This is a genomic window from Streptomyces lincolnensis (assembly GCF_021173675.1).
Classification (GTDB): Bacteria; Actinomycetota; Actinomycetes; order Streptomycetales; family Streptomycetaceae; genus Streptomyces; species Streptomyces lincolnensis_B.
Map to the genome: position 1 here is coordinate 56672 of NZ_JAIHON010000004.1, position 113397 is coordinate 170068.

General features: G+C 70.9%; 105 protein-coding genes (1 of these 105 running past the window's edge). 53 read left to right on the forward strand and 52 right to left on the reverse strand.

Features of this window, described 5'->3' with window-relative positions:
- Window positions 1-300 precede the first annotated feature (300 nt).
- From K4B79_RS10965 to K4B79_RS10975, 3 genes are read left to right on the forward strand one after another with little or no spacing between them, the layout of a single operon-like run.
- Window positions 301-1575: an N-acylneuraminate cytidylyltransferase gene (locus tag K4B79_RS10965; protein ID WP_232026305.1), complete on the forward strand. Its 1275-nt coding sequence runs from the start codon at window positions 301-303 to the stop codon at window positions 1573-1575.
- Between the two features lie 15 nt (window positions 1576-1590).
- Entirely contained in the window at window positions 1591-2535 is a 945-nt protein-coding gene (locus K4B79_RS10970) for an N-acetylneuraminate synthase family protein (RefSeq protein WP_232026306.1), read from the forward strand.
- A 56-nt stretch (window positions 2536-2591) separates the two neighbouring features.
- Window positions 2592-3659, forward strand: a complete 1068-nt coding sequence (locus tag K4B79_RS10975) for a hypothetical protein (protein ID WP_232026307.1) — start codon at window positions 2592-2594, stop codon at window positions 3657-3659.
- A 30-nt stretch (window positions 3660-3689) separates the two neighbouring features.
- Here K4B79_RS10975 and K4B79_RS10980 read toward each other — a convergent pair whose 3' ends face one another.
- Together K4B79_RS10980 and K4B79_RS10985 are read right to left on the reverse strand one after the other, a co-directional pair.
- On the reverse strand, window positions 3690-4379 hold the full coding sequence (locus K4B79_RS10980) for a class I SAM-dependent DNA methyltransferase (protein ID WP_232026308.1): 690 nt from the start codon (window positions 4377-4379) through the stop codon (window positions 3690-3692).
- 91 nt (window positions 4380-4470) lie between these two features.
- Window positions 4471-4746, reverse strand: a complete 276-nt coding sequence (locus tag K4B79_RS10985; RefSeq protein WP_232026309.1) for a hypothetical protein — start codon at window positions 4744-4746, stop codon at window positions 4471-4473.
- A 335-nt stretch (window positions 4747-5081) separates the two neighbouring features.
- On the opposite strand from K4B79_RS10985, the gene K4B79_RS10990 reads away from it, so the two are divergent.
- From K4B79_RS10990 to K4B79_RS11025, 8 genes are all read left to right on the forward strand, one after another.
- Entirely contained in the window at window positions 5082-6305 is a 1224-nt protein-coding gene (locus K4B79_RS10990; RefSeq protein ID WP_232026310.1) for a M20 family metallopeptidase, read from the forward strand.
- A 293-nt stretch (window positions 6306-6598) separates the two neighbouring features.
- Window positions 6599-7654: a BMP family lipoprotein gene (locus K4B79_RS10995; protein ID WP_232026311.1), complete on the forward strand. Its 1056-nt coding sequence runs from the start codon at window positions 6599-6601 to the stop codon at window positions 7652-7654.
- A 197-nt stretch (window positions 7655-7851) separates the two neighbouring features.
- Window positions 7852-9378: an ABC transporter ATP-binding protein gene (locus tag K4B79_RS11000; protein ID WP_232026910.1), complete on the forward strand. Its 1527-nt coding sequence runs from the start codon at window positions 7852-7854 to the stop codon at window positions 9376-9378.
- Window positions 9375-10502 carry an ABC transporter permease gene (locus tag K4B79_RS11005; protein ID WP_232026312.1) on the forward strand — a complete coding sequence of 376 codons (1128 nt, stop codon included), beginning with the start codon at window positions 9375-9377 and terminating at the stop codon, window positions 10500-10502. The genes K4B79_RS11000 and K4B79_RS11005 overlap by 4 nt, the downstream gene beginning before the upstream one ends.
- A complete protein-coding gene (locus K4B79_RS11010; protein ID WP_232026313.1) occupies window positions 10502-11785 on the forward strand; it encodes an ABC transporter permease in 1284 nt (427 codons plus the stop codon). Before K4B79_RS11005 ends, K4B79_RS11010 begins: the two co-directional genes overlap by 1 nt.
- Entirely contained in the window at window positions 11782-12174 is a 393-nt protein-coding gene (locus K4B79_RS11015) for a cytidine deaminase (RefSeq protein WP_232026314.1), read from the forward strand. Before K4B79_RS11010 ends, K4B79_RS11015 begins: the two co-directional genes overlap by 4 nt.
- Window positions 12175-12238: 64 nt before the next feature.
- The gene (locus K4B79_RS11020; RefSeq protein ID WP_232026911.1) at window positions 12239-13516 is read left to right on the forward strand and encodes a thymidine phosphorylase; all 1278 of its coding nucleotides are present in this window, start codon (window positions 12239-12241) and stop codon (window positions 13514-13516) included.
- Window positions 13517-13610: 94 nt separating this feature from the next.
- Window positions 13611-14195: a Uma2 family endonuclease gene (locus K4B79_RS11025; RefSeq protein ID WP_232026315.1), complete on the forward strand. Its 585-nt coding sequence runs from the start codon at window positions 13611-13613 to the stop codon at window positions 14193-14195.
- Window positions 14196-14198: 3 nt separating this feature from the next.
- On the opposite strand, the gene K4B79_RS11030 is transcribed toward K4B79_RS11025, so the two are convergent.
- Window positions 14199-15122, reverse strand: coding sequence for an AEC family transporter (locus K4B79_RS11030; RefSeq protein ID WP_232026316.1), 924 nt, complete (start codon window positions 15120-15122; stop codon window positions 14199-14201).
- A 151-nt stretch (window positions 15123-15273) separates the two neighbouring features.
- Between K4B79_RS11030 and K4B79_RS11035 the strand changes: the two genes are divergently transcribed.
- Window positions 15274-15660 carry an STAS domain-containing protein gene (locus K4B79_RS11035; protein ID WP_232026317.1) on the forward strand — a complete coding sequence of 129 codons (387 nt, stop codon included), beginning with the start codon at window positions 15274-15276 and terminating at the stop codon, window positions 15658-15660.
- On the opposite strand, the gene K4B79_RS11040 is transcribed toward K4B79_RS11035, so the two are convergent.
- Entirely contained in the window at window positions 15544-16560 is a 1017-nt protein-coding gene (locus tag K4B79_RS11040; protein WP_232026318.1) for a sigma-70 family RNA polymerase sigma factor, read from the reverse strand. The two genes, K4B79_RS11035 and K4B79_RS11040, sit on opposite strands and share 117 nt — an antisense overlap.
- A 388-nt stretch (window positions 16561-16948) precedes the next feature.
- On the reverse strand, window positions 16949-18259 hold the full coding sequence (locus tag K4B79_RS11045; RefSeq protein WP_232026319.1) for an MFS transporter: 1311 nt from the start codon (window positions 18257-18259) through the stop codon (window positions 16949-16951).
- 63 nt (window positions 18260-18322) lie between these two features.
- Between K4B79_RS11045 and K4B79_RS11050 the strand changes: the two genes are divergently transcribed.
- Window positions 18323-19273: a LysR family transcriptional regulator gene (locus tag K4B79_RS11050; protein ID WP_232026320.1), complete on the forward strand. Its 951-nt coding sequence runs from the start codon at window positions 18323-18325 to the stop codon at window positions 19271-19273.
- Window positions 19274-19359: 86 nt separating this feature from the next.
- Here the strand turns inward: K4B79_RS11050 and K4B79_RS11055 are convergent, their stop codons facing one another.
- Entirely contained in the window at window positions 19360-20121 is a 762-nt protein-coding gene (locus tag K4B79_RS11055; protein WP_232026321.1) for an alpha/beta fold hydrolase, read from the reverse strand.
- A gap of 113 nt (window positions 20122-20234) precedes the next feature.
- Here K4B79_RS11055 and K4B79_RS11060 point away from each other — a divergent pair, with 113 nt between their 5' ends.
- Both K4B79_RS11060 and K4B79_RS11065 read left to right on the forward strand, forming a co-directional pair.
- Complete coding sequence (locus tag K4B79_RS11060) at window positions 20235-21398, forward strand: adenosine deaminase (protein WP_232026322.1); 1164 nt, start codon at window positions 20235-20237, stop codon at window positions 21396-21398.
- Window positions 21399-21537: 139 nt separating this feature from the next.
- Window positions 21538-21900, forward strand: coding sequence for an ATP-binding protein (locus K4B79_RS11065; RefSeq protein ID WP_232026323.1), 363 nt, complete (start codon window positions 21538-21540; stop codon window positions 21898-21900).
- Between the two features lie 78 nt (window positions 21901-21978).
- Here the strand turns inward: K4B79_RS11065 and K4B79_RS11070 are convergent, their stop codons facing one another.
- The 5 genes from K4B79_RS11070 to afsQ1 form a co-directional block, all read right to left on the reverse strand.
- Window positions 21979-22182, reverse strand: coding sequence for a PspC domain-containing protein (locus K4B79_RS11070; protein WP_067438441.1), 204 nt, complete (start codon window positions 22180-22182; stop codon window positions 21979-21981).
- A 93-nt stretch (window positions 22183-22275) separates the two neighbouring features.
- Window positions 22276-22827, reverse strand: a complete 552-nt coding sequence (locus K4B79_RS11075; protein WP_232026324.1) for a VanZ family protein — start codon at window positions 22825-22827, stop codon at window positions 22276-22278.
- Window positions 22828-22929: 102 nt separating this feature from the next.
- On the reverse strand, window positions 22930-23532 hold the full coding sequence (locus K4B79_RS11080) for a hypothetical protein (RefSeq protein WP_232026325.1): 603 nt from the start codon (window positions 23530-23532) through the stop codon (window positions 22930-22932).
- Window positions 23529-25145 (reverse strand): sensor histidine kinase, encoded by a 1617-nt coding sequence (locus K4B79_RS11085; protein WP_232026326.1) that lies wholly within the window; start codon window positions 25143-25145, stop codon window positions 23529-23531. The genes K4B79_RS11080 and K4B79_RS11085 overlap by 4 nt, the downstream gene beginning before the upstream one ends.
- Window positions 25142-25819, reverse strand: coding sequence for a two-component system response regulator AfsQ1 (afsQ1, locus tag K4B79_RS11090; RefSeq protein WP_020141253.1), 678 nt, complete (start codon window positions 25817-25819; stop codon window positions 25142-25144). The genes K4B79_RS11085 and afsQ1 overlap by 4 nt, the downstream gene beginning before the upstream one ends.
- Window positions 25820-26109: 290 nt before the next feature.
- On the opposite strand from afsQ1, the gene K4B79_RS11095 reads away from it, so the two are divergent.
- Complete coding sequence (locus tag K4B79_RS11095; RefSeq protein ID WP_232026327.1) at window positions 26110-26871, forward strand: SigE family RNA polymerase sigma factor; 762 nt, start codon at window positions 26110-26112, stop codon at window positions 26869-26871.
- Between the two features lie 226 nt (window positions 26872-27097).
- Here the strand turns inward: K4B79_RS11095 and K4B79_RS11100 are convergent, their stop codons facing one another.
- The gene (locus tag K4B79_RS11100; RefSeq protein WP_232026328.1) at window positions 27098-27736 is read right to left on the reverse strand and encodes a uridine kinase family protein; all 639 of its coding nucleotides are present in this window, start codon (window positions 27734-27736) and stop codon (window positions 27098-27100) included.
- A gap of 127 nt (window positions 27737-27863) precedes the next feature.
- On the opposite strand from K4B79_RS11100, the gene K4B79_RS11105 reads away from it, so the two are divergent.
- Window positions 27864-28268, forward strand: a complete 405-nt coding sequence (locus K4B79_RS11105) for a hypothetical protein (protein ID WP_232026329.1) — start codon at window positions 27864-27866, stop codon at window positions 28266-28268.
- 77 nt (window positions 28269-28345) lie between these two features.
- Here the strand turns inward: K4B79_RS11105 and K4B79_RS11110 are convergent, their stop codons facing one another.
- From K4B79_RS11110 to deoC, 3 genes are read right to left on the reverse strand one after another with little or no spacing between them, the layout of a single operon-like run.
- Window positions 28346-29245 carry an aldehyde dehydrogenase family protein gene (locus K4B79_RS11110; protein WP_232026330.1) on the reverse strand — a complete coding sequence of 300 codons (900 nt, stop codon included), beginning with the start codon at window positions 29243-29245 and terminating at the stop codon, window positions 28346-28348.
- Complete coding sequence (locus K4B79_RS11115; protein WP_232026331.1) at window positions 29246-30703, reverse strand: aldehyde dehydrogenase family protein; 1458 nt, start codon at window positions 30701-30703, stop codon at window positions 29246-29248. It lies immediately after the preceding gene.
- A 5-nt stretch (window positions 30704-30708) separates the two neighbouring features.
- Window positions 30709-31674, reverse strand: a complete 966-nt coding sequence (gene deoC / locus K4B79_RS11120) for a deoxyribose-phosphate aldolase (RefSeq protein WP_374208454.1) — start codon at window positions 31672-31674, stop codon at window positions 30709-30711.
- A 151-nt stretch (window positions 31675-31825) separates the two neighbouring features.
- On the opposite strand from deoC, the gene K4B79_RS11125 reads away from it, so the two are divergent.
- Complete coding sequence (locus K4B79_RS11125) at window positions 31826-32476, forward strand: PH domain-containing protein (protein WP_232026332.1); 651 nt, start codon at window positions 31826-31828, stop codon at window positions 32474-32476.
- Window positions 32477-32507: 31 nt separating this feature from the next.
- Here the strand turns inward: K4B79_RS11125 and K4B79_RS11130 are convergent, their stop codons facing one another.
- The 4 genes from K4B79_RS11130 to K4B79_RS11145 all read right to left on the reverse strand — a co-directional run bounded on the left by K4B79_RS11130 (window position 32508) and on the right by K4B79_RS11145 (window position 37356).
- The gene (locus K4B79_RS11130; RefSeq protein ID WP_374208455.1) at window positions 32508-33746 is read right to left on the reverse strand and encodes a hypothetical protein; all 1239 of its coding nucleotides are present in this window, start codon (window positions 33744-33746) and stop codon (window positions 32508-32510) included.
- Window positions 33747-33890: 144 nt separating this feature from the next.
- Entirely contained in the window at window positions 33891-35522 is a 1632-nt protein-coding gene (locus K4B79_RS11135; RefSeq protein ID WP_232026333.1) for a phospho-sugar mutase, read from the reverse strand.
- Window positions 35523-36001: 479 nt separating this feature from the next.
- Window positions 36002-36826 carry a purine-nucleoside phosphorylase gene (locus tag K4B79_RS11140; RefSeq protein WP_232026334.1) on the reverse strand — a complete coding sequence of 275 codons (825 nt, stop codon included), beginning with the start codon at window positions 36824-36826 and terminating at the stop codon, window positions 36002-36004.
- A gap of 92 nt (window positions 36827-36918) precedes the next feature.
- Window positions 36919-37356 (reverse strand): gamma-glutamylcyclotransferase, encoded by a 438-nt coding sequence (locus tag K4B79_RS11145; protein ID WP_232026335.1) that lies wholly within the window; start codon window positions 37354-37356, stop codon window positions 36919-36921.
- A gap of 96 nt (window positions 37357-37452) precedes the next feature.
- Here K4B79_RS11145 and K4B79_RS11150 point away from each other — a divergent pair, with 96 nt between their 5' ends.
- The 4 genes from K4B79_RS11150 to K4B79_RS11165 all read left to right on the forward strand — a co-directional run bounded on the left by K4B79_RS11150 (window position 37453) and on the right by K4B79_RS11165 (window position 42054).
- On the forward strand, window positions 37453-38901 hold the full coding sequence (locus K4B79_RS11150; protein WP_232026336.1) for an NAD(P)H-quinone dehydrogenase: 1449 nt from the start codon (window positions 37453-37455) through the stop codon (window positions 38899-38901).
- Between the two features lie 166 nt (window positions 38902-39067).
- Window positions 39068-40048, forward strand: a complete 981-nt coding sequence (locus K4B79_RS11155; protein WP_308280430.1) for a DeoR/GlpR family DNA-binding transcription regulator — start codon at window positions 39068-39070, stop codon at window positions 40046-40048.
- A 191-nt stretch (window positions 40049-40239) separates the two neighbouring features.
- Window positions 40240-41199, forward strand: a complete 960-nt coding sequence (locus tag K4B79_RS11160) for a helix-turn-helix transcriptional regulator (protein WP_232026338.1) — start codon at window positions 40240-40242, stop codon at window positions 41197-41199.
- 153 nt (window positions 41200-41352) lie between these two features.
- A complete protein-coding gene (locus K4B79_RS11165) occupies window positions 41353-42054 on the forward strand; it encodes a hypothetical protein (protein ID WP_232026339.1) in 702 nt (233 codons plus the stop codon).
- Window positions 42055-42177: 123 nt separating this feature from the next.
- Here K4B79_RS11165 and K4B79_RS11170 read toward each other — a convergent pair whose 3' ends face one another.
- Window positions 42178-43950: an acetyl/propionyl/methylcrotonyl-CoA carboxylase subunit alpha gene (locus K4B79_RS11170; protein WP_232026340.1), complete on the reverse strand. Its 1773-nt coding sequence runs from the start codon at window positions 43948-43950 to the stop codon at window positions 42178-42180.
- A 383-nt stretch (window positions 43951-44333) separates the two neighbouring features.
- Here K4B79_RS11170 and K4B79_RS11175 point away from each other — a divergent pair, with 383 nt between their 5' ends.
- A complete protein-coding gene (locus tag K4B79_RS11175) occupies window positions 44334-44825 on the forward strand; it encodes a hypothetical protein (protein ID WP_232026341.1) in 492 nt (163 codons plus the stop codon).
- On the opposite strand, the gene K4B79_RS11180 is transcribed toward K4B79_RS11175, so the two are convergent.
- From K4B79_RS11180 to K4B79_RS11190, 4 genes are all read right to left on the reverse strand, one after another.
- The gene (locus K4B79_RS11180; RefSeq protein ID WP_232026342.1) at window positions 44794-45414 is read right to left on the reverse strand and encodes a Maf family protein; all 621 of its coding nucleotides are present in this window, start codon (window positions 45412-45414) and stop codon (window positions 44794-44796) included. The two genes, K4B79_RS11175 and K4B79_RS11180, sit on opposite strands and share 32 nt — an antisense overlap.
- 22 nt (window positions 45415-45436) lie before the next feature.
- Entirely contained in the window at window positions 45437-45565 is a 129-nt protein-coding gene (gene mmpB, locus K4B79_RS47715) for a morphogenic membrane protein MmpB (protein WP_269463374.1), read from the reverse strand.
- 111 nt (window positions 45566-45676) lie between these two features.
- A complete protein-coding gene (locus K4B79_RS11185) occupies window positions 45677-45889 on the reverse strand; it encodes an acyl-CoA carboxylase epsilon subunit (protein ID WP_232026343.1) in 213 nt (70 codons plus the stop codon).
- Between the two features lie 17 nt (window positions 45890-45906).
- The gene (locus K4B79_RS11190) at window positions 45907-47502 is read right to left on the reverse strand and encodes an acyl-CoA carboxylase subunit beta (RefSeq protein WP_232026344.1); all 1596 of its coding nucleotides are present in this window, start codon (window positions 47500-47502) and stop codon (window positions 45907-45909) included.
- Between the two features lie 111 nt (window positions 47503-47613).
- Here K4B79_RS11190 and K4B79_RS11195 point away from each other — a divergent pair, with 111 nt between their 5' ends.
- Window positions 47614-48474: a biotin--[acetyl-CoA-carboxylase] ligase gene (locus K4B79_RS11195; RefSeq protein ID WP_232026345.1), complete on the forward strand. Its 861-nt coding sequence runs from the start codon at window positions 47614-47616 to the stop codon at window positions 48472-48474.
- Window positions 48475-48685: 211 nt separating this feature from the next.
- Window positions 48686-49816: an adenylate/guanylate cyclase domain-containing protein gene (locus K4B79_RS11200; protein ID WP_232026346.1), complete on the forward strand. Its 1131-nt coding sequence runs from the start codon at window positions 48686-48688 to the stop codon at window positions 49814-49816.
- 27 nt (window positions 49817-49843) lie between these two features.
- Here K4B79_RS11200 and K4B79_RS11205 read toward each other — a convergent pair whose 3' ends face one another.
- Window positions 49844-50548 carry a hypothetical protein gene (locus K4B79_RS11205; protein ID WP_232026347.1) on the reverse strand — a complete coding sequence of 235 codons (705 nt, stop codon included), beginning with the start codon at window positions 50546-50548 and terminating at the stop codon, window positions 49844-49846.
- Between the two features lie 228 nt (window positions 50549-50776).
- Between K4B79_RS11205 and K4B79_RS11210 the strand changes: the two genes are divergently transcribed.
- From K4B79_RS11210 to hutH, 3 genes are all read left to right on the forward strand, one after another.
- Window positions 50777-51580 carry an enoyl-CoA hydratase/isomerase family protein gene (locus K4B79_RS11210; RefSeq protein WP_232026348.1) on the forward strand — a complete coding sequence of 268 codons (804 nt, stop codon included), beginning with the start codon at window positions 50777-50779 and terminating at the stop codon, window positions 51578-51580.
- Between the two features lie 165 nt (window positions 51581-51745).
- Window positions 51746-52999, forward strand: coding sequence for a GGDEF domain-containing protein (locus K4B79_RS11215; protein WP_232026349.1), 1254 nt, complete (start codon window positions 51746-51748; stop codon window positions 52997-52999).
- A gap of 38 nt (window positions 53000-53037) precedes the next feature.
- Window positions 53038-54576, forward strand: a complete 1539-nt coding sequence (hutH, locus tag K4B79_RS11220; protein ID WP_232026914.1) for a histidine ammonia-lyase — start codon at window positions 53038-53040, stop codon at window positions 54574-54576.
- Between the two features lie 90 nt (window positions 54577-54666).
- Here hutH and K4B79_RS11225 read toward each other — a convergent pair whose 3' ends face one another.
- Both K4B79_RS11225 and K4B79_RS11230 read right to left on the reverse strand, forming a co-directional pair.
- Window positions 54667-55461 (reverse strand): hypothetical protein, encoded by a 795-nt coding sequence (locus K4B79_RS11225; protein ID WP_232026350.1) that lies wholly within the window; start codon window positions 55459-55461, stop codon window positions 54667-54669.
- A 42-nt stretch (window positions 55462-55503) separates the two neighbouring features.
- On the reverse strand, window positions 55504-55818 hold the full coding sequence (locus K4B79_RS11230) for an LPXTG cell wall anchor domain-containing protein (protein WP_232026351.1): 315 nt from the start codon (window positions 55816-55818) through the stop codon (window positions 55504-55506).
- Between the two features lie 109 nt (window positions 55819-55927).
- Between K4B79_RS11230 and K4B79_RS11235 the strand changes: the two genes are divergently transcribed.
- The 6 genes from K4B79_RS11235 to K4B79_RS11260 all read left to right on the forward strand — a co-directional run bounded on the left by K4B79_RS11235 (window position 55928) and on the right by K4B79_RS11260 (window position 64803).
- Window positions 55928-56272, forward strand: a complete 345-nt coding sequence (locus tag K4B79_RS11235; protein WP_232026352.1) for a hypothetical protein — start codon at window positions 55928-55930, stop codon at window positions 56270-56272.
- Window positions 56273-56509: 237 nt separating this feature from the next.
- Window positions 56510-57763 carry a L,D-transpeptidase gene (locus K4B79_RS11240; RefSeq protein ID WP_232026353.1) on the forward strand — a complete coding sequence of 418 codons (1254 nt, stop codon included), beginning with the start codon at window positions 56510-56512 and terminating at the stop codon, window positions 57761-57763.
- A 134-nt stretch (window positions 57764-57897) separates the two neighbouring features.
- On the forward strand, window positions 57898-59355 hold the full coding sequence (locus K4B79_RS11245) for an ABC transporter permease (protein ID WP_232026354.1): 1458 nt from the start codon (window positions 57898-57900) through the stop codon (window positions 59353-59355).
- Between the two features lie 400 nt (window positions 59356-59755).
- Window positions 59756-60439 carry an ABC transporter ATP-binding protein gene (locus K4B79_RS11250; protein ID WP_232026355.1) on the forward strand — a complete coding sequence of 228 codons (684 nt, stop codon included), beginning with the start codon at window positions 59756-59758 and terminating at the stop codon, window positions 60437-60439.
- A gap of 201 nt (window positions 60440-60640) precedes the next feature.
- Window positions 60641-63940, forward strand: coding sequence for a S8 family peptidase (locus tag K4B79_RS11255; protein ID WP_232026356.1), 3300 nt, complete (start codon window positions 60641-60643; stop codon window positions 63938-63940).
- A 92-nt stretch (window positions 63941-64032) separates the two neighbouring features.
- The gene (locus K4B79_RS11260; RefSeq protein WP_232026357.1) at window positions 64033-64803 is read left to right on the forward strand and encodes a group II truncated hemoglobin; all 771 of its coding nucleotides are present in this window, start codon (window positions 64033-64035) and stop codon (window positions 64801-64803) included.
- Here K4B79_RS11260 and K4B79_RS11265 read toward each other — a convergent pair.
- Window positions 64794-65732, reverse strand: coding sequence for a helix-turn-helix domain-containing protein (locus tag K4B79_RS11265; RefSeq protein ID WP_232026358.1), 939 nt, complete (start codon window positions 65730-65732; stop codon window positions 64794-64796). The two genes, K4B79_RS11260 and K4B79_RS11265, sit on opposite strands and share 10 nt — an antisense overlap.
- A gap of 168 nt (window positions 65733-65900) precedes the next feature.
- Between K4B79_RS11265 and K4B79_RS11270 the strand changes: the two genes are divergently transcribed.
- Window positions 65901-66941, forward strand: a complete 1041-nt coding sequence (locus K4B79_RS11270; protein ID WP_232026359.1) for an NAD(P)-dependent alcohol dehydrogenase — start codon at window positions 65901-65903, stop codon at window positions 66939-66941.
- A gap of 53 nt (window positions 66942-66994) precedes the next feature.
- On the opposite strand, the gene K4B79_RS11275 is transcribed toward K4B79_RS11270, so the two are convergent.
- From K4B79_RS11275 to K4B79_RS11285, 3 genes are all read right to left on the reverse strand, one after another.
- Entirely contained in the window at window positions 66995-68125 is a 1131-nt protein-coding gene (locus K4B79_RS11275; RefSeq protein WP_232026360.1) for a FecCD family ABC transporter permease, read from the reverse strand.
- 140 nt (window positions 68126-68265) lie between these two features.
- The gene (locus tag K4B79_RS11280) at window positions 68266-69252 is read right to left on the reverse strand and encodes a FecCD family ABC transporter permease (RefSeq protein ID WP_232026361.1); all 987 of its coding nucleotides are present in this window, start codon (window positions 69250-69252) and stop codon (window positions 68266-68268) included.
- Between the two features lie 46 nt (window positions 69253-69298).
- The gene (locus K4B79_RS11285; protein ID WP_232026362.1) at window positions 69299-70393 is read right to left on the reverse strand and encodes an iron-siderophore ABC transporter substrate-binding protein; all 1095 of its coding nucleotides are present in this window, start codon (window positions 70391-70393) and stop codon (window positions 69299-69301) included.
- A gap of 85 nt (window positions 70394-70478) precedes the next feature.
- Between K4B79_RS11285 and K4B79_RS11290 the strand changes: the two genes are divergently transcribed.
- Window positions 70479-70862, forward strand: coding sequence for a VOC family protein (locus tag K4B79_RS11290; RefSeq protein ID WP_232026363.1), 384 nt, complete (start codon window positions 70479-70481; stop codon window positions 70860-70862).
- 76 nt (window positions 70863-70938) lie between these two features.
- Here K4B79_RS11290 and K4B79_RS11295 read toward each other — a convergent pair whose 3' ends face one another.
- On the reverse strand, window positions 70939-71871 hold the full coding sequence (locus K4B79_RS11295; RefSeq protein ID WP_232026915.1) for a DUF5829 family protein: 933 nt from the start codon (window positions 71869-71871) through the stop codon (window positions 70939-70941).
- 290 nt (window positions 71872-72161) lie between these two features.
- Here K4B79_RS11295 and K4B79_RS11300 point away from each other — a divergent pair, with 290 nt between their 5' ends.
- Together K4B79_RS11300 and K4B79_RS11305 are read left to right on the forward strand one after the other, a co-directional pair.
- Complete coding sequence (locus K4B79_RS11300; protein WP_232026364.1) at window positions 72162-72926, forward strand: carbonic anhydrase; 765 nt, start codon at window positions 72162-72164, stop codon at window positions 72924-72926.
- Window positions 72927-72999: 73 nt separating this feature from the next.
- A complete protein-coding gene (locus tag K4B79_RS11305; protein WP_232026365.1) occupies window positions 73000-73734 on the forward strand; it encodes a hypothetical protein in 735 nt (244 codons plus the stop codon).
- A gap of 62 nt (window positions 73735-73796) precedes the next feature.
- Here K4B79_RS11305 and K4B79_RS11310 read toward each other — a convergent pair whose 3' ends face one another.
- Complete coding sequence (locus K4B79_RS11310; RefSeq protein ID WP_232026366.1) at window positions 73797-74645, reverse strand: DUF4394 domain-containing protein; 849 nt, start codon at window positions 74643-74645, stop codon at window positions 73797-73799.
- A gap of 309 nt (window positions 74646-74954) precedes the next feature.
- On the opposite strand from K4B79_RS11310, the gene K4B79_RS11315 reads away from it, so the two are divergent.
- Window positions 74955-76226, forward strand: coding sequence for a PucR family transcriptional regulator (locus K4B79_RS11315; RefSeq protein ID WP_232026367.1), 1272 nt, complete (start codon window positions 74955-74957; stop codon window positions 76224-76226).
- Between the two features lie 122 nt (window positions 76227-76348).
- Here the strand turns inward: K4B79_RS11315 and K4B79_RS11320 are convergent, their stop codons facing one another.
- Complete coding sequence (locus K4B79_RS11320) at window positions 76349-77470, reverse strand: AI-2E family transporter (protein ID WP_232026368.1); 1122 nt, start codon at window positions 77468-77470, stop codon at window positions 76349-76351.
- 38 nt (window positions 77471-77508) lie between these two features.
- On the reverse strand, window positions 77509-78186 hold the full coding sequence (msrA, locus tag K4B79_RS11325; protein ID WP_232026369.1) for a peptide-methionine (S)-S-oxide reductase MsrA: 678 nt from the start codon (window positions 78184-78186) through the stop codon (window positions 77509-77511).
- Window positions 78187-78357: 171 nt separating this feature from the next.
- Between msrA and K4B79_RS11330 the strand changes: the two genes are divergently transcribed.
- The gene (locus tag K4B79_RS11330; protein WP_232026370.1) at window positions 78358-78561 is read left to right on the forward strand and encodes a hypothetical protein; all 204 of its coding nucleotides are present in this window, start codon (window positions 78358-78360) and stop codon (window positions 78559-78561) included.
- A gap of 158 nt (window positions 78562-78719) precedes the next feature.
- Here K4B79_RS11330 and K4B79_RS11335 read toward each other — a convergent pair whose 3' ends face one another.
- Complete coding sequence (locus tag K4B79_RS11335) at window positions 78720-79838, reverse strand: hypothetical protein (RefSeq protein WP_232026371.1); 1119 nt, start codon at window positions 79836-79838, stop codon at window positions 78720-78722.
- A 150-nt stretch (window positions 79839-79988) separates the two neighbouring features.
- Between K4B79_RS11335 and K4B79_RS11340 the strand changes: the two genes are divergently transcribed.
- Complete coding sequence (locus K4B79_RS11340; RefSeq protein ID WP_232026372.1) at window positions 79989-81143, forward strand: cystathionine gamma-synthase; 1155 nt, start codon at window positions 79989-79991, stop codon at window positions 81141-81143.
- A gap of 55 nt (window positions 81144-81198) precedes the next feature.
- Here the strand turns inward: K4B79_RS11340 and K4B79_RS11345 are convergent, their stop codons facing one another.
- The 3 genes from K4B79_RS11345 to K4B79_RS11355 all read right to left on the reverse strand — a co-directional run bounded on the left by K4B79_RS11345 (window position 81199) and on the right by K4B79_RS11355 (window position 82825).
- Window positions 81199-81444 (reverse strand): hypothetical protein, encoded by a 246-nt coding sequence (locus tag K4B79_RS11345; RefSeq protein WP_232026373.1) that lies wholly within the window; start codon window positions 81442-81444, stop codon window positions 81199-81201.
- A gap of 79 nt (window positions 81445-81523) precedes the next feature.
- A complete protein-coding gene (locus K4B79_RS11350) occupies window positions 81524-82027 on the reverse strand; it encodes a sigma factor-like helix-turn-helix DNA-binding protein (protein ID WP_232026374.1) in 504 nt (167 codons plus the stop codon).
- Window positions 82028-82318: 291 nt separating this feature from the next.
- Window positions 82319-82825, reverse strand: coding sequence for a MarR family winged helix-turn-helix transcriptional regulator (locus tag K4B79_RS11355; protein ID WP_232026375.1), 507 nt, complete (start codon window positions 82823-82825; stop codon window positions 82319-82321).
- 163 nt (window positions 82826-82988) lie between these two features.
- Between K4B79_RS11355 and ilvA the strand changes: the two genes are divergently transcribed.
- The 3 genes from ilvA (at window position 82989) to K4B79_RS11370 (ending at window position 86247) form a co-directional block, all read left to right on the forward strand.
- Window positions 82989-84218: a threonine ammonia-lyase gene (gene ilvA, locus K4B79_RS11360; protein ID WP_232026376.1), complete on the forward strand. Its 1230-nt coding sequence runs from the start codon at window positions 82989-82991 to the stop codon at window positions 84216-84218.
- 194 nt (window positions 84219-84412) lie between these two features.
- Window positions 84413-85393 carry an ATP-binding cassette domain-containing protein gene (locus K4B79_RS11365; RefSeq protein WP_232026377.1) on the forward strand — a complete coding sequence of 327 codons (981 nt, stop codon included), beginning with the start codon at window positions 84413-84415 and terminating at the stop codon, window positions 85391-85393.
- Window positions 85390-86247 (forward strand): ABC transporter permease, encoded by an 858-nt coding sequence (locus K4B79_RS11370; RefSeq protein ID WP_232026378.1) that lies wholly within the window; start codon window positions 85390-85392, stop codon window positions 86245-86247. Before K4B79_RS11365 ends, K4B79_RS11370 begins: the two co-directional genes overlap by 4 nt.
- Window positions 86248-86331: 84 nt before the next feature.
- On the opposite strand, the gene greA is transcribed toward K4B79_RS11370, so the two are convergent.
- Together greA and K4B79_RS11380 are read right to left on the reverse strand one after the other, a co-directional pair.
- Entirely contained in the window at window positions 86332-86832 is a 501-nt protein-coding gene (gene greA / locus K4B79_RS11375) for a transcription elongation factor GreA (protein WP_232026379.1), read from the reverse strand.
- Between the two features lie 176 nt (window positions 86833-87008).
- Window positions 87009-87407 (reverse strand): DUF4307 domain-containing protein, encoded by a 399-nt coding sequence (locus tag K4B79_RS11380; RefSeq protein WP_232026380.1) that lies wholly within the window; start codon window positions 87405-87407, stop codon window positions 87009-87011.
- Window positions 87408-87607: 200 nt separating this feature from the next.
- On the opposite strand from K4B79_RS11380, the gene mca reads away from it, so the two are divergent.
- Together mca and K4B79_RS11390 are read left to right on the forward strand one after the other, a co-directional pair.
- Entirely contained in the window at window positions 87608-88468 is an 861-nt protein-coding gene (gene mca, locus K4B79_RS11385; RefSeq protein WP_232026916.1) for a mycothiol conjugate amidase Mca, read from the forward strand.
- A complete protein-coding gene (locus tag K4B79_RS11390) occupies window positions 88461-88757 on the forward strand; it encodes a hypothetical protein (protein WP_232026381.1) in 297 nt (98 codons plus the stop codon). The genes mca and K4B79_RS11390 overlap by 8 nt, the downstream gene beginning before the upstream one ends.
- A 146-nt stretch (window positions 88758-88903) precedes the next feature.
- On the opposite strand, the gene K4B79_RS11395 is transcribed toward K4B79_RS11390, so the two are convergent.
- Window positions 88904-92107 carry a tetratricopeptide repeat protein gene (locus K4B79_RS11395; protein WP_232026382.1) on the reverse strand — a complete coding sequence of 1068 codons (3204 nt, stop codon included), beginning with the start codon at window positions 92105-92107 and terminating at the stop codon, window positions 88904-88906.
- A gap of 156 nt (window positions 92108-92263) precedes the next feature.
- On the opposite strand from K4B79_RS11395, the gene K4B79_RS11400 reads away from it, so the two are divergent.
- The 5 genes from K4B79_RS11400 to K4B79_RS11420 all read left to right on the forward strand — a co-directional run bounded on the left by K4B79_RS11400 (window position 92264) and on the right by K4B79_RS11420 (window position 100969).
- Window positions 92264-94297: a thioredoxin domain-containing protein gene (locus K4B79_RS11400; RefSeq protein WP_232026383.1), complete on the forward strand. Its 2034-nt coding sequence runs from the start codon at window positions 92264-92266 to the stop codon at window positions 94295-94297.
- Window positions 94298-94429: 132 nt separating this feature from the next.
- On the forward strand, window positions 94430-95707 hold the full coding sequence (locus K4B79_RS11405) for a glycosyltransferase (RefSeq protein ID WP_232026384.1): 1278 nt from the start codon (window positions 94430-94432) through the stop codon (window positions 95705-95707).
- Window positions 95704-97353: an ArnT family glycosyltransferase gene (locus tag K4B79_RS11410; RefSeq protein WP_232026385.1), complete on the forward strand. Its 1650-nt coding sequence runs from the start codon at window positions 95704-95706 to the stop codon at window positions 97351-97353. Before K4B79_RS11405 ends, K4B79_RS11410 begins: the two co-directional genes overlap by 4 nt.
- Window positions 97350-98546 (forward strand): glycosyltransferase, encoded by a 1197-nt coding sequence (locus K4B79_RS11415; RefSeq protein ID WP_232026386.1) that lies wholly within the window; start codon window positions 97350-97352, stop codon window positions 98544-98546. The genes K4B79_RS11410 and K4B79_RS11415 overlap by 4 nt, the downstream gene beginning before the upstream one ends.
- Window positions 98543-100969: a galactose oxidase-like domain-containing protein gene (locus tag K4B79_RS11420; protein ID WP_232026387.1), complete on the forward strand. Its 2427-nt coding sequence runs from the start codon at window positions 98543-98545 to the stop codon at window positions 100967-100969. Before K4B79_RS11415 ends, K4B79_RS11420 begins: the two co-directional genes overlap by 4 nt.
- Here K4B79_RS11420 and K4B79_RS11425 read toward each other — a convergent pair.
- From K4B79_RS11425 to trhA, 4 genes are all read right to left on the reverse strand, one after another.
- Window positions 100966-101154 carry a hypothetical protein gene (locus K4B79_RS11425; RefSeq protein WP_232026388.1) on the reverse strand — a complete coding sequence of 63 codons (189 nt, stop codon included), beginning with the start codon at window positions 101152-101154 and terminating at the stop codon, window positions 100966-100968. The two genes, K4B79_RS11420 and K4B79_RS11425, sit on opposite strands and share 4 nt — an antisense overlap.
- A 40-nt stretch (window positions 101155-101194) precedes the next feature.
- Window positions 101195-101839 (reverse strand): TetR/AcrR family transcriptional regulator, encoded by a 645-nt coding sequence (locus K4B79_RS11430; protein WP_232026389.1) that lies wholly within the window; start codon window positions 101837-101839, stop codon window positions 101195-101197.
- A 4-nt stretch (window positions 101840-101843) separates the two neighbouring features.
- Window positions 101844-103403 carry a DHA2 family efflux MFS transporter permease subunit gene (locus K4B79_RS11435; protein ID WP_232026390.1) on the reverse strand — a complete coding sequence of 520 codons (1560 nt, stop codon included), beginning with the start codon at window positions 103401-103403 and terminating at the stop codon, window positions 101844-101846.
- 103 nt (window positions 103404-103506) lie between these two features.
- Entirely contained in the window at window positions 103507-104220 is a 714-nt protein-coding gene (gene trhA / locus K4B79_RS11440; RefSeq protein ID WP_232026391.1) for a PAQR family membrane homeostasis protein TrhA, read from the reverse strand.
- Window positions 104221-104528: 308 nt separating this feature from the next.
- On the opposite strand from trhA, the gene K4B79_RS11445 reads away from it, so the two are divergent.
- On the forward strand, window positions 104529-106352 hold the full coding sequence (locus K4B79_RS11445) for a phosphoenolpyruvate carboxykinase (GTP) (RefSeq protein ID WP_232026392.1): 1824 nt from the start codon (window positions 104529-104531) through the stop codon (window positions 106350-106352).
- Window positions 106353-106621: 269 nt separating this feature from the next.
- Here the strand turns inward: K4B79_RS11445 and K4B79_RS11450 are convergent, their stop codons facing one another.
- From K4B79_RS11450 to K4B79_RS11475, 6 genes are all read right to left on the reverse strand, one after another.
- A complete protein-coding gene (locus K4B79_RS11450; RefSeq protein ID WP_232026393.1) occupies window positions 106622-107224 on the reverse strand; it encodes a hypothetical protein in 603 nt (200 codons plus the stop codon).
- Window positions 107211-108743 carry a substrate-binding and vWA domain-containing protein gene (locus K4B79_RS11455; protein WP_232026394.1) on the reverse strand — a complete coding sequence of 511 codons (1533 nt, stop codon included), beginning with the start codon at window positions 108741-108743 and terminating at the stop codon, window positions 107211-107213. The genes K4B79_RS11450 and K4B79_RS11455 overlap by 14 nt, the downstream gene beginning before the upstream one ends.
- Window positions 108740-109903 carry a toxic anion resistance protein gene (locus K4B79_RS11460; protein WP_232026395.1) on the reverse strand — a complete coding sequence of 388 codons (1164 nt, stop codon included), beginning with the start codon at window positions 109901-109903 and terminating at the stop codon, window positions 108740-108742. The genes K4B79_RS11455 and K4B79_RS11460 overlap by 4 nt, the downstream gene beginning before the upstream one ends.
- A gap of 17 nt (window positions 109904-109920) precedes the next feature.
- Window positions 109921-110994 carry a substrate-binding domain-containing protein gene (locus K4B79_RS11465; protein ID WP_232026396.1) on the reverse strand — a complete coding sequence of 358 codons (1074 nt, stop codon included), beginning with the start codon at window positions 110992-110994 and terminating at the stop codon, window positions 109921-109923.
- Between the two features lie 246 nt (window positions 110995-111240).
- On the reverse strand, window positions 111241-111660 hold the full coding sequence (locus K4B79_RS11470) for an SCO4983 family protein (RefSeq protein WP_232026397.1): 420 nt from the start codon (window positions 111658-111660) through the stop codon (window positions 111241-111243).
- Window positions 111661-111733: 73 nt separating this feature from the next.
- On the reverse strand, window positions 111734-112945 hold the full coding sequence (locus K4B79_RS11475; RefSeq protein WP_232026398.1) for a pyridoxal phosphate-dependent aminotransferase: 1212 nt from the start codon (window positions 112943-112945) through the stop codon (window positions 111734-111736).
- Window positions 112946-113070: 125 nt separating this feature from the next.
- Between K4B79_RS11475 and K4B79_RS11480 the strand changes: the two genes are divergently transcribed.
- Window positions 113071-113397, forward strand: partial view of a hypothetical protein gene (locus K4B79_RS11480; RefSeq protein WP_232026399.1) — the start only. 354 nt of this gene lie beyond the right edge of the window; 327 of the gene's 681 nt are visible here — the first part of the coding sequence; the start codon lies at window positions 113071-113073; the stop codon falls past the right edge of the window.

The window sequence follows — 113397 nt, forward strand, 5'->3', positions numbered from 1 at the left end:
CGTGGCGTTGGTCCGTGTTGGCGGGCCGCAGACGGGTCGGGTCCGCGTCGAGCCTTTGGCCGTGGCGTTGGTTCGCGGTGGTGGGCCGCGGGTCAGTCGGGTCCTTCCTGACGGGCCGTCGGCCATGCCGGTCCGCCCCGACCAGCCGTCGGCCATGCCGGTCCGCCCCGACCGGCCGACGACCACGCCGGTCCGCCACGGCGGGTCCCGGAGCGCGTGGTCCCACGACAACGAGCCGCAAGCAGGGCGGGCGCGGGAGGACGAGCCGTGCGTCGCCTGATCTCTCAAGGAGCAGATCCCATGACCAACCCGGAAGCGAGCCGGGGCACGTCCGTGCGCCGCGTCCTCGCGGTGATCCCCGCGCGCGGCGGCTCCAAGGGCGTGCCCGCGAAGAACCTCGCCCCCGTGGGCGGCGTCCCGCTGGTGGCCCGTGCCGTACGGGAGTGCCGCGCGGCCCGGCTGATCACGGACGTCGTCGTCTCCACCGACGACCAGGCCATCGCGGCCGCCGCCCGCCAGGCCGGCGCCGAGGTCGTGCTCAGGCCGGCCGCCATCGCCGGGGACCTCGCGACCTCCGAGGCCGCCGTGCTGCACGCCGTGGACGCCCACGAGGCCCTGCACGGCGCGGCCGTCGACGTGGTGGTGTTCGTGCAGTGCACCAGCCCGTTCCTGGTCCGCGAGGACATCGACGGGGTGGCCGCCGCGATCGTCGAGAACGGCGCCGACACCGCCGTCACCGTGGCCCCCTTCCACGGCTTCGTCTGGCGCGACGCCGAGTCCATCGAAGAGGCGACCGCGCCGGGCAGCGTCTCCGAGGCCGACGCGGCCGTCGGCGGCGGCTACGGCGTCAACCACGACAAGTCCTTCCGCCCCCGCCGCCAGGACCGCCCCCAGGACCTCCTGGAGACCGGCGCCGCCTACGCGATGGAGGCCACCGGCTTCCGCAAGCACCAGCACCGCTTCTTCGGCCGCACCGAACTCGTGCGCACCGACCCCGCCCGCGTGCTGGAGATCGACGACCCGCACGACCTCGCCCGCGCCCGGGCCCTCGCGCCGCTCTTCGACGCGGACCGCCCCGGCGCCCTCCCGACCGCCGACGACATCGACGCGGTCGTCCTCGACTTCGACGGCACCCAGACCGACGACCGGGTGCTGATCGACTCCGACGGAAAGGAGTTCGTCTCCGTGCACCGCGGGGACGGCCTCGGCATCGCCGCCCTGCGCAGGAGCGGGCTGCACATGCTGATCCTCTCCACGGAACAGAACCCGGTCGTCGCCGCCCGGGCCCGGAAGCTCAAGCTCCCGGTCCTGCACGGCATCGACCGCAAGGACCTCGCCCTGAAGCAGTGGTGCGAGGAGCAGGGCATCGCGCCGGAGCGCGTGCTCTACGTCGGCAACGACGTCAACGACCTCCCGTGCTTCGCCCTCGTCGGCTGGCCCGTGGCGGTCGCGAGCGCCCACGACGTGGTACGCGGCGCCGCACGTGCGGTCACCACCGTCCCCGGCGGTGACGGCGCGATCCGAGAGATCGCCAGCTGGATCCTCGGCCCCTCTCTCGATTCCCTCAACAGTTAAGGAACGGCAATAGCCATGTCTGCTCTCAACTCCCGCCTCCGCACCTTCGGCACCGAGCGCATCGCCGGTCCCGGCCAGCCCGTCTACATCTGCGGCGAGATCGGCATCAACCACAACGGCGAGCTGGACAACGCCTTCAAGCTGATCGACGTGGCCGCCGAGGCCGGCTGCGACGCCGTCAAGTTCCAGAAGCGCACCCCCGAGATCTGCACCCCGCGCGACCAGTGGGACATCGAGCGCGACACCCCCTGGGGCCGGATGACGTACATCGACTACCGCCACCGCGTGGAGTTCGGCGAGGACGAGTACCGCCAGATCGACGAGTACTGCAAGGAGAAGGGCATCGCCTGGTTCGCCTCCCCGTGGGACACCGAGGCCGTCGCCTTCCTGGAGAAGTTCGACGTCCCCGCCCACAAGGTGGCCTCCGCCTCCCTCACCGACGACGAGCTGCTGCGCGCCCTGCGCGCCACCGGCCGCACGATCATCCTCTCCTCCGGCATGTCGACCCCGAAGCAGATCCGCCACGCGGTCGAGGTCCTGGGCAGCGACAACATCCTTCTCTGCCACGCCACCTCGACCTACCCGGCCAAGGCCGAGGAGCTCAACCTCCGAGTGATCAACACGCTCCAGGAGGAGTACCCGAACGTCCCGATCGGCTACTCCGGCCACGAGACCGGCCTGCAGACCACCCTCGCCGCGGTCGCCCTCGGCGCCACCTTCGTCGAGCGCCACATCACCCTCGACCGCGCCATGTGGGGCTCCGACCAGGCCGCCTCCGTCGAGCCCCAGGGCCTGACCCGCCTGGTCCGCGACATCCGCACCATCGAGGCCTCCCTCGGCGACGGCGTCAAGAAGGTCTACGAGTCCGAGCTCGGCCCGATGAAGAAGCTGCGCCGCGTCACCGGCGTCGTCGCCGAGGCCGAGATCGCGGCCGCGGCCGGCGAGCCCGTCGGCGTCTGAGTCCCAGTCCGACACCCCCCACAAGAGAACACCCACGACGGGACGGTCGTACGTAGATGAGCCGCCGCGCCGGGTCCACCGGCCCCCACACTCTCGCCTTCGTCGAGAGTCCGGTACAACTGCTGAACGTGCTGGAGTGGGCGCACGAGCGCTCACCCGGCGCGGGGCTCACCCTCGTCGTCCTGTCCCCGATCGACCCCATGACCCGCGGCCAGCTGCGCCGCATGGCCGAACTCGCCCGCGAGGAGGGCCACGAGGTCCGCTGGGAGGAGGCGCGGGGCGGGGCCATGGCCCCGTTCCACACCATCGGCGGCCTGGCCGGCATGCTGCGCCGGGCCGACCGGATCGTCCTGGGCGACCCCTTCTCCCGCTACGTCCAGCTGCTGCTGACGATCACCCGCGCCCGTGACCTGGTCGTCGTCGACGACGGCACCGCGACCATGGAGTTCGTCTCCCAGCTCGCCAGCGGCGAGCGCCTGGTGCGCTGGCACCGCAAGGGCGGCCGCCCAGGACCCCGCGACCTGGTCTTCGCCCCGGTGTCCTCGGCCGCCCGCAAGCGGCTCACCCCGAACGAGCACCGCCAGGTGGAGATCTTCTCCTCCATGCCGATGGAGGAACCCCCCTTCGGCGTCGTGGTCACCGCCAACACCTTCGCCTGGACCCGCACCCGCTTCGGCCCGCCCCGCATCACCAAGGGCGCCGACATGGTCGGTACATCCCTCGTCGAGACCGGTGTGGTGGACGCCGACCACTACCTGGAAGCCGTCTGCTCCCTGGCCAAGACCCACGGCGCCACCCGCTACTTCGCCCACCGCCGCGAGAGCACCGACAAGCTGCACCGCCTGGCCGTGGAGACCGGCCTGGAGATCGTCCGCCCCGACCTCCCGCTGGAGCTGATCGCCCGCCGCGGCCCCGTCGGCCGCACCATCCTCAGCTTTCCGTCGACGGTGGTGCACACCCTGCCGTTGGCGTTGGTCGGCACCGAGGTCCGCGTCGCCGTCTGCGACATCGACCCCGCCTGGCTCACCGACAGCGCCTCACCGAGGGCCCAGGGGTTCCTGTCGGGCGTCACGGGGACGGCCCGGGACGTGCACCGGCTGTCGTCGGTGGCGAGAACGGCGTAGGCGGCGCCCCGGGCCTGATTCCGGCACGCCCTAGCCGGGCTTCCTGGCCAGCACGAACGCCCGCGGGCGGACCTCGTCCTCGTACGGCTCCCGCAGCATCCGGGCCAGGACGGTCAGGCCCGCCTTCTCGACCTGCTCCGCCACGGTCTCCGGCGTGCGCCAGAAGTAGTCGAGCGAGATGGTCCGCCCGAAGCGCTCCTCCAGATGGGCCCGGCCCTCCTCGTCCCCCGACTGGAAGACCAGCAGGACGTGCCCGCCCGGCACCAGCACCCGGTGGAACTCGGCGAACACCCCGGGCAGCTCCTCGTCCGGGAGGTGGATGATCGAGTACAGGGCGGTGATCCCGCCGAGTGTCCCGTCCGGCAGGTCCAGGGACGTCATCGACCCCACGTGGAAGCGCAGCCCGGGATGCGCCCGGCGGGCCAGCTCCACCATCCGGGGCGACAGATCCACCCCGAAGACCGGCAGCCCCAGCGCGTCCAGCCTCGCGGTGACATACCCGGGACCGCTTCCGAGATCGGCCACGGGCGCGGTCCCGCCGGCCCGCACCAGCTCGGCGAAGGCGGTCAGGAGGGCCCCCTCCAGCGGTCTGCCGCCGAGCCCGTCGGGGTGCAGCTCGCTGTAGGCGTCGGCGATCACGTCGTAGGAGTCCTGGGCGGCCTGTATGAAATCCGCCTGTATGAAGTCCGGCCGTATGAAGTCCGGGTTCTCGTCACTCACGGTGTCGAACCTAGCGACCGCCCCGCCGCCCCGCCCGGCACTTCACCGGGGCCGCACCCGGAGTTCTCCCGTCCGCCGCCGGCGTGCCGGGTCAGGGGTCCTCGGCGGTCCAGGTGAAGCCGCCGAGCGCTCCGGTGGGGGAGTCGGCCGGACCGGGCTCGGTGACCTCGTCCACGGCCCGTTCGCCCCGTCGGCGCAACAGCCACACCCCGGTCGACAGCAGCCACCCGGCCAGGATCATCACGACGAGCGCGGCCAGGGCCAGCCCCAGCGTGCCGAAGACGCCGACCCTCGCCAGGAGCCCCGGCACCTGCTCCTCCCCGCAGCCGCAGGCCTGCCAGGGAGCCGTCGTCGGGGTGGTCGTCATGAGGACGGGATGCCCCGGCCGGCCGTACCGGGCACGCAGCGTCGCGAAGCCGTTGCGCGGCGGTGATGATTCCGGGATCCCGCGCCGTTTCCGTGTCCGCGCGGTCCCGACAGGTGAACAGATCGGCCTCCGATCCGCCCGGCGTGGTATCCGTGAAGGAAGGGGTGGTGCCCTCCGGCAACCACCTGGCCGAGGAAATCGGCCGAGTGTACCCACCCCGAACGGTACATATGCGTCCGGCGGTCAGATTTTTCTCCCCTAACGGGTTGAACTTTTGTTGATCGAGGGTCAGTTGACCCATCGGGCGTCCTACCCTTCAGAGGGTGAAGCAATTGATGTCGCCAGAGTCCGAGGCCGATCTCCCCGGGGAAGCCGTGCTTCCCGGAGCGCTGCCCGAGGCGCTCCGCGCCGAACTCGTCGCCTTCCGTCGCGACCTGCACATGCACCCCGAGCTCGGCAACCAGGAGTTCCGCACCACCGCGGCGATCAAGGAACGGCTCGAGCGAGCCGGTCTGAAGCCGCGGGTGCTCGCCGTGGGGACCGGGCTCGTGTGCGACATCGGCGACTGGGACGGCGGCCGCCCCATGCTCGCCCTGCGCGCCGACATCGACGGCCTGCCCATCCCGGACACCAAGAGCGACTGCCCGTACCGCTCGACCGTCCCGGACCGGGCGCACGCCTGCGGCCACGACGTCCACACCACCGTGGTGCTGGGCGCCGGCCTGGTCCTCGCCGAGCTGCACCGCCGGGGGCTGCTGCCGCGGCCCGTGCGGCTGCTGTTCCAGCCCGCCGAGGAGGTGCTGCCGGGCGGCGCCGCCGACGCCATCGACTGCGGGGTGCTCGAAGGCGTCGGGAAGATGATCGCCGTGCACTGCGACCCCCGGGTGGACGCGGGCCGGATCGGCCTGCGCGAGGGTGCCATCACTTCCGCCTGCGACCGGCTGGAGATCGCGCTCGACGGACCCGGCGGCCACACCGCGCGCCCCCATCTGACGACCGACCTCGTCACCGCCGCCGCCCGGGTCGTCACCGACGTGCCCGCGCTGGTCGCCCGCCGCGTCGACACCCGCGCCGGGCTCGCCGTGACCTGGGGCCGTATCGAGTCGGGCCACGCCCCGAACGTGATCCCGCAGCACGCCGAGCTCTCCGGCACCGTGCGCTGCCTCGACATCGACGCCTGGAAGCAGGCGCCCGACATCGTGGTCGCCGCCATCGACGAGGTCGCCAACCTGCACCGCGCCAAGTCGGAGATCAACTACGTCCGCGGTGTCCCGCCCGTGGTGAACGACCCGGCGGTGACCGACCTGCTCCGCGACGCCATGACGGTCCGCCGCGGCGCCGACGCGGTGGAGGGCACCGAACAGAGCCTCGGCGGCGAGGACTTCTCCTGGTACCTCCAGCACGTCCCCGGCGCCATGGCCCGCCTCGGCGTCCGCACCCCCGGCGAGCGCACGGTCCGCGACCTCCACCAGGGCGACTTCGACGCCGACGAGTCGGCGATCACGGTCGGCGTGGAGCTGTTCACGGCCGCGGCGATGCTGGACGAGGCCGGCGCCTGAGTCCGGATCCCTGCGGCGGAGCGGCTCCCGTGAGAGTCGCTCCGCCGTCCGGCGCAACACGGTTGTAAGCCAATCGTGAACTGCTCGCAATGTGTCGCGTGAGGCTCGAAGAGCCTCAGTTCAGACGCTGTTTGCCTCGAATCGATAACGGCTTCGAGAGAGGTCTTTTTCTGACATCTACGCGCGTTACGATGCCGCGAAGCCGACGCCGCCGGGGCGTCGCGGCCCGAGCACTGGCATGGTGCTCACATGAAGCGCCGACATGGCGCTCAGGTCAGGTGAAGGAGCCTCCCGTGCGCCGGGTAGCCAAGCTTTCCGCTGCGTGTATCGCTTCCGCAGCTCTCGCACTGACTGCCACCGCGTGTGGCAGCACGTCCTCCGAGGAGGACAGCTCGTCGTCGACCACCGACGGTGGCAAGGGCGTCAAGATCGGCATCGCCTTCGACGTCGGCGGCCGTGGTGACCGTTCCTTCAACGACTCCGCGGCGCGGGGTGCGGACAAGGCCAAGGAGGAGTTCGGCGGCGAGATCAAGGAGCTCACCGCCAAGAGCTCCGACACCGAGGCCGACCGTGAGCAGCGTCTGTCGGACCTGGCCGACGCCGGCTACAACCCGATCGTCGGTGTCGGCTTCGCCTACGCCGCCTCGATCGGCAAGGTGTCCGCGAAGTACCCGAAGGTCAGCTTCGGCATCATCGACTCGGTGGTGGACGCCAAGAACGTCAACAGCATCACCTTCACCGAGGAGCAGGGCTCCTACCTGGCCGGTGTCGCCGCGGCGCTGAAGACCAAGAAGAACCACGTCGGCTTCGTCGGCGGCGTCGACACCCCGCTGATCAAGAAGTTCGAGGCGGGCTACGCCCAGGGCGTCAAGGACACCAAGCCGGGCGTCAAGGTCGACGTCCAGTACCTGAGCCGCGGCACCGACCTGTCCGGCTTCTCCAGCCCCGACAAGGGCAAGGAGGCCGCGTCGGGCATGCTCGACAACGGCGCGGACGTGGTCTACGCGGCGGCCGGCTCCTCCGGCAACGGCGCGATCGAGGCGGTCAACGGCGTCAAGGGCGCCTGGGCCATCGGCGTGGACTCCGACCAGTACAACATCCCGGGTCTGGCCAAGTACAAGAGCTCGATCCTGACCTCGATGGTCAAGAACGTGGACGTCGGTGTCTACGACTTCGTCAAGTCGGTCCACGACGGCAAGCCGCTGACCGGCGTCAACAACTACTCGCTGGCCAAGGACGGTGTCTCGCTCGCCACCAGCGGTGGCTTCATCGACGACATCAAGCCCCAGCTGGACGCGGCGAAGAAGAAGATCGTCGACGGCACCATCAAGGTCAAGACCACTCCGTGACCTGAGGTTCCCGGTCGAACCTGGGCTCGGCGAGGGGCCGTTGACAGCCCCTCGCCGAGCCATAACAATGTGTCAACTCTACGCGTGTAGCACGGAGTTGCCGCGCTAGCGTCACCGACGCCTGCCCTCCCCTACGCAGCCCTTTTCCCCGAGGAGAGTGCGCCATCAACGCGTCCAGCCCTCCCGCAGCCGTCGAACTGCGCGGCATCACCAAGCGATTCCCCGGCGTCGTCGCCAACCGGGACATCGACATCACCGTCCGCACCGGCACCGTGCACGCCCTGTGCGGTGAGAACGGCGCCGGCAAATCCACCCTGATGAAGATCCTCTACGGCATGCAGCAGCCGGACGAGGGCACCATCACGGTGGCCGGCGAACGGGTCACCTTCGGCAACCCCGCCGACGCCATCGCCCGCGGCATCGGCATGGTGCACCAGCACTTCATGCTCGCCGACAACCTCACCGTCCTGGAGAACGTCGTCCTCGGCGCGGAGAAGCTCCACGGCATCGGCTCCAAGGCGCGCAAGAAGATCAGGGAGATCTCCGACGCGTACGGACTGAACGTCCGCCCCGACGTCCTCCTGGAGGAACTCGGCGTCGCCGACCGCCAGCGCGTGGAGATCCTCAAGGTCCTCTACCGCGGCGCCCGGACCCTCATCCTCGACGAGCCCACCGCCGTCCTCGTGCCGCAGGAGGTCGACGCCCTCTTCGACAACCTGCGCGAGCTCAAGGCCGAGGGCCTCACCGTCATCTTCATCTCGCACAAGCTGGGCGAGGTGCTGTCCGTCGCCGACGAGATCACCGTCATCCGGCGCGGCACCACCGTCGGCACGGTGGATCCGAGGACCACCACCTCCAAGCAGCTCGCCGAGCTGATGGTCGGCAGCGAACTGCCCACCCCGGAGACCCAGGAGTCCACCGTCACCGACGTGGCGATGCTCACGGTGGACGGACTGCGCCTGAGCCAGACCGACCTCGACGGCGTCGAGCGCATCATCCTCGACAGGATCGGCTTCACCATCCACAAGGGCGAGGTCCTCGGCATCGCCGGTGTGGAGGGCAACGGCCAGTCCGAGCTGGTCGAGGCGATCATGGGCATCCGCACCCCCGACGCCGGCACCATCTCGCTCGACGGCACCGACATCTCCCACGCCCCCACCCGGCAGCGCCGCGAGGCAGGCGTCGGCTACATCCCCGAGGACCGCCACCGCCACGGCCTGCTCCTGGAAGCCCCGCTGTGGGAGAACCGCATCCTCGGCCATGTCACCGAGAAGCCCAACTCGCGCGGCGGCCTCCTCGACCTCAAGGGCGCTCGCACCGACACCGAGCGCATCGTCGCGGACTACGACGTCCGCACCCCCGGCATCGAGGTGACCGCCGCCTCGCTGTCCGGCGGCAACCAGCAGAAGCTGATCGTCGGCCGCGAGATGAGCCACGCGCCCAAGCTCCTGATCGCCGCCCACCCCACCCGCGGTGTGGACGTCGGCGCCCAGGCCGCCATCTGGGACCACATCCGCCAGGCCCGCCGCGAGGGCCTGGCCGTCCTGCTGATCTCGGCCGACCTGGACGAGCTCATCGGGCTCTCCGACACCCTGCGGGTGATGTACCGCGGCCGCCTGGTCGCCGACGCCGACCCCGCCACGATCACCCCCGAGGAGCTGGGCTCCGCCATGACGGGTGCGGCCTCCGGCCACCTGGAGCACACAGAGGACGACGACCGATGAACAAGCTCACCGCACGGATCGACAAGGAGCGGCTGCTCCTCGGCCTCGCGGCCCCGCTGCTCGCGCTCGTCGCCGCGATCGTCGTCACCACCCTGGTGATCCTCGCCACCGGCAAGAACCCGGGCGCCGCCTTCAGCGACATGCTGACCTACGGCACCGCCAGCGACAGCCAGGTCTACATCCTCAACAAGGCGACGACGTACTACCTGGCGGGTGTCGCGGTGGCCATCGGCTTCCGCATGAACCTGTTCAACATCGGCGTCGACGGCCAGTACCGGCTCGCCGCGTTCATCGCCGCCGTCCTCGGCGGCGCGCTGACCGTGCCCGGCTGGATCGCCATCCCGCTGATCATCCTGTGCGCCATGGCGACCGGAGCCCTGTGGGCGGCCATCGCGGGCATCCTCAAGGTGACCCGCGGGGTCAGCGAGGTCATCTCGACGATCATGCTCAACTCGATCGCCACCGCGGTCATCGCCTATCTGCTCCAGCCCGGAAAGCTCGCCGAGCTCCAGAGCGGCGGCACGGTCGTCTCCACCACACCGCTGCCGAAGGACTCGTACTTCTTCTCCATCGACACCGGCCCGGCCGGCGAGCTGTGGGGCTTCATCGTCATCGCCGCGCTCGTCGGCGTCGCCTACTGGTTCGTCCTCGGCCGCACCCGGTTCGGCTTCGACCTGCGCACGGTGGGCCAGTCCGAGAGCGCCGCCGCCGCGAGCGGTGTCAGCGTGAAGAAGATGGTCGCCACCAGCATGATCATCTCGGGTGCGGTGGCCGGTCTGATCGGCATGCCGACCCTCCTCAACGACAGCCACCAGTTCAGCAACGACTTCCCGGCGGGCATCGGCTTCACCGGCATCGCCATCGCGCTGCTCGGCCGCAACCACCCGGTCGGCATCGCCCTCGGCGCCCTGCTGTGGGGCTTCCTGGAGCGCACCACCAACCACCTGGAATTCGAGGGCTACGACAAGGAGATCCTCGGCGTCATCCAGGGCGTCATCGTCCTGTGTGTCGTCATCGCCTACGAGGTCGTACGCCGTTACGGCCTCAAGCGCCAGCAGCAGCGGGTCGGCGCCGAACTCGCCGCCCAGGCCGCCGCCCCGACCGAGAAGCAGGAGGTGGCGTGATGACTGCCACGATGACCGACACGCCGCCGCCCGCGGCCCCCAAGGCGGACACCGAACCCAGGGGCGGCCGCTCGCTCGGCCAGATCCTCATGATCGTCGCCGGCGCGCTGCTGCTGGTCTCCGCGGTCCGCGTCCTCACCGGGTCCGAACAGCTCACCTCCGACGGACAGATCAGCGCCGCCCTGGCCCTGGCCGTGCCCATCGGCCTCGCCGGTCTCGCCGGTCTGTGGTCGGAGCGGGCCGGCGTGGTCAACATCGGCCTCGAAGGCATGATGATCCTCGGCACCTTCGGCGCCGGCTGGCTCGGCTGGCAGACCAGCCCCTGGCTGGGCCTGCTGTGCGGTGTCGCCTTCGGTGTCCTCGGTGGCCTGGTGCACGCCGTCGCGACCATCACCTTCGGCGTCGACCACATCGTCTCCGGTGTCGCGGTCAACCTGCTCGCCCTCGGCGCCACCCAGTACCTCGCCAAGCTCGTCTTCTCGGAGGGCGAGGCGGCGGAGGCCGGCGGCAACCCCAAGCAGTCCCCGCCCGCCGACTCGCTGCCCAACATCGACGTGCCCGGTCTCTCGGACGCCCTCCAGTCGGTCGAGAAGCACCACTGGTTCCTGATCTCCGACCTCGCCGGCATCATCGGCGGACTGGTCACCAACCTGTCCGTGATCACGCTGCTCGCCGCGGCGCTGTTCGTGGGCAGCTGGTGGCTGCTGTGGCGCACGCCCTTCGGTCTGCGGCTGCGCTCCTGCGGCGAGAACCCGGTCGCCGCCGAGTCCCTCGGCGTCAACGTCTACAAGTACAAGTACGCGGCCGTGGCCGTCTCCGGCGGCCTCGCCGGACTCGGCGGCGCCTTCCTCGCCCTGGTCACCTCGCACATCTACCAGGAGGCCCAGACCGGCGGACGCGGCTACATCGGCCTCGCGGCCATGATCTTCGGCAACTGGCGCCCGGGCGGCCTGGCGATGGGTGCCGGCCTGTTCGGCTTCTCCGACGCTCTCCAGCTGCGCAACGGCGGCGAGACCGTGCACGCCCTGCTGCTCCTGCTGGTCGTGCTGCTCGCGGTCCTCGCCGGCTGGAAGCTGTACAAGAAGGCGCTGTGGCAGGGCGTGGCCAGCGCGGTCGCCGCCGTCCTCGTCCTGGTCTGGTACCTGCTCACCGACAGCGTGCCCAGCGACTTCGTGGGCGCCACCCCGTACGTGGTCACCCTGCTGGTGCTGTCGCTGTCCGCGCAGCGCCTCAGGATGCCCAAGGCGGACGGCATGCGGTACCGGAAGGGACAGGGCAAGTGACCGACGTCGACTGGGGACGGCTGCGCGAGGTGGCCCGGGACGCCATGTCCCGGGCGTACGCCCCGTACTCCGGCTACCCGGTCGGCGTGGCCGCCCTTGTCGACGACGGCCGGATCGTCTCCGGCTGCAACGTCGAGAACGCCTCCTACGGCCTCGGCCTGTGCGCCGAATGCGGCCTGGTCTCGGAACTCCACAACACCGGGGGCGGCCGGCTGACGCACTTCACCTGCGTCGACGGCCACGGCGAGATCCTCGTCCCGTGCGGCCGCTGCCGGCAGCTGCTGTACGAGTTCGGCGGCGCGGAACTCCTCCTGGAGACCCCCGCCGGGATCCTCCCCCTGTCGGAGATGCTGCCCCAGGCCTTCGGCCCGGACCATCTCACCAAGTAACTCCCGTGCGGCCCCTCTGATCCGCTCAGAGGGGCCGCACACGTTCGGAAGGAACGCCATGGCCATGGACGCCGTCTCCGTCATCCGCACCAAGCGGGACCGCGGTGAGCTCAGCGACGAGCAGATCGACTGGGTCATCGACGCGTACACCCGCGGGGAGGTCGCCGACGAGCAGATGTCCGCGCTCGCCATGGCGATCCTGATCAACGGCATGAACCGCCGGGAGATCGCCCGCTGGACGGCCGCGATGATCGCCTCCGGCGAGCGCATGGACTTCGCGTCCCTGTCCCGCCCGACGGCCGACAAGCACTCCACCGGCGGCGTGGGGGACAAGATCACCCTCCCGCTGGCGCCCCTGGTGGCGGCCTGCGGGGCGGCGGTCCCGCAGCTCTCCGGCCGCGGCCTCGGCCACACGGGCGGCACGCTCGACAAGCTGGAGTCGATCCCCGGCTGGCGCGCGCTGCTCTCCAACGAGGAGATGCTGTCCGTGCTCGACGGCACGGGCGCGGTGATCTGCGCGGCGGGCGACGGCCTGGCCCCGGCCGACAAGAAGCTGTACGCCCTGCGGGACGTGACCGGCACGGTGGAGGCGATCCCGCTCATCGCCTCCTCGATCATGTCGAAGAAGATCGCCGAGGGCACGGGCTCGCTGGTCCTGGACGTGAAGGTCGGCACCGGCGCCTTCATGAAGACCATCGAGGACGCGCGGGAGCTGGCGTCCACCATGGTGGGCCTGGGCACGGACCACGGCGTGAAGACGGTCGCGCTGCTGACGGACATGTCCACCCCGCTCGGCCTCACGGCCGGCAACGCCCTCGAAGTCCGCGAGTCCGTCGAGGTCCTGGCCGGCGGCGGCCCCTCGGACGTCGTGGAGCTGACCCTCGCCCTGGCCAGCGAGATGCTCGACGCGGCGGGCATCCGCGACGCCGACCCCGCCAAGGCCCTGGCCGACGGCTCCGCGATGGACGTCTGGCGCCGCATGATCGTGGCCCAGGGCGGCGACCCGGACGCGACCCTCCCGGTCGCCCGCGAGCAGCACGTCGTCAAGGCGGGCGCCTCGGGCGTCCTCACCCGCCTCGACGCCTACGACATCGGCGTCGCCGCCTGGCGCCTCGGCGCGGGCCGCGCCCGCAAGGAGGACCCGGTGCAGGCGGGGGCGGGCGTGGAGATGCACGCCAAGCCCGGCGACGAGGTCACCGAGGGGCAGCCCCTCCTCACCCTCCACACGGACACGCCGGAACGCTTCGAGTACGCGCTCCAGTCGATCGAGGGCTCCTACGACATCGCGGCGGCCGGCACGGACTTCAAGGCGTCGCCGGTGGTGCTGGAACGTATCGCCTGACCTGCGGTTTCCTCATTCGGGTGAACGGGATCGGTGGACCACCACCGGTCCCGTTCGGCATGCTGGGATCGGTGACGCACCGAAGGAGACCGCCATGAGCGCACTCACCGTGAGCCAGGACCCCGACCAGAACTGGGACGACCTCGTCCGGTACTGGGAGGAGATGGAATGGCCCGAGGGCAGCAAGGTGGAGATCATCGAGGGGATCATCACCGTGTCACCTGCTCCCGCGTCCCGCCACAATGTGATCGCAGAACGCATTCAGCGTCGCCTCTACTCCGTGATCCCCCAGGACTGGGGCGTCTTCCAGACGTTGGCGATCGCCGTGCCGTCACGTCTGGGCATGCTCATCCCCGACCTGCTCGTGGCTCCCGTGCAGGAATGCGCGGAGGCGGACTCCCATATTCCGGCTGCCCTGGCAGAACTCGTCGTCGAGGTGACCTCGAAGTCCAACGCGCACCACGACCGTGTCAGCAAGCCCGCCGCCTACGCCACCGCCGGGATTCCCCTCTATCTGCTGATCGACCGCTGGGCCCCCGGAGGGCCGACGGCCACGCTCTTCGGAGAACCGAAGGGCGATGTCTACCGTGTGCTGAGGGCGGTCAAGTTCGGTGACCCCATCAAGCTGCCGGCGCCGTTCGACGTGACGATCGACACCGGCGAGTTCCCCGTCGACTGACCGTCAACCCAACAGCGCCGCCACCACCACCAGCACCGGCACCGACAACACCGTCGACACCAGGATCGAGTCCCGGGCCAACCGCTCGCCCACCCCGTAGGTCGACGCATACGTGTACAGGTTCTGCGCGGCCGGGAGGGCCGACGTCACCACCACGTCGAGCAGGGGGGCGCCCCGCAGGCCGAAGACGCCCGCCGCCAGGGCCCAGGCCACCGCGGGCTGGCCCACCGACTTCAGTACGACCGAGAGCAGCACCAGCTGACGGTCGGGGCCCTTGCCGGGCATCGTGCTGCCGCACAGGGAGATGCCGAAGGCGAGCAGGACGGCCGGGACGGACATGCCGCCGATGAGGGAGAGCGGGTCCATGATCGGGGCCGGTATTTTCACGCCCGCCGCCGACACCGCCACCCCGGCCAGCGAGCCCAGCGCGATCGGATTGCGCAGGGGCGTCAGCAGCCGCGTCCACAGCGGGCCCTTCGCGCCCTCGCCCGAGGTCAGGTCGAGAACGGTCAGCGCTATCGGGGTCACCCCGATCAGCTGGAACAGCAGCACCGGCGCCACCAGCGAGGCGTCGCCCAGGACGTACACGGCGATCGGGATGCCGAGGTTGCCCGAGTTGACGTAACTGGAGCACAGCGCGCCGATCGTCGTACGGCCCACACCCCAGCGCCGTAGGACACCCGCCGCGACGAAGACCCCCGCCACCGTGGCCGTGCTCAGCGCGGTCACCAGCAGCCGGTCGGAGAAGATCAGCGACAGGTCGGTCCGGGCGAGCGTGGTGAACAGCAGGGCCGGGGACGCCACATGGAAGGCGAGCTTGGTCAGGACCTCCCGGCCCTGGTCGCCGAGGTAGCCGCGTAGGCCGATGACATAGCCCACGCCGATCACGACCGCGATCACCGCGAACCCGGTCAGCACTCCCTGCACGGAGCCTCCTCAGACGTGAGGAAGGCGTGCGGTGTCCAGGGCGGCGCCGATATGTGGGGCATACAGGCAACCCTCCGGGGAAGGAGGGCCGCGGGTCAATGTGATCCCGGTCGGCGGGCGACCCGGGCGGCAGCCGAGGACGCCGGCCGCGATGAGTTACGCCCGCCCGCCCGGTCTACCGATCGTGGACGCCATGACACCCGCAGTACTCATGCTGACCGGCCCCGTCACCAGGGACGAGGTGGCCGGGCTCTGCGACGACGTGCGAGCGCTGCTGGAGAGCACCGGCGCCGAGCGTGTGGTGTGCGACGTCGCCGGACTGGGCCCGCCCGGTCTCACCGCCGTCGACCTGCTGGCCCGCCTCGACCTCACCGCCCGCAGGCGCGGCGCCCGCATCCGGCTGCGCGATCCCGATCCCGCCCTACGCGCCTTCCTCGACCTGGTCGGCCTGACCTTCGAGGTGGAGGGGCAGCCCGAACAGCGGGAACCAGCGCTGGGTGTCGAGGAAGAAATGGAACCCGGTGAGCCGGCCGTCTGAGATCTCCAGCACCTGCACCGCCCACGGTGTGAAGCCGCCCTTCTCCGGGTCCGGCTTGTACTGGGCGAACCCGGGCAGGCCGTTGACCTGGACCGGCAGCAGACGCGAACCGGCGCAGGCGGAACCGAGCGTCGTCATGAAGCCGGTGATGTCGTCGTGGCCGGTCAGCCACAGGTCGAACGGCGGCATCGTCATGATGGCGTCCTCGTGCAGCAGGGCCGTCAGCGCCGTCATGTCGTAGCCCTCGAAGGCCGCCACATAGCGGTCCAGGAGCTTTCGCTGGTCCTCGTCCAGCGGATTGGACACGACCGCGTCCGCGCCGTGCTGCTCTCGCTCGGCGAGGGTCGCGCGGGCTCGCTGGAGGGCGCTGTTGACCGAGGCGACCGAGGTGTCGAGCAGCTCGGCGACCTCGCTCGCCTTCCAGGCCAGCACCTCGCGCAGGATCAGCACCGCGCGCTGTTTGGCCGGGAGTTGCTGCAGGGCCGCCATGAAGGCCAGCCGGACCGATTCCTTGGCGACGGCCGCCTCTGCCGGGTCGTCCGTCGTGGGGAGCACGCGTGCGTCGGGCATGGGTTCCAGCCAGGTGTTGTCCGGGCGGGGGGAGAGGGCGGCCTGGGCGAGCGGCGTGGACTCGGAGAGGTCCATGGGGCGAGCGCGCTTGTTGCCGGCGGTGAGCATGTCCAGGCAGACGTTCGTCGCGATGCGGTAGAGCCAGGAGCGGAGGCTGGAGCGTCCCTCGAACTTCTCGTAGCTGCGCCAGGCGCGGACCATCGTGTCCTGGACCGCGTCCTCCGCCTCGAAGGAGGAGCCGAGCATCCGGTAGCAGTAGCCGGTCAGTTCCGTCCGGTGCCGTTCCAGTGTGACGTCGAGGTCCGTCGGCGTCGCCGTGCTGTTCGTCATCGTCCACCCACCCCTGTGGCCGTTCCTGTCGGAGCGCGTCTGTGCGCCCAGTACTTCGGAAGCTATCGCAGCCCACTGACAATGGCCTGGCGAGTGGGGAAAGGGGCAGGTCGGAGGGGGTCGGGGGCCGAACACGTTCCTCGCCCCCGCCGCCCCTACCCGTCCCATCCCCCAGGGGCTCCGCCCCTTCGACCCCGACCTGCGGGTGGGTGGGGGCTGGTCGCGCCCGCGCGGCGGTAGCCGCATATTCAGCACAGCCCCGCGCCCCTGGGTCTTTCAGCCCGTCCGGCGTTTGAGGACGAGGCCCCTTCAGGGCCGACAAGGGGGTCTGGGGGCGCAGCCCCCAGGGATGGGACGGGTAGGGGCGGCGGGGGCGAGGAAAAAGCCCTCAGCGCACCGGCACAGGCCCCCGCCGCGCCGCGGCCCGGGCCGCGCGCGTGCCGAGGACCGTGATGGCCACGACGCCGATCACGGCGAGGAGACCGACGCCGACCGTCCCGCTCCAGCCACCCGCGTGGAAGGCCACCGCCCCGACCGTACTGCCGGCGCTGGAGCCGACGTAGTAGGCGGACTGGTAGAGCGCGGAGGCCTGCGCACGCCCCGCCGTCGCCGTCTTGCTGACCGCAGAGGAAGCGACCGCGTGCCCCGCGAAGAAGCCCCCGGTGATCAGGACCAGACCCAGCAGGACGAGCGGCAGGGAGTCGGCCAGGGACACCAGCAGACCCGCGGCCGTCGTACCGCCCGCCGCGTACAGCGCACCCCGGCGCCCGAGCCGCCCGACCAGCCGCCCGGCCGTGGACGCGGAGACCGTGCCCACCAGGTAGACCAGGAAGATCGAGCCGATGACGCCCTGCGGCAGCCCGAAGGGGGCCTCGGTCAGGCGGTAGCCGATCACCGTGTAGACGCCGCCGAACACCGTCATGAACAGCGCGCCGATCGCGTACAGCCGGCGCATCAGCGGGTCGGCGAGGTGGTCGCGGACCGTACGGGCCAGCACCCGCGGTCGCAGCGACCCGGCCACGAAGTGCTCAGGCGCGGGCAGCAGCAGCCGGAAGGCCACCGCGCAGCCGACCGCGATCACGCCGATCACCCCGACCGCGACCCGCCAGCCCCACTCCTGCGCGACCCAGCCGGTGATGACCCGGCCGCTCATCCCGCCGACGCTGTTGCCCGCCACGAACAGACCGATCGCGGTCACCAGCGCCTTGGGCGTGACCTCCTCCGCGAGATACGCCGTCGCCGAGGCCGGCAGCCCGGCCAGCGCGGCGCCCTGGACCGCGCGCAGTGCCACCAGCGCGGTCAGCGAGGGCGCGAAGGGCACCAGCAGGGCCACGATCACCGCGACCGCCAGCGAGGCCGTCATCACCGTACGACGGCCGAAGCGCTCCGACAGGGCGCTCATCGGCAGCACGAACAGGGCCAGCCCACCGGTCGCGGCCGCCACCGTCCAGCTCGCCTCGCTCGCCGCCACCCCGAAGTCGCCGGAGACCAGCGGCAGCAGGGCCTGCGTGGAGTACAGCAGCGCGAAGGTCGCGACCCCGGCGAGGAAGAGGGCGAAGCTCATCCGGCGGTAGCCGGGCCCGCCCGGTGCCATACGGGAGTCGACGGCGGAGGAGACGGGGGAGGAGGCAGAGACGGAGGACGGAACCGACGGTGCGGCGCCCACGGTGGTGGACGCCCCGGTACTGGCGGGAGACATGCTTCGAAGCTACGGACGCCCCGGCTCATCCGTCCAATGCACGGAATCGCCATAATCGTTCCCATGGAGCATCAGCAGAGGTCACAGCCCCGCCTGTCACCGTCCAGTGACACAGAAGACATGGTCATGTTGCTGGCACCCCGGCTCGCCCACTTCGCCGGCGTCGCCCGCACCGAGCACGTCACCCGCGCCGCCCAGGAGATGCAGGTCCCGCAGTCCACCCTGTCCCGGGCCATGGTCCGCCTGGAACAGGACCTGGGCGTCGACCTGTTCGCCCGCATCGGCCGGACGGTCTCCCTCACGCCCGCCGGACGCACCTTCCTCACCTCCGTCGACCGCGCCCTCGCCGAGATCGCCCGCGCCGCCGACGCGGTCCGCGCCGACGCCGACCCGGCCACCGGCAAGGTCGCCTTCGGCTTTCTGCACACCATGGGCTCCGAGACGGTCCCCGGCCTCATCCGTGCCTTCCGCGCCGACCATCCGCGCGTCCGCTTCAGCCTCGTCCAGAACTACGGCGAGGCCATGATCGAACGCCTTCGCTCCGGCGAACTCGACCTCTGCCTCACCTCCCCGGTCCCGGACGCCCCCGACCTCGTAGGCCGCCGCCTCGACGAACAGAAACTCCGCCTCGTCGTCCCCGCCGACCACCGCCTCGCAGCCCGCAAACGAGTCCGCCTCGCAGAAGCCGCCGACGAAACCTTCGTCACCCTGGAACCCGGCTACGGCCTTCGCCGTATCACCGACGATCTGTGCGAGGAGGCAGGCTTCCGGCCGAGGATCGCTTTCGAGGGGGAGGAGGCGGAGACGTTGAGGGGCTTGGTCGCGGCGGGCCTCGGGGTCGCGCTGCTGCCACCTCCGGCCGTACCCCGCCCGGGTGTTGCAGAACTGACGGTCACTGCCCCCAGAGCGGTCCGAGAAATCGGAGTGGCCTGGCTCGACGGCCACCCCGACACGCCCCCGGTGGCGGCCTTCAAGAGGTTCCTACTGTCAAGAAGGGGAAGTCTGCTCACCTAAGGGGCGCGGGGCTGTGTCGATTTGCGGCTCCGCCGCGTGGGCGCGACCAACCACAACGAACCCGCAGACCTCCACGTACCGCAAGTTCAACGGCGAAGGGACCGCCCGAACCCAGAAGCCAACGGCATCCGAAGTCCCAAAGGTGGCGGAGCCGCCATCGCATCCCGCACCGGCCGGGAAAACGCCCGCCCGAACAACGCCCCCATCACGAAGTCCTCCGCCAACGCGTGCACTTCATCCCGGTGCTGATGCAACCCGTGCCCGTCCGAATGCACTTCGAACCGGCACACCTCCCGATTCGCCTTCTTCGCCCGGGAGGCCAGCCGGAACGACAACTCCGGATCCGTCCGCTCGTCGTTCGTGCCGTGCGCGATCAACACCTGCCGCCCGACGAGCTGTTTCACCGGTTCGGGTGGCGCGGCCACATCCTCCTCGGGCAGCCAGGGGGCCAGCGCGACCACGGAGTTGACGGCCTCGTGTCCGGCCGACCGCAGTGCCGCGCGGGCGCCCATGTCGACGCCGACGAGGCAGACGGAGACGTCGCCGTAGCGTCGTACGACCTCCTCGGCCGCCCAGGCCGCGTCATGGGCGAGATGGGCCTCGCTGCCGTTCCAGCCGCGATAGCGGTAGTGGACGACATGGGTGGCCAACCCCTCGGCGCGGCCCGCGCGTTCGAGACGGCGGCCCAAGGTCCGTACGGACGCGGCCGCCCACAGGGGGGAGGGTCTGCGGGTGGAGACCTCGTCGCCCGCGGGGAGCAGCAGCACCACCCCGCTCACCGCCGTCGGTTCCGGACCGAGCGCCCGCCCCAGACGGGCCGTGCGAACCGGCGTCGCTTGCTGTGCCATGACAGAACAGTGTCAGAAGGGTGGGTGTACGCCACTAGTCCGTGCGGTCACCGTTACGTATCGGCGTTTTCGTACACCGCGCGATCTACGCGCGTAGGAGTTAGAGTGCGGAGATGACGAGCCAGACTGAGCGGATGGGGAAGACCCCGAGCCCGGACCAGATCCGCCGGGCACCCAAGGTTCTGCTGCACGACCACCTCGACGGCGGGCTGCGTCCCGGCACGATCGTCGACCTCGCCCGGGAGACCGGGTACGCGCATCTCCCCGAGACCGACCCCGACAAGCTCGGCGTCTGGTTCCGCGAGGCCGCCGACTCCGGCTCCCTGGAGCGGTACTTGGAGACCTTCTCGCACACCGTCGGCGTGATGCAGACCCGCGAGGCCCTCGTCCGGGTCGCCGCCGAGTGCGCCGAGGACCTCGCCGAGGACGGAGTCGTCTACGCGGAGGTGCGCTACGCCCCCGAACAGCACCTGGAAGGCGGGCTCACCCTCGAAGAGGTCGTCGAGGCCGTCAACGAGGGCTTCCGGGAAGGGGAGCGACGGGCCCGCGAGAGCGGCGGGCGGATCCGGGTGGGCGCCCTGCTCACCGCCATGCGGCACGCGGCCCGCGCCCTGGAGATCGCCGAACTCGCCAACCGCTACCGCGACCTGGGGGTCGTCGGCTTCGACATCGCGGGCGCCGAGGCCGGTTACCCGCCCACCCGGCACCTGGACGCCTTCGAGTACCTCAAGCGCGAGAACAACCACTTCACCATCCACGCCGGCGAGGCCTTCGGGCTGCCGTCGATCTGGCAGGCCCTCCAGTGGTGCGGCGCCGACCGGCTCGGCCACGGCGTGCGCATCATCGACGACATCCAGGTCCACGAGGACGGCTCGGTCGAGCTCGGGCGGCTCGCCTCCTACGTCCGCGACAAGCGCGTCCCGCTGGAGCTGTGCCCCAGCTCCAACCTCCAGACGGGCGCCGCCGCCTCGTACGCCGAGCACCCCATCGGACTGCTGCGGCGGCTGCACTTCCGGGCCACCGTGAACACCGACAACCGCCTGATGTCGGGCACCAGCATGAGCCGGGAATTCGAGCACCTTGTCGAGGCGTTCGGTTACACGCTCGACGACATGCAGTGGTTCTCCGTCAATGCGATGAAATCAGCGTTCATTCCTTTCGATGAACGACTCGCCATGATCAATGACGTCATCAAGCCCGGATACGCGGAGCTGAAGTCCGAATGGCTGTTCCAGCAGACCGCCTCCACCAGCGGATCTGTGGGTGCGGAAGGCTGATCCTCCAGAATCACGAGTACGGAATGCGGGCGGGCTTTCACAATCCGTCCGCATTTCGATGTTTGCGGCGGGTGCCTGCGCATGTTTACGGTCGTGGACCGCTCACATCCCCGCAACTCCATTTCGAGGACGCAATTTCATGAAGCAGTCTGCTGCCAAGACCCTCGGTGTCGCCGCCCTCGGTGCCGCCTTCGCCGCCGCCGGTGCGGGCGCCGCGAACGCTGCCCCGGCCGTGCCCGACCCCACGCAGGCCCTGGACGGCGTGACCCGGACCCTCCCGACGGAGAACCTCACCAAGACCCTCCCGGGCGCCGGTGAGGCGCTCTCCCAGGCGCAGCCGGCGCTCGGCACGGGCCTGGCCGCCGCGCAGCCGGCCGTCGAGAAGGTGCTCGCCGAGGGTCCCACCGCCCCGGTCGCCGGTCTCCTCGGCGGTCTGCCGGTCGGAGGGGCCCTTCCCGGCGGCGGCGCCGGCACCGGCGTGAACGGCCTGCCGCTCGGCTGAGGTCCGGCACTCCTCGCACGCGCCGGTGGGGCGCACCCCTGGACACGGGGTGCGCCCCACGGGCGTACGTACCGGCCGTCACCAGGCCGTGCGCGCGGCCTTCCCCTCGGACGGGAACAGGATCCACAGCGCGATGTAGAGCAGGAACTGCGGCCCCGGCAGCAGGCAGGAGACCAGGAAGATGACACGCATCGTCGTCGCGGAGGTGCCGAAGCGCCGTGCCAGCGCGGCACACACTCCGCCGATCATGCGGCCGTTGGTGGGGCGGGCGAGGCGGGACATTGCGGCTCCTTCGTGAGCGTCTGTTCGAGCCGGGCCGAGTACCCGTCTCAACTGACCTCAACGTTACGGAGACGAAGGGGGCAAAGCGTCGCTCTACGGGGCGATGCCGACCCTGGGAATCGTCGGGGTCCGACCCTGAGTCACGTCCTCCGGACGGAGGGAGTGATGCCAGGCGCGCTCGTTCCTGCGGCGGAGCCAGGCCCGCGCCGCCGGGACGAACAGCGTGTGCGCCAGCGCCACGCCCACCGTGTTCAGCAGCAGGGAGTCGACGTCGACGCGCTGTCCCGGCACTCCGGTCTGCAGGAGTTCGATGCCCAGGGAGATCAGGGCGCCGGCGGCGGTCGTACGGACGAACGAGGCGAGCGGGGAGACCGTGAGCCGGCCGTGGGCCAGTGGGAACAGCACGCCCAGTGGGGCGAGCAGACCCAGGCCGCCGCCGATGCGGCGGGCGGCCTCCTGCCAGCCCAGCGTCAGATCGAAGCGGATGCTCGCGAACGGATGCACGTTGGGCGGCATCACCCAGGGGACGTCCAGCGGACGCAGCGTGTACCAGGCGGCGAACACGAGATGTGCGACAAGGAGGACACCCCCTGCCACACGGACGCTGATCACGGCGCTGCCGCCGATGGAGCCTTCACGCTGCACGCCCCCCTAGACGCGGCCTCCGGCACGATCGGTTCCGGGACACCCACCGCGCCCGTGTGAGGCATGCGCCACAGTCGTCCGCCGAGGGGCTGCGAACGGGTCTCAGCCGCCCGTCACGGCGCTCGACGGCGGCGCCGCGGTACCCGGGCGGGCCCGGACCTCGTCGGTGCACTCGTAGCGGCTCAGCGCCCCCCGCATCGGGCCTCCCAGGACGACCGAGCCGTCGCCCTCCGCCGCCGTGGAGTCGGAGAACGTGCAGACGAGCTGGGCCAGGGCGTAGGAGGTGAGGTCGTCCGGCGGGACGCTCAGCCGCAGCGCGTCCTGCGGGTCGCCGGGGAGCGGGCCGCTCACCGTCATGCCGCCGCGCACGTCCGTGGAGTACCCGGCCTCCTTCTCCGCGGACGACGGGGTCGCCGCCAGCTCGTCCAGCAGCCCCTGCGCCACCAGGACGCGCCGCGCGGAGTCCGCCGTGCCCTCCGGCACCCGCACGGACCGGTCCACGGCCACCAGCGACGAACCGCACAGCAGGAACACCTGCACCGGCAGCCCGAGCGAGGCCCGGGTGGAGACGTCCGGCTCGGACAGCGCGCAGCGCACCCGGGACGGCGCGGGACCGAAGTCGGTCGGCACCTCGGTGGCCCGGATGCCGCACCCGGCCAGCAGCAGGGCCAGCACCGGGACCGCCAGCGCGCGGCGTACGTTCATCGGGCGTCCCCGTTCTCGGCGGTCCGGGCGTTCCTGGCGTTCTGCGCGTCCTTCTCGTCCTCGGCGAGCTCCGCCGCGAGCTCCGACGCGTCCTGGGGCAGCCGCAGCGTGAACACCGCGCCGCCCTCGGCGGAGTTGGCGGCGGTGATCTCGCCGCCGTGGATGTGGGCGTTCTCCAGGGCGATGGAGAGGCCGAGCCCGCTGCCCTCGGAACGCGGACGGGAGGCGCTCGCCTTGTAGAAGCGGTCGAAGACGTGCGGCAGGACGTCCTCGGGGATGCCCGGACCGTGGTCGCGCACCTGGATGACGATCTCGGCGCCCCTGCCGTCCTCGGCCGCCGCCTCCCGCACCGCGACCCGCACCGGCGAGCCGCCGTGCTTGAGCGCGTTGCCGATGAGGTTCGCCAGGATCACGTCCAGGCGGCGCGGGTCCAGGCGGGCGTGGATGCCGCGCTCGGCGTCCAGCTCCACCGCGTCCAGCCAGGCCCGCGCGTCGATGCACGCGGTGATCTGGTCGGCGAGGTCGACGTCGTCCAGGACCAGCCGCGCGGTGCCCGCGTCGAAGCGGGTGACCTCCATGAGGTTCTCCACCAGGTCGTTCAGGCGGCGGGTCTCGCTGACCACGAGCCGGACGGCCGGCTCGATCATCGGGTCCATGGACCCGGACTCCGCCTCCAGCTCTTCTTCCAGGATCTCCGTCACGGCGGTGATCGCGGTGAGAGGCGTGCGCAGTTCATGGCTCATGTCCGCCACGAACCGCCGGGACGCGTCGTCCCGCGCCGCCATGTCGTCGACCCGCTTCTCCAGCGCCTCGGCCGCGTAGTTGAACGTCCTCGACAGATCCGCGAGTTCATCGGTCCCCGACACCCTCAGCCGGGTGTCGAGTCGCCCCTCGCCGAGCCGCCGGGCGGCGACCCCGAGGCGCTGCACCGGCTTCAGCACGGTCGTCGCGGCGGCCTGCGCGAGCAGCGCGGAGCCGATCAGCGCCAGTCCCGTGGCGATACCGAGCGACCAGGCGAGGGAGTTGAGGTCCTTCGCCTCCGGCTCCAGCGACTTCAGCATGTAGCCGGTCGGCCCGCCGTCGATCACCTTCGTGCCCGCCACCAGATACGGCGTGCCCTGGAGGGACACCCGCTGCCAGTACAGGTGGTAGGCGTACTTGTTGGTGGAGTTGACCGGCTGCCGCTTGTTCACCGCCTTGCGCAGCGACTCCGGCACGTCCTGGAGCGAGAAGCCGTTCAGGGCGCCGGAGTTGCCGTAGACCGTCCTGCCGTCGGCGTCCCGCGCGACCAGCAGCACGCTGAAGCGCTGGCTGCTGTTCGCCATCTGGCCGGCGGTGTGCTGGAGCTCGTCCTGCGAGGGGGTGCCGGGCAGCGCGCCCGCCCGGTTCTGCATCTCCTGCTCGAAGTCGCGCAGCACCGCGTCCTGGGTGCGGGTGAGCACCGCCTCGCGGTTGAGCCAGTACGCGATCCCGGACGCGGACACCGCGGCCGTCAGCGCCACCAGCCCGAAGACCACCACCAGGCGAAGCCGCAGACTGGTGAACCGCAGCCGCGACCACACTCCCTTGCGCGCCGCGAACCAGCCGCGGAACCCCCCGTGCGCTTCGGTCACTGAGGAGTGTCCAGCCGGTAGCCGACACCACGGACCGTGCGGATCAGCGTCGGGGACGAGGGCACGTCCTCGACCTTGGCGCGCAGCCGCTGCACACAGGCGTCCACCAGCCGGGAGTCGCCCAGGTAGTCGTGCTCCCACACCAGCCGCAGCAACTGCTGCCGGGACAACGCCTGGCCCGGCCGGCGGCTCAGCTCGAGGAGCAGCCTGAGCTCGGTCGGCGTCAGCTGGAGATCCTCGCCGTTCTTCGTCACGGTCATGGCCGCCCGGTCGATGACCAGGCTGCCGAAGCTCGCCGCGTCGGTCGACTCGCGCTCCCCGCGCCGCAGCACGGCCCGGATCCGGGCGTCGAGCACCCGTCCCTGGATCGGCTTGACCACATAGTCGTCCGCGCCGGACTCCAGGCCCACGACCACGTCGATGTCGTCGCTGCGCGCGGTCAGCAGAATGATCGGCAACTGGTCCGTGCGCCGGATGCGCCGGCACACCTCGAACCCGTCGATACCGGGCAGCATCACATCCAGGACGATCAGGTCCGGCCGCTGCTCACGCAGCAGTTTCAGACCGTCCTCGCCGGTGGCAGCGGTGGCCACCCGATGTCCCTGGCGCGTCAGTGAGAGCTCCAGGGCCGTACGGATGGCGTCGTCGTCCTCGATCAGCAACAGGGAAGGCACGGGGCTCATTCTGGCCCATGGGGGTGCCGGGCTGCGACACCTGTCGGTTCACGGTCCGATACCTGTATTTCTACGGGCCGGTAGCGCTCATGTCTGTGTGGACGATGTGCGGGGGCTGGGAGCGGCATCCGAGGGGGTCCCCTGTGACAGGTCTGTGACAGTCGGCGGACACGGCCATGAAGGTGCGTTGGCAAGCTTTTCGGCACAGGCAAGGGAGCACCGCGGAACACTCGCGGAGCACCACCGCCTGAGCAGACCGAACACCGGAAGTCCACGACGGGGGGCGCGAGATGAACACGCTGCACAGCACCAGCACTAGCGCAGTGATCACGCGTCTGCACGACGTCGGCCGGGGTTCTGAGAAGTCCGGTGCCGTGAGCGGGCGGGGGTGCGCTCGCGGCACCGGGCGTCAGCACTCGACGTACATGTCGGTGGTTGACACGCACACGGGGGAAACGGCCGCTGCAGCCGCTGTGGGCACGGTCGGGGGAGCAGCGTACGGGGAGGCCACGGGGGAGCGTCGTTCCCTGTCGGAGGCGGAGTTCACCGCCTACGTCCAGGAGCGCCGCGCCTCCCTGTACGCCACCGCCTACCACCTCACCGGTGACCGCTTCGAGGCCGAGGACCTGCTCCAGAGCGCGCTGTTCTCGACGTACCGGGCGTGGGACCGGATCAGTGACAAGGCGGCCGTCGGGGGATACCTGCGGCGGACGATGACCAACCTGCACATCAGCGCGTGGCGCCGCCGCAAGCTGAACGAATACCCGACCGAGGAACTGCCGGAGACGCCCGGCGACACGGACGCGATGCGCGGCACCGAACTGCGCGCGGTCCTGTGGCAGGCGCTGGCCCGGCTGCCCGAACTCCAGCGCACGATGCTGGTCCTCCGTTACTACGAGGGCCGCACCGACCCGGAGATCGCGGAGATCCTCGACATCAGTGTCGGCACGGTGAAGTCCAGCATCTGGCGGTCGCTCCGCCGGCTGCGCGAGGACGAGGTCCTCAGCTTCGGCCGTGACGAGGAGAACGCCTTCGGGGAGCTCGTCGCCTGAAGGTTGGGGGGGGAAGCAAGTAACGGGGGAGCAGTAAAAGAGAAAAAAGGGGGGGCCGCCCGAGGGTTTGGGGGGATCAACGGGGGCCTCGGGGGGACCAACGGGGGAAGCACCACGGGGGGACACGGGGGAAGCACGGGGGAGCACGAAGAAGCGGGGCTGGAGGGCCGGGGGGTCCGTCCAGTCCCGCTTTCGTGTGCCGGGCGTCTTGTCGGGTCTACGACGATCAGGTCGTCGTCCGTGCCGCCGCCGGGCGGCGCCCCACGGCGGCCGCGGCGAGCCGGCCGAGCGCCTCGTCCCGGTCGCAGGCGTGGGCGCCGAGCGAGGTCTGGCGGGCGATGATCGAACGCTCCTGCCGCATCAGCCGCCAGCCGCGCCGGAGCAGGAACGGGACCGACTTGCGGCCCTCTCGCAGATCACGCAGGAAGCGGCGGCGGAAGGTGCGCACCGCGCCCCGGTTCAGACACAGCGCGTCGGCCAGCAGTCCCAGCTCCCGGCAGCGCTCGACGATCTCGGCCGCGAAGACGCCCTCCGCGATGAACAGCGGGGTCCGCCCGATGTCCACGCTCTCCTCGCCGGTACGGGCGCTGAGCGCGATGTCGTACGCGGGGACCTTCGTACGGCCCGTGCGGCACAGCTCCGCAATCGCCGCGACGGCGACGTCCGTGTCCCAGGAGTCCGGGTGGTCCCAGTCGATGTCCGTGCTCCCCGCCACCAGCGGCAGCGTCGGGTCGTCGCCCTCCTTGTAGAAGTCGTCGAGGCGCAGCACGGGAAGACCCGAGCGGGCGGCGACGAGGGACTTGCCCGAGCCCGAGGGGCCGCAGAGCAGCACGACACGGGCGGAGGTGGGGAGATGGATGCTCACGGGACACCAGTTTGACGTATTCCGTACGTCCTGCCGACCCCGCGGGTCGTCTTTGGAGCGCGCGTCACACCTCAACTACCCTTCGTGTCGACACGATTACCCTGCGCACCAGAAGGTGGCACCAGCAATGGCACGACACACGTCCTCCCCGAACCCCACCGCCCAGCGCGCCCTGGCAGCCCTCGCCACCGCGGGGGTGGCCCTGGGCGCGGGCGCGGCGACGGCCGCCGCGGACACCGAGCCGGTGGTGGACGTGATGCGCACCCGCCCCACGTCGCTCGGCAACGTCAACCCGCAGGCCGGCCTCCAGGCCCTCACCGGCACCGTCGGCTACGTCACCGGCCCGGTCGCCGGTCTCAAGCCCAACCCGCTCGCGGGCACGGGCGTGGACCCCCTCGACAACGGCGTCGGCACCCAGCTCGCCGACTTCCAGCCGCTGACCTCGCAGGCCCTGACGGGGCCGGTCGCGCAGGCCCAGTCGATCGGGAGCATGCCGGTGGTCGGGCAGGTGTCGGGGTTGCTCAGCCGCTGAGGGCTGCACAGTGGCGAAGAGCCGCGGCTCCCCCGGACGGTGGGGAGGCGCGGCTCTCCGGTCTCAGCGGTTCGTCGTCAGTACGACGAACCCGACGCGCCCAGCGAGCCCGTGGGGTGCCAGACCGTCTTCGTCTCCAGGAACGCCGTCATGCGGTCGATGCCCGGGGTCGCCGACCAGTCGACCTTGTCCACAGGCTGTGGACGAAGGACGCGCTTGAGGTTGTCGGCCGCCGCGATCTCCAGTTCCTTGGCGAGGAGCTCGTCGGCGCCCGCCAGGTCGATCGCGTTGACGTCCTGGTGGGAGGCCAGCGGGGTCGCGATCTCCGCCGTGCGGCCCGAGAGGATGTTGACCACGCCGCCGGGGACGTCCGAGGTGGCCAGGACCTCGCCCAGGGACAGGGCGGGCAGCGGGGCGTGCTCGGAGGCCACCACGACCGCCGTGCTGCCCGTGGCGATCACCGGGGCGAGGACCGAGACCAGGCCCAGGAAGGACGACTTCTGGGGGGCCAGGACGGCGACCACGCCCGTCGGCTCGGGGGAGGACAGGTTGAAGTACGGGCCCGCGACCGGGTTCGCGCCACCGATCACCTGGGCGATCTTGTCGGTCCAGCCCGCGTACCAGACCCAGCGGTCGATCGTCGCGTCCACCTGGTCCGCGGCCTTCGACTTCGACAGGCCCTCGGCGTCGGCCACCTCGCGCGTGAACTGCGCCTTGCGGCCCTCCAGCATCTCCGCCACGCGGTAGAGGATCTGGCCGCGGTTGTACGCCGTCGCGCCGGACCAGGCGCCGAACGCCTTGCGGGCCGCGACGACCGCGTCACGGGCGTCCTTGCGGGAGGAGAGCGGGGCGTTCGCCAGCCAGTTGTTCTTCGAGTCGGTCACCTCGTACACCCGGCCGCTCTCGGAACGCGGGAACCTGCCGCCCACGTACAGCTTGTAGGTCTTCAGGACGGTAAGTCGCTCAACTGCATTCATTTAACGCTCGCCCTCCGGGCTCGACGGGGCGAGGTACGCCTCCAGGCCGTGGCGGCCGCCCTCGCGGCCGAAGCCCGACTCCTTGTACCCGCCGAACGGCGAGGTCGGGTCGAACTTGTTGAACGTGTTGGACCAGACGACACCCGCGCGCAGCCTGTTCGCGACGGCGAGGATCCGGGAGCCCTTCTCGGACCAGATGCCGGCGGACAGGCCGTACTGCGTGTTGTTCGCCTTGGCGACCGCCTCGTCGGGCGTACGGAAGGTCAGCACCGACAGCACCGGGCCGAAGATCTCGTCGCGGGCGATGGTGTGGGCCTGGGTGACGTTCGTGAAGAGCGTCGGGGCGAACCAGTAGCCGGACGAGGGGAGTTCGCACTCCGGGGACCAGGGCTCGGCACCCTCGGCCGTGCCCTGCTCGACGAGCGAGGTGATCCGCGAGAGCTGTTCGGCGGAGTTGATCGCGCCGATGTCCGTGTTCTTGTCCAGCGGGTCACCGAGGCGGAGCGTGGAGAGCCTGCGCTTGAGGGAGTCCAGCAGCTCGTCCTGGATCGACTCCTGGACCAGCAGGCGGCTGCCCGCGCAGCACACCTGGCCCTGGTTGAAGAAGATCCCGTTGACGATCCCCTCCACCGCCTGGTCGATCGGGGCGTCGTCGAAGACGATGTTGGCGCCCTTGCCGCCCAGTTCGAGGGTGAGCTTCTTGCGGGTGCCCGCGACGGTCCTCGCGATCTCCTTGCCCACGGCCGTGGAACCGGTGAAGGCGACCTTGTTCACGTCCGGGTGCGCGACCAGCGCGGCGCCCGTGTCGCCGTATCCCGGGAGGATGTTGACGACACCCTTGGGCAGGCCCGCCTGGCGGCAGATGTCCGCGAAGAACAGGGCGGACAGGGGGGTCGTCTCGGCGGGCTTGAGCACCACCGTGTTGCCGGTGGCGAGTGCCGGGGCGATCTTCCACGCCAGCATCAGGAGCGGGAAGTTCCAGGGGATGACCTGGCCGGCCACGCCGAGGGGCTTGGGCGAGGTGCCGAAGCCCGCGTGGTCCAGCTTGTCGGCCCAGCCCGCGTAGTAGAAGAAGTGCGCGGCGACCAGGGGGAGGTCGGCGTCGCGCGTCTCCTTGATGGGCTTGCCGTTGTCGAGCGTTTCCAGAACGGCCAGTTCGCGGCTGCGCTCCTGGATGATCCGGGCGATGCGGAACAGGTACTTCGCGCGCTCGGAGCCGGGCAGTGCCGACCACTTCTCGAAGGCCTTGCGGGCCGCCTTCACCGCGCGGTCGACGTCCGCCTCGCCCGCCTGGGCGATCTCGGAGAGGACCTCCTCGGTGGAGGGGGAGACCGTCTTGAAGACCTTGCCGTCGGCCGCCTCGGTGAACTCGCCGTCGATGAACAGGCCGTAGGAGGGGGCGATGTCGACGATCGAGCGGGACTCGGGGGCCGGTGCGTATTCGAATACCGATGCCATGGTGATCAGTCCACCGTCACGTAGTCGGGGCCGGAGTAGCGGCCGGTGGCCAGCTTCTGACGCTGCATCAGCAGGTCGTTCAGGAGCGAGGAGGCGCCGAAGCGGAACCAGTGGTTGTCCAGCCAGTCCTCGCCGACGGTCTCGTTGACCAGCACGAGGAACTTGATCGCGTCCTTGGTGGTGCGGATGCCTCCGGCGGGCTTCACGCCGACCTGGACTCCGGTCTGCGCGCGGAAGTCGCGTACGGCCTCCAGCATGAGGAGCGTGTTCGCCGGGGTGGCGTTGACGGCGACCTTGCCGGTCGAGGTCTTGATGAAGTCCGCCCCGGCCAGCATGCCGAGCCAGCTCGCGCGGCGGATGTTGTCGTACGTCGAGAGCTCGCCCGTCTCGAAGATGACCTTCAGGCGGGCGCTCGTCCCGCAGGCCTCCTTCACGGCGGTGATCTCGTCGTAGACCTTCATGTAGTCGCCCGCGAGGAACGCCCCGCGGTCGATGACCATGTCGATCTCGTCGGCGCCGGCCGCGACGGCCTCGCGGACGTCGGCCAGCTTCACGCCGATCGCGGCGCGGCCCGCCGGGAAGGCGGTGGCCACCGAGGCGACCTTCACGGAGGAGCCGGCGACGGCCGCCTTGGCGGTCGCCACCATGTCCGGATAGACGCAGACGGCCGCGGTCGACGGGGTCGTCCGGTCCGTCGGGTCGGGGCGGACCGCCTTGGCGCCGAGCGCCCGGACCTTGCCCGGGGTGTCCGCGCCTTCCAGCGTGGTCAGGTCGACCATCGCGATGGCGAGGTCGATCGCGTACGCCTTCGCGGTCGTCTTGATGGAACGGGTGCCGAGCGAGGCGGCGCGCGCCTCCAGGCCGACCGCGTCGACGCCGGGCAGCCCGTGGAGGAAGCGGCGCAGCGTGCCGTCGGACGCGGTGACGTCGGCGAGAGCTCGTGCGGCGGGTGCAGTGGTGGGCATGGTCACCAGACGAGCATATCTACGCGCGTAGCGGCTGTACACCCCGGGGAGGTGGTTCCTGGTGGGCCTTGAGCGGTGGCCTGGGTGAGTCTCAAGCGGCGGCCCGGGTGAGGAGGCGATCGTTCCTTCGTCGTGGGGCTGAGGCAGAATCGGGGGCATGACGACCCCGGACCCCCAGTACAAGGAGCACGTGCACCGCTCGGCCGCGGCCATCGTGGGCGGCGTCCTGCTCCTCGGCATCGCCCTGTGGCTCGGCGTCGACGCGGTCGTCGCCGGGAAGGGCAGCACGCCGTGGCGGGCCCTCGCCGCTCTGCTGCTCGTGGTTCCGCTGGTCACCGCCTTCACCCTGCGGCCCGCCGTCTTCGTCGGCCAGGACCGGCTGCGGGTGCGCAACCCCTTCCGGATCGTCCTGCTGCCCTGGGGGCAGATCGAGACCCTGCGCTCCGGCTACTCCAACGAAGCGCTGACCAAGTCCGGTGCGAAGTTCCAGCTGTGGGCCATTCCGGTGTCGCTGCGGGCTCGGAACAAGGCGGCTCGGCGGGAGGCGCGGAGGGTTGCGCAGGGGGGTGGGCCGGTGGGGGGCTCCGGTGGTTCCGGCGCCTTCGGTGGTTCCGGGCGTGGAGCCGTTTCGGACGGGCCTGTGCGGGCCGAGAGTGATCAGGTCATGGACCAGCTGCGGGAGCTGCACGAGGCCCGGGGGGCGGCGGAGTCGGCGCAGGGCGAGGTCGTGGTGCGGTGGGCCTACGAGATCCTGGGGCCGGCGGTGGCGGGGGGCGTGTTGTTGGTGATTCTGCTGGTGGTGGGGTGAGCCCGGTCGCTTCTACGGTCGAGCCGCCACATCACGGCGCCGCCGGCCACACCAGCGCCATGTACGCGCTGCCGTACCCGCCGCATGTCAGCGCCGCCGTCAGCATCAGGGCGCGGTAGCGGGCCGAGGCCCGGGACAGGTGCAGGGCCAGGGGGAGCAGCAGCGGGAACGCCGGCAGGAGGAAGCGGGCGCGCGGGAAGTACACGCCTGCGCTGCCCAGCACGATCACCAGCAGGACGCCCGTGAACACCAGCAGCGCGAACGGCTGGCGGTCCCAGACCGACAGGACGAAGAGCACGGCCGCGGCGAGCAGGGTCAGCGTCACCATCACCAGGAACAGCTGCGGGGTGGGATTGTTCAGCAGTAGCTCCCGCATCCGGCGCAGGGTGTATCCGCCGCCGTCCAGCTCGTTGTGCCACAGCCGCTGTACGGCGAAGTAGCCGTCCCAGCGGCCCACTCGCAGGCCCACCCAGCCGACGTATCCGCACCAGCCGAGCGGCGCGACGATCGCGGCGGCGAGGACGCGGGGCTCGAAACGGTGGTGGCGGCGCAGCGTGAGGAGCAGGGTGAGCAGGCCGGTGAGCGAGACCGCCGCCGCCACCGCGATCCCCGTCGGGCGGGTCAGGCCCGCGCACACGGCCAGGGTTGCCGCCGACAGCCAGCGGCCGGTCAGGACCGCGTACAACGACCAGGCCGCGCACGCCGTGAACAGGGACTCCGTGTAGCCCATCCACTGCACCAGACCCGCCGGGAGCGCCGCCCAGAGGGTGGTCAGGAGGATGCCCGTACGGCGGCCGTGCAGGTGGTCGCCGACCTTGAACACACCCCACGCCGCGACGAACGACGAGACCACCGCGATGGCCAGGCCGGTGCTCGCCCGGGAGCCGGGGGTGATCACCGCGATCGCCTTCATCAGGTACGGGTACAGCGGGAAGAACGCCAGGTTGTTCGCGTCGTACCGGGTGCCGAGGTCGTGCGCGTAGCCGTGGTCGGCGATGCCGAGGTACCAGTCCGCGTCCCACTGCGTCGCCAGGATCGGCCAGACGGGCTCGTGTTCGTGGTGCGCCCAGACGGTGAGCAGCAGCAGGGTCGTCGTGCGTACGGCCAGGTAGGCGAGGAGGGCGGGGGTTGCGTGGGTCAGGGCCTCGCGGGCTCGGGTGGCGCGGGTGGCCCGGGTGCCTGTTCTGTCTGTGAGGGGTGGGGTTTCTCCGAGGGGGTGGGGGGCCGGGGTGGGGCCGCCGAGGGTGGGTGTGGGTGTGGTCGGGGGCACGGCGGGCTCCAGGGTGGTTCGGGGGTGCTTCCGAACCACCGTTGCCCGGGGGGTGGGGCGGGGTGGGGAGCCTGGGTCAATGCGCCGGGGTAAATCACTCGATGGGGTGGGTTGGGCTGGGGTGGGTTGGGTTGGGGTGCGGAGTCAGATGCCTGCGGCTGTGGAGAGGTCCTGCTTGATCGTGGTGAGGAGTGTCCGTGCCCGGGTGTGGGCCGGCGGGAGGTCTGCGTGCGATTCCACCGGGATCACCACCTCCAGGTAGCACTTCAGCTTCGGCTCCGTGCCGCTCGGGCGGACGATGACCCTGGCGCCGTCGAGCGTGTAGCGCAGGCCGTCGGTGGGCGGGAGCTTCGCGGTGCCCCGGGTGAGATCGTCGGTGCGGGTGATGGGCAGGCCCGCGAGGTGGGTCGGGGGGTGCTCGCGGAGGCGGTCCATCGCGGCGGTGATCAGTGACAGGTCCTCCACGCGGACCGAGAGCTGGTCCGTGGCGTGCAGGCCGTGCTCCACGGCGAGGTCGTCCAGGAGGTCCAGGAGGGTGCGGCCCTCCTCCTTGAGCGTCGAGGCCAGTTCCGTGATCAGGAGGGCCGCGGTGATGCCGTCCTTGTCGCGGACGCCCTCGGGGTCGACGCAGTAGCCGAGGGCCTCCTCGTAGCCGTAGCGGAGGCCCTCCACTCGGGCGATCCACTTGAAGCCGGTGAGGGTCTCCTCGTAGGGGAGGCCCGCCTTCTCGGCGATCCTGCCGAGGAGGGAGGAGGAGACGATGGATTCCGCGAACGTGCCCCGCGCTCCGCGGTTGACCAGGTGTGCTGCGAGTAGGGCGCCTACCTCGTCGCCTCGGAGCATGCGCCAGTCTGTTTTTTCTTTTACGGCCACCGCGCAGCGGTCCGCGTCCGGGTCGTTGGCGATGATCAGGTCCGGGTTCGTCTCGCGGGCCACCGCGAAGGCGAGGTCCATCGCGCCGGGCTCTTCCGGGTTGGGGAAGGCGACCGTCGGGAACTCCGGGTCGGGGTCCGCCTGTTCGGGGACGAGGACGGGGGGCGGGAAGCCCGCGCGCGCGAAGGCGGCGAGGAAGGTGTCCTTGCCGACGCCGTGCATCGCGGTGTAGACGGTGCGGGCCGTGCGGGGGGAGGCGGGGGCGAGTACGGCGTCCGTGCGGGTCAGGTAGGCCTGGAGGACGGCGTCGTCGAGGGTGTCCCAGCCGGTGGTGGGGCGGGGGACGTCGTGCAGGGAGGCGATCGCCGCGATCTCCGCTGCGATCTCGGCGTCGGCGGGCGGGACGATCTGGGAGCCGTCGCCCAGGTACACCTTGTAGCCGTTGTCGCGGGGCGGGTTGTGGCTGGCGGTGACCTCTACACCGGCGACCGCGCCGAGGTGCCTTATAGCGAACGCCAGGACGGGGGTGGGGAGGGGGCGGGGGAGGACGGCCGCGCGGAGTCCCGCTCCGGTCATCACGGCGGCGGTGTCCGCCGCGAAGTCGGCGGACTTGTGGCGGGCGTCGTAGCCGATGACGACGAGGCCGTTGGTGTGGCCCTGCTTCGTGAGGTACGCGGCCAGGCCGGCGGCGGCTCGGATGACGACGGAGCGGTTCATGCGCATGGGGCCGGCGCCGAGTTCGCCTCTCAGGCCCGCGGTGCCGAACTGGAGGGTGCCGGCGAAGCGTGCGGTGAGCTCGGGGACGTCCTCGGCGTCGATCAGCTTGGCGAGTTCGGCGCGGGTTTCCGCGTCGGGGTCCTCGGTCAGCCATGCCTTGGCCCGGGCGATGAGGTCGTCTTGCACGGTCGGTCAGCCCTCTCGTCTGTCGTCTGTCGTTCGTTGCGGATGCCTGCGGCGCGCTGTGCGGCTTCGGTGGGGGTGCGCGTAGCGCCTACGGTTGTGGGGTGGGTCGGGGCCGGGGCGGGGGGTGTCCGTCCTCGGTCCGGCGGTGCTCTTTTTCCGGGTAGTGCTGCGTGTCGGACGCCGGCCGCTGCGGGCGGACACCCCCCGCCCCGTCCCCTTACCGCCGTGGGCGGCTACGACGCCCACGGCAGCCGGTACATCATGTCCAACGGCGGCTTCCCCACCTAAGGGGCGCGGGGAACTGCGCGACCAGCCACGACGGGCCCGCAGCCGCCCTACGACCTCACGAGGCACCCCGATAGGCGCACGGCAACCCCTCCCACCTAAGGGGCGCGGGGAACTGCGCGACCAGCCACGACGGGCCCGCAGCCGCCCTACGACCTTCCGCGGCACCCCCCTACCGCTCAGCCGGCCGCAGGCTACACGCGGGAGAGGACCTGGGTGAGGAGGGAACCCATGCGTGTGGCGCTGTCGCGGCCGGCCTGGAGGACCTCCTCGTGGTTGAGGGGCTCGCCGGTCATGCCGGCGGCGAGGTTGGTGACGAGGGAGATGCCCAGGACCTCCGCGCCGGCCTCGCGGGCGGCGATCGCTTCGAGGACCGTGGACATGCCGACGAGGTCCGCGCCGATGACGCGGGCCATGCGGATCTCGGCCGGGGTCTCGTAGTGGGGGCCGGGGAACTGGGCGTAGACGCCCTCTTCGAGGGTGGGGTCGACCTCCTTGCACAGGGCGCGCAGGCGGGGGGAGTAGAGGTCGGTGAGGTCGACGAAGTTGGCGCCGATGATGGGGCTGGTCGCGGTCAGGTTGATGTGGTCGCTGATCAGGACCGGCTGGCCGGGGCGCATGCCCTCGCGGAGGCCGCCGCAGCCGTTGGTGAGGATGATCGTCTTGCAGCCGGCCGAGACCGCGGTGCGGACGCCGTGGGCGACTGCGGCGACGCCGCGGCCCTCGTAGTAGTGCGTGCGGCCCAGGAAGACCAGGGCGCGCTTGGCGCCGAGGGTGTACGAGCGGATCTTGCCTCCGTGGCCCTCGACGGCGGGGGGCGGGAAACCGGGGACCTCGGTCACCGGGAACTCGGCGTCGGGGGTGCCCAGGGCGTCCACGGCGGGTGCCCAGCCGGAGCCCATCACGAGGGCGACGTCGTGGGTCTCGGCGCCGGTCAGCTCGCGCAGGCGCGCGGCAGCGGCGTCGGCTGCGGCGTGGGGATCGTCCTGGATGTCGTCCGGAAGAAGAGATGCGTTCACGCGAAGAGGGTAGCCGGTTTGGGCCTACGCGCGTAGATGACAGAGCGCACGGGATGGCGATCGTTGTCTTGTCGTTTCCAACCAGAGGGGTGTCAGCAGGGCCGCTTGCGCAGTTCCATCACGTAGTCGTGCGGGGCGCCCGCCGATTCCGCCGCGTCGGCGATCTCGCCCAGGTAGCGGGCCGAGGGGAGGCCGCCCTCGTAGGCGTTGAGGACGTAGGTCCAGACCGGCTCCTGGCCGTCCAGGGTGTGGACGCGCATGCGGGCGCGGCGGTAGATGTTCAGGCCGACGCCCACCCAGCGGTCCATGGAGTCCTCGTCCAGGGGCGCGATGTCGTAGAGGGCGACGAAGACCTGGGCGTCGGGATCCTCGACCAGGGTCGCCAGGGCGCCCTCCCAGCCCATGTGCTCGCCGCCGAAGGTCAGCCGCCAGCCGTTCAGCCAGCCCGTCGCGCGCAGCGGGGAGTGCGGGGCGCGGCGGCTCATCAGCCGGGCGTCGAGGTTGCCGGAGTACGCGGCATAGAGCGACATGGGGAGAGGGTACGGCAGGGCCAAAGGCGGCCACTCCCGTAACAGTGGTATCTCGGGCGGGGCCCCGGACGGTGGCACGGCGAGTCGTGCGGGACAATGGAGTACGTGACTCGGATCGTGATCATCGGTGGCGGACCCGGCGGATACGAGGCGGCCCTGGTGGCCGCCCAGCTCGGCGCGGAGGTGACCGTCGTGGACTGCGACGGTCTGGGCGGGGCGTCGGTGCTCACCGACTGCGTGCCGTCGAAGACCCTTATCGCCACGGCCGAGGTGATGACCACCTTCGATTCGTCGTACGAGGAATTGGGGATCATCGTCGCCGACGACACTCCGCCCATGGAGCAGGCGGCGAGAGTGGTCGGGGTTGATCTGGGGAAGGTCAACCGGCGTGTGAAGCGGCTCGCGCTGGCCCAGTCGCACGACATCACCGCGAGTGTGACGCGGGCCGGGGCGCGGGTGCTCCGGGGGCGTGGGCGGCTTGAGGGGATGCAGGCCCTCGACGGGTCGCGGAAGGTCGTGGTGCGGGCCGCCGACGGGAGTGAGGAGACTCTCGTCGCGGACGCCGTGCTTGTCGCCACCGGTGGGCATCCCCGTGAGCTGCCCGACGCGCAGCCCGACGGTGAGCGGATTCTGAACTGGACCCAGGTGTACGACCTGAACGAGCTTCCCGAGGAGCTCATCGTGGTCGGGTCCGGTGTGACCGGTGCCGAGTTCGCCGGCGCCTATCAGGCGCTGGGGTCCAAGGTCACGCTCGTGTCGTCGCGGGACCGGGTGCTGCCCGGTGAGGACCCGGACGCCGCGGCCGTGCTGGAGGAGGTCTTCCGGCGGCGCGGCATGAACGTCATGGCTCGGTCTCGGGCCCAGTCCGCCAAGCGGGTGGGGGACCGGGTCGAGGTGACCCTGGCCGACGGGCGGGTCATCAGTGGCTCGCACTGTCTGATGGCCGTCGGTGCCATTCCCAACAGCGCCGGGATGGGGCTGGAGGAGGCCGGGGTGCGGCTCCGGGAATCTGGGCACATCTGGACCGACAAGGTCTCCCGGACCACGGCTCCCGGTGTGTACGCCGCCGGTGACGTGACCGGGGTGTTCGCGCTGGCCTCGGTGGCGGCCATGCAGGGGCGGATCGCCATGTACCACTTCCTCGGTGACGCGGTGGCCCCGCTGAATCTGAAGACCGTGTCCTCGAACGTGTTCACGGATCCCGAGATCGCCACCGTCGGATACACCCAGGCCGACGTCGACGGCGGCAAGATCGACGCCCGTATGGTGAAGCTGCCGCTGCTGCGCAACCCGCGCGCGAAGATGCAGGGCATCCGGGACGGGTTCGTCAAGATCTTCTGCCGGCCGGGCACCGGGATCGTGGTCGGCGGTGTCGTCGTCGCGCCTCGTGCCTCCGAGCTCATCCATCCCATCTCGATCGCCGTCGACAACAATCTGACCGTCGAACAGATCGCGAACGCGTTCACCGTTTACCCCTCTCTTTCCGGCTCGATCGCCGAGGTGGCACGGCAGTTGCACACTCGGAAGGACTCGGGCGAGGGCTGACGGCCGAAAGCGATTGCTCGCTGGTCACAGCGAGTTGTCGAGCATTCGTGCGGCATAGTCGGCGGGCGTAGGCCCTATACCACTTCCCGCCCTCCTGTGCGAACAACTTCTGCTATTCGGCGCAAACTGCTGAAACCAGACGGTCGTTGGGGTTACTGTCAGTTTCGTGTTCGCTGCAGAACGTCGCCAATTGATCCTCGAAATGGTGCGAGCGAACGGGGCCGTGTCGCTCCGTGAGCTCGCCCGCGTCGTCCAGACCTCCGAAGTGACCGTACGGCGGGACGTGCGCGCACTGGAGGCAGAAGGACTCCTCGACCGCCGACATGGCGGTGCGGTATTGCCGGGCGGTTTTACGCGGGAGTCCGGCTTTCCGCAGAAATCACATCTCGCGACCGCCGAGAAGACGGCCATCGCCGATCTCGCCGCCAGCTTCGTCGAAGAGGGCGAGGCCATCGTGGTCGGGGCGGGTACCACCACACAGGAACTGGCACGCCGTCTCGCCCGCGTGCCAGGTCTGACCGTCGTCACCAACTCGCTTTTGGTCGCCCAGGCATTGGCCCACGCCAACCGGGTGGAAGTCGTGATGACCGGCGGCACCCTGCGCGGCTCCAACTACGCGCTCGTCGGCAGCGGTGCCGAACAGTCCCTCCAGGGGCTGAGGGTCTCCAGGGCCTTCCTGTCCGGGAGCGGGCTCACCGCCGAGCGGGGGCTCTCCACGTCCAACATGCTCTCCGCGTCCGTCGACCGGGCGCTGGTCCAGGCCGCCGCCGAGGTCGTCGTCCTCGCCGACCACACCAAGCTCGGCACCGACACCATGTTCCAGACCGTGCCGACCGATCTGATCACGCGGCTGGTGACCGACGAACCGCCCGCGCACGACGACCGTGCCGCCACGGAGCTTCAGGCGCTCGCCGATCAGGGGGTGCAGATCGCCGTGGCCGGTGCGTCGGAGAACCCGGGGGGTGATCGGGTCCCGGCGCGGCAGCAACAGCGCCGGGACGTGGCCCTGCCGGGGCCTCGGCGGGGGCAGGTCCAGGGGTCCGCCCCCGGGTTGCGTACGGCCGCGGTGTTGGGTGAGCAGGGGCCGGGGGTGTCCGGTACGTCGGGTGCGGAGCGGGCTCGGGTTGCGGATCTTCGTCGGCGTTGAGGGTCCGTCACGGGGCGCCTGAGAGCTCGGGAGCGTCTGTCGTATGGCGGGTGCGGCTGGCTTGTGGCTGGTCGCGCAGTTCCCCGCGCCCCTGAGAGGGTGGGGCTGACCTGGGTGTTTCCGTGGCCCGTGCCTTGGTGAGGGTGCTGGGGAGTGTGCTCGTGGAGGTCAGTGCTGTTGATGTTCGGCGGGTGCGGGGGCTCGTTCGGGAGTTGGAGGGGGCCGACTGTGCCGAGGAACTGTGGGGGCGGGCGCTCGGCGGGGTGATGGCGCTGGTGCCCGCGGACGCGGGGCAGCGGTATCGGCTCTCGCCGGACGGGGGCGAGGTCTTCGCGCTGTCGCGGCCCGCGGACTCCTTTCACGCGGATCCCCGGGTGATCTACGACCATCCGCTGGACCACCCGCTCACCGGGCTCATGCTGGGTGCGGCCGGGCCGGGGGCCTGGCGGGTGAGCGATGTCGCCGGGGACCGTGAGTGGGAGCGCACGCACTGCTACAACCTGGACTTCCGGCCCTTCGGACTGCGTCGGCACCTGGTGGCCACGGCCGGGCGGGACACCACCGCCGTCGAGGGGTACGCGCTGGTCCGCGCCGGCGGTGACTTCAGCGAGCGGGACCGGGATCTGCTGAGCTTCGTCCAACTCCACCTCGATCTGGTGGAACGGCGGTTCGCCGAGCGGGAACGGCTGCTCGCGCTCACCGCCGCCGCCCTCGAACTCGCCGGGATCCAGGGGCACGGGGTCGCCGCCCTCGACGGCGCCGGCCGTCCGCAGCCGCTGAACGCCGTAGCCGCCGACCTGTTGGCCGTCGTGGGCGACGACCCCCGGCTCGCCGCGGGTGTCTCCTTCACCGCCCGGCAGGTCGACGTGCGGTACGTGCCCGCCGTCGGTCCCGAGCGGCCCGCCCTGCTGGTCCTGCGTGATCTCGCCCGCGCGCGTGCCGTCGCCCACCGGCTCGGGGTGACCGAGCAGGAGCACCGGACGCTGCGACACCTCGACCGGGGGCGTACGGCGACGGAGGCGGCCCGGCGGATGGGGCTCTCGCCCGCCACCGTGCGCGGCTACATCGCCTCCCTGCACCGGAAGCTGGACGCGGGACACACGGCGGCCCTGCTGCGGCGGGGACGGGACCTGGGGCTGCTCACCGACTGACGCACACCCGCGGTGTACCCGGTAAGGGCTTACTGGTTGCGTTATGTCGCGATCCGTCAGAATTGACGGATGGTCCGGGGTCGGGCCGGGTCGCTTCACTGGTGGAAGGCGGAAGGCGACCCGTCGCCGGGCCGCGCGCCGAGGGGGACTCTCATGACCACGACTCCGTCACGCACGCCCACCACCGCCGAGGACGGCACCGGCCGGCCCGCTCCCGGGCGTCTCCTGGCCGCGATCGGCGCCACCACGGGCCCCCTGCTGTTCGCGGCGGCCAACCTCGCCATCCCCTACGAGACCGACGACTCGACCAGGGACCTGGTCGCCACCATCGCCGGCAACCAGGACGCCACCGAGCTGTCCCTGTGGCTGTGGGCGGTCGGGACGCTGGTGTTCGCGCCGGGACTGGTCGCCGTCGGACTGCTCGCCACCGCCCGCTCCGCCAGGCTCGGCCTGTGGGGCGCCGTCCTGTTCGGCACCGGGCTGCTGGCGGTCACCGCGACCCCGTCGCTGGACACCGTGGTGCTCGGCGGGCTCGACGAGGGGGCAGGGCAGGACCTCCTGGTGCGGACGGTCGACGGGATCAACGGGCTGGCCGTGGTGAACGGACCGATTCTCTACTTCATCGGGGCCCATGTCGTCGGCGCGATCCTGCTCGGGGTGGCGTTTCTGCGCGGTCGGACGATTCCGGCCTGGGCCGCCTGGCTGCTGATCGTCTCCATGCCCCTCAACGTGGTCGGGCACGTGATGGGCCTGATGCCGCTCGTCGTGCTCTCCTTCGTGCTGCTCGCCGTCGCCTTCGGCTGCGCGGGGCTGGTCATCGCCCGGCACGGCACCGGCTGGGTGCGCGCCAAGTAGGCCACCGTCTCGGGGGACGGGGAAAACGAGGCGCCCTGGGGACCGGAACTCCGGCCCCCAGGGCGCCTCGGGGTGTCGTACAAGATGCCGTAGGAGATGTCCTACGGCTGTCTGCCCTGCGGCTCAGTCCTTGATCTCGCAGATCGGGGCGCCGGAGGTGATGGAGGCGCCGACGTCCGCGGACAGGCCCTTGATGGTGCCGGCCTTGTGGGCGTTCAGCGGCTGTTCCATCTTCATGGCCTCCAGGACGACGACCAGGTCGCCCTCCTTGACCTCCTGGCCCTCCTCGACCGCGATCTTGACGATCGTGCCCTGCATGGGCGAGGCGAGGGTGTCGCCGGAGGCGACGGGGCCGGACTTCTTGGCCGCGCGGCGCTTGGGCTTGGCGCCGGCGGCGAGGCCGGTGCGGGCCAGGGACATGCCCAGGGAGACGGGGAGGGAGACCTCCAGGCGCTTGCCGCCGACCTCGACGACGACCGTCTCACGGCCCGGGTCCTCTTCGGTGTCCGCGTCGGCGGGGGCGGCGAAGGGCTTGATCTCGTTGACGAACTCGGTCTCGATCCAGCGGGTGTGGACCGTGAAGGGGTCCTGGCTGCCGGTGAGCTCGGGGGCGAACGCCGGGTCGGTGACCACCGCGCGGTGGAAGGGGATGGCGGTGGCCATGCCCTCGACCTGGAACTCCTCCAGGGCGCGGGCGGCGCGCTGCAGGGCCTGCTCGCGGGTGGCGCCGGTGACGATCAGCTTGGCCAGCAGGGAGTCCCAGGCCGGGCCGATCACGCTGCCGGACTCCACGCCCGCGTCCAGGCGGACGCCCGGTCCGGACGGCGGGGCGAAGGTGGTGACGGTGCCGGGGGCCGGCAGGAAGCCCCGGCCCGGGTCCTCGCCGTTGATGCGGAACTCGAAGGAGTGGCCGCGCAGCTCCGGGTCGCCGTAGCCGAGCTCCTCGCCGTCGGCGATGCGGAACATCTCGCGCACCAGGTCGATGCCGGCGACCTCCTCGGTGACCGGGTGCTCGACCTGGAGACGGGTGTTGACCTCCAGGAAGGAGATCGTGCCGTCCGCGCCGACGAGGAACTCCACGGTGCCGGCGCCGACGTAGCCGGCCTCCTTGAGGATGGCCTTGGAGGAGGAGTACAGCTCCGCGACCTGGGCCTCGGACAGGAACGGGGCCGGGGCCTCCTCGACCAGCTTCTGGTGGCGGCGCTGCAGGGAGCAGTCGCGGGTGGAGACCACGACCACGTTGCCGTGGGTGTCGGCCAGGCACTGCGTCTCCACGTGGCGGGGCTTGTCGAGGTAGCGCTCGACGAAGCACTCGCCGCGGCCGAAGGCGGCGACCGCCTCACGGACCGCCGAGTCGTACAGCTCGGGGACCTCTTCGAGGGTGCGGGCGACCTTCAGACCGCGGCCGCCACCGCCGAAGGCGGCCTTGATGGCGATCGGCAGGCCGTGCTCCTGGGCGAAGGCGACGACCTCGTCGGCGCCGGACACCGGGTCGGGGGTGCCGGCGACCAGCGGGGCGCCGGCGCGCTGGGCGATGTGCCGGGCGGCGACCTTGTCACCGAGGTCCCGGATGGCCTGCGGCGGCGGGCCGATCCAGATCAGGCCCGCGTCCAGGACCGCCTGGGCGAACTCGGCGTTCTCCGAGAGGAAGCCGTAGCCCGGGTGGATGGCGTCGGCGCCGGATTCACGCGCGGCGTTCAGTACCTTGCCGATGTCCAGATAGCTGCTCGCCGGAGTGTCACCGCCCAGGGCGAACGCCTCATCCGCGGCGCGCACATGCAGAGCGTCCCGGTCCGGGTCGGCGTAGACGGCCACGCTCGCGATGCCGGCATCCCGGCAGGCCCGGGCCACGCGGACAGCGATTTCGCCACGGTTGGCGATGAGCACCTTGCGCACGATTGAGGCTCCCTCCTTGAAACAAGCCGAGTTTAGGGACTGCCGACACGGCGCATCGACCCGTCCCCAGTGGTGAGCTTGCCCACACGGAGCGTGATGCGAGGCTTGCTCCACCGGCGAAATCCCTTGTCGCACCTCGGTACGCAGGACTCCTCTGCGAAACCCTAGCCCTCCTCTGTGGTCAAGGTCTCTGTGAGAGCGTGCTGCGGACCACTCCGTTTCTTTGTGGAGTCCCTACGAACGGACCAATGATTCTTTGCCGCCCGCCGAACCCTTGTCCCGCGGTTTACCCGTTAGTAGCGTTCAGGATGTCTCGAACGTACTTGGGGTAACTGGCGTCCGCCTCGGACGGCACTCGAACAGCTCGGAAGTGGGTGGGCCCGGTGGTGCGCAGGCCGGTGGCGTGGATCGTGGCGGTCGTGCTCTTCGTCGAGGCGCTCGGCGTCGCCGCGCTCAACTGGTTCCTCGGGGTGGTCGTCGACCGTCAGGACATGTCCCTGGCCGGGCTCGACCCGCACGTGATGTCGACGTCCTCGAAGATCGGCGGCATCGTCTTCGGCCTCTACTTCGCCTTCTGCGGCCTGGTCGCGCTGCTGGTCGCCCTCCGAGACCGCCGCCCGGCCGGCCTCGGCCGCATCCTGCTGATCAGCGCGGCGGTCGTGCACGGCCTGCTGGGCGCGTTCGCGTGGGGGCTGATGGGCTGGCCCGAGTTCCTGTTCATGGTCGTCGTCCTGGCCCTGATCGTGCTGCTGCTGATGACCTACGACGGCCAGGAGGCGCCCGCGGCGACCGAGCCGCGGGACAGCGCGCCCCAGGACGGGCCGGACACCAGCGGCTCGCCGCTCACCGGTCCGCCGGCGCCCACAACTCCGTGATGCCGACGCCCAGTTCGGCCAGCAGCTTGCGTACCAGGGGCAGGCTGAGGCCGATCACATTGCCGTGGTCCCCGTCGATGCCGTCGATGAACGGGGCCGAACGCCCGTCCAGCGTGAACGCCCCGGCCACGTAAAGGGGTTCGCCCGAGGCGACGTACGCGGCGATCTCCTCGTCGGTCGGCTCGCCGAAGCGGACGACGGTGGAGGCGGTGGCCGAGACGTACCGTCCGGTGGCCGTGTCGTGGACGCAGTGGCCGGTCCGGAGCGTGCCCGCCCGGCCCCGCATCGCCTTCCAGCGGGCGGTGGCCTCCTCGGCGTCGGCCGGCTTGCCCAGCGCCTCGCCGTCCAGGTCGAGCACAGAGTCGCAGCCGATCACCAGCGCGCCGGTCGCCTCCGGCAGTGCGGCGACCACTGACGCCTTGGCCTCCGCGAGAGCGAGGGCCAGTTCGGCGGGGGTGGGGGCGCTGACGGCGTCCTCGTCGACGCCGCTGACGATGACCTCGGGGGCGAGGCCCGCCTGGCGCAGGAGGTTCAGGCGGGCGGGGGACTGGGAGGCCAGGACGAGACGGCGGCGCGGCTGATCGGTCATGCGGCCAGGGTATCGGCGGCCCTCACCCCACGCCGAGCACGATCATCGCGAGCACCATGGCCAACGCCAGGAAGAGGCCCAGTCTGCGCAACATGTCCTGCATGTTGCGCAGTTCCTCGGGCGGCTCGTTCTCGGGGTCGGACCACAGCATGCCACTAGCGTGGGGCTTGGCGGGGGGTGCGGGCCTGAGTACGGGTACTTAAATCCGGGCCCTGGGTTATGGCTGGGTGCGCGGTTCCCCGCGCCCCTGAAGAACCACCGCTCACCCGGGCCAGTACGTGCGGGTCCATGCCGTGGGGCCCGGCTGGGGGAGGCGGTGGGCCGCGATCCTTGACGGGTCGGACCATGCGTCCCTCGGGGACGGGTCGGCGCCGGGGGGCTCGGTCGCTGCCGCCGCGGCGCGGGCGCGGACCACCGCCAGGGCGGCGGCCAGCTCCTCGGGGGTCGGGTTGCCTCGTACGACCTTGATGTTCATGACGGCTCCCAGCAGGGCTAGAGGGGGATGTTGCCGTGCTTCTTGGGCGGGAGTGACTCTCGCTTGGTGCGGAGTTGGCGCAGGCCGCGGACGACGTGGCGGCGGGTGTCGGACGGCATGATCACGGAGTCGATGTAGCCGCGTTCGGCGGCGACGTAGGGGTTGAGGAGGGCGTCCTCGTACTCCTGGATCAGCCGGGCGCGCACCGCCTCCAGATCCTCCCCGCCCGCCTCCGCCTCGGCGATGGTGCGCCGGTGCAGGATGTTGACCGCGCCCTGGGCGCCCATGACGGCGATCTGGGCGGTGGGCCAGGCCAGGTTCAGGTCGGCGCCGAGGTGCTTGGAGCCCATGACGTCGTAGGCACCGCCGAAGGCCTTGCGGGTGATCACGGTGATCAGGGGGACGGTGGCCTCGGCGTAGGCGTAGATCAGCTTGGCGCCGCGGCGGATGATGCCGTCGTGCTCCTGGTCGACGCCGGGCAGGAAGCCGGGCACGTCCACGAAGGTGATGACCGGGACGTTGAAGGCGTCGCAGGTGCGCACGAAGCGGGCGGCCTTCTCGCTCGCCTTGATGTCGAGGCAGCCCGCGAACTGCATCGGCTGGTTGGCGACGATGCCGACCGGCCGGCCCTCGACCCGTCCGAAGCCGGTGAGGATGTTCGGCGCGAACAGCGGCTGCGTCTCGAAGAACTCGGCGTCGTCCAGGACGTGTTCGATCACCGTGCGCATGTCGTACGGCTGGTTCGCAGAGTCGGGCACGATCGCGTCCAGCTCGCGGTCCTCGTCGGTGACCGCGAGATCGGCCTCCTCGGCGTAGAGCGGGGGCTCGGAGAGGTTGTTGGACGGCAGGTACGACAGCAGCTGCTTGACGTACTCGATGGCGTCCTTCTCGTCCCCGGCCATGTGGTGCGCCACACCGGAGGCGGAGTTGTGGGTGCGGGCGCCGCCCAGCTCCTCGAAGCCGACGTCCTCACCGGTGACCGTCTTGATGACGTCCGGGCCGGTGATGAACATGTGCGAGGTCTGGTCGACCATGATCGTGAAGTCGGTGATCGCGGGGGAGTACACCGCACCGCCCGCACACGGGCCGACGACCAGCGAGATCTGCGGGATGACACCGCTCGCGTGGGTGTTGCGGCGGAAGATCTCGCCGTAGGCGCCGAGCGAGGCCACGCCCTCCTGAATGCGGGCGCCGCCGGAGTCGTTGATGCCGATCACCGGACAGCCGGTCTTCAGCGCGAAGTCCATCACCTTGACGATCTTCTGGCCGTAGACCTCGCCGAGCGCGCCGCCGAAGACGGTGAAGTCCTGCGAGAACACGGCGACGGGGCGGCCGTCGACGGTTCCGTACCCGGTCACCACACCGTCGCCGTAGGGGCGGTTGGCGTCCAGGCCGAAGTTGGTGGAGCGGTGGCGGGCGAACTCGTCCAGCTCGACGAAGGAGTCCTCGTCCAGGAGGAGTTCGATGCGCTCACGGGCCGTCAACTTGCCCTTGGCGTGCTGCTTCTCGACGGCGCGTGCGGAGCCGGCGTGCGTCGCTTCCTCGATACGGCGCTGGAGATCCGCGAGCTTGCCCGCGGTGGTGTGGATGTCGATCTCTTCCGGCTCGGACATCGGTCTCGCGGCTCCCTGCCTGCTCAAAAGGGGGGACGGTTACTCATCCGTAGAGTAGTGGGGGGCCTACGAAACAGCAGTGCGGCGTTTCACACACCTAGGGTGGCTTGCATGACGCCGCGAGATGCAGCAGACGACAGCCGCTGGTCCGACCTGGACCGTCCGCCCCTCAACGCCCCGGCGCTGCGTCGGGGCCTGGTACGGGACGGCGGCCTGTGGTGCGACGTGGACGTGGTGCAGCGCACCGGCTCCACCAACGCGGACCTGGTGGCCCTGGCCGAGCGCGGTGACGCGGAGGAGGGCGCGGTCCTCGTCGCGGAGGAGCAGACGTCCGGGCGGGGCCGCCTGGACCGGCGGTGGACCGCGCCGCCGCGCTCGGGCCTCTTCTTCTCCGTCCTGCTGAAGCCCGCCGAGGTACCGGTGACCCGCTGGGGCTGGCTCCCCCTCCTCACCGGCGTGGCGGTGGCCACGGGGCTGTCGCGGGCGGCGGGTGTCGACACGGCACTCAAGTGGCCGAACGACCTGCTCGTGACCGTCGCCGGCGAGGAACGCAAGGCCGCCGGCATCCTCGCCGAGCGCGCCGGCCCCGACGGCGTGGTCATCGGCGTGGGCATCAACGTCACCCTCCGGGAGGACGAACTCCCCGTCCCGCAGGCCGGATCACTGGCCCTGGCCGGCGCCGTCAGCACCGACCGCGACACCCTCCTCCGCGGCGTCCTCCGCTCCCTGGAGCAGTGGTACACCCGCTGGCGCACCGCGCAGGGAGACCCAGCGGTGAGTGGTCTCCAGGAGACCTATGCGGCGGGCTGCGCGACGCTGGGAAGAACGGTGCGGGCCGAGCTTCCTGGGGACCGTTCGATCGTGGGGGAGGCGGTAGCGGTGGACGGGGACGGCCGCTTGGTGATCGCCACCGAGGCGGGCGTACAGGAACCAGTGGGCGCCGGCGACATCGTCCACTTGCGCCCCGCGTGAGCTGGACCAAACCTTTCTTGGGGGCGCGGGGCTGTATCGATTTGCGGCTCCGCCGCGTGGGCGCGACCAGCCACGACGGAGCCGCAGAGGACCAGGGACCCAAGCCACCCACGATCCCCCGGCCCAACCTGACGGAGTGAGCTGGCGCACACCTGCCGTAAAGTGAAGGCCGGTCGATACCTGACCGTGGCAGATCGGAAGGGCAGCAGGCGTGACCGTCGACGACACGGGCTCCGGCGCGGACGCGGACGGCCGGGAGGATCCCGATGCCGCCGCTCCCGGCGAGGACAACCCGCTCGCCCTGCGCCTGGAACAGCTCATCCTCGGCGCCGAGAGGCGCTACACCCCCTTTCAGGCGGCCCGGAGCGCGGGCGTCTCCATGGAGCTGGCCTCCCGGTTCTGGCGGGCCATGGGCTTCGCCGACATCGGGCAGGCCAAGGCGCTCACCGAGGCGGACGTACTGGCGCTCAGGCGCCTGGCCGGTCTCGTCGAGGCGGGGCTGCTGAGCGAGGCGATGGCCGTGCAGGTGGCGCGGTCGACCGGGCAGACCACCGCCCGGCTGGCCGAGTGGCAGATCGACTCCTTCCTGGAGGGGCTGACCGAGCCGCCCGAGCCGGGCATGACCCGCACCGAGGTGACGTACCCGATCATCGAGCTGCTCCTGCCCGAGCTGGAGGAGTTCCTCGTCTTCGTCTGGCGGCGCCAGCTCGCCGCCTCGGCCGGCCGGGTCGTCCAGGCCGCCGACGACGAGGAGATGGTCGACCGGCGTCTGGCCGTCGGCTTCGCCGACCTCGTCGGGTTCACCCGGCTGACCCGTCGGATGGAGGAGGAGGAACTCGGCGAGCTCGTCGAGGCCTTCGAGACCACCGCCGCCGACCTGGTGGCCGCGCACGGCGGGCGGCTCATCAAGACGCTCGGCGACGAGGTGCTGTACGCGGCCGACGACGCGGGTGTGGCCGCCGAGATCGCGCTGCGGCTGATCGAGACGATGGCGAACGACGAGACGATGCCGGAGCTGCGGGTCGGCATCGCGTTCGGCACGGTCACCACCCGTATGGGCGATGTCTTCGGTACGACGGTGAACCTCGCCTCCCGGCTGACGTCGATAGCTCCGAAGGACGCCGTCCTCATCGACAGTGCCTTCGCCGAGGAGCTGATCCGCACCGCCGAGGCGCCCGCCTCCGAGGCGGAGGCGGCGGAGGCCGCGGCGACCGCCGAGAAGGAGGGCGAGGAGCCACCGTCCTACCGTTTCGCGCTCCAGCCGATGTGGCAGCGGCCCGTGCGCGGCCTCGGTGTGATCGAGCCGTGGCTGCTCACGCGACGGGTCACGCAGCAGCCGTAGCCGTCTCCATCGGTGCTGGTCGGCGGGTCAGTCCACGCACAGGCCGACGACCGGTACGCAGAGGCCGGGCCGGTCCGGCCGGCCGGGCTGGTCCGGCTGCGGGGCCGGTGGGGTCGAGGTGTGGCTCGGGGTGGGCGCCGGTTGCGGGGGCGCGGTGTGGGTGGCCGACGGCGGACCGGCTGTCGCGGTGGGTGCCGGGGCGCCCGGTGTGTTCGGGGCCTGCGGGATGGTCGTGGGGGCGGCCCAGGCGGCGGAGGGCGAGCCGGTCGCGGCCGGTGCGGGGGCGAGGGACACCCCGGGGACCGGGGTCGCGGTCGTCCCGCCCAGGGCCGCGGTGGCCGACGGGCTCACCTTGGGGACGGCGACGGTGACGGCCGCGTTGGTCGCGCGGTCCGTGCCGGTGGCGGTGCCCGGGTCGTCCGGGCGGGGCTCGGCCTCCGCGGTGCCGGGGCCGGCGACTCCGGAGTCCGGGGTCAGTCGTACGAGACTCAGGGCGCCGGCCGCCAGGGCCAGACCGCCGGCGACGAGCAGCACCTTGCGGGGGCGGGGCTTGCGGTGACGGCCTCGCGAGGTGAAGAGCCGGGCCCCGGTGGCGAGCGGCTCGGGTGGTGTCGTCGGGTGTCCGGGTGGTGGGGTCGGATGCCCGGGTGGTGCGGTCGGGTGCCCGAAGGGTGCCGGCGTGGTCGGTGTGGTGGTTCTCTGCGGCCTCGCGGGTGTGTCCGTCGTCGTCATCGCGCTCCTCCCCAGTGCCCCGCGCCCCCCTGTGCGCCGTGGCGGACGCACGTTATGCGCTGTCGTGGGCGGTGCGGTGGGGGTTGTGAGGGATGTTCACTCGAACGGGGTGTCGGAGCCCGAAGGGGGAACCGTCGGTGGCCCGCCCTTTCCCCGGCGGGGCTCGGCTGCGATGATCGGAACGACAGGACGTTAACCGTCGTTAACAGGGTGAGCCGGGAGGATGTCATGGGCGAGGAGCGGTTCGGGGAGTTCGTGCTGGTGCGGCGGCACGGGGACGGTCGGCATGTCGCGGAGCTGGCCCTCGACCGGCCCAAGGCCATGAACGCCGTCTCCACGGAGATGGCCCGCTCCGTCGCCGCCGCCTGCGCCGCGCTCGGTGACGACAAGGACGTCCGTGCGGTCGTGGTGACCTCGACGCACGAGCGGGCCTTCTGTGTCGGTGCCGACCTGAAGGAGCGCAACTCCTTCAGCGACGCCGATCTGGTACGGCAGCGGCCGGTGGCCCGGGGTGCCTACACCGGGGTGCTGGAGCTGCCGGTGCCGACGATCGCGGCCGTGCACGGATTCGCCCTGGGCGGCGGCTTCGAGCTGGCCCTCGCCTGCGATCTGATCGTGGCGGACGGGACGGCCGTGGTGGGGCTGCCCGAGGTGTCCGTCGGGGTGATCCCGGGCGGCGGCGGCACCCAGCTGCTGCCCCGCCGGGTCGGCGCCGCCCGCGCGGCCGAGCTGATCTTCACGGCGCGGCGCGTGGAGGCCGCCGAGGCGCGGGAGCTGGGGCTCGTGGACGTGCTCGTGGCGGAGGGCCGGGACCGCGAGGAGGCGTTGGCGCTGGCCGGCCGGATCGCCGCCAACTCGCCGGTGGGTCTCCGCGCCGCCAAGCGTGCCCTGCGTCTCGGCCATGGCCTGGATCTCCGCGCCGGGCTGGAGGTCGAGGACGCGGCCTGGCGCTCGGTGGCGTTCTCGGGGGACCGCGCGGAGGGGGTGGCCGCGTTCAACGAGAAGCGGAAGCCGCAGTGGCCGGGGGAGTGAGTCGGGACGAGTCCCGGCCCCGGAGACGGCGAGTCCCGAGAACCCGCAGGAGCACTCGCACTCGCCCTCACTGACCCGACCGTCCTCACTCACCCGGCCCGTCCTCACTCACCCGCACGACCCGTCAATGTCCCCTTTGCGGTAGAACCTCCCTAGCCTGGAGTGATGGGTGAGGACAGGCGCCTGGCGGCCGTGGTCGCGCTGGCTCAGGGCATGGCGGCGGCCCACAGCTCACGGGAGACGTGGCGCGCCGCCGCGGCCGGGGCCTGCCGTGCCCTCGGGGGCAGCTTCGCCGCGCTGTCGGTGTGGGAGCGGGAGTTGGGCCGGCTCCGGGTCCTGGTGAACGTCGGGGAGCGGGCCCCGGACGAGGAGGAGTTCCCGGAGGCCGAGGCGTATCCCGTGCACCAGTTCGCGGAGATCACCGAGTTCCTGCACGAGCGGTGGGCGGGCGGCGGCGAGCCCAACGCCTGGGTGGAGACGGCGGAGGGTCCGGCGGCCGGGCGCAGACCCGGTTACGTCCATCAGCGGGTCGCCGCGCTGCGCAGACGCGGGCGCGGCTGCTGTGTCGTCGCCCCGATCGTGCTGCACGGGCGGGCCTGGGGCGAGCTGTACGTGGCCCGGCCGGTCGGCGCCCCCGTCTTCGACCGTGCCGACGCCGACTTCGCCACCGTGCTGGCCTCCGTCGTCGCCGCGGGTATCGCGCAGGTCGAGCGGCTGGAGGAGGTGCGGCGGCTGGCGTTCACCGACGCGCTGACCGGCCTCGCCAACCGCCGTGCCGTCGACATACGGCTGGACGAGGCCGTCGAGCGGCATCGCAGGGAGGGGGTGGTGGTCAGCCTCGTCGTCTGTGACCTCAATGGCCTCAAGCGGGTCAACGACACCTGTGGGCACGCCGTCGGCGACCGGCTCCTGGAGCGCTTCGGGTCCGTGCTGTCGCTGTGCGGGGCGATGGTGCCGGGCGCGCTCGCCGCCCGCCTCGGCGGGGACGAGTTCTGCCTGCTCGCGGTCGGGCCGCCCGTCGACGAGGTGGTGAAGGCCGCCGACGAACTGTGCCGCCGGGCGGCCGAGTTGGAGCTGGGGGAGGGGGTCGCCTGCGGAGTCGCCTCCACCGAGGACGCCATCGGGCCCGTCCGCTCCGCCCGCCGGCTCTTCCGGCTCGCCGACGCCGCCCAGTACCGTGCCAAGGCCGAGCGCGCCACCCGCCCGGTCGTCGCCGGCCGCGAGGGCCCGGACGATCCCGTCGTACGCCTGGCCGACGAGCCGTCCGGCGAACCGGCCGCCGAGCCCGCCGTCGAACGCAGGCGGTTCCGGGGACGGCCGTGGACGGAGACGGGTGGGGCGGCGGAGGCGACGGGTGGCTCGGCGGAGGCGGCGGGTGGGGCGGCGGAGGTAAGGGGCGAACCCGGGCCCCACTGGTGACATCTTGGAATTCACTGCGTAGGCTCCTGAATATGGATATGCACACTGTGGTGGTGGGGACGTCCGGGGTGACCGCGGCCGACGTGCTCGCCGTGGCGCGCGGCGGAGCACGGATCGAGCTGTCCGGGGAGGCGGTCGCGGCGCTCACCGCGGCCCGCGCGATCGTGGACCAGCTGGCGGCCAAGCCCGACCCGGTCTACGGCGTGAGCACCGGCTTCGGCGCCCTGGCGACCCGGCACATCAGCCCGGAGCTGCGGGCCCAGTTGCAGCGCAACATCGTCCGCTCGCACGCGGCCGGCATGGGACCGCGGGTCGAGCGCGAGGTGGTGCGCGCGCTGATGTTCCTGCGGCTGAAAACCGTCTGCTCCGGACACACCGGTGTCCGCCCCGAGGTCGCGCAGACCATGGCCGACGTCCTCAACGCCGGGATCACCCCGGTCGTCCACGAGTACGGCTCCCTCGGCTGCTCCGGCGACCTCGCCCCGCTCTCGCACTGCGCCCTGACCCTCATGGGGGAGGGCGACGCCGAGGGGCCCGACGGGGTCGTGCGACCCGCCGGCGAACTGCTCGGCGAGCACGGGATCGCCCCCGTCGAACTGCGCGAGAAGGAGGGGCTCGCCCTCCTCAACGGCACCGACGGCATGCTCGGCATGCTGCTCATGGCCCTCGCCGACCTCGACACCCTCTACAAGTCGGCCGACATCACCGCCGCCCTGTCCCTGGAGGGCCTCCTCGGCACCGACAAGGTCCTCGCCCCCGAGCTGCACGCCATCCGCCCGCACCCGGGGCAGGGCGCCAGTGCCGCCAACATGCTGGCCGTGCTGAAGGGTTCGCAGCTCACCGGCCACCACCAGGACGACGCGCCCCGCGTCCAGGACGCCTACTCGGTGCGCTGTGCCCCGCAGGTCGCGGGCGCCGGACGGGACACCATGGCCCACGCGCGGCTGGTCGCCGAGCGGGAGCTGGCGTCGGCCGTGGACAACCCCGTGGTCCTGCCCGACGGGCGGGTGGAGTCCAACGGCAACTTCCACGGCGCTCCGGTGGCCTACGTCCTGGACTTCCTCGCCGTCGTCGCCGCCGACCTCGCCTCCATCGCCGAGCGCCGTACCGACCGGCTGCTCGACAAGAACCGCAGCCACGGCCTGCCGCCGTTCCTGGCCGACGACGCGGGCGTCGACTCCGGGCTGATGATCGCCCAGTACACGCAGGCCGCCCTGGTCAGCGAGATGAAGCGGCTGGCGGTGCCCGCGTCCGCCGACTCCATCCCCTCCTCCGCCATGCAGGAGGACCACGTCTCCATGGGCTGGTCCGCCGCCCGCAAGCTGCGCACGTCCGTCGACCACCTCACCCGCGTCCTCGCCGTCGAGCTCTACGCCGCCACCCGCGCCGTCGAGCTGCGCGAGGGCCTGGCACCGGCGCCCGCGACCCAGGCGGTCATCGAGGCCGTACGCGAGGCGGGAGTTCAGGGGCCCGGCCCGGACCGGTTCCTGGCGCCCGACCTCGCGGCCGCCGACGCGTTCGTGCGGGAGGGGCTGCTGGTCGCGGCGGCGGAGACAGTCACCGGGCCGCTCCAGTAGCCGTACCGCCGGTTCGCTCCGGACGCACGAAGGGGCCCTGCCGTACGTACGGCAGGGCCCCGGACGGTCAGAGGCGCGGTAAAGGGCGGGCTACTTGAGCTTGGCCAGCTGGGCGTCGATCACGGCCGCGGGGATCTCGGCCGCCTTGCCGGCGCCCGCCGAGACGAAGTTCACCGTGTAGTACGTGGTGACGGTGGAGCCGACGCGGACGACCTCGGTGTTGAAGGTGGCCGTTCCCGCGCCGTCCATGGCGGAGTCCACGGAGAACGCGACGGACTCGTCGCCCTTGCCGGAGGCCTTGCCCGCAGTGACCTTGGTGAGCTTCTGCTGCTCGCCCTGGGCGGTGATGCCGAACCCGCCGGAGCAGGCCGCGACACCGTCGGAGACGGCCCTGACGGCCTTCTCGGCGCCGTCGCCCTGGTAGGAGGAGAGGCCCACGAAGGTCATGTCGATGTCGAAGGCGTTCTCGATGTCGGCCTCGGTGAGGTCCTCGGGGGCCTTGCTCGCCGCGTCCGCGGACGGGTCCTTGGACACGGTGTTGCTCGCGTTCGCGTCGGTCTCGCCCGGAGCGAGTCCGGCCATGGCGTACGCCAGCGGTGCGCACGCGGCCTTGTCGGCCTTCACGTCGCTCTTGGACTTCGGCAGGGTGTCGTCGCCGGAGGCGACCTTGTACCCCTTGACCTCGCCCTGCGCCAGCAGCAGCTTCTCCAGCTCGGCCGCGCTGAACGCCTTGGCGGCGGTGGTCGGCGAGGAAGCCTTGTCGGAGCCCTTGTCCGAGCCCTCGGACGAGTCCTTGCCGTCCGATCCCCCGCCGCAACCCGTGATGAGGGCGAGCGCCAGCACGCTCACAGCGGCGCCTGTGCGTGCCCTCGATGATCTCTTCATGAGCGGACTATGAAGGCGCTGTCAAGAAAACGTCAAGCCAATTCAAAACCCGAGACGCTCCCGACGCACCGAGTAGACGACGAACCCGGCACCGAGGGTCAGGAACATCGTGCCGCCGATGACGTACGGGGTGGTGTCGAAGCTGCCGGTGTCGGCCAGTTGGGTGCCGTCGCCGGTGGTCGACGAGATCTGGGTGGTGGCCGCGGTCGAGACGCGCGCCTGGGTCGTGGAGGTCGTCGCGGGCGCCGTACTCGCCGGGTGGTCGTCCGTCGCGTTGGCGGACGGGACGAACCACAGGGCACCCAGCAGGGTCCCCGCGGCGGTGGCGGTCAGCAACGAACGACGAGCGGATGACACGGAATATCGATCCCCTTGTGGCGCTGGCGAATTGGCCGTGTGGGGCGATGTTAGTGAAAGGCGCGGGTCACGGGAAAGTCACGGGAGCGTTGGGCCGTACTCTCCGGGCATGAGCACTCCAGAGACATCACGTTTTGTCCGCCTTCGGGTGGAAGTCGTCCTCGAAATCGACGACGCGAAAGCCGTCGCGGAGGCCGCGCTCGCGCGGATCGCGGGCGACACCGACATGCCGGCCGACGAGCGCGGTCACGCCGAGAGCGCTGTGACGGAAGACACCGCGGAGGCCCTCGCCCATCTCGTCGACCCGTTCGACCTGGTCAAGGCGGTGCCGGGGGTGGACCTCGCACAGGCGTCCTGGTCCAGCGAGGAGATCGACTACGACCCCGATTCGCCTGACTGGGACCTTGACGAGGATGATGACGTCGAGGAAGACGAAGAGGAAGCGGTCGGCTGAGCGCCCCGGGAAATCGGTGACCCCGGGCGGCAACCGGCGCCCGGGGTTTCGTCGTCTCAGGATGCGCACTGACCGACACCGACACCATCCGCCACGGCGGACGTGGTGTTCCCCACACCTTCGCAGAATGTGGAACGGGACGAACCGGTCGTAGCGTTGAAGTTTGTTCGAGGGGACTCTCGGGTTTACGGGGACTCTCAGGGTCTGTGGGAATCGGCAGCGATGGAGAAGCGTGTGATGACGGTCGGTAAGCGGCGCAGGGGCCTGACGGTCGCGTCCGCTCTGCTCGGTGGGGTGCTGGTGCTCTCCGCGTGTTCCGGTGGCGGCGACGACGCCTCCGGCAACGACAGCGGCAACGACAGCTCCCAGTCGAAGGTCGACGAGGCGGCGGCCAAGAAGTCCTCCGAGGCCCAGATCACCATCACGCCCAAGGACGGCTCCGACAACGCGTCCATCAACAACTCCGCCGCCGTCACCGTGAGCAAGGGCACGCTCACCGACGTGACGATGACGACGGCCGCGGGGACCGAGGTCAGCGGCCAGATATCCGCGGACAAGCTGAGCTGGAAGCCCAGCGCCCAGCTGGAGCGGTCCACCACCTACAAGCTGACGGCGGAGGCGAAGGACTCCGAGGGCCGCGTCGCCCACGAGAACGCCTCCTTCACCACGGTCTCCCCGTCCAACAGCTTCATCGGCACCTTCACGCCGGACGACGGCACCACCGTCGGCGTCGGCATGCCGGTCTCGATCAACTTCGACAAGGCGATCACCAACAAGGCGGCCGTCCAGAAGGGCATCACCGTCTCCACCACCAGCGGCCAGGAAGTCGTCTGCCACTGGTTCAACGCCAACCGCATGGACTGCCGTCCCGACAAGTACTGGACGGAGAACTCCACCGTCACCCTGAAGCTCGCGCTCGACGGCGTCGAGGGTGCCGACGGGGTCTACGGCGTCCAGCAGAAGACGGTCACCTTCAAGATCGGCCGCAACCAGGTCTCGTACGTCGACGCGAAGACCAAGCAGATGAAGATCACGCACAACGGCACGACGATCAAGACCATCCCGATCTCCGCCGGTTCGCCCGAGAACAAGACGTACGAGGGCATCATGGTGATGTCGGAGAAGTTCAAGGAGACGCGCATGAACGGCGCGACCGTGGGCTTCACCGACGACGACGGCAAGGGCGAGTACGACATCAAGGACGTGCCGCACGCCATCCGCCTCACCAACTCCGGCACCTTCGTGCACGGCAACTACTGGGGCGCGAAGTCCATCTTCGGCAGCGTGAACACCAGCCACGGCTGCGTGGGTCTGTCCGACACCAAGGGTGCCAACGACAAGGGCACCGCGGGCTACTGGTTCTACAACAACTCGATCCTCGGTGACGTCGTGGTCGTCCAGAACACCGGCGACAAGACGGTCGCCCCGGACAACGGCCTCAACGGCTGGAACATGAGCTGGGCGGACTGGAAGGCCGGTTCGGCCCTCTGACCCCCCTCCGTTCTCCGTCCTCCGATGCCGCCCCCAGGGGCGGCATCGGTGTTTCCGGGCCCGGCCGCAGCCTTCTCATGCGTCTCTTATCGCGCGCTTATCCAGTCATCACACGGCGTCCCTAGCCTCCGGCCATGTTCTTCACCTACCTGAGGCGCGAGCTGCGCCGCCGTAGAAAGGCGGCCCTCGTCGTCGCCTCCGGACTGGCGCTGGGAATCGCGCTGGTCATCGTGGTCACCTCCGTGTCCTCCGGCATGGGCAAGGCCCAGGACAAGGTCCTCCAGTCGCTGTACGGGCTGGGCACGGACATGACCGTCACCAAGGCGGCCCAGCCGCAGGCGAACTCCTCCGAGCGCCCGCGCTTCCGGTTCGACGCGCGGGAGAGCGGCTCCGAGGGGGAGCAGAGCAGCGACCGTGTGATGGTCCAGGGCTTCGAGACCCTGTCCGCCGCGACCGTCACCGAGGTCGACGCGCAGAGCGGGGTCGCGGACGCGGTCGGCGGGCTGAGCCTCCAGGTCATCAAGGTCAGCGGGGAGTTCACCCGCGGCCAGTTCCAGCAGGGTGGGGGCTCGGGCAACCAGCAGGGCGGCGCGCCCGGTGGCGGCAGCGGTCAGCCGCAGGGCGAAGTGCAGGGCGGCGGCGCCGACTTCGACGTCAACAACTACTCCGTCTACGGCACGGACGTCACCGAGCCGGCCCTCGGTCCGCTGACCTCCTCGAAGATCACCAGCGGCCGTACCTTCAAGGCGACCGAGACCGACGCGAAGGTCGCCGTCGTCGATTCCGCCTACGCCAAGGAGAAGAAGCTCAAGGTCGGCTCCACCGTCACCATCAAGAGCGTCAAGTACGAGGTCGTCGGCATCGCCACCGCGGACAGCGGCGACTCCGCCGCCAACCTCTACATCCCGCTCAAGCAGGCCCAGACCCTCAGCGACTCCAAGGACAAGGTCACCACGGTCTATGTCCGGGCGTCCGACTCCCAGAAGATCGACAGCGTCAAGTCCGCGATCCAGAAGAACATCTCGGGTACGACGGTGACGACCTCCGCGGATCTCGCGGACACGGTGTCCGGGTCCCTCTCCACGGCCTCCTCCCTCGCGACCAACGTCGGCAAGTGGCTGTCGATCGCCGTCCTCGTCGCCGCCTTCCTGGTCGCCGGGCTGCTGACCTCCTCCGCGGTGTCCCGGCGGGTGCGGGAGTTCGGCACGTTGAAGGCGCTGGGGTGGAAGTCGGGGCGGGTGACCCGGCAGGTCGTCGGCGAGGCGATGGTGAACGGGCTGTTGGGGGGCGTGCTGGGTATCGCTCTCGGTCTCGCGGGGGCGTATGCGGTGACGGCCATCAGCCCCACGCTTCAGGCGCAGTTGGGTGGGGGCGGTGGTGGTGGCGCGGGTGGCGGTCCCGGTGGAGGCGGTGGCTTCGGCCGGCAGGCGGCCACCAAGACGCTCGACGTCGCCCTGACGGCACCGGTGAGCGTGACGACAGTGGCGATCGCGGTGGGCCTGGCGGTGGCTGGCGGTCTGATCGCCGGCGCCTTCGGAGGCTGGCGCGCGTCCCGACTCCGCCCTGCGGATGCCCTGCGCCGCGTCGAGTAGCGCACGCCTTGCTGTGGCCAGCCGGGGGTGGGGTCGCTCACCCGCGCTCACGGGGCGCCGCCTGCGCCCACCCGTGCCGCCCTAGGCGGCACGATTGCCCGCAGCTATGCGGACGGGGGGCCGCAGCTGCTGGAGCGGCACGATTGCCTGCAGCTATGTCGACGGCGGGCCGCCGCAGTTGGAGCGGCGCGACTGTCCGCGGCTATGCGGACGGGGATGCCGAAGCTGGACCGTGACGGGCACCGCCGCTACGACCGACGGCGACTGCACCCACCCAGGGGCGCGGGGCCGTGTCCATGTGCGGCTCCGCCGCGCGGGCGCGACCAGCCCCCACAGACCCGCGCCCGACAACGAATCCACGCCACCCCGAACCTCACGGAACCTCACCCCAGGAGCACCCATGTACGACCTCAGAAGCGTCACCAAGCGCTACACCCGAGGCAAGGAGACCGTCCTGGCCCTCGACGGAGTCGATCTCGCGATCGCCGACGGGGACCGGCTGGTGATTCAGGGCCCCACGGGTGGCGGAAAATCCACCCTTCTTCAGATGCTCGGCGGACTGGACAAGCCCACGGAAGGAGAAGTCGTCCTGGACGGCACGGATTTGGCCAGGCTTTCCGAAACCAGGCTGACCGGCGTCCGCAGTGAGAACATCGGCTTTGTCTTCCAGAGCTTCAACCTGATTCCGACCCTCACCGCACAGGAGAACGTCGAAACCGCACTCGTACCGCTGGGCGTAAAGCCCCGGGACCGCCGCGACCGCGCGGCCGAGGCGCTGAGGTCGGTCGGGCTGGGGGAGCGCCTCACCCACCTCCCCTCCGAGATGTCCGGAGGACAGCAGCAGCGCGTCGCGATCGCAAGAGCTCTGGTCAAGCAGCCCAAGGTGCTGCTCGCCGACGAGCCCACCGGCAACCTGGACGAGTCGATGCGCGACGAGATCATGGACGTACTCGAACGCATGTGGAAGGAGCTCGGGCTGACCTTCATCATGGTCACCCACGACTCGGCGATCGCGAAGAAAGCCCCGCGGCTGGCGATCATCCGCAAGGGGAAGATCACCGTAAAGGAGAACGCCGCACCGTAGTTCGACGTCGTCCGACGAGTTTTCCGGCGATCGTGTAACAGACCTTCCTGTCAGGCACCTGTCTATTGAGGTGCCTCAACGCCCCCCGCCATACTGCGAGTTGGGGGGTGCGTGCACGTACAGGCGTGCGAGATTCCCCCTGCCCGGGTGAATCGGGGAATTCACCCGGTACTTCTGCAAGGGGGAAACTTGCGCAGACAAATGAAAAGAGTGGGCGCGGCTTCGGTCGCCACGGCGGCCGCCGTCGCACTCGCCGCGGGCCTGACCAGCCCGGCAGCGGCGAAGCCCGAACAGCGGGCCACCGGCACCGCCGCGTTCGCGTCCCACCACAGCATCACCCTGATCACGGGCGACCGGGTGACCGTCGACGCCAAGGGCCAGGTCGTCGGCCTGCAGCGGGCGGAGGGGCGCCGGCACATACCCGTTCAGATCCGCAAGGCCGGCGGGCACACGCTCGTGATCCCGGCCGACGCGGCCCGGCTGGTCTCGACCGGCAAGCTCGACCAGCGGCTCTTCGACATCACCGAGCTGAACAAGGCGACGACCCGTAAGGCCCAGAAGAACGGCCTGAAGGTCATCGTCGGCTACCAGGGCGCCGCGGCGGCCACCAAGGCCGAGGTCCGGGACGCGGGCACCCTGCGCCGCACCCTGACGTCCCTGAACGCCGACGCGGTGCAGACCCCGCACGAGGACGCGCCCGAACTGTGGGACGCGGTCACCAACGGCGGCCGGACGGCCTCCGGTGTCGCGCACGTCTGGCTGGACGGCGTCCGCACGGCCACCCTCGACAAGTCGGTGCCGCAGATCGGCGCCCCCAAGGCATGGGCGGCCGGTTACGACGGCAAGGGCGTCAAGATCGCCGTCCTCGACACCGGTGTCGACGCCACCCACCCGGACCTCAAGGGCCAGGTGGTCGCGTCCAAGAACTTCAGCCCGGCCGCGGACGCCACCGACAAGGTGGGCCACGGCACGCACGTCGCGTCGATCGCGGCGGGCACCGGCGCCAAGTCGGGCGGCAAGTACAAGGGTGTGGCGCCCGGCGCCGAGATCATCAACGGCAAGGTCCTCGACGACACCGGCGGCGGTGACGACTCCAGCATCCTCGCGGGCATGGAGTGGGCGGTCGAGCAGGGCGCCGACGTCATCAACATGAGCCTCGGCGGCTACGACACCCCGGAGCTCGACGCGATGGAGACGGGGGTCAACAAGCTCTCCGCCGAGAAGGGCGTGCTCTTCGCGATCGCGGCGGGCAACGCCGGCCCGGAGGCGGTGGCTTCGCCGGGCAGCGCGGACGCCGCGCTCACCGTCGGCGCGGTCGACGACAAGGACAAGCTCGCCCCCTTCTCCTCGACCGGCCCGCGGCTCGGCGACGGTGCGATCAAGCCGGACGTCACCGCGCCCGGCGTGGACATCACGGCCGCGTCCGCCAAGGGCAGCCTGATCGAGCAGGAGGTCGGCGAGAAGCCCGCCGGCTACCTGTCGATCTCCGGTACGTCGATGGCGACCCCGCACGCGGCCGGTGCCGCCGCGATCCTCAAGCAGCAGCACCCGGAGTGGACGTACACCGAGCTCAAGGGCGCCCTGACGGGGTCCACCAAGGGCGGCAAGTACACGCCGTTCCAGCAGGGTTCGGGCCGTATCCAGGTCGACAAGGCGATCAAGCAGACCGTGATCGCCGACCCGGTGTCGGTGAGCTTCGGCACGCAGCAGTGGCCGCACACCGACGACAAGCCGGTCACCAAGAAGCTGACGTACCGCAACCTCGGCACGAAGGACGTCACGCTCACCCTGTCCGCGACCGCCACCAACCCCAAGGGCGCGGCGGCCCCGGCGGGCTTCTTCAAGCTCGCCGCGACGAAGGTCACCGTCCCCGCGAACGGCGGCACGGCGTCCGTGGACTTCACGGTCAACACCAAGCTGGGCGGCGCCCTCGACGGCGCCTACTCCGCGTACGTGACGGCGACCGGCGGCGGCCAGAGCGTCCGCACGGCCGCGGCGGTCAACCGTGAGGTGCAGTCGTACGACGTCAAGGTCAAGCACATCGGCCGCGACGGTCAGCCGACGGACGACTACAACAGCGTCCTGTTCGGCTACTCCGGACTGGGCAAGGACCGGGCCTACCCGGTTCCGGTGGCGGCCTCCGGCACCACGACCATGCGGGTGCCCAAGGGCACCTACCTGCTGGACGCCTGGATCGCGAGGGACTTCGTGAACCTGGAGGGCGGGATCGACTGGCTGGTCCAGCCGAAGCTGGCCGTCACCAAGGACGTCTCGGTGACGCTGGACGCCCGTCAGGCCAAGTCGGCGAAGATCACGGTGCCCGACGCGCAGGCCAAGCAGACAGGCGCGATGAGCAGCTACTTCTACGAGCCGGCCGGCGTCGGCATCGGCCTCGGCGTCGACACCTGGGCCAACCTGCGCATGGCGCACGTGGGCGCGGAGACCGGCGGTCTGACGCAGACCTGGAACGGCCAGTGGACCAAGGGCGCGAACGCCGAGTACGACGTGGCCACCACCGCCGAGGTCAAGAAGATCCAGGGCGACAAGGCCCGCGCCTTCAAGACGAGCGAGCTCGCCACGGTGAGGAACAACCTCGGTGCCTCCGCCCCCGGCAAGACCGGCGGGCTCGTCATCTGGGGCGAGTTCCCCGAGGACTCGGTGATCGGTATGCCGGTGGAGCAGAAGCTGCCCGGTACGCGCACCGTGTACGTCTCGACGGCCCAGAAGATCAAGTGGACCTTCGACCTGGAGCAGTACGCGGGCAAGGACGCCGACGGTCTGCCGATCATCGACGCGGTCTACACGCTGGGTGCCCCGCAGACCTTCAAGGCGGGCCGGAAGTACACGAAGACCTTCAACACCGCGGTCTTCGGTCCCCACCTGAACAGGGACTACGGGCTCTTCCGCGAGGGCAACGAGATCTACGGTCTCGTGCCGCTGTTCGCCGACGGGATGGGCCACGCCGGCTCCTCCGACTTCACGTCGGTGGCCACCTCGCTGTACCGCAACGGCACCAAGGTCGGCACCAACGACGACCCGCTGTTCGGCGGGGGGATCTTCAAGGTCCCCTCCGGTGACGCCGAGTACCGGCTGACCACCTCGGTCAAGCGGAGCGTCAAGGTCGCGGCCGCCTCCACCCGGATCGACGCGAGCTGGACCTTCCGCTCGAAGAAGCCGGCCGGCTCGGACGCGGTCACACTGCCCGCCTCCATGGTCCGCTTCAACGCCAAGACCTCGCTGGACAGCAGGGTCGAGGCCGGCCGGAACCAGACGATCCCGCTCACCGTCGAGGGCGCGGCCAAGGGCTCCAACCTGAAGTCCCTGTCCGTGTACGTGTCCTACGACTACGGCCAGACCTGGAAGAAGGTCGAGGTCAAGAACGGCAAAATCACCGCGAAGAACCCGGCGGCCGGCAAGGCCATCTCCTTCCACGCCAAGATCGCCGACAAGAAGGGCAACAAGTCGACGATCTCGATCTACAACGCGTACTACGGCAAGTAGGAACCAGCCGCCGTACGACGCCGAGTAGGCCGTGAGCGAAAGGTCTGCCGGAGGTACAGCCTCCGGCAGACCTTCCGTGTTTCCGTGGGCGTATGACCACAGAGACCGTCGAGTACATCCGCTACCGCATCCCGGAAGACCGCTCGGCGGAGTTCCTGTCCGCCTACACCCGTGCCGCGGTCCAGCTGACGGCGGCACCGCAGTGCGTCGACTTCGAACTCGCCCGCTGCGAGGAGGACTTCGAGCACTACGTCCTGCGCATCACCTGGACCTCGACCGAGGACCACATGGAGGGCTTCCGCAAGTCGGACCTCTTCCCGGACTTCCTCGCCGAGATCCGCCCGTACATCCCCGCCATCCAGGAGATGCGCCACTACAAGCCCACGACCGTCCGCGGCACCGGCTCGGCGGTCCCCACGCTCTACGACTGGGCGGGCGGCGCCGAGGCCTTCGTACGCCTCACCTCGGTCTTCTACGACAAGGTCCGCGCCGACGACCTCCTGGCCCCCGTCTTCGCCGGCCTCGCCCCCGACCACGCCGAACACGTCGCCCTCTGGCTCGCCGAGGTCTTCGGCGGTCCCCCGGCCTACTCCGAGTCCCAGGGCGGCCACGGCCACATGGTCGCCAAGCACATGGGCCGCGGCATCACCGAACCCCAGCGCCGCCGCTGGGTGAACCTGATCCAGGACGCGGCCGACGAGGCGGGCCTGCCGACGGACGCGGAGTTCCGGTCCGCCTTCCTCGCCTACGTCGAGTGGGGCACCCGCCTGGCGGTGTACTTCTCCGGCCCGGACGCCAAGCCCCCGGCGGAACAGCCGGTGCCGAGGTGGAACTGGGGAGCGGCACCGCCGTATCAGGGCTGACGCGGCGGTACCGGCTTGTGGCCCTGCCATGATCCGGCGCCCGCCCTGGTCGCGTCGGCACCCCAGCTGGCCAGGAGGCGCAGGGCCTCGGCCGTGGGGGAGCCCGGCTCCGCGTGGTAGGTCATGAGGATCTGCTCCGTGCCGTCGGAGAGCGGGAAGGCCTCGAAGTGCAGGGTCAGCTCGCCGACCAGCGGGTGGTGGACGTGCTTGACCCCGTAGTTCTTCTCCTTGACGTCGTGGGTGGCCCACAGGCGCCGGAACTCCTCGCTGCGCACGGAGAGCTCCCCGACCAGGGCGGACAGCCGGGGATCGTCGGGGTGGCAGCCGGCGTCCATACGGAGATAGGCGACGATGTCGGTGGCCTTCTGCTCCCACGGCCGGAACAGCTCCCGGTACTCGGGCCGCAGAAAGACCAGCCGGGCCCAGTTCCGCTCCTGCGCCGGAAGCTCCGCCCAGTCCCCGAAGAGCGCCGCGGCCATCCGGTTCCACGCGAGGATGTCCGTCCGGCGTCCGGTGACGTACGCGGGGACCTCGATCGAGTCCAGCAGCTGCCGTACCGCCCCGCGCACCTGCTCGGTCCGCGCCGCCTGCTTCTTCTTGTGCTGCTTCGGCTTCGCCAGGTGCGTGAGATGGGCGTGCTCGGCGTCGGTCAGCCGCAGCGCCCGGGCGATGGAGTCCAGCACCTCCGCCGACACGTTCCGTCCGTTGCCCTGCTCCAGGCGTGTGTAGTACGCCACGGACACCCCGGCCAGCTGCGCCAGCTCCTCGCGGCGCAGCCCCGGCACCCGCCGGTGCCGTCCGATGTCGGGCAGCCCGACATCCTCGGGACGGAGCCGGGCCCGGCGGGTGCGCAGGAACTCGCTCAGCTCGGCACGCCGGTCCAGGGCGCCGACGGCGGGCTCGTGTGCGGCTGCGGGGTCTTCGTTCATGTCTTCCAGTATCACCGGTCGTACGCACACCATCCTGACCCTGCCAGTAGTAGGACCAGTGGACGTACGCAAAGCTGTGACCTGGGTGAATGCCGGAGCCTGGGGCAGGGTGGAGGACGTGCCCGGCCGGAAGGCAGCCGGGCGCGCAACCCCTAGGAGAACCCCGGCATGACCACTGTCGCTGCGTACGCCGCACCCGCCGCCAAGGCTCCGCTGGAGCGCACCACCATCGAGCGCCGTGCCGTCCGCGAGCACGACGTGCTGATCGACATCAAGTTCGCGGGCATCTGCCACTCCGACATCCACCAGGCCCAGGAGGGCTGGGGCGAGGCGATCTTCCCGATGGTCCCGGGCCACGAGATCGCGGGCATCGTCTCCGAGGTCGGCCCCGGCGTCACCAAGTACCAGGTCGGCGACCGGGTGGGCGTCGGCTGCCTCGTCGACTCCTGCCGCGAGTGCGAGAACTGCAAGGCCGGCCGTGAGCAGTTCTGCCTGAACGGCTCGGTCGGCACCTACAACGCCATCGGCAAGGACGGCGAGCCCACCTACGGCGGCTACTCCGAGAAGGTCGTCGTGGACGAGAACTTCGTCGTCCGCATCCCCGAGGGCCTGGCCCTCGACGAGGCCGCGCCCCTGCTGTGCGCCGGCATCACCACGTACTCCCCGCTCAAGCAGTGGGGCGCCGCCCCCGGCAAGAACGTCGCCGTGATCGGCCTGGGCGGTCTCGGCCACATGGCCGTCAAGATCGCGCACGCCCTCGGCGCCGAGGTCACCGTCCTGTCGCAGTCGCTGCGCAAGAAGGACGACGGCCTGAAGCTGGGCGCCGACCACTACTACGCGACCAGCGACCCGAAGACGTTCGAGGAGCTCGCCGGCTCCTTCGACCTCATCGTCTCCACGGTCTCCGCGCCGCTCGACCTCGGCGCCTACCTCGGCCTGCTCAAGACCGACGGTGCCCTGGTCAACGTCGGTGCCCCCGAGGAGCCCGTCGCCCTCAACCTGTTCTCCCTCATCGGCGGCAACAAGACCCTCGCCGGCTCGATGATCGGCGGCATCGCCGAGACCCAGGAGATGCTCGACTTCTGCGCCGCGCACGGCATCGGCTCGGAGATCGAGCTGATCGCCGCGTCCGAGATCAACGAGGCGTACGAGCGCGTGGTGAACAGCGACGTGCGGTACCGGTTCGTGATCGACACGGCGACGATCTGATCCTGCTGTCGCGTGAGGGGCCCCGGTGGACGGTGACCGTCCACCGGGGCCCCTCAGCGTGTCGCCGTGCGCCGTCCCAGTAGCCACAGCAGATACGGGCCGCCGACCAGCGAGGTCAGCGCGCCGACCGGGATCTCCAGCGGGGGCAGCAGGGTGCGGGCCACGAGGTCGGCGGCGACCAGGACCACCGCCCCGGTCAACGCCGAGCACAGCAGCGGCAGTTGGGGTGTGCGGGTGATCCGGCGGGCCAGCTGGGGCGCGGTCAGCGCGACGAACCCGATCGGGCCCGCCGCACCGGTCGCCGTCGCGGCGAGCACCACGCCGAGGCCGGTCAGCCCGAGCCGGGTCCGGTCCACCCGCACCCCGAGCGCGGCCGCCGTCTCCGGGTCCAGACCGAGCGGCCGCATCGCACGCGCCGCCCACACCAGCGCGGGCAGACACAGCAGCAGGACGACGGCGAGGGGCTCCGCCTGCTCCCAGCCGCGCCCGTTGAGGCTGCCCGTCAGCCACAGCTTGACCTGCTCGGCCGCCTCCAGCTCGCTGTCCGTGAGATACAGCTGCACGATCGCCGACAGCGCGACCCCGATCCCCACCCCGGTGAGCACGAAACGGCTCGGCTGCATGCCGTGCCGCCACGCCAGCGCGTACACCAGCGCGGCCGCGGTGAGCCCTCCGGCGACGGAGACGGCGGGCAGGGCCCCGGGGGACGTGGCCGCCCCCGTCGCCAGCGCCAGCACCGTCGCCGCCGCCGCGCCATGCCCTACGCCGATCACGTCCGGGCTGGCGAGCGGGTTCCGGGTGACCGTCTGCACGAGCGCCCCGGCGAGCCCGAGGGCAGCCCCTACGAGGGCGCCCAGCGCGATGCGGGGCGCTCTCAGCTCCCCTACGACGAGCGCGTACGGGCCCTCTCCCGTGCGGAGGGTGTGCCAGACGGTGGCGGGGTCGACGTAGGTCTGACCGAGGCTGGCGGAGGCGACCATGGTGGCGGCGAGCAGGAGGATCAGGCTCGCGGCGACGAGGGCGGAGCGGCGGTGGAGTACGAGGGAGGTGTGGGAGGTCGGTCGCAGGACGAGGTGGCCGGTGGTGGAGGCTGAGGCCGGCCGTCGTTCGTCTGCGGCCCGGTGGGGGCTGGTCGCGCAGTTCCCCGCGCCCCTCGGGTTGGACGGGTCGCCGTTGCCCGACATGTCCGCGCCAGCCGCGGTGGCCGGTTCCGCACAGCTGCGGGCAATCGTGCCGCCTAGGGCGGCACGGGTGGGCGCAGGCGGCACCCCGCCAGCGCGGGTGAGCGACCCCACCCCCGGCCAGCTCCGACGCCGAGCACGTTTCACGACACGGCCCCCCGACGCCGTACCAGAACCACCAGCACCGGCACCCCCACCAACGCGGTCATCACCCCGGCCGGCACCTCCGCAGGAGCCCGCACCACCCGCCCCGCCACATCCGCGCCCACCAACAGCGCGGCCCCGAGCAAGGCGGACAACGGCAGCACAGCCCGGTAGCCACCGGAGACCAACCGCCGGGCAAGATGCGGCACCGCGAGCCCCACGAAGGCGATCGGCCCGGCGGCAGCCACCGCCGCGGCGGTCAGCAGGGCCGCGCCCAGGGCCGCCGCCCCCCGCACCCACGGCACCCGATGCCCCAGCGCCCGAGCCGTGTCGTCGCCGAGGGCAAGCGCGTCCAACCCCCGCGCACAGACGAACACCAGCACAGCCCCGGCCAAGAGAAACGGCAGCATCCGTACGACGGTCCCCGCGTCCCGCCCGCTCAACGCCCCCACCTGCCAGAACCGGAACTGATCCAGCGTGGCGGAGCTGGAGGTGAGGACCACGGTCGTACCACCGGCGGTCATCGCGGACAGCGCGGTCCCCGCGAGCGCGAGCTTCACCGGCGACGCCCCGCCCCGCCCGCGCGCGGCGACGGCGTACACCAGGCACGCGGCGACGACGGCACCGGCGAAGGCGTACCAGACGTACCCGGAGAAGCCGTTCGCGAGGCCGAAGGAGATGGCGATCACCACGCCCGCCGCCGCCCCCTGACTCAGCCCGAGGATGCCGGGGTCGGCGAGCGGATTGCGGGTGACGGCCTGGAGCGCGGCCCCGGCCACCCCGAGCGCGGCGCCCGCGGTCAGGCCGACCTCGGTCCGGGGCAGCCTCAGCGACCGTACGACGAGCGCGTCCGGCGAACCCCCGCCGTGCAGCAGCGCGTCGGCGACCGCGGACAGCGGCACCGCGCGGGTGCCGACCGCGAGGCTGAGCACACCGGCGGCGGCCACCGCGAGGGCGGCGGCCGGCCAGGCGAGACGACGTATCACGTGCGGGGTGCCTGCTTCTCGATACTCGCCTTTTACCTCTCGCTTCTCACTTCTCGCCGACGGTCTCGCCGACGGTCTCGCCGATGTTCTCGGCGAGTTCCGAGATCACCAGACGGGCGGCGCTCGGCCCGGCGTTGAGGTACCAGGGGTCGTCGTCGACCTTGACCGCGTGCCCGGCCCGCACGGCCTTCATCGACTTCCACAGCGGCCCGGCCACCACGCTCCCGGCATCCGTCTTGGCGGCGTCGCCCTGGACGGAGTAGAAGATCCAGTCCCCGTCGGCGGTGTCGATGCTCTCCGCGCCGATGTCCTCCGAGATGGCCTTGAACTGCTGAGATTTGGGCCGAGACAGCCCCATGTCGACGGCGATGGACCCGGTGAAGGAGGAGACGCCGAACATCCGGGTGCGGTCGGGGGTGAAGCGGACCATGGAGACGGTCGGGTCGCCCGCGAGCGCCTTCCCCTTCTCCCGCGCGTCCCCGACGATGCCGTCGAGGAGCCGCTGTGCGGCCTGTCCCTTGCCGACGGCCTCGCCGACGAGGAGGAGGTCGCGCTTCCAGTTGACGCCGTTGCCGGCCGTGATCACGGTGGGCGCGATCTTCGACAGCTTGGGGTAGAGGTCGCCGAGCGAGTCGTTGGCGAGGATCAGGTCCGGCTTCGCGGTCGCGAGGGACTCCAGGTTGGGTGCCTGCCGGGTGCCCGCGTCGGTCATGGCGGCGAGCTTCGCCTTGTCCTTCGGGAAGGCGTCGGCGAGGTAGTCCGGCACGAGCCCGGCGTTGTCGGCGCGGGTGGTCGTCGTCGGCACGATGCCCAGCGTCAGCAGGTCGTCGAGCTGGCCGGTGCTGAGCACGGCGATCCTCTTCGGCTCGGCCGCGAGGGTGGTCGTGCCCTTGAAGTGGGTGACCGTGCGCGGGAAGGACCCGTCGGTGTCCTTGTCGGCGCCCATGCCGTCGGCGAGCGTGCTCGGGGCGGCGGAGGGGCCCTCGGAGGCGTTCATCACCGGGTTGCGTTCGCCGGCCGCCTTCGCGGAGCCGGTGCCGCCGTCCGAGGAGGACGAGCAGCCGGCGAGCAGCCCTCCGACGACGGTGGCGGCCAGGACGGCCGCCGTGGCCTTCGCTGCTGCCACTGCTGGTGCGCGCACGACTTCTCCGACCATCTCACGGTTTGCTAAGGCAAGGCTTACCTTAACCGGTTGCGGAGTATGGTTCCGTACGAGGAGGCCCACGATGACCGTTCAGCTGAACCACACCATCGTCGCTGCACGGGACAAGCACGCCTCGGCACGGTTTCTGGCCGACATCCTGGGGCTGGCGGTGAGCCCGCAGTACGGACCGTTCGTCCCGGTCGAGATCCCCAACGGCGTGACCCTCGACTACATGGACACGAGCGGCTCGATCACCCCGCAGCACTACGCGTTCCTCGTCTCCGAGGACGACTTCGACACGATCTTCGCCCGCGTCCGCGCGGCGGGCCTGACCTACTGGGCGGACCCCGGCCACCGCCGTCCCGGCGAGATCAACCGCAACGACGGGGGCCGGGGCACCTACTTCGACGACCCGAACGGGCACAGCCTGGAGATCCTCACGCGGCCTTACGGTAGCGGAGGGTAGGACCTGTCGGGCCAGGGTCTGTCAGGTCGGGGTCTGTCAGGTCGGGGTCCGTCAGGTCGGGACCCGTCGGGCTCGGTCACTTCCTGGCGTCGAACGTCCATACGGCACGGGGGCCCGGCCCGACGGCGAGGGTCGACTTGCCGATCCGCTCGTCGTGTCGCTGCGTCACGCTCCTGTTGAGCACGAACTCGACCTTCTGGAGCCCGATGCGATCGACCGGTACGGCGTCGAAGTGCAGGTCCGTGCCGCCGCGCCGGGCGACCACGTCACCGTCCGCCGAGGTGCGTACGGCGAAACCGCCCGCCTTCAGCAGCGGCACCGTGCTGGCCAGGTCCCGTGCGGTGACCGCGAGATGGACGGCGGTCACGTCCCGCATCAGGCGGTCGCGGTAGACGTCGGTCAGGTAGCGCTCCCGGCCGACGTCACCGGGGAAGGCGGGCGGTTCGTTGTTGGTGCGCGGGTCGTCGAGGTACGTCGGCTCGTACTCCATGCCCCAGGCGCCGAAGTGGTCGTACTGGTCGGTGGTGAAGACGGCGTCGAACCACGGCACCGGGACGCCGTCGCCGAAGTCGCGGGTCTGCTGGAACTCGACTGGGGTGATGCCCCGCGCGCGCAGCCGCTCGGTCACCGTCACGAGGTCGCCCGCCCGCTCGGTCGAGACGCCCATGCCGGAGGCGCCGAGCACACCGTCCTGGCCGGGCAGGTCGCCCACCCCGAAGAGCTCGAAGTAGGTCTCACGGCCCATCAGATAGCGGCCGGTCCAGGTCTGTCCGCCGGCCCCGGTGGTGGTGCGGACCTGGAAGTTGGCGAAGGTCCGCAGGTAGGGCGAGTGCTCGACGGCGTCGGCGGTCTCGCGGTCGAGCACGGCGTACGCGTGGTTGTAGAAGAGCAGTTGCCGGCCGCCCGTGGCCGGGTCGCTCTCCTCGACGGTTCTGTTCTGCTCGGCCAGCGCCGTCGTGGCGCCGCCCCCGATCGCCGCGGCCAGGGCCAGGGCGATGACCATGATCATCCGTAATGTCCGATGGATCAGCATGCGGGTGAGCTTAGGACGGAAGATTCGCCTCCACCGGCGATTCGAACAAATATTCTCAGAACGCTCGTGGACGGTGACCCAGCGCCACGCCCCATGACCCTTCGCACCTTGGGCAGATGCTTCCCCTGCCCTTGATCGGCGCTGTACGGGTGCTAACCGGTCCCCCGCGAGGCTGGCACCGCAAGCACGCACGGCACGCACGGCACGCACGGCGCGTATGGCGCGCGTGGCACGCACGGCACGTATGGCGAGCAAGGGGAACAGACATGACTGGTGTTCGGCAACCGCAGCGCAGGGCTTTCCTCGCCGGCGGCCTGGTGACGACCGCGGCCCTGATAACCGGCTGCTCGTCGAAGACGGACGGCACGCCCTCCGCCGGCCCGGCGGCCTCCGCGACCGGCGCCTCCGCGACTCCCACCACCCGGCCCGACTCGCCCTGGACGGCGTTCGCACGGCTGATGGACGGCAACGAACGCTGGGTCGACGGCACCCTCGAGCACCCCGACCGCGACCCCGAGCGCCGCGAACTCGTCTCCCAGAAGCAGGACCCCTACGGCGTGATCCTCTCCTGCATCGACTCCCGCGTCCCGCCGGAGCTGCTCTTCGACACCGGCCTCGGCGACCTCTTCGTCCTGCGCACCGGCGGCCAGGTCGTCGGCCCGGTCGTCACCGGCTCCGTCGAGTACGGCCCCCTCACCTCCGGTACCCCCCTCGTCGTCGTCCTCGGCCACCAGCGCTGCGGGGCCATTGACGCCGCGTACAAGGCGCTGAGCGACGGCAAGACCCTGCCGGGCAACCTCCAGGCGATCTCCGACGCGCTGCGCCCGGCGTACCGGGAGACGGTGAAGTCCAAGCATCCCGACCCCGTCGACGCCATGATCCGCATCCACGTCAAGCAGACCTCCGCGGCCCTGCGCTCCAACAAGGACCTCGCCCCGCTCGTCGCCAAGGGCGACCTGGCCGTGGTCAGCGCGTACTACTCGCTCGACACGGGGAAGGTGGAGGTGCTGACGGGGGCGCCGACGGCCTGACGGGTTCGGCGGCGTTCCGTCGTCGTGCGGTTCCGTGGGGCGGGCGTCGGGTTCAGTCGGGTTCAATGGCACCGTGACCACGGCATCGGTCTCCGGCGGCAGAACCGTCGCCGGACGGGCCCCACTCGACGACGTCCTCGCCCGACTCGGCCGCCACCGGCCGGTCTTCCACTCCGAGGCCGACCTCCAGCACAGCTTCGCCCGCGCGTTGTGGGAACTGGCGCCGGACGTGCACTCCCGGCTGGAGGTACCGCAGAGCCATCCGGGCGGGACCGCACACCTGGACCTCCTGTGCATCGGCCCCTCCGCCCGTACGGCGATCGAGTTCAAGTACTTCACCCGCCGCTGGACGGGCACCGTGGCCGGCGCCGCGGGCACGCCCTCCGAGGACTACGCCCTGAAGGGGCATGCCGCCACCGACCTCGCCCGCCTCCACTTCGTCCGGGACATAGCCAGGCTGGAGCGCTTCTGCCACCACCCGGACCAGAACGGCCTCGCCGTCATGCTGACCAACGACGCCTCCCTGTGGACCCCTCCCGCGCCCGGCCGCCGGCCCACGCGCGACCGGGACTTCAGGATCCACCAGGACCGCGAACTCTCCGGCACCCTGCTGTGGGCCGACGGCACCTACGAGCGCAACACCTGCGCCCTGCGCGGTACATACGTCCTCGACTGGAGGCCGTACTCCCGACTGCCGGGCCCGGGAGGCGAGTTCCGGTACGCCGCCGTCTCCGTCACTCCGGACGACCGGCCTGGCGGCACGACGTGGCCCGGCGTGGGAAGCCGGCCCGGCCGCGCGGCACGGTGACACCCGTTCGCCGCGGACCGGTGGTGGCCGGGCCGCGGCGAAGGGCGGACAGTACCCGGGGATCAGGATCCGGTGAGGGAGATGGCCAGGTCCGTGATGTTCAGCGGGAACTGGCCGATGGCGGTGGCCTGGCCGGTGAAGACGTTGACGCTGTACAGCGACGGGGTGGCCGAGCCGGACGGGGTGAGGGTGGCGAAGGCGGCGTTGTCGACCGTCTTCCCGCCGGACAGGGTGCTGAAGATGTCCATCCCGGCGTTGATCCCGGCGTCGATGCCGAGGCTGCCGGTCGGGGCGAGCGTGCCGTTGTTCGCCGGGGACTGGAGGACGACCTGGTCGCTGGTCGTGTTGATGTCCACCAGCGTGGTCGCGGTGGCCGCGTTGAGGTCGTTGTTCGTGTAGGCGGCGGCCGAGACACCCTTGGTCGTGCCCTCGATCGGCGGGGTGGTGAGGTTCAGGTCCTGGACGGTGCTGTGGTCGTTGAGGTTGTGCCGCAGGTTCTGGCCGGTGTCGCTGATCACGCGCAGACGGTCGGCCGCCGGGTTGAAGTCGACGCCGAAGTTCGTGCCGTGCAGCGTGTACTGGAGCTGGGACACCTTGGTGACCACGACGTCCGTGGTGGGCGTCGCCGGCTTGACCGTATAGATGCCGCCCTTGTTGCCGACGCCGTACAGCAGTCCGTCCTGCACCCGGAAGTCGATCCCGATCAGAGCCGTGTCGCCGCTGAGCCCGGTGACGGCCCTGACCCAGTCGAGGATGTTCGGCCGGTCGGTCGTGAACGTCGCCATCAGGGTGCCGTCGCCGCTGATCCCGAACGCGCGCAGGCTGGGCGTGGCGGCGGGGGCGGCCGAACCGGTGCCCGGCGCGCCGAGCATGAGCGCCGTCGACGTGACCACGACCGCGACCGCCGCCATGACTCTCTTTCTCGTGCCAGCTTTCATCGGAGTTTCCCTCCCGTTTGGCAAGCGCCCTGCGTAGCGCCTGGCTGAGAATTCCCCTGTGCTCGCCCGTACTGATTACCGCGGGCTTCAACGCGGTTCTCATTAAGGCCGTTTCACACCTCCTCCACAAGCGGAAGAGGTGACGAGAACGCCCCGATCCGGGAATTTTGCGCACTGTGACAAAAGCCCGGTCGGCATACTTGCCGCCGTTTTGTGCGGAGTGATGAACGCCGTCCGGATCTCGGCTGTCGGCCGTTCGTCCCGAATGACATGCTCGCGTCCATGGGGAGCCTCTTCGCCGAGCTGGCCCGGCGGGCGTCGACCAACGCCCGCCGTGAGGTCGAGACATACACGCGTGAGATCCCGGAGTTCGGGTTCCTGCACAAGGACCCCCGGGCCCGGTCCGACACGCTGGAGCACGCGCTGTGGCTCCGGCGTCGTACCATCGAACTGTCTCCGGACAACGACGAGTTGAGCCGCGACGACCTGGGCTACATCGCGTCGATCGGGGAGCAGCGGGCGGGCGCGGGGATGTCGCTCGACGCGCGGCAGCGGGTGCTGCGCCTGCACACCGAGCTCATGCTGCGTGAGATCAACGAGGCGACCGAGGCCCAGCGCGGCGGCGGTGTCGACGAACTCATGCGCATGATGACCTGGTTCGCCCCGCAGGGTGAACGCGGCATCGTCGCCTACCGCCAGGGATTCGTGCGCGTACTGCGCCGCCGAATTCCGTACATCGAACAGGTCGCCCTGCTCACCCGGTCATTGCTCGACGGAGATCCGATTTCGGCGGAACTCGCCGAGGCCCTCGACATGGAACTTCCGGATCACTGCGCGGTGACGGTGTTCCGACTTCCGGACCGGCCCCCCGTCGATCGTTTCCTGGAAAGCGAGATCGAGACGCTGGTGAAGAGCCACCGGACGCCGGTCATGTGGGGACCGGAGGGCGAGGACGGAAGCGGTGAGCTGATCGCCCTGCTTCCCCCGCTTCCCCCGTTTCCCCTGCTTCCTGGGGTCCCCGGCACGCCGACAGCGGAGAATCCACCGCCCCACACCGTCCCCGGCCTCTTGTCCGATCCCACCCCGGACCACCTGCCGGACCTCGATCTCGTACGGGACTTCGCCCGCGCCCTCGGCCGCCCCTGCGCCGTCGGCACCGCCACCGCACCGCTGCCGGAACTGGCCGACGCGCTGGACCGCGCCCGGCGGATCAGCCGGGCGGCGCCTCTCCGCCGGACCCCGGCCCGGCTGCGGCCGCACACCCTGGCCGACGTGTTCGTCGAACTCGCCGTCGCGGAGGTGCCGTTCGTCGACGACTGGCTGCGCACGGTGGCCCGTCGCCTGGAGACCGGCCCCGACCTCCTCGCCACCCTCGACGCGTACTACCGCCACGACATGCACCGCGGTGCCACGGCGACCGCGCTCAACGTCCATACCCGCACCCTGGACTACCGCCTGCGCCGGGTCCGCGAACTCACGGGCATCAACCCCGGCTCGACGCGTGGCGTGCGTACGCTCAGCGCGGTCGTGACCCGGCACTTGTCGGGGGCGTGAGGCCGAATGCGTCGGCGGGTCGCCGCTGTCGTGGGGTCACGGTCGTCTGGTCACTGTCGTCGGGCTGATGCCGTCGGACTGGCGCCGCCGGGCCGTTGCCGTCGGGGCGCGGTCGCGCGGTGCTAGGACGGGACAGGGGCGGCGGTGTCCGTGTCCGGTCCGTCGGCTCCCGGGTCCTGGGAGGGCTCGCCGAGCTGCTCACGCACGTAGCCCCAGCCCACCGCGATCAGCGCGGCGACCGGTACGGCGAGCAGGCTGCCCACGATGCCGGCGAGACTGCCGCCCAGCGTCACCGCCAGCAGGATCACGGCCGCGTGGAGGCCGAGCCCACGGCTCTGGATCATGGGCTGGAACACGTTGCCCTCGAGCTGCTGCACCACCACGATGATGGCCAGCACGATCAGCGCGTCCGTCAGGCCGTTGGAGACCAGCGCGATGAGCACCGCGACGAAACCGGCGAACAGCGCACCGATGATCGGCACGAACGCGGAGACGAAGGTCAGCACGGCCAGCGGGAGCACCAGCGGTACCCCCAGGATCCACAGGCCCAGGCCGATCAGGACGGCGTCGAGCAGACCGACGGCCGCCTGGGACCGCACGAACGACCCCAGGGTGTCCCAGCCCCGCGCGGCCACGGTCGGCACGTCGGTGGCGAGCCGGCCGGGCAGCTGACGGGCGAGCCATGGCAGGAACCGCGGGCCGTCCTTGAGGAAGAAGAACATCAGGAACAGGGCCAGGACGGCGCTGACCAGCCCGTTCAGTACGGTGCTCACTCCCGTGACGACAGCGCCGGCCAGGTTGCCGAGACTGTCCTGGGCGCGGGAGACCGCCGAGTCGAAGGCCTTGTTGACCTGGGCGTCATCGATGTTCAACGGCGGCCCGGCGGCCCACTCCCGCACCTCCTGAACGCCCTTGAACACCCCGTCGGTCAGTTCCCCGGACTGGGATGCCACCGGTACCGCGATCAGCGCCACGACACCCATGCAGACCAACAGGAACAGCACCGTCACGAACGACGCGGCGAGGGCGGGCTTCCACCCGTGCCGCCGCAGGAACCGAGTCGGCGGCCAGGTCAGCGTGGTCAGCAGCAGACCGATCACGAGCGGCCAGACGACCGGCCACATCCGCCCCAGGACCCACAGAGCCACCGCGAGCATCAGGAGGACGAGCAGCAACTCCCCGGAGACCCGCGCCGATGTACGCAGCGCGGCCCGGGCCTTCGTGGAACTCAACGTGGCAGTCACGGATGCACCCTACGGGGACCCGGGGCACGTCCACATCGCTACTCGACCGCGGCCTCCGAAGCGGTGACCACGCCGGTCGGGCAGGACACGCCCGTCCCGCCGATGCCGCAGTACCCTGCCGGATTCTTGTCGAGGTACTGCTGGTGGTACCCCTCGGCCGGATAGAAGGGGCGGCCCTCGGACGGCAGGATCTCCGTGGTGATCGTGCCGTGGCCGGAGCTGGTGAGGGCCTTCTGGTACGCGGCGCGGGAGGCTTCGGCGGCCGCCGCCTGGGCCGGGGTGTGGGTGTGGAGGGCGGAGCGGTACTGGGTGCCGACGTCGTTGCCCTGGCGGAAGCCCTGGGTGGGGTCGTGGGACTCCCAGAAGGTCCTGAGGAGGCGCTCGTAGGAGACGAGGGCCGGGTCGAAGACCACGCGGACGACCTCGGTGTGGCCCGTCAGCCCCGAGCAGACCTCTTCGTAGGTGGGGTTCTCGGTGTGGCCGCCCTGGTAGCCGACGAGGGTGGTCCAGACGCCGACCGGGAGCTGCCAGAACTTGCGCTCGGCTCCCCAGAAGCAGCCGAGGGCGAAGTCGGCGATCTCGTACCCCTCGGGGTAGGGGCCGAGCAGGGGGGTGCCGAGGACGGTGTGGCGGTCGGGGACGGTGAACATCGGCTCCGGGCGCCCCTTCAGCGCCTGCTCGGGAGTGGGCAGGACGGGCGTACGGCCGAACAGCATGGGCGGGCTCCTCTTCGTCTCCTCGCCGGCCCCGGTCCCGGGTCTCCTGGTCTCGTCGAACCGATCCGGGCGGCACCCGGACCAACGACCGGGCGCCGCCCCGAATTCCGTCGACGGGCCCGGCCGGGCCGATGCCGACGCGTTCGCCAGGGGGAGGGCGTCGACGAGGGCGTGGACGCAGCCGTCCACCAGGCGGAACCGGCGGTGCACTTCGCCCGCTTGCCGCCCCGGATGTTCCCGGCCGGCGCCACGGTGCCGCGGACCCGCACGATCGCCGCGCCCGGGTCGTCGGGGCGGGCGGTCTCCCAGATCGGCGGCCGGGTGTCGTCTTGGGCGGGGAGGGAGGCGAGCCGGCCGCTGTGGACCGCGCGGTGAAACGAGTGGCGCTCCCGGTCCCGCCGCTCGGCCTCGCGTCGAGCAGGGCCGCAGCGGGCAACTCGTACGTGCCGAGCTCGTAGCCGTACGCGCCGCGTCGGCCCCCGATCGCGCAACCGCAGCTCGGCTCGGGCGCCCCGTCGGCGCGGTCTCGGTGGTCAGTGCGGCAGGGTCGCCGGGCTGCCGCCGTTCGCCTCGTAGCCCGCGACCGCCAGGGCCCGGTAGACCGCGAACTCCGCCGCCGGGTCGGGGGACAGGGTCCAGGGGAGGGCGCCGACATGGCCGTCGATGTGGACGAGCTGGCTCATCGCCTCCGCCCAGCGCTCGGAACGCACCAGGAAGAAGACCAGCAGATGCCGCACGTGCGCCAGCATCGGGTCGTCGGCGCGGGCGGAGTGGACGGCGTGCAGCGCGCCGTGGATCGCCTTGGTCACGACCTCGCTCTGGTAGAAACCGCTGACCAGGTTCACCTCGGGCAGGTGCTCGAAGACCGCGAAGAGCGGCATGGCGGCCAGCAGGGAGCCTCTCGGCGCCCGCGCGGCCGCGGCCTCCGCGAAGTCGTACGCCAGCGCCCGCGAGCCGTGCCACTTCTCGCACCAGTAGTGCAGCGCGGCCAGATGCGCCCCCATGTGGTTCGGGGCGCGGTCCAGGATCTTCAGCCACAGCTGCTCGAACTCCGGCCGGGGATACGCCAGGCCGCGCGCCACCGACAGCTCGATGATGTACGGGATCGGGTCACCGGGGGCGAGCAGCGCCGCGTCGCCGCACGCCGCCTTCGCCTCCTCCATGATGATCCGGAACTCGTCGGTGCCGGGCGTCGCCGTCCGCCACGCCTGCTGCACCAGGAACTCCGCGTGCACGGCCGCGCCGCCCGCGTCCTTGGGCGCCTCGGCCCGCCACACCCTCAGCCGCTGCCCGCCCGGCGACTCGCTGACACCGCCCGGCCGCTGCCGCAGCTCCAGCGAGGCGGCACCGGCGAAGGCCTGCACACGCTGCCAGCGCAGCTCGCCCTCGGTCTCGGTGCCGGCCAGCAGCTGTGAGGCCGCCTTGTGGTCCTGCGAGCGCTGCACCACGTCCAGGACGTCCAGCAGGTCCTGGTCGGGGCCGGGCATCCGGATGTCCAGCTCCTCCTGCTGCGCGAACCCGTAGTTCGCGGGGTCCGCGGCGTCCGGGTGGCCGGGGTGGACCTGCTCGATTCCGCCCCGGCGGCGCCGCATGACGGGGAGCAGCACGAAGCCCAGCATGACCAGCGCGATCAGAACCCAGAGGATTTCCATGTCTCAAGGGTTCCAGACGCCGCCGACAATTGGCCAACCCGGCCGGCGGCCTGTGGACAACTTCCGCGATCGCCGCTTCGGCGGCCGGGTAGACCGTCCCCGACCTCGGCGTCCGCCATCGGCCCCGTCGGCGGGCTACGCTCGGGGCCCATGAGTGACAGGCACATCAGTCAGCACTTCGAGACCCTGGCGATCCACGCGGGCAACACCGCGGATCCCCTCACCGGCGCGGTCGTCCCGCCGATCTACCAGGTCTCGACCTACAAGCAGGACGGCGTGGGCGGCCTGCGCGGGGGCTACGAGTACAGCCGTAGCGCCAACCCCACCAGGACGGCCCTGGAGGAGAACCTCGCGGCCCTGGAGGGCGGCCGTCGCGGCCTCGCGTTCGCGTCCGGACTGGCGGCCGAGGACTGCCTGTTGCGTACGCTGCTCAGCCCCGGCGACCACGTGGTCATCCCCAACGACGCGTACGGCGGCACGTTCCGGCTGTTCGCCAAGGTGGTCTCCCGGTGGGGGGTGGAGTGGTCGGTGGCCGACACCTCCGACGCCGCCGCGGTACGGGCCGCCATCACGCCCAAGACCAAGGCCGTGTGGGTGGAGACGCCCTCCAACCCGCTGCTCGGGATCACCGACATCGCCACGGTCGCCCAGGTCGCGCACGACGCGGGCGCCCGGCTCGTCGTGGACAACACCTTCGCCACGCCGTATCTCCAGCAGCCGCTGTCCCTCGGCGCGGACGTCGTGGTGCACTCCCTGACCAAGTACATGGGCGGCCACTCGGACGTCGTCGGCGGCGCGCTGGTCGTCAGCGACCCCGACCTCGGCGAGGAGCTGGCGTACCACCAGAACGCCATGGGCGCGGTCGCCGGGCCCTTCGACTCCTGGCTGGTGCTGCGGGGCACCAAGACGCTGTCGGTGCGGATGGACCGGCACAGCGAGAACGCGACCAAGGTCGCCGACATGCTGACCCGGCACGCGCGCGTGAGCAGGGTTCTCTACCCGGGTCTGGAGGACCACCCCGGGCACGAGGTCGCCGCCAAGCAGATGCGGGCGTTCGGCGGCATGGTCTCCTTCCGGGTCGAGGGCGGTGAGGAGGCGGCCGTCGAGGTCTGCAACCGCGCCAAGGTGTTCACGCTGGGCGAGTCCCTGGGCGGCGTCGAGTCGCTGATCGAGCACCCCGGCCGGATGACGCACGCCTCCGCGGCCGGCTCGGCGCTGGAGGTGCCCGCCGATCTCGTACGGCTGTCCGTGGGCATCGAGAACGTCGAGGACCTGCTGGAGGACCTGCGGCAGGCGCTGGGATAGCGCGGCGGGCGCTCGGACAGTCCGTGCGGTGAGGCGAGCCCGGGGACGGGCGCGTTCACCAGTCCAGCGGTGGGGTCGTCTCCGAGGGCGGCTCCACCCAGGGCTGGGCCACCAGCGCCCACACGACGAACGCCACCGTCGCCGCGAACAGCAGCAGCCACATCAGGCGGCGCGCCGCCTGCCTGCGGCGCAGCATCCGGCCGCCGCGGCGCATCACGTCCGCGTACAGCTCCGGCGGCACGGACGCCGGCCCGCCCTCCAGGATCTGCCGTACGAGGGCCTCCCGCCGGGGCTGGTTCATGTGCCGCACCGCCTCATGAGGGGCGCTTTTCGCTGCCCATTCCCCGGCCTCATGATCACCGGCCCCGTGATCCCCGGCCTCATGACGGGGCCACCTTCGCGCCGACCGGCCTGGGGGCAGGGCCCCTGGGCGGGTGCAGGAGGGTCGTCGTCGCGCGGTCGCAGATCGCCCGGACGCGTTCCTGGGGGAGGCCGAGCAGGGCGGCCGCCTGTTCCTCCGCGACCCCCTCGTACAGCCTGAGGACCAGGATCAGACGCTCCTGCGGGCTGAGCCGGGCCAGGGCGCCGGTGGCGCGGGAGCGGGTGCGGCCGAGCGCGCCGTACTGGTGCCAGGCCCCGCGCGCGAAGCGGGTGGCCAGGTACTGGCGGGTGCGGTCGTAGGGGTCCTCGCCGCGGAGCCGGTCCCAGCACGCGTACGTGTGCGCCAGGGCCAGCGTCAACAGGCGCCGCGCGCGCGGGTTGTCGTGCGGGTCCTCCGCCGTCAGCAGCGTGGCGGCATGCAGCAGCCGCCCGGCCGCGCCCGCGACGAACGCCTGGAACTCCCGGGCCCGACGCGCGCTCTGTGACGCACCCCGTCCTCGCACCGCGCCTCCCCCTGAGGGCGATCCTGCTGATGCTCCTCATCTGAGGCCAGCCCCGGCCCGCCGGTCAAGAGCCGCGCAGCAGCGAGCCGGACCGAGGGGCGGGCGGGGCGGGGGCCGGGCAGGTGGGGCGGGCCGGGCCGACGCCGGGACGGCGACCGTCCCGCGCACGTCATGAGGAGAGCGCTCCACGCGCGCGTGCGGGAGACCACTCGGCGCGGCCTGGCCGGTGTGACGAGCCCGAGCCCCGACGAGAGCCCTGCGCGTCCGGTGCGGCAGGTGCGTCCTGCGTCCTCAGGAGGCCGACGGCGGTTCCGCGTCCGGGAGTCCCTGGACCGCCATCCGGGCGGAGAGCGCGCTGTTGAAGCGCGTGAGGAGCGTGCAGAACGCCTCGCGCTCCTCCGGCGCCCAGTCGTGTGTCAGCTCGGCCATCAACTGACGCCGGGAGGAGCGCACTTCCTCCAGCCGGGACAGCCCGCGCGGGGACAACTGGAGCACCACCGCGCGCCCGTCCTCGGGGTGAGACGTGCGCTTGACCAGGCCGGTGTCGACGAGCGGAGCCACCTGCCGGGTGACCGTGGAGGAGTCGATCCCCATGCTCGCGGCCAGCGCCTTGACACCCATCGGGCCTTCCTTGTCGAGCCGGTTGAGCAGCAGGTACGCGGCTCGGTCCATCGAGTTGCGCACCTGCCCCACCCCGCCGAGCCGGGTCTGTTCGGCACGACGGGCGAAGACCGCGACCTCGTGCTGCAACGTGTCGAGAAGACCGGTGTCACCGACGGTCGTCATGTCCATCGACATTTCTGGTGTTGTGGGCATGGCCGGGGGCTCACTTCATGAAGGGGGTGCTGGGTTGGGGGACAGGGTACGCGGCCGGAAGGCGGGTCGTACCGGGGCTGCGCAAACCAGTCTCGGAGGTTGGTCACAGAGAGAGCCCGTGCGTGTGAACTGCGAGACTTGAGACATGAACTACCGCGAGGCCCCCTCCGTACCGCCGGTCACGCTCGACGACGTACGCGGAGCCCAGAAGATGCTCTCGGGTGTGGCGCGGACGACCGCGATGGAGGGCAGCCGGTACCTGTCCCAGCAGGTGGGCGCGCCGGTGCACCTCAAGTGCGAGAACCTCCAGCGGACCGGGTCGTTCAAGCTGCGCGGCGCCTACGTCCGTATCGCCGGACTGCTGCCCGAGGAGCGGGCCGCCGGTGTCGTCGCCGCGAGCGCGGGCAACCACGCGCAGGGCGTGGCGCTGGCGTCCTCGCTGCTCGGCGTGCGGTCCACGGTGTTCATGCCGAAGGGCGCCCCCCTGCCGAAGATCAGCGCCACCCGGGACTACGGCGCCGAGGTGCGGCTGCACGGCCAGGTGGTCGACGAGACGCTGGCCGCCGCCCAGGAGTACGCGGACAGCACCGGGGCGGTGTTCATCCACCCCTTCGACCACCCCGACGTCATCGCCGGGCAGGGCACGGTCGGCCTGGAGATCCTGGAGCAGTGCCCGGAGGTGCGCACCATCGTCCTGGGTATCGGCGGCGGCGGTCTCGCGGCCGGTGTCGCGATCGCGGTGAAGTACCTCCGGCCGGACGTGCGGATCGTCGGGGTGCAGGCGGCGGGCGCGGCCGCGTATCCGCCCTCGCTGGCGGCGGGGCGCCCGGTGTCGATCGAGAACCCGGCGACGATGGCCGACGGGATGAAGGTGGGGCGGCCTGGTGACGTGCCGTTCGGGATCGTCGGCGAGCTGGTGGACGAGGTGCGCACGGTCACGGAGGACGAGCTGTCCGCCGCGCTGCTGCTGTGCCTGGAGCGGGCCAAGCTGGTCGTCGAGCCGGCCGGGGCGAGCCCGGTCGCGGCGCTGCTGAGCGACCCGGGCGCCTTCGAGGGACCGGTCGTCGCGGTGCTGTCGGGCGGCAACGTCGATCCGGTGCTGCTGCAGCGCGTCCTGCGGCACGGCATGGCCGCGCAGGGCCGCTACCTGGCCGTACGTCTCAGGCTGACGGACCGGCCCGGCGCCCTCGCGTCGCTTCTCGGGTCGTTGTCAGTGGTGGACGCTAACGTCCTCGATGTGAGTCACGTACGGACCGACCCACGGCTCGGACTCACGGAGGCGGAGGTCGAGCTGCACCTGGAGACGAAGGGGCCGGTGCACTGCGCCGAGGTCGGCCAGGCCCTGCGCGACGCGGGGTACACCGTCATCGGCTGAGGCCGGGATTCCGCTTCGTCACTCGTTCGGGTAAGTCCATTGAGAGACGCGATACATCGCGTTATGGTGTGTCTCGTGCCACTGCGAACGACCTCGCGGTTCCGTCGTCCATCAGGCGGGGCGAATCGTACAAATCTAGGCTTTCCGAAGCATCCCCGAAGACGTGAAGCATCCCCGAAGACGTGGAGACTCATATGCCAGGCGCCATCCATGCCGAAGGTCTGGTCAAGACCTTCGGTGACGTAAAGGCTCTGGACGGTGTCGACCTCGACGTGCCCGAAGGCACGGTGCTCGGCCTGCTCGGGCCGAACGGCGCGGGCAAGACGACCACCGTCCGCTGTCTGACGACCCTGCTGCGGCCCGACAGCGGCAAGGCCGTCGTCGCGGGCATCGACGTGCTCAAGGATCCCGACGCGGTGCGGCGCTCGATCGGCCTGTCCGGACAGTTCGCCGCCGTCGACGAGTACCTGACCGGCCGCGAGAACCTCCAGATGGTCGGCCAGCTCTACCAGATGAGGGCCAAGGCCGCGAAGGCCCGCGCCGAGGCGCTGCTGGAGCAGTTCCGCCTCACCGAGGCCGCCGACCGCCCCACGAAGACCTACTCCGGAGGCATGCGCCGCCGGCTCGACCTCGCCGCGGCCCTCGTCGTGTCCCCGCCCGTGATGTTCATGGACGAGCCGACGACCGGCCTCGACCCGCGCAACCGCCAACAGCTGTGGGAGGTCATCAAACAGCTGGTCTCCGGCGGTACGACACTGCTGCTGACCACCCAGTACCTGGAGGAGGCCGACCACCTCGCCCACGACATCGCCGTGGTCGACCACGGCCGGGTCATCGCCCGCGGCACCTCCGACCAGCTCAAGGCCCGCACCGGCGGCGAGCGCGTCGAGGTCGTGGTGCACGAGCGCGAGCACATCGCGACCGCCCGGGAGGTGCTGGCCGGCTTCGGCAAGGGCGACACCACCGTCGAGGAGCACACCCGCAAGCTCACCGTGCCCGTCACCGGCGGCGCCAAGCTCCTCGCCGAGGTCATCCGCGAACTGGACGTCCGCGGCATCGAGATAGACGACATCGGCCTGCGCCGACCCACCCTGGACGACGTCTTCCTCTCCCTGACCGGCCATGTCGCCGAGGTCAAGGACGAGGAGAACGGCAAGAAGGAGGCCGCTAAATGAGCGCCGTCACCGACGCCGTGCGGGTCGCGCCGGCCACGAACCCGGTCAGCCAGTCGATCCGGGACTCGATGGTCGTCGCGAAACGCAACCTGATCCGGATGTCCCGGATCCCCGAGATGATCATCTACGGGCTCATCCAGCCGATCATGTTCGTGGTGCTGTTCACCTACGTCTTCGGCGGTTCCATGCAGATCGGCAACAGCACCAGCGCCGTCGACTACAAGAACTTCCTGATGGCCGGCATCTTCGCGCAGACCGTCACCTTCGCCACCGCCAGCTCCGGCGCGGGCATCGCCGACGACATGCACAAGGGTCTCATCGACCGCTTCCGCTCCCTGCCCATGGCACGCGGCGCGGTGCTCACCGGGCGCACGCTCGCCGACAGTGTGCAGACCGCCCTGACCCTGGTCGTCCTCGCGGTGGTGGCCCTGCTGGTCGGCTGGCGCATCGGCTCGGACGGCGACACCAACGTCGGCAAGGTCCTCGGCGCCTTCGGCCTGCTGCTCCTGCTCGGTTACGCGTTCACCTGGATCGGCGCCCTGATCGGCATGTCCGTCCGCACGCCCGAGGCGGCCACCTCCAGCGGACTGATCTGGCTCTTCCCGGTCACCTTCATATCGAACGCGTTCGTGGACACCGCCCACATGACCCCGTGGCTGCGCCACATCGCCGAGTGGAACCCCTTCAGTGCCACGGTGCAGGCCAGCCGGGTGCTGTTCGGGAACCCGGGACAGTCGACCTCGGACGCCTGGCCCATGCAGCACCCGGTGTGGGCCTCGCTGATCTACTCGGTCCTGATCATCGTGGTGTTCCGGACGCTGGCGGTCCGCAAGTACCGCTCGGCCACGGCCTGACGAAGCGCCGTCGCGGATCCGGACACGACGCTGCCCCCGGAGTCCTGGGACACCGGGGGCAGCCGAAAAGGTCCTGTCAGCGGGTCAGCCGCTGTACGGCTCGGCCTTGAGGATCGTCACGGAGGCCTTCTTGCCGTTCGGCAGCTCGTACTCCGCGTCCTCGCCGACCTTGTGGCCGATCACGCCGGAACCCAGCGGGGACTGCGGGGAGTACGTCTCGACATCGGCGCTCGCGTACTCGCGGGAGGCGAGCAGGAAGGTCATCGTGTCGTCCTCGTCGCCGTCGAAGGCGATCGTCACGACCATGCCGGGCGCCACCGCGCCGTCCGCCGACGCCGGTGCCTCGCCGACCTTGGCGTTCTCCAGGAGCTGGGTCAGCTGGCGCACACGGAGCTCCTGCTTGCCCTGCTCCTCCTTGGCCGCGTGGTACCCGCCGTTCTCGCGCAGGTCGCCCTCCTCGCGCGCGGCCGCGATCTTGGCGGCGATCTCCGTGCGCGCAGGACCAGACAGGTACTCCAGCTCGGCCCTGAGCTGGTTGTACGCCTCCTGGGTCAGCCAGGTGACGTTCTCGCTGGTCTGGGTCACAGGTGCTCCTCGTAGGTACTGGGAATACAAAGCATCGCCCTACCCAGAAGAATGTTCCTTCATGGAAGGGCGAAACCACGAGCCTAACAATTCAGCGGCCCAAGGGGGAGGACATAAGCCATCAGAAACTCGTCCGCGCAGGTCAGCGCCTACGTATTCGGAGTGACGTTCGTACGTCAGTCCGCGTGACAGCCCAGCAGCTCGGCCGTGGTCCCCGGTGACGTGGTGCGGAGCGTGAAGACCTTGTCGATGCGGGTGGCGTCCCCGTCGAAGCGGAAGTCGGCCCGCCCGACCTCGGCGCCGTCCTCCGCCTGCGAGCGCACGGTGCAGTAGCCGGTGGCGTCGGCGTCCTTGTGGACCTCCAGGTGCACCTGGACCGAGTCCTTGCCCGGCTCGAAGGTGATCACCTCACCGCTGATCTTGTTCTGGCCGACGTAGTGCCACGCGAAGTAGCCGACGAGGGCGATCAGCAGGGCCCCCAGCACGGCTCCGGCAATCTTGAGCTTGTGGTCGGCGCGCTCGTCCGAGGAGCGGCCGTAACGGCCCTCGGGCAGTCGTGTGCTCGCCGTACTCATGATCGTCCTCTCGGCAAGGCCGTCGGCGGTCGGGGGAAGAACCGAGGAACCGGGGAACCAGGGTCTCGGATCGGGCCCCGGAGCCGGATCCCGGAATTATTCGCCCCCCGATTCGGTCACTATAGAAGCCGCCGATCGCACCCGTTCGCGCGGGGGCGCCGACCTACGAGGATTGAGTCTTGACTGACCAGCTGCGACTGATGGCCGTGCACGCCCACCCCGACGACGAGTCGAGCAAGGGCGCGGCCACCATGGCGAAGTACGTGTCCGAGGGGGTGGACGTGCTGGTCGTGACCTGCACGGGAGGGGAGCGCGGCTCCATCCTCAACCCCAAGCTCCAGGGGGACGCGTACATCGAGGAGCACATCCACGAAGTGCGCAAGAAGGAGATGGACGAGGCCAGAGAGATCCTCGGTGTCAAGCAGGAGTGGCTCGGCTTCGTCGACTCCGGCCTGCCCGAGGGCGACCCGCTGCCGCCGCTGCCCGAGGGCTGCTTCGCCCTGGAGGACGTCGACAAGGCGGCCGGTGAGCTGGTGAAGAAGATCCGCTCGTTCCGCCCCCAGGTGATCACCACCTACGACGAGAACGGCGGCTACCCGCACCCCGACCACATCATGACCCACAAGATCTCGATGGTGGCCTTCGAGGGCGCGGCGGACACCGAGAAGTACCCGGAGCACGAGTTCGGCCCCGCGTACCAGCCGCAGAAGATCTACTACAACCAGGGCTTCAACCGTCAGCGCACCGAAGCCCTGCACCACGCGCTGGTCGAGCGCGGCCTGGAGTCCCCCTACGGCGACTGGCTCAAGCGCTGGGAGGAGTCCGGGATGCAGCAGCGGACGCTCACCACGCACATCCCGTGCGCGGACTTCTACGAGATCCGCGACAAGGCCCTGATCGCCCACGCCACGCAGATCGACCCCGACGGCGGCTGGTTCCGGGTGCCGCTGGACATCCAGAAGGAGGTCTGGCCGACCGAGGAGTACGAGCTCGCGAAGTCCCTCGTCGATACCTCCCTCCCCGAGGACGACCTCTTCGCGGGCATCCGCGACAATGCCTGACATGAGCGCAAGCGCAAGCCTGGCAATCACCCAGTTCGCGACCCTCGCCAAGGAGGTCGACGAGGACAAGGTCACCCCCGGCGTCCTCGGCTTCATCGTCTTCGCGGCGATGGCCGTCGCCGTCTGGGCCCTGATGAAGTCCATGAGCAGGCACATGAACCGGGTCGACTTCAAGGAGCCCCCGGAGCCGAAGGCAGCGTCCGGAAGCACCACGGAGACCGCCCCGGAGTCCGCCACGGAGAGCACCCCGGCGGACACCCCGGCGGAACCCGGCGCCAAGCGGGGCTGAGCGGCGCACACCGATACAGCATGATTCCGTGACACCCGGTGGGCAGCACCGAGTCATGCTGTATCAGACGCCTGCTCTCACCTTGAAGGCCGCGAGAACCCGGAGAGCGTCGGTCCACGCGACCGTCGGCCGGCGACAGGGCTGTCTCACCCCCGCGCAGCCGCCACCGCCACCCCCATCACCTCCCGAGAATGCCGCCCCGGCACCATCCCCAGCCGCCAGGCCTGCCAGCCCGTCTCCAGGTTGATTCCGCGTTCCAGGAGGAGCTGGTACGCCTCGATGTAGTCGTCGAGTTTCTCGTCGCGCAGGGGGTGGGCGGCGCGGGCGAGCTGGGTGAGTTCCTCCTGGGCTACCGCCGTGCCGACCTCGACGCCGCCCGGGGCCCCGAAGGGGAGCAGGGTGCAGCGCAGGAAGCGGGCCCAGTCCTCGCCGCGGCGGTCGCCGTAGGAGGTGAAGAGGCCCACCGCTTCGTCGCAGAGGGTGAGGGCCTGGGGGATGCGGGCGTTGCCGGCGTCGACGACGGCGAGTTCGAGGCAGGTCCAGGCCTCGCCGTGGGCGACGCCGACGCGCTGGAAGTCGGCGCGGGCGTCGACCAGGAGCTGGCGGGCGAAGCCGGAGTTGCGCAGGGAGCCGGTCTGGGCGGCGCGCTGGTCGCGGGTGACGCGGGCGGAGTGGTGGCGGGCGCAGGCCAGGCCGTAGACGTCGCGGATGCGGGAGAGCATTGTGCGGGAGCGTTCGAGTTCGCGGACGGCGAGGTCGAGGTCGCCGGTCTCCTCCAGGGCCTGGCCCAGGTAGTACACCGTCCAGGCCTCGCCGCGCGCGTCCTCGTTGTCGCGGTGCCGGGAGGCCGCCTGGCGCAGTCCGTCCACCGCCGCCGAGGCGTCGCCGTCGATGAGCCGGGCGCGGGCCAGCTGGGTCATCGCCCAGGCCTCGCCCCGGGAGTCGCGGGTACGGCCGTAGAGGTCGAGGGCGGCGCGCAGTTCCGACTCGGCGCGCGGGACGTCGCCCATGCGCAGGCCCAGCTGGCCGAGCTGGAAGTGGGCCCAGGCCTCGCCGTGGACGGACTCGCCGGCCCGGTGCAGGACCAGGGACTGGTTGAGCAGGTCCATGGCCTCGGACAGCCGGGCCCGGTCCCGCTGCACCGCCGCGAGCGCGTGCATGGTCCAGGCGCGGTCGGTGGCTAGCTCGGGCGGCGCCTGGAGGTCCAGGGCCTCGCGGAGCTTGGCCGCGGCCTCGGTGAGCTGGCCCTGGTGGTGCAGGGTGATGCCCAGCGAGCACAGGGCACGGGCCGCGCCGGCGTCGTGGTGGGCCTCCATGTAGAGGTCGACCACGGAGGTGAGGGTCGCGCGCGCCCGGTCCAGTTCGCCCAGCTGCCGGGCCGCGATACCGGTGCGCCACTGCACCGAGCGGACCAGCAGGCCCTGGTCGACGGCCTGCGCGAGTTCGCTGATCTCGCCCAGGCGGTAGAGGTCGCCGCGCAGCAGGCAGTAGTCGCACAGGGCGCCCAGCAGATTCAGTACCGCCGCCTGGTTCACGCCCTCCGCGTGCCTGAGCGTCGCCGTGATGAAGCTCGACTCGTCGTCCAGCCAGCGCAGCGCCTCGTCCAGGGAGTGGAAGCCGTGCGGGCTGAAGCGGTCCGAGCGGGTCGACATGTTGCCGTCGACCAGGCGCAGCACGTTGTCGGCGAGGTCGGCGTAGTTCACGATCAACCGTTCCTGCGCCGCCGCGCGCTCCGACGGCTCCTCCTCGTCGAGGAGCCGGGCGTGGGCGAAGGCCCGGACGACGTCGTGCAGGCGGTAGCGGTTGCCGCGGACGTGGTCGATCAGCCCCGCCTCGGCCAGGGCCCTGAGGTGGCGGTTCGCCTCCGCCTCGCCGGTGGCCAGCAGGGCGGCGGCAGCGGCGGCGCCGAGGGAGGCCCGGCCCGCCAGGGCCAGCCGGCGCAGCAGTCGGCGGCCGGCGTCCGTCTGGTCGGTGTAGCGCAGCCACAGGACCCGCTCGGCCGGGCCCACGGGTCCGTACGCGCCGAGGTCCGAGGCCAGTTGGCGGGGGGAGCGCGGGCCGAGGGAGGAGCCCGCGATCCGCAGCGCCAGCGGCAGCCCGCCGCACAACTCCCGGATCCGGTCGGCCGATTCGGCGTCGTAGGGCGAGCTGTTGTCCTGGGCCGCCGCGCCCAGCAGCTCCTCGGCGCCGACCGCGTCCAGGGTCCGCACCGGCAGTTCGTGCACCCACGCGGCGAGTTCGGCGGGCAGGTCGAGGCGCTGCTGGGCGGTGACCAGGACCAGGCTGTCGGAGCGTTCCGGGACGAGGGCGCGGACCTGCTCGGCGTCCGAGGCGTCGTCCAGGACGATCGTGACGGGCAGGCCCGTCAGGTGCTGGTGATACAGCTCGCCCAGCCGCTTGACCTGCTGGTCGGCGGAGGACCGCTCCCGGAAGAGCAGTTGCTCGCGCGGCGCGCCGAGCCGGTTCAGCAGATGCAGCAGAGCGTCCCGGGTGGACAGCGGCTGCTCCTCCGGACTGTCCCCGCGCAGGTCGACCACGCACGCGCCGCGGAAGTAGTCCTTCAGATCGTGGGCGGCCCGCACGGCGAGTGTCGTACGGCCGCCGCCCGACGGCCCGTGCAGCACGACCACCGTCGGCCGGGTCTCCGTGCTTGCCCGGGCCGCCTGCACCCACTGCCGGATCCGCGCCATCTCCTCCCGCCGCCCGGCGAACGGGCCCACGGGCTCCGGGAGTTGGCCGAAGGACTGCTCCAGCACGCTCCGGCCGCGGGCCGCCGCGCTCTTGTCGGCGCCCTTCAGGCGCGGTCCGGCCTTCTTCGGGCCGGTGGAGGCGTTGCGCACCCGCTGCTGGTCGAGATACGGGCGGATACCGCGTACCTCCAACGCCGTCAGCCACTGCAGACGCAGCTGCTCGGGCCCGCCCGGCTGGCCCATCGCGCCCGCCCGGTGATGCGCGGCGGGCAGATGCGACCCGGCGACCTTCACCACGGTCGCCGCCGCGCCCGTCACCGCCACGGTCGCCCCGACACCCAGCGCGGTGCCCATACCGGTGCCCAGGGCGAGGTCGGCGACAGTGGCCGCGACCGCCGCGACCCCCGCCACCAGCAGGGGAGTACCGCCGCCCTCCTTGGCGTACCGCTGCCCGAAGGTGAGCTGACCCGCGGCCGCCTCGTCCAGGGCGCGCGTGTACGCCTCGTACTCCTCGGCCGCCGACTGCGCCATGGCGTCCAGGGCGCCCCGCGCCCGCGACAGCAGCACGCCGCCGTCGGTACGCCCTCCCGACCGCCGTACCTCTTCCTCCACGGCCCGGGCCAACAGCCGCTCGGCCTCCGCGCGATGGCTGTCCCGCATGTCACGTCCCCCTCCGGCAGCAACGGCTTTCTTGGTCAAGTGTGCGGCGGACGGCGCACGGGGGCGAGGGGGCGTGAGGCCCTGGATCAGCCGGGGACCGCTGTCCGGGGCCTGCCTGACGCATGGGCGGTGGGGTACTGCGGCAGGATGGACTCCATGCCGAACCGACTGGCGCACGAGACGTCCCCGTACCTGCTGCAGCACGCCGACAACCCCGTGGACTGGTGGCCCTGGTCGGCGGAGGCCTTCGAGGAGGCGCGCAAGCGGAACGTGCCCGTCCTGCTCAGCGTCGGCTACAGCAGCTGTCACTGGTGCCATGTGATGGCCCACGAGTCCTTCGAGGACCAGGAGACCGCCGACCTCCTCAACGCCCACTTCGTCAACGTCAAGGTGGACCGCGAGGAGCGCCCGGACGTCGACGCCGTCTACATGGAGGCGGTGCAGGCGGCCACCGGGCACGGCGGCTGGCCGATGACCGTGTTCCTGACGCCGGACGCCGAGCCGTTCTACTTCGGCACCTACTTCCCGCCCGCCCCCCGCCAGGGCATGCCCTCCTTCCGGCAGGTCCTCCAGGGCGTGCACAGCGCCTGGACCGACCGCCGGGAGGAGGTCACCGACGTCGCCGGGAAGATCGTCCGGGACCTGGCGGAGCGTGAGATCTCCTACGGCGACAGCGAGGCTCCCGGCGAGGAGCAGCTGAGCGCGGCCCTGCTCGGGCTGACCAGGGAGTACGACCCGCAACGCGGCGGCTTCGCCGGGGCGCCGAAGTTCCCGCCGTCCATGGTGATCGAGTTCCTGCTGCGCCACCACGCCCGCACGGGCGCCGAGGGCGCGTTGCAGATGGCCCAGGACACCTGCGAGCGGATGGCCCGCGGCGGTATCTACGACCAGCTCGGCGGCGGCTTCGCCCGCTACTCCGTGGACCGCGACTGGATCGTGCCGCACTTCGAGAAGATGCTGTACGACAACGCCCTCCTCTGCCGGGTCTACGCCCACCTGTGGCGCTCCACGGGCTCGGAGCTGGCCCGCCGGGTCGCCCTGGAGACCGCCGACTTCATGGTCCGCGAACTGCGCACCGCCGAGGGCGGGTTCGCCTCCGCGCTGGACGCCGACAGCGACGACGGGACGGGCCGGCACGTCGAGGGCGCGTACTACGTGTGGACGCCCGGGCAGCTGACCGAGGTGCTCGGCGAGGAGGACGCCGAACTCGCCGCCCAGTACTTCGGCGTCACCGAGGAGGGCACCTTCGAGCACGGCTCATCGGTGCTGCAACTCCCGCAGCAGGAGGGCGTGTTCGACGCCGGACGGATCGACTCGGTCAAGGCCCGGCTGCTCGACGCGCGCGCGGCCCGTCCCGCCCCCGGCCGGGACGACAAGGTCGTCGCCGCCTGGAACGGCCTGGCGATCGCCGCGCTGGCCGAGACCGGCGCCTACTTCGACCGTCCCGACTTGGTCGAGGCCGCCGTGACGGCCGCCGACCTCCTCGTACGACTGCATCTGGACGAGCAGGCGCGGCTCTCCCGTACCAGCAAGGACGGCCGGGCCGGCGCCAACGCGGGGGTCCTGGAGGACTACGCCGATGTCGCCGAGGGCTTCCTCGCGCTGGCCTCGGTGACCGGCGAGGGCGTGTGGCTGGAATTCGCCGGCTTCCTCCTCGACCATGTGCTCGCCCGGTTCGCCGACCCGGACTCGGGCGCGCTGCACGACACCGCGGCCGACGCCGAGAAGCTGATCCGCCGTCCGCAGGACCCCACCGACAACGCCACCCCGTCCGGCTGGACCGCCGCCGCGGGCGCCCTGCTGGGCTACGCGGCCCACACCGGCGCCGAACCGCACCGCGTCGCCGCGGAGAAGGCCCTCGGGGTGGTCAAGGCGCTCGGGCCGCGGGTGCCCCGGTTCATCGGCTGGGGGCTGGCGGTCGCCGAGGCGTTCCTCGACGGGCCGCGCGAGGTCGCGATCGTGGGACCGGCCCTGGACGACGAGGGCACCAGGGCCCTGCACCGCACGGCGCTGCTGGGCACCGCCCCGGGGGCGGTCGTCGCGGTGGGCACGCCCGGCAGCGAGGAGTTCCCGCTGCTGGCGGACCGACCGCTGAGCGACGGTGAACCAACCGCGTACGTCTGCCGTAACTTCACTTGTGACGCTCCGACGACCGATGAGGATCGTCTGCGGACACAAGTGGGTGGATGAAATACCGTTCTGAAACACACTATTTATCAGAACAGCTCCCGTCCTTCACACTTCCACCCTAACCTCTGCACAGTAAAGTGGCGGGTGGGGAGCCCTCCGCTACCGGGGGATTAGGTGATCCGGGGGGATCTGTTGCTTACCGCTGTCTTCATTGCTGCCGTCTCGCTGGCCTTGTTCTGGATGGCGGCGTTCACCCTGTGGTGGCAGATGCACGCCTGGCGTACGCCCGAGGTGCTCGCCTCCACCCGCTTCAGCAGACCGGACGGTGGCGAGCATCTGTCCTTCTCGCTGCTGCTTCCGGCACGGCACGAGCAGGCGGTGCTCGATCACACCATCCAGCGCCTGCTGGAATCGAGCCACACCGACTTCGAGATCATCGTGATCGTCGGACACGACGACCCGGAGACCACGGCGGTCGCCTGCGACGCCGCGGAGCGCGATCCCCGCGTCCGGGTCGTCGTCGACACGCACGAGAAGAAGAACAAGCCGAAGGCGATGAACACGGCGCTGCCGCACTGCCGCGGTGATGTCGTCGGGGTCTTCGACGCCGAGGACCAGGTCCACCCGGAGCTGCTCGCCCACGTCGACCACGCGTTCCGGACCACCGGCGCGGACGTCGTCCAGGGCGGCGTCCAGCTCATCAACTTCCACTCCAGCTGGTACAGCCTGCGCAACTGCCTGGAGTACTTCTTCTGGTTCCGCTCCCGGCTGCACCTGCACGCGCAGAAAGGGTTCATCCCGCTCGGCGGCAACACCGTCTTCGTGAAGACGGACGTGCTCAGGGCCGCCGACGGCTGGGACCCCAACTGCCTCGCCGAGGACTGCGACCTCGGGGTACGGCTGTCCAGCATCGGCAAGAAGGTCGTCGTCGCCTACGACTCCGACATGGTGACCAAGGAGGAGACGCCCGGTTCGCTGATGTCGCTGCTCAAGCAGCGCACCCGCTGGAACCAGGGCTTCCTGCAGGTGTACCGGAAGAAGGACTGGAAGCAACTCCCGGGCTTCGGGCAGCGGTTGCTCGCCCGCTACACCCTCATGACGCCGTTCATGCAGGCCTTCACCGGTGTCATCATCCCGCTGAACGTGGTGATCGCGCTCTTCCTCGACGTACCCGTCGGCATCGCCTTCATCACCTTCCTGCCGGCCGTGACCGCCCTGGTCACCTTCGTCTTCGAGATCGTCGGGCTGCACGACTTCGGCAAGCAGTACGGGCTCCGCGTCCGCTTCGTCCACTACCTCAAGCTCGTCGTGGGCGGCCCCTTCTACCAGGTGCTCCTCGCCGGGGCCGCCCTCCGCGCCGTATGGCGTGAACAGCGCGGCCGGACCGACTGGGAGCTGACGACACACGTGGGCGCGCATCTCACACCCGCCGAAGTGAACCGAGAGTTCCGAGAGGACGTCCCGGCGTGACCTCCACCCTTCCCGCGGTGACCACCCCCACGGTCCCCGCGCAGCGGCAGCCTGCACCCGAGACCGGTTCGGCCGGTCGAACAGTCCCTCCGAAGCGGCTGCGGTCCTCCCGCACCGACCTCCTGCTGTGCGGTGTCCTCCTGGTGGCGATCCTCGTCGTCCAGGGCTGGAACATCGCCGACTACCCGACCCTCAGCGACGACGAGGGCACCTACCTCGCCCAGGCCTGGGCCGTCCAGGAGGGCAAGGGCCTCGCCCACTACACCTACTGGTACGACCACCCGCCGCTCGGCTGGATCCAGCTCGCCCTGCTGACCTGGATACCCTCGATGATCAGCCCCGAGTCGATGACCGTCGGCTCGATGCGCGTGATGATGCTGGTGATCAGCGGCATCAGCGCGGTGCTGGTCTACGTCCTGGGCCGCCGGCTCGCGCTGCCCCGCTGGGCCGCCGGACTCGGCATGGTCCTGTTCGGGCTCTCGCCGCTCTCGGTCGTCCTCCAGCGCGAGATCTTCCTCGACAACCTCGCGGTGATGTGGACGCTGCTCGCGTTCACCCTCGCCGCCTCCCCGAGCCGCCACCTCTGGCACCACTTCGGGGCGGGGATCGCGGCCGCAACGGCCGTCCTCACCAAGGAGACGATGCTCGTCATCCTGCCCGCGCTGCTGGTCACCCTGTGGCGGCACAGCCACAAGGACACCCGGAAGTTCGCCGTCACCGGCGCCATCACGGCCTGCGCGCTGATCGGCTTCTCCTACCCCCTCTTCGCCCTCCTCAAGGGCGAGTTGCTGCCCGGCGGCGGCCATGTCTCGCTGTGGGACGGCGTCAAGTACCAGATGACCCGGCCCGGTTCGGGCTTCATCCTCGACCAGGGCTCCGGCTCCTGGGGCGTCTTCCAGTCGTGGCTCTACTACGACCGGATCCTGCCGCTCGGCGGTCTCGCCGGCGCGCTCCTGCTGCTGGTCACCTGGCGCTGGTCGGTCACCGCCCGTGCCCTGGCCGGCCCGGCGGCAGCGGTGGCGATCCTCGCCGCGCTGGCCCTGCGCCCCAACGGCTACCTGCCCGCGATGTACGTCATCCAGGCGCTGCCCTTCCTCGCCCTGGTCCTCGCCGGAGGCACCGCCTCCGTCACCCACGCCGTGCTGCGCAGGTGGCGGGCCGAGGGGGAGAAACGGTTGGTCACCGGCGGGCGGTACGCGCTCGCCGCGGTCCTCGCGATCGCCGCCGGCGCCTACGTCGTACCGAAGTGGTACGACGGTGCCCGCACCGCCGTCACCGTCGACGCCAACGCCCCCTACAAGGCCGCCTCGAAGTGGCTGAGCACCGAGGTGGACAACCCCGCGGGCACCCGGGTACTCGTGGACGACGCCATGTGGCTGGACCTGGTGCACGCCGGGTACCGGCCCGGACTCGGCGTCATCTGGTTCTACAAGGCCGATCTCGACCCGGCGGTGACGAAGACGATGCCGCGCGGCTGGAAGGACATCGACTACGTCGTCGCCTCGCCGACGGTCCGGCGCGACGCGGTCGACCTGCCCAACGTCAAGGCCGCCATTCAGCATTCGACGCCGGTCGCCACCTTCGGCACCGGCGACGACCGGATCGAGATCCGTCAGGTCCAGACCGCCTCCGGAGGCGCACGATGACCCACGAGTACACGGCGCCCGGAGAGCTGGGCGAACCGGTCGTAGAAGCCGTCGAGGTAGCCGAACCCGGGGCGGTCACGATTGTCGTGCCGACCTTCAACGAGTCCGCCAACATCCGTCAACTGCTGCGCCAGATCACCGAGTCGGTGCCCTCGCGGCTGCCCTGCGAGGTCGTCTTCGTGGACGACTCCACCGACGACACCCCCGAGGTCATCCACGAGGCCGCCAAGGACTGCCCGTTCCCGGTGACCGTCCTGCACCGGGACGAGCCGGTCGGCGGGCTCGGCGGCGCGGTCGTGGAGGGCATGAAGGCGGCCACCTCGGAGTGGATCGTCGTCATGGACGGCGACTGCCAGCACCCGCCGTCCCTGGTACCGGAGTTGGTGGCCACCGGTGAGCTGACGAACGCCGGGCTCGTCGTCGCCTCCCGCTACATCAAGGGCGGCAGCCGCGCCGGACTCGCGGGCAGCTACCGGGTGGCCGTCTCGCGCGGGGCGACCTGGCTGACCAAGGCGCTCTTCCCGCGCCGCCTGCACGGCATCAGCGACCCGATGAGCGGCTTCTTCGCGATCCGCCGCAGCGCCGTCACCGCCGAGGTGCTCCAGCCGCTCGGGTACAAGATCCTCCTCGAACTCGCGGTGCGGAGCCGTCCGCGCGGGGTGAGCGAGGTCCCGTTCGTCTTCCAGGACCGGTTCGCGGGCGAGTCCAAGTCGAGCGCGCAGGAGGGCTTCCGCTTCCTGCGCCACCTGGCCGGGCTGCGCACCGCCTCGCCGGTCGCCCGCATGATCGGCTTCGGGCTGATCGGCGCGACCGGCTTCGTGCCGAACCTGCTGGCCCTGTGGATCCTGACCGGGGCCGGCATGCACTACGTGCCCGCCGAGATCGTCGCCAACCAGTTCGGTGTCGCCTGGAACTTCCTGCTCATCGAGCATCTGCTGTTCCGCGACCGGCGCCGGCACCGGCGCCTGTGGGACCGCGTCGGCCGGTTCGCGTTGCTCGCCAACGCCGACCTCGTGCTGCGCATCCCGCTGATCGCCCTGTTCGTCCACCGGTTCGGGATGGGCGCGCTGTCCGCGACCGCGCTCGCCCTGGTGACGACCTTCGTTCTGCGCTTCGTGGGGACCGAGGCGCTGGTCTATCTCCCGCGCAGGGGGCGTGGGAGTGGTACCGCCACAGCAAGGAGAGCCGCGTGAGATCTGTGAGAAAGCAGAGCCGCCTGTCCAGAAGAAGAACCGCGTTGGTCGGGGTGGGGGCCCTGACCGCCGGTCTCCTCCTCACCTCGCCCCAGCCCGCCTCCGCCGCCAACCTCGTCAAGAACCCCGGCTTCGAGACCGCCGGCACCGGGGACATGCCCGCCTGCTGGGAGAAGTCCGGCTGGGGCGACAACGACTTCAGCTTCACCACCACCTCCGACGCCCACTCCGGCTCCAAGGCCATGAAGGTCGAGCTGACCCGCCGGGTGAGCGGCGACCGCAAGGCCCTGATCACCGAGTCGACGGAGTGCGCGCCGGTGGTGGCGCCGGGCAAGCAGTACGACCTCGGCCTCTGGTACAAGACGACCACGCCGGACGCCTCCATCACGCTGTTCCGGCACGACGCCACCAACGGCTGGCAGTACTGGACCGACCTCAAGACCCTGGAGATGCAGGGCGGCTGGACGCAGGCCACGGTCCGCACACCCGAGGTCCCGGCCGGCACCGACCGCATCACCTGGGGCGTCTCGGTCTACGGCACGGGCTCGGCGACCACCGACGACTACACGATGGAACAGGTCGCCGACCCGGTCCCGGACCCGGAGTGCACCGGCACCGCCGAGCAGTGCGCCAACGGCAAGTGGGACGTGCTGGCCACGAAGAACCCGGTGCGTTCCATGCACTCGGTCGTGCTGCACAACGGCAAGGTGCTGCTGATCGCGGGTTCCGGCAACGACGAGGCGATGTTCAAGGCGGGCACGTTCACCTCCGCCGTGTACGACCCCGCCAACGGCAGCTACAAGATCATCCCCACCCCGAAGGACATGTTCTGCGCCGGGCACGTCCAGCTCCAGGACGGCCGCGTCCTGGTGATGAGCGGCAACAAGGGCTATCCGTCGGCGGACGGCACGGTCGGCTACCAGGGGTACAAGGACTCGTACATCTTCGACCCCACGACCGAGACCTACAGCAAGACCAACGACATGAACGACGGCCACTGGTACCCGTCGGCGACCGCCCTCGGCAACGGTGACGTCATCTCCTTCGGCGGGCTGAAGGAGGACTCCACCGGCTCGGTCACCGCCGAGCTGTGGTCGGACGCCGAGCAGCAGTGGCTGCCGACCTGGAAGGTCAACCAGACCTGGTCGTACTGGGGTCTGTACCCGTCGATGATCCTCATGCAGGACGGCCGCCTGTTCTACTCGGGCAGCCATGTCTTCGGCAACAACATCCCGGGCACCGGGTCGGCGATCTACGACTACGACGCCAACACCATCACCCAGATCCCGGGCCTGCAGAACAAGGACGAGCGCGACCAGTCGGCGAGCGTGCTGCTGCCCCCGGCGCAGGACCAGAAGGTCCTCACCATCGGCGGCGGCAACATCGACTCCAACCCGGACGCCAACCGGCTGACCGACGTCATCGACCTCAAGGACCCCAACCCCGCCTACGTCGCCGGTCCGCCGCTGCCGCAGGGCACGGTCGACCTCGGCAACGGCAAGGTCCCGCAGACCGGCAACCAGGGCAAGATGTACGTCTCCGCCGTCCTGCTGCCCGACGGCAAGGTGCTGGAGACCGGCGGCGCGCTGCACAACCGCGCCAACCCGGTCTACGAGTCCTCGATCTACGACCCGGCCACGGGCGCCTTCGACCCGGTGGCCGCCGATCCCGAGGCCCGCGGCTACCACTCCTCGTCGTTCCTGCTGCCCGACGGCCGGGTGATGTCGACCGGCGACAACCCGGGCAACGGCACCTGGAACCACAACGTGTCGATCTACACGCCGCCCTATCTCCTCAAGGGCGCGCGGCCCACGATCACCTCGGTCATCGACACCGAGTGGAACTACGGCGACACCCAGCGGATCACCGTCGACCGGCCCATCGCCAAGGCCGAGCTGATCCGCCCGGCCGCGGTCACGCACTCCTCGGACCCGAACCAGCGGTTCGTGGACCTGCCGCTGTCGGTGGACGGCAACAACGTCGACCTGAACGTGACGAGCAACCCCAACCTGGCCCCGCCCGGCTGGTACATGCTCTTCGCGGTCGACGCCAACGGTGTCCCGTCGGTCGCCAAGTGGGTCCACCTGCAAGGACCTTCGGCGCTGACCGCGACGGACGCCTCCGCGCACGTCCACTCCTTCGCCGACTCCCTCGAAGGCACGGTCGCACAGCCCGGCAAGAAGAAGACCTCCCAGAAGGTCAGCCCCACCGTCTCCGGCTGCGACCGGCACTACGGCTCGATCAACGTCTGCGTGCCCACCGCCTTCCCGGACGAGGTCAAGAAGACCACCACCGCCCGCTGCGACTGGCTCAAGGCCAACGACTACGGCCGCCTGAAGATCAACGGCAGGGACGACCCCCTGAAGCTGGACCGCAACAGGGACGGGATCGCCTGCGGAAAGGGTGATGTGGCGAAGCGTTAGCTTCGCGGTACGTCGCCCAGGGCGCGCTCCACGACGGCCGTCGGCCGCTCGTGGCGCGCGCCCTTTCGGTTCGTGCGGTTCAGAACCGCGTGGTGTTGTCCATGGTTCAGCCAGGCGTCCTCGGCCCGCTCGGCGATCCCACGCAGGCGCTGGTACTCGTTGATGTCGATCACCGGGTCGCTCATGTCACGAAGGTAGCGGGCGTACATCTGGTGCCGCCGGCGGTCACTCGGTCCCCGAGGCGTCGGGCTTCGTGGGCAGACCGTGTTCGATGACCGTCAGGGTGCGGTCCAGGAGGTCGCGGAAGTCGTCGCGGAAGTCGTTCTCGGCCCAGTACAGGGAGATCTCCGCGAGGCCGCCGATGAGGGACATCGTGTAGACCCGGACCTCCAGGCTCTCCCGGTCCTGGCCGGTGCGGTCGGCGATGGCCTCGCTGAGCATCCGGCCGGTCACGGACATGCTCTCCAGCATCCGGGAGCGTACCGCCGGCACCTGGACCATCAGGTGGGCCCGCAGCCGGATGGCCTCGGCGTCCTCGGTGAGGCCGACGTCGATGGCCTTGTGCATCACGTACCGCAGGGAGTCCATCCACGGCTCCTCCGCCGGCCGCTTGCGGAGCTCCGCCAGCAGGAGCGGGTCGTACTCGTCCGTGAGGACGATGTCCTCCTTGGTGGGGAAGTAGCGGAAGACCGTGGACGGTGAGACCTCGGCGCGCTCGGCGATCTGCTCGACCGTGGTGGCGTCGTAACCCTGCTCGCGGACCAGGGCGTAGGTCGCGTCGCGGATCGCCGTACGTGTCTTGATCTTCTTCCGCTCGCGAAGTCCCGGTTGGGGGGCGTCGGAGAGCGGGAAGGAGCGTGCCGGTGTCATGGAGTCATTGTCGGGCATCGGCCTCCGCGCCAGCCATGTCCGGCGTGGTGGAGGTCCCGGTCGGACGGGGTGCGCCCGGCAGGAAGGCGGCCGCGAGCAGCGCGGCGACGAGGGCCGCGATCCCGCACACCAGCAGGACGACGCCCATGCCGTGCACATAGGCGCTGTTCGCGGAGGCCGCCAGTTCGGCCGAGCCGGTCCGCGCGGCCACCAGGTGTGCCGCGACCACCGACTCCCCGGCGGTGTCGGCGGCCCACGCGGGCAGCCCGGTGACGTCGAGCCGGTCCCGGAAGGCCGCGGCGAGCAGGCTGCCCAGCAGGGCGATACCGATCGCGCCGCCGACCTGACGCAGGGTCATCAGCAACCCCGAGCCGCTGCCGGCGCGGTCACGGGGCAGGGCGCCCAGAGCGCTGCTCATGGCGGGCATGAGCGAGAAGCCGAAGCCCAGTCCGGTGACCGTGAGCCACAGCGCGACGAATCCGTACCCGGAGTCCGGGGTCGTACGGCTGCCCAGCAGCCCGGCGAAGGCCAGCACCACCAGGCCGGCGCTCACCGTGGCACGGCCGCCGAAGCGGGCGACGACCGGCGGGGCGACGCGCGAGGCGACGAGGAGGCCGCCCATCATCGGCAGCAGCCGCACGCCGGTGCCGAGGGCGTCGTGTCCCAGGACGGCCTGGAGATAGGGCGGCAGCACGAACAGCAGCCCGGACAGGACGAACATCACCAGGGTCGCGGCGATGGTGTTGAACAGGAAGTCGCGGTGCGCGAGCAGGGTCATGTCGAGCATGGGCCGCTCCACCCGCCGTTCGCGCAGGACCAGCGCGGCGATCAGGAGCACGCCCCCGCCGAGCGTGCCCAGGACCAGGGGGTCGCCCCAGCCCCGGGCGGGCGCCTCGATGATCGCGTAGACCAGGGCGCCGAGGCCGGTCGCGGTGAGCGCGGTGGAGAGGGTGTCGACCTTGGGGGAGGCGGGGTCGCGGGTCTCCGGGAGCAGGAAGACGCAGGCGGCGATGCCGAGGGCGGCCATCGGGACGTTGACCAGGAAGACCGAGCCCCACCAGAAGTGGTTCAGCAGCCAGCCGCCGAGGATCGGGCCCAGCGGCAGGCCGAGCGCGGAGGCCGCGGAGACGATGCCGACGGCCTTGGTGCGCTCCTCGGGCGCGAACAGCGTGGGCAGTACCGAGAGCGCGAGCGGGGTGACCAGGGCGGCGCCGACGCCCATGACGGCACGGGCCGCGATGACCCAGTGCACGTCCTCGGCCAGGGCGCCCAGCAGGGAGGCGGCGAGGAAGACGCCGAGCCCGGCGACCAGCATCCGCCGCCGGCCGAACCGGTCGCCGAGCAGTCCGGCGGGGAGCATCAGCGCGGCGAAGACGACGATGTAGGCGTCGGCCATCCACTGCTGCTCGCCGGTGCTCGCACCGAGATCCGCGGCCATCGTCGGCAGCGCCACGTTGAGGATCGTCGTGTCGAAGCCGAGCGTCAGCATGCTCGCGACCAGGGCGGCCAGGGCCCACCAGCGGCGGGGATCCGGAGTGGGAGTACCCGGAGTGAGAGTGTCCATGAAATGAGAGTAACTCTCAAAAGGTAGCCACCGTCAATCGGTTTCGGCATGCGAAAAGGGCCACGACCCTGTGGGTCGTGGCCCTCGAAGAGGCGGGAAGGGGCTAGGCGTGCTGGTACGCCACCAGCGAGATCCCCACGTAGTGGGTGACGAACGCGGCGACCGTGAGGGAGTGGAACACCTCGTGGAAGCCGAACCAGCGCGGTGACGGGTTCGGCCGCTTGATGCCGTAGATCACGCCGCCCGCGCTGTAGAGCAGACCGCCGACGATCACCAGGACCAGTACCGCGATGCCGCCGGCGCGCATGAAGTCGGGCAGGAAGAAGACCGCCGCCCAGCCCATCGCGATGTAGCAGGGGGTGTAGAGCCAGCGCGGGGCGCCGACCCAGAAGACCCGGAAGGCGATCCCGGCGAGCGCCGCGCCCCAGATGCCCCACAGCAGCCACTGCCCCTTGGCTCCGGGCAGGAGCAGCATCGTCAGCGGGGTGTAGGTGCCGGCGATGATCAGGAAGATGTTGGCGTGATCCAGCCGCCGCAGGACGCCGTCCATGCGGGGGCTCCAGTCGCCGCGGTGGTACAGCGCGCTCACGCCGAACAGCAGGCAGGCGGTCAGGGCGAAGATCCCACAGGCGATGCGGCCTCTGGTGGAGTCGGTGAGGGCGGTGAGCACCAGGCCCGCGATGAGTACGGCCGGAAACATACCGAGGTGCAGCCAGCCGCGGAGCTTGGGCTTGACCGGATGCGGCAGGGAGAGCGCCACGGGACCACGGCCGGCGGCCGGCGGGTCCGTGGGCGCGTCGGGGGCGGACGCAGTCATGAGGGCAATCGTACCTACGCGACCGTAAGTTACAGGTCAGTACGCATGTCTGACCGACGAAGAGTGGCCATCCTCTCACGGTCGACTTCCCAAGGGACGGTTGGCTGAATCCCAAGTGAAGGCAAAGCGGCGGTTCTACACGTGGCGATCCTCACTCTGCTCACCTGTGCGGCCCTCTGGACAGATGGGCGGGCTCGTCGGATGATCAAATGAGTGCGGTCGGCACCGGATGAGCGGGCTACGAAGGCATCCGGGTCGCAGCCCCCACGGGGCAGACAAGGATAAAAATCCCTCATTTAGGAGCAATCGTGGCGCGCGACATCGCGGCTCCCCCCGTCATCCCCACCAACCACCAGGAACTGGTCTCGTGGGTGAACGAGATCGCAGAACTGACGCAACCGGACAACGTGGTCTGGTGTGACGGATCCGAGGCCGAGTACGAGCGACTGTGCGAGGAGCTCGTGGCGAAGGGCACCTTCAAGAAGCTCGACCCGATCAAGCGCCCCAACTCGTACTACGCCGCCTCCGACCCGACCGATGTCGCCCGGGTCGAGGACCGGACCTTCATCTGCTCCGAGAAGGAGGAGGACGCGGGCCCGACGAACCACTGGAAGGCCCCCGACGAGATGCGGGACATCTTCGCGGGCGAGAAGGGCGTCTTCCGCGGCTCGATGAAGGGCCGGACGATGTACGTCGTCCCGTTCTGCATGGGCCCCCTCGGCTCGGACCTCTCCGCGATCGGCGTCGAGATCACCGACTCCGCCTACGTCGCCGTGTCCATGCGCACCATGACCCGGATGGGACAGCCGGTCCTGGACGAACTCGGCTCCGACGGCTTCTTCGTGCGTGCCGTGCACACGCTCGGAGCGCCGCTGGAGGAGGGCCAGGAGGACGTCCCCTGGCCGTGCAACAGCACCAAGTACATCTCCCACTTCCCGGAGACCCGCGAGATCTGGTCCTACGGCTCCGGCTACGGCGGAAACGCCCTGCTCGGCAAGAAGTGCTACGCCCTGCGCATCGCCTCCGTCATGGCCCGTGACGAGGGCTGGCTCGCCGAGCACATGCTGATCCTCAAACTCACGCCCCCGCAGGGCGAGTCCAAGTACGTGGCCGCCGCCTTCCCGTCCGCCTGCGGCAAGACCAACCTCGCCATGCTGGAGCCCACCATCTCCGGCTGGACCGTCGAGACCATCGGCGACGACATCGCCTGGATGCGCTTCGGCGAGGACGGCCGCCTGTACGCCATCAACCCCGAGGCCGGCTTCTTCGGCGTCGCCCCGGGCACCGGCGAGCACACCAACGCCAACGCGATGAAGACGCTGTGGGGCAACTCCGTCTTCACCAACGTGGCGTTGACCGACGACAACGACGTCTGGTGGGAGGGCATGACGGAGGAGACTCCGGCCCACCTCACCGACTGGAAGGGCAACGACTGGACGCCGGAGTCCGAGACCCCGGCCGCCCACCCCAACGCCCGCTTCACCACCCCCGCCTCGCAGTGCCCGATCATCGCGCCCGAGTGGGAGGACCCCAAGGGTGTGCCGATCTCCGCGATCCTCTTCGGCGGGCGGCGCGCCACGGCCGTACCGCTGGTGACGGAGTCCTTCGACTGGAACCACGGCGTCTTCCTCGGCGCGAATGTCGCCAGCGAGAAGACGGCCGCCGCCGAGGGCAAGGTCGGTGAGCTGCGACGGGACCCCTTCGCCATGCTGCCGTTCTGCGGGTACAACATGGGCGACTACATGGGGCACTGGGTCGATGTCGCCAAGGACAAGGACGCCTCGAAGCTGCCGAAGATCTACTACGTCAACTGGTTCCGCAAGAACGACGAGGGCACGTTCGTGTGGCCCGGGTTCGGTGAGAACAGCCGCGTTCTGAAGTGGATCGTGGAGCGGCTGGAAGGCAAGGCGGAGGGGGTCGAGACGCCGATCGGAATCCTGCCGGCGAAGGGCGCCCTGGACACCGAGGGGCTCGACCTGGGTGAGTCCGACCTGGAGTTCCTGCTCACGGTGGACAAGGAGGTCTGGCGTGAGGAGGCGGCGCTGGTTCCCGATCACCTGAACACGTTCGGTGATCACACGCCGAAGGAGTTGTGGGACGAGTACCGGGCGCTGGTAGCACGCCTCGGTTAGTCCCCCTGATCTGCCGCGGTCGGCTCCGATCGTGCCCTGACCAGCGTAATCGTCACGGCCGGCCGCGGTGGTAGTCGGCGAGGCCGCGCACAATGGGGTGCGTGGCTCTGGGCCCGTCGTCACGCGTCTCCGTCTGCCCCGACGGGGGCGGTGACGACGGGCCTTCGCCATAGGGGTCTCGGTTGTATGCCGGGTGCGGGTCGGTTGTGGCTGGTCGCGCCCGCGCGGCGGAGCCGCATATTGATACAGTCCCGCGCCCCTGGGTGGGGCTACTGAGCGCGGTCTTGCAAGTACCGCGTATGACTCTCCTGCCTTCGCGCCTCTGTTTCCCTCAAGCCGGACGCCAGGCGGTCCGCCTCCTCGTGCAGCAGCGTCAGCTGGCGTTCCAGATGCCGTTCCGGCGGCTCCGTGCCCGGTGTCATCCGTGACCACCACCGCGTGCGTACGAAGGTGTCGACGGCCTCGGGGATGTCGTGGCGGATGGCGCGGGAGAGGGTGTGGATGCCCTCGGGGTCCTGGGCGAGGACCTCGCTGACCCAGCCGGGGTCGAGGAGGGCGGCCAGGAGTTCGGTCAGTTCGGTGAGGCGGCCGGACGCGGCGGGGGGCAGCTCGACGTCCGTGAGGTAGCCGCCGAGCTTCTCGAAGTCGTCCCGCAGGGCCTCCAGCTGCGCCGACGGATCCGGGAAGTCCGGCAGGGACGGCCGCTCCGGAGGGGCGATCAGCGCGCCCGCGCCGTACAGGCCCGCGACGACGACCGGCCAGTACGGTCCGGCCACGCCCGTGAAGGTGAGGACCAGGCCCACCAGACCGCACGCGCTGCCCGCGATGTTCTTGCGGGACTCCAGATAGCCGGTGAACTCACTGATAGCCACGGATCTCCTCGAAGGCGCCGTCCAGGGAGCCCTGTCGGGCGTCGAAGAGGCGGCCGCCGGTCAGGTCGGCGATGTGCTCCAGTTCGGAGCGGTCGGAGTCGCCGAAGAGGATGGGGAAGACGGGGATGTGGCGGCGGTCGGTCCCGAGCCCGGCGTAGAAGGCGTCGAAGTCCTTGGCCTCCGCGCCGGCGGTGTTCTCGCCGTCCGTCATCAGCACGATCGAGGTGAAGGTGTCGCGATCGGTGCCCAGGTGGTCGTAGGCCTTTTCCAGGGAGGTGTAGATCGCGGTGTCGCCGTTGGCGGTGAGGGCGTTGGTGTCCGCGCGGATCGCCGCGAGACCGGACTTGGGGTCGGCCGGGTCCACCACATGCGTGCGGACGCTCTTCACCTCCGAGCCGAACGGCATCAGGGTGACCTCCTCGCGGTCCCGGAAGTCCCCGGTGAGGTCGGCGAGCGCGGACTTGAGGCGGGCCAGGCGGTCGCCCTTCATGGAGCCCGAGGTGTCGAGGACGTAGACCGTGCGGGAGGGGCGGCGCAGGTCGTTCTCGTACGAGTCGAGCAGGCCGTCGGCGACGGAACGGCTGCCGGGGAAGGGCAGTTCGCGGCGGCGGGTGGTGTCGAGGCCGGTGGCGGGGGCGACGGAGGCGACGACCGGGCGGCGGTGCGTGCGGTCGGTGATCAGCCGCTGGACCGGCTCCGAGCGCAGGGCCTCGGTGAGCCGGCGGACGTCCTCGCGGGTCGCGGCGCCGGTGGCCGCGAGGGAGGAGAGCGGGTAGTCGGCGGTGACGACGCCGTCGCGGGGGCGGATCACGGTCAGGCCCGGGATGCCCTTGAGGACGGACTCGTAGTTGAGCAGGGCGTCGACGGTGCCGCGCCGCTGGTAGGCGGTGGCCAGCCAGCCCGAGGAACCCGAGGTCAGCCGCTGCCCCTGGAAGAACTCCTTCAGCCGGGGCGTGGCCTTGGTGACGTCGGCGTCGGTCAGCGCGGACTGGGCGCCGGAGAGCGCGGAGGCGACGGAGACCAGCGTGGCGAACCCGGAGTTGGAGCGGGCCGGGTCGGTCATGCCGTAGGTCAGCTTCCCGTCCCGGACCGCCCGCTCGACCCGGGCCCAGGTGACGTTCTCCGGCTGCCAGCCGAGTTCGAGGACGGTGGACGCCTTGACCCCGATCGCGACCGGGCTCGACATGACCGGCGTCTCGGAGACCACCTTGCGCGCCGCGTCGGGACGCAGCCGCAGATAGTCGTTGGACGCCAGCCACAGCGCGTCGTACCGCTCGTCGGCCGTGCCCTCGGCCAGCAGGTCCACGGCGTCGAGGGTGCCCATGTAGGTGGGCCGGACCTTGATGCCGGTGTCCTTCTCGATCCGGTCGAGGACCGGCGTCATGTCGCCGAGTTCGCTGGAGGCGAGGACGCGCAGGGTGCCGGCTTCGGGTGCGGCCGGGTCCTCCCGCTTCTCCTGCCCGCTGCACGCGGTGAGGAGGGCCAGCAGGGCCAGGACGAGGATCGGGACTCTCCTCACGCGAGGCCCCCTTCCATCGCGCCCCGCGACCGGCTGCGCTCCAGGTACGCGCCCGCGTGCTGGAGTTCGGCGGTCAGGGACTCCACCGTGGACGCCATCGCCTCGGTCGCCTGGACCTTGTACGTGTCGATCGTGTCGAGGGTCCGGTAGATCTGCTGGAAGGCGGAGCGCAGGGTCTCCGCGCCCACGGCCGGGTCGGCGGCGATCCGCTGGATCTCCCCGCTCTGTGTGGCGAGCATCTCCGCGTTGCCCCGGATGAGGTCCTCGGTCGTCCCGCGCAGGGCGTTGACCTGCTCGACGACCTTCTTCTGGTGGTCCAGGGCGGAGGCCAGCATCACGGAGATCCGGAGCGCCGACACGGTGGTCGTGGCCGCCCGGTCGACGCCCTTGATCAGCTCCTCGTTGTTGCGTCGTACGACGTCCATGGCGAGGTAGCCCTGGGCGCACACCGCGAGCTGGGTGAGCAGGTCCTGATGCTTCTGCCGGACCGGGAAGAGGACGTCGGCGCGCAGCCCGTCGGCCTCCTGGGGATCCGTGACGGCCGTGATGTGCTCCTCGACGGCCGTGTCCAGGGCCTCGGTGAGTACGACGTACTCCTGGAGCTTGCCCATGGTCTCCCACAGCCGGACCCGCTCGGTCTGCAACGCGGCGTTGTCCCGGCGCAGTTCGTCCTGGCCGCCGCGCAGCGAGCCCACGATCCTGTTCAACGTGCCCTGCGCGGTGGCGTACTTGGCCACGTGGTCGCGCAGCTTGTTGCCGCCCGGCAGCCGGGACAGGAACTTGCGTCCCTTGGCGGCGGGCAGGTCGCGCGGGTCCAGGTCCTCGACCACGCGCCGCAGTTCGACGAGCGATCCGGCCACCTGGGACTGGGCGTCACCGCCGTTCGACGGCAGGCTCCGCACGGTCCGCTCCAGCATGCGGTTGGACTGCGCGGCGGCGCTGCGCATCTCCCCGGCGCCGAGCGCGGTGATCTCCCCGACCTTCCCCGCGAACTCGGGGGAGCGGGCGTCCAGGGCGGCGAGGCCCTCGACGTAGGCGGCGGCCTTTCGGGCCATGTCGGTACGGACGGTGTCGTCGACGGGGACGAGCCCGCCGGCCTTCTCCCGGGGTACGGCCGTGACGGCCTCGGGAGGGGTGAGGACAAAGGTGTCGTCGGTCATGTGCGGTTCCCCCGTGATCAGCCGCGCGCCCGGCGCGCCATGTCGTGCAGCACCTCGGAGGTGGGCACGGGCGCCTGCCGGATGCCGGTCAGCTTCTGGTTGAGGTAGTCGGCGTGGGCCGCCGTGGCCCGGGTGAACTCGGCGGTCGAGCCCTGCGGCCGGAACCCGTGCCGGACGGCCAGCTCACGCAACTCGGGGTCGGTGCTCAGCAGTTCACCGAGAGAGCGGCCCTCGTCCGTCAGCGGTACGACCGTGTGGTCGCTGTTGGCGGTGGTGTCCGGGTAGAGCACGACGAGGTCGTCGACGCCCTTCTGCTCGGCGAGCAGCGCGGCGACCTGCGACTCGTAGACCAGCACCAGCGGATTGCCGGCGCCGCTGACGAAGTCCCGGAAGGTCGCGTCCGTGCTGGACTGCTGGGCGCCCTGGACGGTGACCAGCTTGCGCATCAGCGGCGCGGTGCGGTCGACGTCGGCGTCACTCGCGGCCACCTTGCCGCCGGCGGCGACGTAGGAGGCGGCGGCGAGGTACAGGGCGCCCGAGTTGGAGGACTCCGGGTCGGTGCTGGCGAGGTAGAGGGTGCCCGTCAACTCCCCGTACTTCTCGGACCCCTTGAGCTGCTGCCAGGTGCGGTCCTCGGCGGCGGCGTCGAGATAGGCGGCCATCTTCAGCGTGCCGCGGTGCTTCTCCAGCGCCGCGAGCCCGTTGGCGGCCAGCACCTCGGCGGCGCCCCGGTGGGCCACGACGACGAGCGGCGAGTAGAAGGGCACCGGCAGGGGTTGCCGGGCCTTGTACTTCGCGGCCAGTTCGTCGGCCGGCGCCTGGCTGGACGGGAAGGCGAGGTCGTACCCCTTGAGGTCCAGCCCCTCCATGGCCCAGGACCCGGAGGTCTCGGCCCGCACGGTGTAGCCCTTGGCGGCCAGGGCCTTCACCACATCCGGATCGCCGAAGAACTCCGCCTTCTCCGATCCGATCACCGCACGCACGGTCTTCGTTGCCGTGCCCTTGTCCCCGTTGTCCCGGCCCGCTGCGACGGCTGCCACCACTCCGCCGATCAGCAGAACCGCGAGGACGATTCCCACGATTCGTCTCACACGGGGGAGCTTCCTCCCGGAACCCAACATTCCCCGCCTGGGGGGATGAACGGGGGGTGACATACCGGCCCCGTCCCTGCAACGCGCCCCCTAAGGGGCGCGGGGAACGGCGCGCTCAGCCACGGACGACCGGCACTCGCGTACGGCAGAAGCTCCCACGGCGCCCCGCGGTCAAGGCGAACGCAGTGCTGTGGCACCCGGTCCGCGCGTCGCTGCGGGTGCACGCGGACCGGGGCCGTTCGAGGGTCAGCCGACGCTGCTGAGCTCCTGCGGCTCGGCCAGCGCGGCGGCATGCGCGTCCATGCGCTCGGCGGCGAGGATCGCCACGGCCGTGTCGGCGCGCGACGCGGCGACCACCAGCGCCCGCCCCGCGAGAGCGTGCGCCCGCTCGTGCAACGCCGCACTGCCACCCCCGCCGGAGGCAACCGCACGGACCGGCGTACCGCCACCCCGCAACCGTGTCACCTGCTCGGCGAGCCGCTCCGCGGCCGTGTCGAGGTCCTCGGCCGGTTCGAGCGCGCGCAGCGCGTCGGTGACGGCGAGCAGCGCGGCCAGATGGCCCGCGAGCTGGATGTCCAGCTCTTCCTCGCGGGAGCGATGAGGGAAGTCGGAGGTGGTGCCGGCCATCGTGCTGTGGACCGACTTGGTGCGGATCGGCTCGTACATGGGATGGCCTCCTGTGCTGTCAGGAAGCCATCTTAGCTTAGATTTCGTCTAAAGTTGAGCGGACCCAAAAGATCTACGGCTGTCCGTAACCGTCCAGGAAGTTCCCGATCCGGGTGATCGCCGACCGCAGATCCCGGGCCGTCGGCAGGGTCACCACGCGGAAGTGGTCCGGCTCGGGCCAGTTGAAGCCGCTGCCCTGGACGACCATGATCTTCTCCTGCCGGAGCAGGTCCAGGACCATCTGCCGGTCGTCCTTGATCTTGAAGACCTTGGGGTCCAGGCGCGGGAAGAGATACAGCGCCCCCTTCGGCTTCACGCAGCTCACGCCCGGAATCTGGGTCAGCAGCTCGTACGCCACGTCCCGCTGCTCGCGCAGCCGCCCGCCCGGCAGGACGAGGTCGTCGATGGTCTGCCGCCCGCTCAGCGCGGCCACCACTCCGTGCTGACCCGGCATGTTCGCGCACAGGCGCATGTTCGCCAGGATCGTCAGGCCCTCGATGTAGGAGTCGGCGTGCGCGCGCGGCCCGGAGATCGCCATCCAGCCCACCCGGTATCCGGCCACCCGGTACGCCTTGGACATGCCGTTGAAGGTGAGGGTCAGCAGGTCCGGGGCGACCTTGGCGGTCGGGGTGTGCGTGGCCTCGTCGTACAGGATCTTGTCGTAGATCTCGTCGGAGCAGACGAGCAGGTTGTGCCGGCGCGCGATGTCGGTCAGGCCCCGCAGCATCGCCTCGTCGTAGACGGCCCCCGTCGGGTTGTTGGGGTTGATGATGACGAGCGCCTTGGTGCGGTCGGTGACCTTGCGTTCGATGTCGGCGAGGTCGGGCATCCAGTCGGACTGCTCGTCGCAGCGGTAGTGCACGGCGGTGCCGCCGGAGAGGGAGACGGCCGCGGTCCACAGCGGATAGTCCGGCGCCGGTACGAGGACCTCGTCGCCGTCGTCCAGCAGGCCCTGCATGGCCATCACGATCAGCTCGGAGACGCCGTTGCCGATGAAGACGTGCTCGACGTCCGTCTCGATGCCGAGGGTCTGGTTGTGCATGACGACCGCCCGGCGCGCGGCCAGCAGGCCCTTCGCGTCGCCGTAGCCGTGGGCCGTGGAGACGTTGCGGAGGATGTCCTCCAGGATCTCGGGCGGGCACTCGAACCCGAACGCCGCCGGGTTGCCCGTGTTCAGCTTGAGGATGCGGTGCCCCGCCGCTTCCAGGCGCATCGCCTCCTCGAGAACCGGGCCCCGGATCTCGTAACAGACGTTGGCGAGCTTGGTCGACTGGATCACCTGCATGTCTGGGAGCTTACGGCGGGGTAACGCCCGCCGGGTCGTGTTTTCCGCCACTTGAGACGCGGGGCGCGGTCCGTTGTCGTCGGCGTTTGTCCCGTGGGCCCCTCCCGTGTCTAGAATTCGCCGCCATGTCGACGCCAGCAGAGGACGGAACCGGGACGCAGCCCCAAGGGGCGCCGAACGTGTACCTCCCGAGGGGCGGGTCCACACCCGCCTACGAGGCGTACCCCGATCCGGCGGCCGCGCACGGCTGGCAGAACACCTACGACGAGACGGCCGAACTGCCCGCGGTGGCCGACGCCCCGGGCGTGCTTCCGTCGACGGTGGAGGCGGCACCGGAACGCCCTGTCGCCGCCGGTGCGCGCTCCCACCGCAGGCGCGGCGGTGCGGAGACTCGGCGGTCACGGCGGATCGCGGTCGCCGCGGGTGCGGCCGGAGCGGTGTCCGTGGTCGCG

What these genes read in the sequence shown, in the direction of transcription:
- K4B79_RS10965 (WP_232026305.1), top strand. Translation starts at nt 301, where the DNA reads ATGACCAACCCGGAAGCGAGCCGGGGCACGTCCGTGCGCCGCGTCCTC.
- K4B79_RS10970 (WP_232026306.1), top strand. Translation starts at nt 1,591, where the DNA reads ATGTCTGCTCTCAACTCCCGCCTCCGCACCTTCGGCACCGAGCGCATC.
- K4B79_RS10975 (WP_232026307.1), top strand. Translation starts at nt 2,592, where the DNA reads ATGAGCCGCCGCGCCGGGTCCACCGGCCCCCACACTCTCGCCTTCGTC.
- K4B79_RS10985 (WP_232026309.1), bottom strand. Translation starts at nt 4,746, where the DNA reads ATGACGACCACCCCGACGACGGCTCCCTGGCAGGCCTGCGGCTGCGGG.
- K4B79_RS10990 (WP_232026310.1), top strand. Translation starts at nt 5,082, where the DNA reads ATGTCGCCAGAGTCCGAGGCCGATCTCCCCGGGGAAGCCGTGCTTCCC.
- K4B79_RS11005 (WP_232026312.1), top strand. Translation starts at nt 9,375, where the DNA reads ATGAACAAGCTCACCGCACGGATCGACAAGGAGCGGCTGCTCCTCGGC.
- K4B79_RS11010 (WP_232026313.1), top strand. Translation starts at nt 10,502, where the DNA reads ATGACTGCCACGATGACCGACACGCCGCCGCCCGCGGCCCCCAAGGCG.
- K4B79_RS11020 (WP_232026911.1), top strand. Translation starts at nt 12,239, where the DNA reads ATGGACGCCGTCTCCGTCATCCGCACCAAGCGGGACCGCGGTGAGCTC.
- K4B79_RS11025 (WP_232026315.1), top strand. Translation starts at nt 13,611, where the DNA reads ATGAGCGCACTCACCGTGAGCCAGGACCCCGACCAGAACTGGGACGAC.
- K4B79_RS11035 (WP_232026317.1), top strand. Translation starts at nt 15,274, where the DNA reads ATGAGTTACGCCCGCCCGCCCGGTCTACCGATCGTGGACGCCATGACA.
- K4B79_RS11040 (WP_232026318.1), bottom strand. Translation starts at nt 16,560, where the DNA reads ATGACGAACAGCACGGCGACGCCGACGGACCTCGACGTCACACTGGAA.
- K4B79_RS11045 (WP_232026319.1), bottom strand. Translation starts at nt 18,259, where the DNA reads ATGTCTCCCGCCAGTACCGGGGCGTCCACCACCGTGGGCGCCGCACCG.
- K4B79_RS11050 (WP_232026320.1), top strand. Translation starts at nt 18,323, where the DNA reads ATGGAGCATCAGCAGAGGTCACAGCCCCGCCTGTCACCGTCCAGTGAC.
- K4B79_RS11055 (WP_232026321.1), bottom strand. Translation starts at nt 20,121, where the DNA reads ATGGCACAGCAAGCGACGCCGGTTCGCACGGCCCGTCTGGGGCGGGCG.
- K4B79_RS11060 (WP_232026322.1), top strand. Translation starts at nt 20,235, where the DNA reads ATGACGAGCCAGACTGAGCGGATGGGGAAGACCCCGAGCCCGGACCAG.
- K4B79_RS11065 (WP_232026323.1), top strand. Translation starts at nt 21,538, where the DNA reads ATGAAGCAGTCTGCTGCCAAGACCCTCGGTGTCGCCGCCCTCGGTGCC.
- K4B79_RS11070 (WP_067438441.1), bottom strand. Translation starts at nt 22,182, where the DNA reads ATGTCCCGCCTCGCCCGCCCCACCAACGGCCGCATGATCGGCGGAGTG.
- K4B79_RS11080 (WP_232026325.1), bottom strand. Translation starts at nt 23,532, where the DNA reads ATGAACGTACGCCGCGCGCTGGCGGTCCCGGTGCTGGCCCTGCTGCTG.
- K4B79_RS11095 (WP_232026327.1), top strand. Translation starts at nt 26,110, where the DNA reads ATGAACACGCTGCACAGCACCAGCACTAGCGCAGTGATCACGCGTCTG.
- K4B79_RS11105 (WP_232026329.1), top strand. Translation starts at nt 27,864, where the DNA reads ATGGCACGACACACGTCCTCCCCGAACCCCACCGCCCAGCGCGCCCTG.
- K4B79_RS11110 (WP_232026330.1), bottom strand. Translation starts at nt 29,245, where the DNA reads ATGAATGCAGTTGAGCGACTTACCGTCCTGAAGACCTACAAGCTGTAC.
- K4B79_RS11115 (WP_232026331.1), bottom strand. Translation starts at nt 30,703, where the DNA reads ATGGCATCGGTATTCGAATACGCACCGGCCCCCGAGTCCCGCTCGATC.
- K4B79_RS11125 (WP_232026332.1), top strand. Translation starts at nt 31,826, where the DNA reads ATGACGACCCCGGACCCCCAGTACAAGGAGCACGTGCACCGCTCGGCC.
- K4B79_RS11145 (WP_232026335.1), bottom strand. Translation starts at nt 37,356, where the DNA reads ATGTCGCTCTATGCCGCGTACTCCGGCAACCTCGACGCCCGGCTGATG.
- K4B79_RS11150 (WP_232026336.1), top strand. Translation starts at nt 37,453, where the DNA reads ATGGAGTACGTGACTCGGATCGTGATCATCGGTGGCGGACCCGGCGGA.
- K4B79_RS11165 (WP_232026339.1), top strand. Translation starts at nt 41,353, where the DNA reads ATGACCACGACTCCGTCACGCACGCCCACCACCGCCGAGGACGGCACC.
- K4B79_RS11180 (WP_232026342.1), bottom strand. Translation starts at nt 45,414, where the DNA reads ATGACCGATCAGCCGCGCCGCCGTCTCGTCCTGGCCTCCCAGTCCCCC.
- mmpB (WP_269463374.1), bottom strand. Translation starts at nt 45,565, where the DNA reads ATGCTGTGGTCCGACCCCGAGAACGAGCCGCCCGAGGAACTGCGCAAC.
- K4B79_RS11185 (WP_232026343.1), bottom strand. Translation starts at nt 45,889, where the DNA reads ATGAACATCAAGGTCGTACGAGGCAACCCGACCCCCGAGGAGCTGGCC.
- K4B79_RS11190 (WP_232026344.1), bottom strand. Translation starts at nt 47,502, where the DNA reads ATGTCCGAGCCGGAAGAGATCGACATCCACACCACCGCGGGCAAGCTC.
- K4B79_RS11195 (WP_232026345.1), top strand. Translation starts at nt 47,614, where the DNA reads ATGACGCCGCGAGATGCAGCAGACGACAGCCGCTGGTCCGACCTGGAC.
- K4B79_RS11205 (WP_232026347.1), bottom strand. Translation starts at nt 50,548, where the DNA reads ATGACGACGACGGACACACCCGCGAGGCCGCAGAGAACCACCACACCG.
- K4B79_RS11210 (WP_232026348.1), top strand. Translation starts at nt 50,777, where the DNA reads ATGGGCGAGGAGCGGTTCGGGGAGTTCGTGCTGGTGCGGCGGCACGGG.
- K4B79_RS11215 (WP_232026349.1), top strand. Translation starts at nt 51,746, where the DNA reads ATGGGTGAGGACAGGCGCCTGGCGGCCGTGGTCGCGCTGGCTCAGGGC.
- hutH (WP_232026914.1), top strand. Translation starts at nt 53,038, where the DNA reads ATGCACACTGTGGTGGTGGGGACGTCCGGGGTGACCGCGGCCGACGTG.
- K4B79_RS11225 (WP_232026350.1), bottom strand. Translation starts at nt 55,461, where the DNA reads ATGAAGAGATCATCGAGGGCACGCACAGGCGCCGCTGTGAGCGTGCTG.
- K4B79_RS11235 (WP_232026352.1), top strand. Translation starts at nt 55,928, where the DNA reads ATGAGCACTCCAGAGACATCACGTTTTGTCCGCCTTCGGGTGGAAGTC.
- K4B79_RS11240 (WP_232026353.1), top strand. Translation starts at nt 56,510, where the DNA reads ATGACGGTCGGTAAGCGGCGCAGGGGCCTGACGGTCGCGTCCGCTCTG.
- K4B79_RS11245 (WP_232026354.1), top strand. Translation starts at nt 57,898, where the DNA reads ATGTTCTTCACCTACCTGAGGCGCGAGCTGCGCCGCCGTAGAAAGGCG.
- K4B79_RS11250 (WP_232026355.1), top strand. Translation starts at nt 59,756, where the DNA reads ATGTACGACCTCAGAAGCGTCACCAAGCGCTACACCCGAGGCAAGGAG.
- K4B79_RS11255 (WP_232026356.1), top strand. Translation starts at nt 60,641, where the DNA reads ATGAAAAGAGTGGGCGCGGCTTCGGTCGCCACGGCGGCCGCCGTCGCA.
- K4B79_RS11260 (WP_232026357.1), top strand. Translation starts at nt 64,033, where the DNA reads ATGACCACAGAGACCGTCGAGTACATCCGCTACCGCATCCCGGAAGAC.
- K4B79_RS11265 (WP_232026358.1), bottom strand. Translation starts at nt 65,732, where the DNA reads ATGAACGAAGACCCCGCAGCCGCACACGAGCCCGCCGTCGGCGCCCTG.
- K4B79_RS11270 (WP_232026359.1), top strand. Translation starts at nt 65,901, where the DNA reads ATGACCACTGTCGCTGCGTACGCCGCACCCGCCGCCAAGGCTCCGCTG.
- K4B79_RS11275 (WP_232026360.1), bottom strand. Translation starts at nt 68,125, where the DNA reads ATGTCGGGCAACGGCGACCCGTCCAACCCGAGGGGCGCGGGGAACTGC.
- K4B79_RS11290 (WP_232026363.1), top strand. Translation starts at nt 70,479, where the DNA reads ATGACCGTTCAGCTGAACCACACCATCGTCGCTGCACGGGACAAGCAC.
- K4B79_RS11295 (WP_232026915.1), bottom strand. Translation starts at nt 71,871, where the DNA reads ATGATCATGGTCATCGCCCTGGCCCTGGCCGCGGCGATCGGGGGCGGC.
- K4B79_RS11300 (WP_232026364.1), top strand. Translation starts at nt 72,162, where the DNA reads ATGACTGGTGTTCGGCAACCGCAGCGCAGGGCTTTCCTCGCCGGCGGC.
- K4B79_RS11310 (WP_232026366.1), bottom strand. Translation starts at nt 74,645, where the DNA reads ATGGCGGCGGTCGCGGTCGTGGTCACGTCGACGGCGCTCATGCTCGGC.
- K4B79_RS11315 (WP_232026367.1), top strand. Translation starts at nt 74,955, where the DNA reads ATGGGGAGCCTCTTCGCCGAGCTGGCCCGGCGGGCGTCGACCAACGCC.
- msrA (WP_232026369.1), bottom strand. Translation starts at nt 78,186, where the DNA reads ATGCTGTTCGGCCGTACGCCCGTCCTGCCCACTCCCGAGCAGGCGCTG.
- K4B79_RS11335 (WP_232026371.1), bottom strand. Translation starts at nt 79,838, where the DNA reads ATGGAAATCCTCTGGGTTCTGATCGCGCTGGTCATGCTGGGCTTCGTG.
- K4B79_RS11340 (WP_232026372.1), top strand. Translation starts at nt 79,989, where the DNA reads ATGAGTGACAGGCACATCAGTCAGCACTTCGAGACCCTGGCGATCCAC.
- K4B79_RS11345 (WP_232026373.1), bottom strand. Translation starts at nt 81,444, where the DNA reads ATGAACCAGCCCCGGCGGGAGGCCCTCGTACGGCAGATCCTGGAGGGC.
- K4B79_RS11355 (WP_232026375.1), bottom strand. Translation starts at nt 82,825, where the DNA reads ATGTCGATGGACATGACGACCGTCGGTGACACCGGTCTTCTCGACACG.
- ilvA (WP_232026376.1), top strand. Translation starts at nt 82,989, where the DNA reads ATGAACTACCGCGAGGCCCCCTCCGTACCGCCGGTCACGCTCGACGAC.
- K4B79_RS11365 (WP_232026377.1), top strand. Translation starts at nt 84,413, where the DNA reads ATGCCAGGCGCCATCCATGCCGAAGGTCTGGTCAAGACCTTCGGTGAC.
- K4B79_RS11370 (WP_232026378.1), top strand. Translation starts at nt 85,390, where the DNA reads ATGAGCGCCGTCACCGACGCCGTGCGGGTCGCGCCGGCCACGAACCCG.
- K4B79_RS11380 (WP_232026380.1), bottom strand. Translation starts at nt 87,407, where the DNA reads ATGAGTACGGCGAGCACACGACTGCCCGAGGGCCGTTACGGCCGCTCC.
- mca (WP_232026916.1), top strand. Translation starts at nt 87,608, where the DNA reads ATGGCCGTGCACGCCCACCCCGACGACGAGTCGAGCAAGGGCGCGGCC.
- K4B79_RS11390 (WP_232026381.1), top strand. Translation starts at nt 88,461, where the DNA reads ATGCCTGACATGAGCGCAAGCGCAAGCCTGGCAATCACCCAGTTCGCG.
- K4B79_RS11395 (WP_232026382.1), bottom strand. Translation starts at nt 92,107, where the DNA reads ATGCGGGACAGCCATCGCGCGGAGGCCGAGCGGCTGTTGGCCCGGGCC.
- K4B79_RS11400 (WP_232026383.1), top strand. Translation starts at nt 92,264, where the DNA reads ATGCCGAACCGACTGGCGCACGAGACGTCCCCGTACCTGCTGCAGCAC.
- K4B79_RS11415 (WP_232026386.1), top strand. Translation starts at nt 97,350, where the DNA reads ATGACCCACGAGTACACGGCGCCCGGAGAGCTGGGCGAACCGGTCGTA.
- K4B79_RS11425 (WP_232026388.1), bottom strand. Translation starts at nt 101,154, where the DNA reads ATGAGCGACCCGGTGATCGACATCAACGAGTACCAGCGCCTGCGTGGG.
- K4B79_RS11430 (WP_232026389.1), bottom strand. Translation starts at nt 101,839, where the DNA reads ATGACACCGGCACGCTCCTTCCCGCTCTCCGACGCCCCCCAACCGGGA.
- K4B79_RS11435 (WP_232026390.1), bottom strand. Translation starts at nt 103,403, where the DNA reads ATGGACACTCTCACTCCGGGTACTCCCACTCCGGATCCCCGCCGCTGG.
- trhA (WP_232026391.1), bottom strand. Translation starts at nt 104,220, where the DNA reads ATGACTGCGTCCGCCCCCGACGCGCCCACGGACCCGCCGGCCGCCGGC.
- K4B79_RS11460 (WP_232026395.1), bottom strand. Translation starts at nt 109,903, where the DNA reads ATGACCGACGACACCTTTGTCCTCACCCCTCCCGAGGCCGTCACGGCC.
- K4B79_RS11470 (WP_232026397.1), bottom strand. Translation starts at nt 111,660, where the DNA reads ATGTACGAGCCGATCCGCACCAAGTCGGTCCACAGCACGATGGCCGGC.
- K4B79_RS11475 (WP_232026398.1), bottom strand. Translation starts at nt 112,945, where the DNA reads ATGCAGGTGATCCAGTCGACCAAGCTCGCCAACGTCTGTTACGAGATC.